We start from the raw sequence: 115,343 nt of genomic DNA on the forward strand, positions 1-115,343 counted from the left end.
TCGAAAGCAGAATGAAGAGCTTGTTCTATATTCACAAAAAAATCCGTAGTTAGTTGCCTAACTACGGATTGTGCATGATCATTCTGATCGGTCAACTGATCAACTTCTTAACTGATCAGCATTAACCCGAGGGTGCTTTTTTGTGTCTGGTTTAAGGTGTAATTAAAACACCATCGCCTTACCACGGCCAGATGCTTCAGAAGCTGCATCTAATTTACCGTCTTTATTGATGATCACATGCATATCACCAAAATGGCGTTCATCGAGTGTATAACCCATTTTCTCAAGCGCTTTAACAACCTTTGGTTCAAGACCAGTGTGGTATCTAATCACATTTTTAGGCCATAACTGGTGATGAAAGCGTGGGCTGTCTACCACTTGCTCTGCTGTCATATCAAATTCAACCGCATTTAAAATAGACTCATACACAGAGCTAATAATCGTGGTACCACCCGGAGAGCCAGTTACCATTTTAACTTTGTTATCCTGAAGTAGAATGGTCGGTGTCATTGAGCTCAACATGCGTTTATGGGGTTGAATTTCGTTAGCTTTACCACCAATTGCACCAAATACATTCATCACACCTGGCTTGGCACTAAAGTCATCCATTTCATCATTCAAAATAAATCCTGCGCCCGATACAACCACGCCGCTACCAAAACTTAAGTTGATGGTCGTGGTATTCGCAACAGCATTGCCCCACTTATCTAGAATAGAAAAATGCGTTGTTTGCTCACTTTCGTGTAAACCTGGTTTGATGTTCTCAGTTGTTGAAATGGCATCTGGGCGAATTGTACTTGCTCGATTGCTGAGGTAATCATCTGCAAGTAGAGCTGTTTTTGGCACCTCATAAAAATCTGGGTCGCCTAAATATTCAGCTCTGTCGGCAAATACGCGTTTACCTACTTCAGCCAAAATATGAACATAGGTGGTCGAGTTGTGCTCAAGCTTTCCTTCTGGCTTTGCCAAGTCGTACATTTTTAGCCACTGCAAAATAGCAATACCACCTGAACTTGGCGGTGGCGATGTGAGCACTTCGTAACCGCGCCAATTACCTTTAATCGGTGTACGCGATTTAGCTTCATAAGCTTTTAAGTCTTGCTCAGTAATAATACCGCCGTGTTGCTTCATAAACGTCGCAATGATCTTTGCTGTCTCACCTTCGTAGAAACCTGCTTTACCTTGATCACGAATACGTTTTAGTGTGGCGGCAAGTTCCGGCTGCTTAAATACCTTATTTTCTTTGGCATCGGCAAAGTAATCAGCAAAGTTAATGTTTACCGACTTTTTGGCCATTCGCGCAATATAACGCTCGATACTCGCTGCTAGCTTAGGATGCACAATAAAGCCCTGCTCGGCTAATTTAACTGCAGGCTCTAGCAGAGTCTTCCACTCTAAGCTTCCGTGCTTTTGATGGGCAAGCCACATTCCAGCAACACTGCCCGGAACACCACTTGCGTGAATACCGTACACAGACATGTTATCAATAACATCGCCTTTATCATCAAGGTACATATCGCGATGAGCTGCAGCTGGGGCTGTTTCGCGGTAATCAATAAAATCACCTTTGCCATCTTTTTGGATCAGCATAAAGCCACCACCACCAATGTTACCGGCTTCAGGTAAAGTAACCGCTAATACAAACTGTGCCGCAATTGCCGCATCAACGGCGTTACCGCCTTGCTCTAAAATAGCGCGCGCCGTATCACTGCTGTAACTATCTGGCATCGCGACAGCCGCTTGTTTTGCAAAGCTTGACGGATGAAAGAATATCGCGGTAACGATCAACAGATGTGCCGCGTATTTGACTAAATTTGCCATGGTACTTCCTTTTTCTTGATGTTATTTTGACCATTTAGACATGTGAAACCGATAAGGTCAATTAGTTACGGTTAACTTAGCTAAGCTGCTCTTTAGGACATGAATAAAGTACTGCAGGTAATTCACCTTGCTCATCTTTATGGGTATAGTTTTTTACAAACTTAAGGCCTAGTTTTTCCATCACCTTTATTGAGCCTAGGTTATCTTTAAGTGCTGTGGCACTGAGCGACTTTACTTCTTCTGGCTCGCTTACGGCTTTAGCAATGGCAAGTGCAGCCTCAGACGCATAGCCTTTGCCCCAGCTCATTTTTTTAAAGCGCCAGCCAATTTCTAGATCACTAAAATCAGGCTGTTCAAAAAAGCCCATGGGCCTGACTAATACCCAACCGATAAAGGTATTGCTCTCGATGATATTTACTTGCCAAAGCCCCCACCCTTTTTGCTCATTTCTATAGGCATTCAAGCGTGGAATAAACACCTCTTTAATGGTCTGCATAGTGGATACTTTGCCGCGAGTGAGATGTTTCATTACTTCAGGGTCGTTATCGAGCTCATAAAGTAGCTCGGCATCATTTTCATCCATTAACCGAAAACTTAATCGTGCTGTTCTAGCTATATTCATTTTTTATTGCTTATACTGCTTAATAGTTAATTAACCATTAGAGAAAAATATGAACAAATTAGCAAGCTTAGTTTTATTAGGCTGTATTGCCTTAACAGGTTGTGATGACGCAGAGCAAGCCAAGAAAGATGCCAGCGAAGCAAAAGAGGAAGTAAAGCAAGCCCTAAATGATGCTTGGAGTGACGTAAAAGACGCCACCAACGAGTTTAACGACGACTCACTGCAAGAGTTACTCGAAGAGAGTAAGAAAATGGGCTTGAGCATGTATGACGACGGTAAAGAAATTGCCTTAGATGCATGGATTGAGAGTAAAGAAGCAGCTGGTGAGCTGTCTGAAAAAACCAAGCAAAAAGCAAAAGAACTGGCTGAAGAATTAAGAGAAGCGCGCGAAAAACGCGAGCAAGAGAAAAATAATTAAAAAGAAAGGGCAAGTATTTACTTGCCCTTCTTTGTTAGTAATTAAAGCTCAAATTCTTTTTTGAATTTTAAGCCAAATTCACTGCGGTCATTGCTGCGCATTACTCCAACAAAACCAGATTGTTGTAAACGACCCACATCGTATACTTCGTTTAACACGTTCTCACCGTAAAGAGTCACTTCAAAGTCACCGTTCGGGTTTAAGTAAGAAATGTTGAAACCCACTAATTCACGAGAATCAATGTGTTCACTTTGGTTGTAAACTGATTGACCTTGCATATCGCTACGGTATGAATAGTTAGCGTTAACTGCCACTGTGCCACCGTTACTTAAATCAATGAAATAAGAAGGTGCGACCATCACAGTCCAACGTGGTGTTAGTGCTGGTGAATCACCTTTACCAATACCTAATACACCGTCATCAACTTCTGTGATTTCTGAATCTAGGTAACCAATTGCGCTACGTAGCGTAAAGTCATCAGTAAATGCGATTGTTGTCTCAAGCTCGATACCTTGTGCTTTAGACTCACCCGCATTTTCTACGATAGTAACGAAACCGCCACCTGCAGTTGGATCTGAGAATGGTAATGCCAGGTCGGTATAATCAGTGACAAACACCGCAAGCATCATAGATACATCTTCATGTACCTGACCTTTAAGGCCTAGCTCGTAGTTAATAGCTTTTGTTTCATCGAAAGAAACAAATTGATCTGGGCCACCAAATGGACGCGGTGGGAAACCACCTGTTTGATAACCTTTTTGGATTTGGCCATACACGTTCATGTTATTGCTAAGCTGGTACGACGCATTTAAATCCCATGTTACCGCATCAAAATCAGCACTTACGTATTTACGTGTCGCAAACGTTGGGAATAAGGCATCGGCTTCTTTTTTATCTTTTGAATAACGTAGACCACCGCCCACAGTTAAATCATCGCTTAGGTCATAGCTTGCATTGATATAAGCTGCGTATGAGTTAGTCTCTTGGTTGATATCAAAGTAACCATAATCACCAAAAGACGCTGTAGTACCATCATTCAGAAGACCATCAGGTGTGTTGAATGGGCTAAATACAAACGGGCCAGAGCTTGTGAAGCCATCTTCATTAAAGAAGTATAAGCCAGACACAAAGTCCATATTATCGAAGCTACCATTTAACTGGATTTCGAATGAATATTGATCTGCGCCGCCTTCTTCTGGGAATTCAGATAAGTTAAGGGCAACAGCATCATCATCAAGACCCCCTTCGTATTCTGAGCTACGGTAGCTGGTGATGAACTTAGCTGTATACGTATTATTGATATCCCAGTCAGCTGTTAATGAAGTACCCCAGCCTGAATAAGCCGTCGACTCAATACCCGCTACCGTCGTTGCTAAGTCATCAGGATCGCTTGGCAACATGTCTTCTGTAAGTAATGGGAAATCACCATTGAATGGGTCATTCGGGTCAAGTGGCGCCGTTAGTTCAATTGTGTATGGTGATTGGCCTGATTCGTTATCAACACCATCAATTGAGAACACAAAAGATAAGTCGCTGTTTGCTTGCCATTTAAGCGCCATACGACCACTTAACTCTTGCTCTTCACCAATTTCTTTTTCTGGGTTAGCAAGGTTAATTGCTTCACCTACACCATCGCGTTGCTTATAAGACACGCTTGCAGACATGCTTACAGTGTCGGTAAGGCTGTTATTAAAGTAAACGTCACCGGCTAAACGACCACGGCTACCTACTTTTGCATTTGTAGTCACAATGCCTTCATCACCAGGTTGCTTAGTAATAATATTTACTGCACCACCTAATGTGTTACGACCGTACAAAGTACCTTGTGGACCACGTAATACCTCTACACGCTCAACATTTGGTAATGATAAGTTAGAGCCCATTTGGCGACCAAGGTAAACACCGTCTAAGTAAACACCTACACCCGGATCAGTTGTGATCACGTGGTCTTGTAAACCAATACCACGAATAAATACAGATGCATGGGCCGCATTACCTACACCATAACGAGTGATATTTAGGTTAGGTACGTATTTACCGATGTCTTCTAGGTTGCTCATGTTCGCTTTATCAATCAGGTTTTCACCGATTGATGTCACTGCGGTTGGCGACTCAAAAATGCTTTCTGTACGCTTACGCGCTGTTACTTCGATTTTTTCAAAAGCATCTTGTTTAGCAGTGGTTTTTTCTTGCTCAGCAAAGGCTGAAGTAGATAATGCAGCAACAATGGCTACAGTTAACTGTGAGAGGTGACGTAATTTCAATTAAAACTCCAAAGGATACCGTGTGTGTATTTTTACCCGTAAATTTCAGGCATAAAAAAAGACGCTTAGGTATAAGCATCTTTCCTCTGGAGGGGTATTATATGTCAGTTTTGTGAAAATATGTATAATTATTTTAATTTTTATCAAAAACTGTATAAATAAACCACATTACCTACATATTTTCGAATTATAAGCCACTAGATTCTTTACATAAAAGTAAATAAAAATAAATGTTTAGTTTTGTATTATCGCAGTAAACTTTCTGGGTAACACAATTAAAATGAACAAAAAATGAACGTTATTTTTATTGCTTTTCAATCAAGTAGAAATAAATTTCAGAAATTTCTCACCTTTAAAAGAGTACCTAGCTCAGGTAATGTTTAATAAAGTGCAGCCAAGTTAGCAAAAGCTAACTAAACAAAAATGTGCGCAAGATTTTCCTCTGTTGGAATTTCATTTTTTAAACGTAATAATCAGCAACACAACTTACTTGTTATCATTTACCGATAGTTTTTGGCGTGAATATGGATTTTCTTTTTAATAAAAACGCGGCTGATTTTGTGTCACCTGCTTCGACTCTTCCTTACTGTATTGCGAACGATGATAAAACTCTGCTGCTTAATTACGACTCTTTAGACACTTTGACCAACCGTGATTTAATAAGTGAGTTTATGAAGATCCATGGCTTTCATCATTTGGTAATTTTTAATATGCCTGATAGAGCGGATGTGCTGCCATTAAAAGACTGGCCGAAACTAAAAGGGTTATTTTTTAAAAACACCAAGACAGATATTTTTGAACAAGGGCTACAAGAAATTAAAAAAGGAGCTCTCTGGTTTCCAAGAACAGTGAGCGATAAATGGATGAGAGTGATGCTCGAAGCTGAGCAAAAACATCAAATTCAATCAAGTAACTTAACGTATAAAGAGTCTAAAGTACTGCACTTGCTTTCTTCTGGCGCAACATGCCCTCAAATCGCCGATGCTTTATTTATTAGCGAAGCGACTGTGCGTGTTCACTTGCACAAGATTTACCAAAAAATTAATGTTAAAAACAAACAAAAAGCCTTGCAGTGGTGCGAAAGAAATATAGACAAACTCAATAAACTTGCGGGCTAAATTGCAAGTGAATTGTACCTCGGTAATACCTCATGACTCTGTTTCCATCCTAGCGCCTATAACTTGCTCTATACAGCATTGCTCAAAGCTTTAAGTATTTTTGCAAAATAATTATTTAACCCTTTGCCTTTTGGGAAAATCGTTTTTGATTGAATAACAAACAAATAATGGTCTATGCTTTTACTTGACCCCATTTTGCAAGGAGCAAACTTTGAAATTACTCACCCCCTTACGCGCCACAATTTTAATGGCAGTCACAGCGGTCTCATTGACAGGTTGCCAGCTTACCTCAAGTGAATTACCTGCAATCAGTGATTCAGGAACAAAAAACTCAGGTCACGTTGTGTGGCATGATTTGATTACACCCAATTTGGCACAATCTCAAACATTTTATGGCAGTGTATTTGGTTGGCAGTTTCAAGCCGTTAACGACAGCTATACGCTGGCATCATTAGACGGAAAATTAATTGCTGGTATAGCAGAGCTTGATAATAAACAAAATGCCAGCCACTGGCTGAGCCTTATCAGTAGTAAAGACATCGCTGCCGTTAGTGAAAAAACTATCAAAGCCGGAGGTAAAGTCTTAGTAAGCAGTACTGAAATTAAAGGCCGTGGCACTATTGCTGTATTAGAAGACCCTCAAGGGGCTGTTTTTTCACTGATCAATACCGTAAATGGTGACCCTGAAACTCAGCAAACTGATAACGGTTGGATTTGGCAAGAAGTATGGAGTGATAACCCAGAGCAGAGCAAAGCCTTTTACCAATCACTTGGTAATTATTCAGCACAAAATAAACCGCTTAGTAATGGCAATTACAGTTACTTAGCCTTAAATGGCACACCTGCGATTGGCTTTGTAAAAAAACCAGATGCCGAGATAGGCAACACATGGGTGAATTACATTAAAGTAGCCGATGTTGACGCGACCCTATTAAAAGTAACCGCAGCAGGCGGCATAGTACTTATGGCACCAAATGACAAAGTACGAAGTGGCAGCGTCGCCATTATTCGTGATCCAGCGGGTGCTGGTATTGTAATTCAGGAGCAAATGTAATGAATAAAAAAATGATTCGCTTAGCTGCTCTTGCAGCTGCAATGTTAGCTTTAAATGCCTGCACGCCCTATGCAAGCCTAGATATTAATGCGCCGTTTAAAGTAGGCCCTGTGTACGTTAACCCAAGTATTGGTATTGGCGGTACACTTTAATCAATTTCAGGGCGCTGCGTTTTACACAAGCGCCCTATTCATTAATGTTTTACTTTTAAGCGTTGCACCTGGGTCAATACATCTTCAGCCTTGGCGCCTAGGTAAACGTAAATTGCCAGTGCAATCAACAGACCTACCACAGCAAACATCATCAATACAGCAGGTATAACATACTCAGTTTGCCCGAGTGCTGCTTTAAACATGGTAAGTAAGGCTTCTATCGATACAGCAATCAAAATTGTTGAGATAAAACGTGTGATCGTACGTCTTGTTGAGCTGTGGCGAAAAATATCCTTATGCATGAGGATTTCTTCTTCTAGAATTGTTTTGCCTAAATCAAAAATGGCCAACGCTAAAGTAACAAAGATAATAATGGTAAAAGGCTTAAGCGGGTCTGACTGGGTATCTTCGCTTATGACTAAGTCCACCATACCGGCAAACACTTTATATAACAGGTAAAATACCAAACAGAATAAGCAAGCTACAATCAGGCCATAACCTACCTTAAAGTAAGGAGTCATTCTGGCTCGCTTGGTGTCTCCCATAATAAATTCAATCAGCTCTGTTAAGCACACATCGATAACCAAAAACTGCTGTTCATCGTTGCCTGAAGGGATTGTTTTGATCACTGAGATACAAAGGTGCTTAGTTGCAGTCGAAATATATGGCGAAGTAAAATGCGGCACGGGTGTTAACGAAGCGACTAAAAAATAAGGCCGAGCACTTAAGTCCTGCCCAGCCCCAATATGACCCAGTTTCTTGTTGTACTGACGCTTAAAACAAACATTATCACCTTGCTGAATGCCTTGTTCATTCAAGCAATATTGCAATTCTAGAAATGGATATTGATTGACAAGCTGTTGATACGCTTGCTTGTTAGTCAACGATGCCTGAACACTGGCAAGTATAGAAAGAAGCAGTTCATGAATAAGCTGTTGTTGCTCTTCATAGCGTTCTATAGCACTTAAATAACTCATTCTTGCCATCTTGCTTCCTCAAAGTAGTAGAGATACCCACTCTAGTTAAGCAAGGAAGGCTCCAAGTTTTATTTCACTTAATAATCAATGAGTTAATTTCGGGCAGGGGAATGGCATTAGAATAAAAGCACTATAAAGGTGCGCATTTTGTTTTATTAAGCACTAAAACGAAAAAAGCTGTAACTCAGTGAGTTACAGCTTTTTAATTTTTGGTGCGGATGGGGGGACTTGAACCCCCACGGCCGAAGCCACCACCCCCTCAAGATGGCGTGTCTACCAATTCCACCACATCCGCATACAATTCTGTATGTTGTTAAGCTTAACGTTTACTTGAGGAGTGAAAACTGCTTAACGATAATTAGCAAAGCTAATTAGTTAGGTACGTCAGACGTTTTATCTTCTGTCGCAGGCACATCAGATTGTGCTGGCGTTACAGTTTCAACAGCTGGCGCAGCTTCTAGGTTTTCCCACTCATCAGTCTTTTTGATTTGACCTGCAGTAAGGTTACCTAGAACAATACTTAGTACGAAGAAAATCGTCGCTAAGATTGTTGTTGTTTTAGTCATGAAGTTACCAGCACCTGATGAGCCAAATACGGTACCAGAAGCGCCAGCACCAAATGATGAACCCATATCTGCGCCTTTACCTTGTTGGATTAAAACCATACCAACTAATGCTAAAGCAACAATTAAATAAACTACTAATAAAATTTCGTACATCTTATACGGTCCCTTTTGCACTTTCACAGATAGCAGTAAATGAATCTGCTTTAAGACTCGCGCCACCAATAAGGCCGCCGTCTATATCTGGTTGTGCAAATAATAATTCGCTATTTTTTTCATTCACGCTACCACCATATAAGATGGTTAATTGCTGTGCTACGTCGCTATCTGAAGAAGCAATCTTCTCGCGGATAAACTTGTGCACGGCTTGCGCTTGCTCAGGAGAGGCAGTCTTACCTGTGCCAATGGCCCAAACGGGCTCGTATGCTACCACAGAATTCTTCAGTGCTGCTACACCTAATTTGCTAATTACAGCATCAATTTGAGCTGCAACCACTAATTCAGTTTCGTTTGCTTCACGTTGCTGCTCACTTTCACCCACACATAGGATAGGAGTTAAGCCAACTTGCTGCGCTCGCGCAAACTTATCTGCAACAACTTCATCTGACTCACCGTAGATACTACGACGTTCAGAGTGACCAACCAAAGTGTAAGCTGCGCCTAGGTCTTTGACTAGCTGAGCATCAACTTCACCAGTAAAAGCACCAGCTTGGTTTTCAGAGACTGTTTGCGAACCAAACGTGACGTTTTGTTGCTGCAAAGAACTCAACAATGGGAATGGCGGAAACACCACTATATCCAGTTCATCCGATTGAACATTTTTGATTGCAGTTGATAACTGTTCAACAAGCTCTAAAGAGCCGTTCATTTTCCAATTACCTGCGACCATCGGCTTACGTGTTGCCATTATTCCACTCCACATTAGAAAGCGGGCAAGATACTAACTCGACTTGCCCAAAGTTACAAGAGGTTATTGTTATGCCTCGGTTTGTTTGCTCACAGTTTCGACAACTTCAGCTATTTTACGTGCACTATCAAGCACAACTTTTTCCTGCTCAGCTTCAACCATTACTCGCACAACAGGCTCTGTTCCTGATTTACGAAGTAATACTCGGCCAGTATCACCTAACTGTTCTTCAACGTGCGCTACCATATCAACTACAGCTTGATCTTGTGTTGGATCGCTACCTTGTGGGTAACGAACATTGATCATTTTCATTGGGTATTTTGTAAAACCAGCCCCTAAGTCTTGCAATGTTTTATTCTGCGCAACCATTGCTGCTAATACTTGCAAGCTTGAGATAATGCCATCACCCGTGCTGATTAAATCAAGGTTTAATACATGACCTGAACTTTCACCGCCGATTTTCCAGCCATTTTCTTGCAGTAGTTCCATTACGTAACGGTCGCCTACTTTACTGCGAGCAAAACCAATACCGCGCGCTTTTAAGGCATTTTCCAGACCCATGTTAGACATCACAGTGCCAACGACACCACCACCTAAAATATCGTCATTTGCAGCTTGGCAAGCAATAATATAGACAATGTCATCACCATCAAATACACGACCATTGTGGTCAACCATCATTACTCGGTCACCATCACCATCGTAGGCAATACCAACATCAGCATTATGCTCTAATACTTTGCGTTTAAGCGTTTCAACATGGGTTGCACCACACTCAAGGTTGATATTTACCCCGTTTGGCTCGCAGGCGTGACAGATTACTTCAGCACCTAACTCACGCATTACTGACGGTGCAATATGGTATGTAGCACCATTTGCGCAATCGAGTACAATTTTTAGACCTTCTAGCGATAGACCTTGTGGGAATTGGCTTTTACAAAACTCAATGTAGCGCCCATCAGCTGTTTCTAAACGACGCGCTTTACCAAGCTTGTCAGAGGCAACGCAGGTCATTGGCTCATCCATCATAGCTTCAATTTCAAGCTCAACATCATCTGGTAATTTTAAGCCTCTGCTTGAAAAGAATTTAATTCCGTTATCATGGTATGGGTTATGAGATGCACTGATCACAATACCCGCTTCAGCACGGAACGTTTGCGTTAAATACGCAACCGCCGGCGTTGGCATTGGCCCTAGCAAAACAACATCAATACCAGCAGCAATCAAACCTGCCTCAAGAGATGTTTCAAGCATATAGCCAGAAATGCGGGTATCTTTACCAATAATGACTTTTTTGGTGCCAATTTTTGATAAAACGCGACCTGCAGCCCAACCTAGCTTTAGCGCAAATTCTGGAGTGATTGGATACTCACCAACCATGCCACGTACACCGTCCGTGCCGAAATATTTTCTTGTTTTACTCATTTGTAATTCCTTTAGTACATGCTTGCCAAACGCTAAGCATATCAACAGTTTCTTGTACGTCATGAACGCGAATAATTTTAGCACCATTTTGTGCTGCAATCAGCGCGCCGGCAAGGCTTCCCGCTAAGCGTTCATGTGTGTCTCTATTTAATAAATTACCGATCATTGATTTACGAGATAACCCCGCAAGAACCGGTAATTTGAATTGGTTAAATACATCAAACTTATTTAAGATTTCGTAATTATGAGCCAGTGTTTTACCAAAGCCAAAACCTGGGTCTAAAATAATACGTTGTTGCTGAATGCCCGCTTGCTCACACGCGGCTAAACGCTCTGCAAAGAATTCGTTAATGTCAGCAAATAAATCATCATAATGTGGGTTACTTTGCATAGTACGGGGCTGACCTTGCATATGCATTAAGCAAATTGCCACCTCTGGGTATTGTGCCAATACCTCTACCGCCCCAGGCTCCTGTAACGCTCTAACATCATTGATTATGTCAGCTCCTGCGATTATCGCTTGGCGCATTACTTCACTCTTGCTGGTATCAATGGAAATAATACAATCACTGCTTGCTCTTAGCGCTTTCACTAAAGGAATAACGCGTTCAAGTTCATCTTCAAGAGAAACATCAGGTGCCCCTGGACGAGTTGACTCACCGCCTATATCAATTATTTTTGCACCTTGATTTAATAACATATGAGCTTGTTTGACAGCGCTGTCTAGCTGGCAATAACTTCCACCATCAGAAAATGAATCAGGAGTGACATTTAGAATCCCCATTACCACTGGGGAGTCGAGGTGTAAAATACGACCTCGAGGTAATTTAAGAGCGGTCATTTTTACCTTCAAACTTCCATGCATTTGCTCAACAACGATAGTGAGCCAATTTTATGCTACAAAAAAGCCCCGGCATCCGGGGCTTTTGCTTCTTATATTTTAACGACTATTCAGGTTTGTCATCAAGGCTTGTTTCATCCTTTTTTACTGAATCATCCGCTTTTGTCTCATTAACAACAGGCTCAGCCTTCGCACTAGGCTTTTTATCATCTGAGCGACGGTCATGAACATCACGAGGCTCACGTACAGGCTGACGTGCCATTAAGTCATCAATTTGACCCGCATCAATCGTCTCGTACTTCATTAGTGCATCTTTCATCGCATGTAAGATATCAATGTTATCTTTAAGGATTTGCTCTGCACGTTGGTAGTTACGATCTGAGAATAAACGAACTTCTGTGTCGATCACTTTTGCAGTTTCATCAGACATGCTCATAGCACGGCTACCGCCGCCACCCATGTACATTTCGTTTTGGTCTTCAGCGTAAAGTAATGGACCTAGCTTTTCACTTAGACCCCATTGGGTAACCATTTTACGAGCAATATCGGTTGCACGCTCAATATCGTTACTTGCACCAGTTGTCACTTTATCTTCACCGTAGATCAGTGCTTCAGCAATACGACCACCGTAAAGGCTAGAGATCATTGACTCTAAAAGCTCTTTTGAGTGGCTCACACGGTCTTGCTCAGGCAAGTACATAGTAACACCTAACGCACGTCCACGAGGAATGATAGACACTTTATAAACTGGATCATGTTCAGGTACCATGCGACCAACAATCGCGTGACCCGCTTCATGGTAAGCAGTCATTTCTTTTTCCTGCTCGCTCATCACCATGGTCTTGCGCTCTGCACCCATCATGATTTTATCTTTTGCAGCGTCAAACTCTGCCATACTTACTACGCGTTTGTTACCACGAGCTGCATATAACGCGGCTTCGTTAACTAAGTTTGCAAGGTCAGCACCAGAGAAACCTGGCGTACCACGTGCAATAACTGCGGCTTCTACGTTGTCGCCTAGTGGCACCTTACGCATGTGAACTTTAAGGATTTGCTCACGGCCACGAATATCAGGAAGACCAACAACAACTTGGCGGTCAAAACGGCCAGGACGTAATAACGCAGGGTCTAATACATCTGGGCGGTTGGTTGCAGCGATAACGATAATACCTTCGTTACCTTCAAAGCCGTCCATTTCAACAAGCATTTGGTTAAGTGTTTGCTCACGCTCATCGTGACCACCACCCATACCAGCGCCACGCTTACGGCCTACTGCATCGATTTCATCAATAAAGATGATACAAGGTGCTGCTTTTTTCGCTTGCTCGAACATGTCACGTACACGTGATGCACCAACACCTACAAACATTTCTACGAAATCAGAACCTGAAATTGTGAAAAACGGCACTTTAGCTTCACCAGCTACCGCTTTAGCTAGTAACGTTTTACCTGTACCAGGAGGACCAACCATCAACACACCTTTCGGGATGCTACCACCTAGCTTCTGGAATTTTGATGGGTCACGTAAGAAGTCTACAAGTTCAGTTACATCTTCTTTCGCTTCGTCACAACCAGCAACATCAGCAAACGTCGTTTTAACTTGGTCTTCACTCATCAGACGCGCTTTACTCTTACCGAAAGACATCGCGCCTTTACCGCCACCACCTTGCATTTGACGCATGAAGAAAATCCACACACCAATAAGCAGTAACATCGGGAACCAAGAGATTAAAATGCTGGCGAGGAATGACTGCTCTTCTGGCTTAACGCCTTTTACATTAACGTTGCTTTTTAAAAGATCATTCAAGATGTCTTTATCATACATTGGCATGATGGTTTGAAAGCGCTCACCATTTGTTTTAGTACCAGTAATCGTACCTGTGGTGCTTTCAATTGAGACTTCTTGGATAGCGCCACTACGAGCGTCGCTAACAAATTGAGTGTAACTTGTTTGGCGATCTGCCTGATCACCACCATTAAAGCTCTGAAACACTGACATTAGCACAACTGCAATGACCAGCCAGAGTATTAGATTTTTCGCCATATCGCTCAAGGAGTTAACCTCTTGTATCCAATTAATTTAAATTCAACTTAACGCAGCACAACTGTACTACAGTTTGTAGCCTGTCGCCACTATATAAACTTCCCGAGAACGGGCGCGTGATGCATCGGGCTTTCTAATTTTAACCGCTTTAAAGCTATTACGTACTTCCTGCAAGTATTGATCAAATCCTTCGCCTTGGAAGACTTTGACACAAAATGCGCCATTTTTCTTTAAAACTTGGTGGCACATGTCTAATGCCAACTCAACTAAGTACATACTACCAGCTTGGTCAACAGATGTATTGCCACTCATATTGGGTGCCATATCAGAAAAAACTACATCAACATTTTTTCCATCAATACGGGTCAATAGTGCATCAAGTACCGCTTCTTCACGAAAGTCGCCTTGTAAGAAGTCAACACCTGCTAAGGAATCCATAGGTAAGATATCACAAGCAATTACTTGGCCTTTATCACCAACTTTTTCTGCTAGATATTGCGACCAACTACCTGGCGCAGCACCTAAATCAACCACCGTCATCGATGGTTTGATTAATTTATCTTTGTTTTGAATTTCGTCTAATTTGAATACCGCACGAGAGCGCCAACCTTTCTTTTGCGCTTCGTGAACATAAGGATCGTCGAAATGTTCTTTCAGCCAACGCTTAGAACTGGCTGAATGTTTTTTATTTGCCATAAAATTAATACGTAACTAATTAGTAATATTCTTTAGATGGCGTTAGAATACCCTTAATTCAAGCCATATTCAGCAAAATTTGTAACATGATGAAATTATCGAACAAACAAAAGCAGTTTTTAAAAGGCCAAGCGCACAGTTTAAAACCTGTTGTATTACTTGGTGCAAACGGATTAACAGAAGGCGTTTTAGTTGAAATTGAAAGCGCTCTAGAAATTCATGAACTAATCAAAGTTAAAGTTCCTACAGATGAACGTGAAACTAAAGCATTGATTTTTGATGCAATTGTTCGCGAGACAGGCGCAACAAAACTACAAACAATTGGCCATACAATTGTATTGTATCGCCAAAGCGAAGAGAAAAAGATTCAATTACCACGCGGTTAATCCTGCCTTGTGAAATTTCGAATCAGAAAAAGCCAGCAAATATGCTGGCTTTTTTGTAGGCAAAAATAATTTTGCATTAATTTGTAACTAAACTTTTTAGCTAGGCTATTTTTGCTCTCGCGTGTATTTAAGAACCCGATTAATAAACTCGGTAGTTAATTCATTAATTAACCCTGTTTCTGCATTGAGAACTAAGCTAAACCCTATGTTTAGATGCGGAAATACTACAATATCGCTGCGATAACCTTGCACCCAACCACTGTGGTAATAAAGTACTTCATCATCATAGTTGTAAACACGCCAACCCAATCCATAGTAAGCATCTTTAACATGACTTCGCCAAACTCGGCGACGAGTTTCTTTTTTAGTATGTGTATAAGGACGGGTTTGTTTGATCAATGCTTCGAGTGGTAATACGTCAGGGTATTGCCCTAACTGCGCATTTAACCAAATAGCCATGTCATTTGCGCTGGCGTTCACACCTGCAGCTGCAGGCACTTTATAGTAATTTTTCTTTAAACGAGATGTATACCAACGCTTTCTTCCGCGTACATGAGGATGAGCATAATTATTGTCTTTAACCATCCCCTCAAAACCAACACTGGCATCCACCATTTTTAAAGGCGCAAAGATATATTCTGAAATCCAATGTGAGTAGTCCATCTGTGTTGATTGATAAATCACTGAGTCAATCAAACTAAACATCACATTTTGATAGCCGTAGCACTCGCTTGGTTTGCAGATAGGCTCAACAGTCAATAGCCGCTCGACAATATCTGGGTAACTCATACGCGACTCAATTAGGTTATCGTATGCATTAGGTACTAGGCCACTAGAATGACTAAGGATGTGATAAATTTTTAAGTCATCTTTGTAAGCAGTATTAGAAAAAGCAGGAATAAACTTACTTATTGGGTCATCAATATTAAACTCCCCTTGCGCTGCAAGTTTAGCGGTTAATGAGCCCGCAAAGGTTTTAGAGACTGAAGCCAATCGAAAGCGGGTATGTTTATCGACTTTGCGACCTTTTTCTATTTTTGTTCGACCAATACCGTTAATAAAATCATCATGACCAATATTTACAATCGCCAATGAGCCACCAGGGATCCCTTTGCTTCTTAACTTACGAGTAAGGTGTTTATTATAATCAGCAACAAATGTTTGCCATTGCTTATCACTCGAAGCAGCTTCGCCACTCACTAAAAGTAGCAATAAAGAGAAAAGAAAAGAGATTAAAGATAAGCTGTACTTCATTATTTATTTTTTTAAGTCTGTTTAGGAAGTTTCTCATAACATAATATCATGAACTTTTGCCTCGACTAACGTACAATACGCTTAATCTTAATTTTTTATGGGTAGACTATTTTTCATGCGCTTACTTGTAGTTTTGTTTTTTACTTTAATTTCAGCTGGTTGCGCCCTTAAACCAGAGCCAGCTCCATTACTTTCGATGCCTAAGAAACCTAGCTTACAAAGCCAACGTTTTCAAGTTGAGTACCAAACAGAGCATGCAGCTCCTAAAGTGAAGTCAGTACAGTTGCCTGCACATGCAGTGAGTAAAAACCAAACTGTGGTGATAGTTGCCGACAAAACCAGTGTGACTGATACCCTGTATGGTCAGCTTACTGAAGCACTTGCAGCCAAACAATTAAATGTAGTTAAAGAGGCTACTCAAGCAGATTATACCCTATCTATTCACCAGCTTGATCTTGAACTGATTGAAGACACAGAATATCAATTAGTCAAACCAGAAAAGCCTCTGCCTTTATTTGATGAAGTTGCAAAACAGTTTCCCGTTCAGCAATGTGCGACTATTTTAGGCCAAGTAAGCATGCGCTTAACTCACAAGCGAACTGGTGATGTTGTGTGGTTCGCAAAATCATCGATTGATAGCGCGAGCTTTCATCGTGAACCACTAATTTATAGCTTTGTGCAACAGCAAGTAATCAAGAATGAGCTTGAAGTAGCGAGCTTTGTGCACGAACAAAACTCGGAACAAGCTCGCATGGCGCGAATTAATCAAGAAGTGACGATTCCTGCTTATCAAACAATCACGCAAATGACCGCCTTAAAAAAAGAGCAAGGCCCGTGTAACCGCACTGAAATTAGCGCGCTTACACCTATGATGCAGTACTACCTGAGCAGTATTTTAATCGATAAAATTAAGGTTCAGTAACTAGCTTTTGCTGTTTGTCTGCCCATAGGCAAACAGCTTCCTTCTTGAATTTGCAACACTTTCTTACATTTCTAATTCCTGCTAGTACATTTTTTTACAGATTACAGGAACTCCTTAACAATATACTATAAGCTATTACCCTTTCTAACAGACAAGGAAGCAACATTGCGAGCTTACAGTGCCCTATTATTGATATGTTTAACCTTGCTTAGTACCACAAGCCAAGCAAGTAACCGCTATTATGCAGACAATACTTTAGAGCCAAGCCAAGGCTTTGCATGGGACTGGGGCATTGGTTTAGGTTACTACATTGAAGATTCTTACCTTGTAGGCATGGACTCTTACAATGATGGCATAGAGCCAGACGTACACCTCGCAGTTTCTTACGACAGCTTTTACCTCGATTACGACCAAAGCCAACTTAGCGGCGGTTTAACCCTTGGTTATAGTGTTATCGATAAATTTGAATGGGGCTTAGATATTGTCGGCACCAACATTCAATCTGGCTTTGATGAAACAGGCTTAAATATTTATGGTAACGAAGTAATTAAAGAGCTTGAAGGGATCAGAACACGCGACTATGACTTTGATGTAGGTCTTCGCCTATCACGTCGCTTTGAAAACTCGCAAATATCATTTGAGTACTTACATGATATTTCAGGAGCACATAATGGCTGGGTAATGAATTCGTTTTTTAGCCAGATCATTCCTTGGCGAAATTGGGAGTTTCGCTCTGGCGTTGGCTTAAGTGCCTATTCAGAAGACTTTACAAATTACTACTTTGGCATTTCAGAAGCTGAAGCGCTAGAAACTCGCCCTGTATATAATCCAGATACCTCTTACAGCCTTATTTTTGAATTTCATGCAGAATACCCAATTAACAGGCATTGGGTGTTTTTAACTGGTTGGTTATCGACTTGGTTTTCAAGCGATATTCACCAAAGCCCTATAATTTCTCAAGAGTATCAGCATAAAGCCAAGGTAGGCGTGCGTTATGTTTTCTAAGTATTACTTGTGCTTTACCTTATTACTGTCAGGGCCATTACTCGCTGAGCAGCAATCTGTAGGTAAGAAAGATATTGAAAATGCGTTAGTTGCACTGCCCGACACATGCGTAGCGCTGCGTGAAGGCAGAAATTGCTACGCAGAAGTTGATTTAACATGGCATCAGCAACAAGTTGGTAATTACTGCTTACGTAACGCACAAAGCAAGCACATTATTCAGTGCTGGTTGATGCAACAAAAAGGCTTATTTAGATACCAATTTGATTCAGCACAAACCATAGGTTTTGAACTTATAAGCAGTGATAACGGTAAGGTTGTCGCAAGCACTGAAATACAATTACAGTGGGTCTACCAAAATCGTCAGAAGAAACGTCGTTGGCGGCTGTTCTAAGCAGGAGTAAATAATGGAACATTACGGAACTATCTTATTAGTAGAAGATGATATTTCACTCGCCAATTGGGTTGCGGAATATTTAATTGAACAAGGCTACCAAACAACTATATGCCAACGTGGCGATCAAGTGGTTGAACAGGTGCGTAAAACAAACCCTGACTTAGTTTTGTTAGATATTATGCTGCCTGGTCAAGACGGTATTAGTGTGTGCCGTGATTTAAGACAGTTTTATCAGGCCCCGATTATTATGCTAACAGCGCGTGATGATGAAATGGATGAAGTGATTGGCCTTGAAGTAGGTGCCAGTGATTACATGATGAAACCCGTTCGCCCTCGCGCTTTATTAGCACGTATAAAAGCAGCACTTCGCTCTAAATCAGATACACACGAATCAAGCACAAGCTCTGAGCTTATTAATGTGGGTAAATTATCAATCAATACTGAGTCACGTACCGTTTACTTTAATAATGATGAGGTTCATATCTCAAGCGCTGAGTACCTACTACTCCATTATTTAGCAAGTAATGCAGGTCAAGTGGTTTCACGTGATGCAGTGTTTAAGGCAACGAAAGGGCGCGAATATGATGGCTTAGACAGAAGTGTGGATGTGCTGATTTCATCATTACGTAAAAAATTTAATGATGACCCTCAGCACCCTGAAAAAATTAAAACTATCTGGGGCAAAGGCTATTTACTTGTTGCCACCGCTTGGCAATAACGACTCGCGCCTGTGAAAAAGTTTTATATCTCACTCCTTAGCAGTGCCCTGCTTTCAATCATCGTGTTGGGTTGGCTAATTGATGCTTTTAGCCAACAAACCCAAGCACCTCAGGATGTGTTTTCTAGCGAAACACAAATGATTAAAGGCTTTGCAAAGCAACTCGCTAAGTATGATGCTAAAGATCGTGAGCAAGCTATTGCGGATATTAATCAAAACTTTGCTGTGCAACTAGAGTATCGCCCTACACAGTCGCTTGCGCTACCTCATTCATTGTTAACACAAATGACCCAACCTAGTGGCCTTATCCTCGAAGATCAGCAAGGCTACTATTTACTTTACAGTGAAGCAGCTTTGGGCACACACCACTTAAAAATGCGTTTAGATAAAGACTTAACACACGAGCAAGGCAACGATGTATTACTCACCTTGTTGTTCTACGCTGGGTTATGCGTATTTATGGGCTTTATCATTGCGCCACTGGCCAAGCGTTTAACGGTATTAAACGAAGCGGCACAGCGCTTTGCTAAAGGTGATTTAAAAAGCCGTATTCACTTGTCTCACTTTACCTATATCAAAGATGTTGAACTGACATTTAACCGCATGGCGAGTCAAATTGAAAAACTCCTTGATGAAAATAAGTTAATGGCGTCGAGTTTATCTCACGATATTCGCACACCTATCGCCTGCTTACGATTTGGTCTAGAGGCAGCACAGGATTGTAGCAATGACGAAAAGCGCCTTGAGTATCTTGCACGAATGGAAAACGACTTAGATCAAATGGAGTCAATGCTAAAAAGCTATCTAGCATTTGCAACCCTTGAGCAAAAAGCGAATCAGCTGACCTTTAATCATTCTGATCTAGAAACCTATATTCTGACTTTAATCCATCAGATTGAACCTAAGCTTGAACAACAAGGCTTGCGTATTAATCACCACGTTGAAGGCGATGATATTTGTGCTGATTTACACTGGTTAGCTCGGGCCATTGTTAACTTATTAAGTAATGCTTGCGACTTTGCTGAATCAGAAATTTTACTCAGTGCTACGAGTACCAGTGAATCCGTTACCATAAAAATTGAAGATGACGGTCCGGGTGTCAGCGAACAAAACTGGCAAAAAGTATTTAGTCCATTTTTCCAAGAACAAACACATCGTAACCGGGATGGAGAAAGCTACGGGCTTGGCCTTGCTATCGTTGCGAAAGTGGTTGATTGGCATCATGGCACGGTCGAAGTATCAAAAAGTAAGCAACTAGGTGGCGCGTGTTTTAGCTTAACAATCCAAAATAAAAGCCAATAAACATGTTTCATTTGTGTTCATTGTTTCGTATTGTAATGCGCAATTGCACGAATTCTACGCTGACAGCTCGCACATAACGAAGAACAACCAAAATGCGGATGATTAACCCTTTTTATTTAGTGTTAATTCGAGTAGATTGTCAGCGCCGTCACAAATAGAGAAGTAACAATAATATGAGCGCATCACGTGGGGAGTTCAGCTCCCGCTTTGGATTTATTATGGCTGCAGCAGGCTCTGCTGTTGGCTTAGGAAATATTTGGGGTTTCCCAACACAAACTGCAAGTAATGGCGGTGCCGCGTTTTTAGTGGCTTATTTAGTGTTAGCATTTTGTCTTGCTTATCCTGCTTTAATGGCTGAGTTAGTAATTGGTCGTCATGGTCAAGCTAATGCCGTCACTTCACTTCGAAAAGTAACTAATCAAGCATGGCAAAAGAAGTTCGCCTTCATGGTGGGTTTTGGCGGTATTATTTGTGCGGGTCTAATTTTAAGCTTCTATGCGATTGTGGCTGGCTGGATGCTGAGTGCGACCCTTGAGCCTGTTGCACAATTAGCCGGTCAAGAGCAAGCTGGTACTTGGCTTAGTGAGCAGTCACTATCAAGAAACCTTCTATTCACTGCCGCATTTATTATTTTAACCGTCTCTATTATCTCTAAGGGCGTAGAAAACGGCATCGAAAAGTGGTCTAAGCGCTTAATGCCTGCCCTGTTAGGGATTTTGTTTATGCTTATCATCTATGTAATGACGCAAGATGGCGCAATGGAAGGCCTAAAGGCGTATTTAGTGCCAGACTTTTCATCGATTTTAAACCCTGAGTTATTAGTGAATGCACTAGGACAAGCATTTTTCTCATTGTCGCTTGGTACCAGCGTAATGATCATCTACGGCTCATACATTAGCAAAAAAGAAAACCTAGTATCGTTAGGCGCTTATGTGACTTTAATCGATGTGTTCATTGCCTTTGTAGCGGGTTTACTCATTATTCCAGCTATGTATGTTGCTCAAGCTCAAGGCGTACAAATTTTCTCTGCTGAAGGCGCACTACTTTCAGAAGATACCTTAGTATTCCAAGTGCTGCCGGCACTATTCACTAGCATGGGTAATGTGGGTATTTTTGTTGGCTTTGCATTTTTTGCGTTAATGAGTATTGCAGCGTTAACCTCATCGATTTCGATGCTAGAAGCACCTGTTTCCTATGCTGTTGAACGCTTTGCGTTAAAGCGTGTGCAAGCTACATGGATCATTGGCGGTATTATTGCGCTCATTAGTTTTACAATTGTCTTTAACCTAGGCACCTTGTTTGGCTTTGTGATCACCTTAACCACTAAGATTGGTCAACCGATTCTAGGCTTAATGTGTTGTATTTTTGTTGGTTGGATTTGGCATCGCGCGTCACTGCTAAAAGAAATTCAACAAGGATGCCCTGAAGCTGCCAATAGCTTCTTCTGGAAAGTATGGCCATGGTATATCAAGTTTATTTGCCCACTAGCCATTTCGCTCGTATTTGCTAACTCTCTGTTAAGCTAACAAATGTTTATGTTTGAAGTGGCCATTTAGGCTACTTCAAACACATATCTTGATGTGGAATGCCATCTTCTAGGTAATCATCGCCCACATTTTCAAAACCAAATTGCTGATAAAACCCTGTTAAATAACACTGAGCACCAATCATAATCGCTTTGTCAGGCCAATGCTTTTTACATGTGTCTATCGCAGTTTGCACCAGCTTGGTTGCGAGTCCTTCACCACGAAATTGCTCTGCTACCAGCACACGACCAAATGCGCTAAATTGCTCATTCTTTTTATAACATCGTGCATAGGCTGCCACTTGTTGATCTTTAAACAAGAACACGTGCTGGGTCAGTTCATTGTTATCCACTTCGTCAATTTCTGGGTAAGGGCAAGTTTGTTCTACCACAAATACATCAACCCGCGCCCGTAAAATGGCAAATAATTCATCTTTACTGAGTTCACTATAACTTTTAACAGAAAACATAACTCTCCTTTTTGAAGACAAAAAACCCAGCCGTAGCTGGGTTTTAACTAACTTAATAGCAGTTAGCCTAAGCAAATAATCGTTCTAGCTGATCACACAGCTGCGACAGATTTACATGATCATGCTCAATGGTTAAATCGACATAACCATCCCCTCTAAAGGCACGATCAAGTTCAATGAGTACATGAGTTTTGTGCGCTTCAGGAACAAACGACAACTCTATCTCTTGTAGACCAAATAGGCTTCGGCTGTTTGGTCTATACTCTAGCTCTTGATAGCATCCCGAATGTGATTGAAATGTAGGTGCTCTTAAGAAGCCTTTTTCAACATCCGCTTTTACTAAGCTAAAGCCAAGTCTATTCATCGCTTCCATTAACGTGCTCACGGCATCATTAGGATAAATATGAAGTGCATCACGATCAGTTGGATCAAGTGCTAAATCAATATCTAGGCCTGTTTCTAGCCACACATGTGATTGGTTATAACCAGCGTTAATTTCTGTGATTGGTGTTTCTGAGTGCAGGCGTGCTTCAAATGGAATATGTTTTTCAGCACCTGCTGCAATCGTGCCGATATCTGTAATTCGCCACTTTTCAATTACATGGTTTGTAAAGTACTCACCATCTTCACCTTCGACTTTAACACGTGTCATCAGCGCTAAGTCTAAACCCGATATGTCTTGATCAACATCGCCGCCTTTAATAACAATAACGGCATTAAATTTTTGACCCGGTTGTAAATGCTCTGTCTCAAGTACAGTGTCAACTTTTGCTGCACCAATACCTACTGATGCAAGGATTTTCTTAAACATCTTTTCTCCTTAAGCCAGCTTCTAACCTATGGCTTAAATTCCTTTGTTAATGCATCTTAACCACAATTAAAAGCTAATGTCAGCGAAAAAATGATGCTTTTGGCGGATTAATCAATAAATCATGTATAAGTGCTTATTTTTTGAACTCTTACTGTCTGATATTGTTTTCCAACTACAAATATTTCGCTACACTTTTAACAAATGAAGTCAAAAGAAAAACTATGGAACTAATCTACTTTGCTACCGCGTTCGTTTGTGGCTTTGCTGTTTATCAGTTAAAGCTGCCTCCTCTTATCGGCTTTTTATTAGCGGGTTTTGCACTCAACCTATATGGATATAAGACAACCGAGCTGCTGAATACGTTGGCAAGCTTGGGTGTTACTTTATTATTGTTTAGCATTGGTCTTAAGCTCAAAGTATCAAACTTAATGAAACCACAAGTTTGGGCGCCCGCCTCAATGCATATTGTTTTGAGCAGTACGTTATTTAGTGGTTTTATGTTGTTGCTTGGTGCCCTTGCACTGCCACTATTTAACGAGCTTACTTGGCAAAGTGCATTATTAGTCGGCTTTGCTTTTAGCTTCTCTAGCACCGTGTTTGCCGTAAAAGTACTTGAAGAACGCGGTGAAATGGCTAGCCTCCATGGTAAAATCGCCATTGGTATCTTAGTTATGCAAGATATCTTTGCCGTTATCTTCTTAGCCATCAGCACAGGTAAAGCACCTAACATTTGGGCTTTGGCATTATTAGTGGGTTTACCTATTTTACGCCCTGTGATGTTTTGGGTATTAAACCGCTCAAAGCATGGTGAGTTATTACCCCTGTTTGGTTTTTTCTTTGCGCTAATTATTGGCTATCAGGCCTTCGAATTTGCAGGTCTTAAAGGTGATTTAGGTGCGTTGATTATCGGTATGATGTTCGCATCGCATAAAAAAGCCGGTGAATTATCAAAGTCACTGCTTAATTTAAAAGACGTGTTGCTGGTTGGTTTTTTCTTAAATATTGGTTTGAATGCAGAGCTGACCAGCCATGCCGTGATTGTTGCACTCATCATTATTTTAGTTTTGCCTGTAAAAGTTGCACTTTATTATGTGCTAACAAACGCCTTCAAATTACGTGCTCGTACTTCACTATTAAGCGCGTTTAGCTTAGCTAATTACAGTGAATTTGGTTTAATTGTCTGCGCCGTTGCGGCCACCAGCAATATGATCACATCTGAATGGCTAGCCGTCATGGCTATCGCTGTGTCAATCACCTTTATACTCGCATCACCATTAAATAAACGCTCGAATGAAGTGTATGTAAAAATAGAACATTGGCTACTAAAATTTGAAAGCGACAGCCGTCTTGCAGAAGAGCTGCCAGTTAATCTAAATGACACTAAAATCGTGATCTTTGGTATGGGTCGAATTGGTACAGGTGCCTATGAAACAATCAGCCAAACTCACCCTAACCTTGTCGCTGGTATCGATATTAAGCCAGATGTTGTTGATAAGCATATTAAACGTGGCCGCAGAGTGTTACTTGCTGATGCCACTGACCCTGACTTTTGGCAGCGGGTAAACCACTCACATGTAGGTATGGTGATGCTTGCAATGCCAAAACACATGCAAAATATTTTTGCCTTAGAGCAACTGCGTGCTTCTGGTTATGAAGGTCAAGTTACAGCCATTGCAAACTACCCAGATCAGCAAAAAGAACTAGAAGATATGGGGGTCGACTCTACTTATAACTTCTATTTAGAAGCTGGTAGCGGCTTCGCAGAGCATGTAAAACAAAAACTTTTCTCTTAATGTAAAAAATAATTCTCGGTACCTTTTCATGGTACTGAGAATTATTTTCACTGTATTCAGTTAGTTGGCTAACTAGTTTTCACGACAAGCCAAATCAGTCCCTCTATTGGGTCAAGCTTATTTACAAAGCTTTACATCCAGATTAGCAATCAGGCTAAAAAAAAGAGTAGAATTAATTTCAAGATGCTTAGCTAAGTATCTATTTTTAACACAAAAAAGTTTAACAGTGTTGTTGTACCGCTGTTTATTTCACAGCACTTGTTAGATGGATTGAGGTTGTTTAAATGAAAAATAAGTTTACCAACGAGTTTTTAGCAAACACGGATGATGCACGTGCTGGGAAACTTTCAGATATTCAGCAGCAACTTGATGAGTTACAAAATAATGGCATGACTGCAATGGATATCAGAACAGTGCTATTCAACAAGATGCTCGATGTATATCAAGTACCAAGTGATCATTTTCTTCGTGACGGTGAGACACCAGAACGAATCGACGACCCAGCTATTGTCGTTAAGCTAAATAAACTTGGCTTCACGAAAAAGCGTCGTCACCAGCTACACTAATACGCCGTAATTAATTAGTGGTTGTTATTCTGAGGGCCTACATCCCTCACTAAATAGGCTGTTTCTTGCCCGTCACAGCCTATTTTCTCTCCTCTTTTTACCGTATCATCTAGCTTTAAAATTTCTTTGAGATAAAGATGGATACAGCTCAACTCAAACGCGCCATAAATACTAAGATGCCATTTGGAAAGTACGCTGGCCGCCCTTTATTGTTGCTGCCAGAGCCTTATTTAGTGTGGTTTAAACAGCAAGGATTTCCTGATTCCCAGTTAGGTGCACAGCTAGCAATGATGTATGAAGTGAAGCTCAATGGCCTTGAAAAAATGCTAATGCCATTATTAGATGAAAAATAATTAAACTTTTTTCGAACTTTTATAATTAAGTGCGGTCTATTACTTTGCTACTTGTTTATTTTTGGTTTTAATCTTTAAAAAGCGCCCTAGGCGCTTTTTTTATGCCTGCAATTTAAAGCGAGTTACTTTTAAACAAATGAATAGTAAATTTAGCTCCACCTAATGGTGAGTCACACACCTCAGACTGCCCTTGATGCCAACTAACAATTTTAGCGACAATGGCAAGCCCTAACCCAAAGCCGCCAGTTTTCTTGTCACGACTTTTATCTAAACGAGTAAATGGCTTAAAAATACTTTGCCACTCAGATTTAGCGATCCCTGGGCCGTCGTCTTCAACACTTATTTGTATTGAATCCCCTAATTCTTCAACACTTACATGAATTTTATGGTTTGCGTATTTTTGTGCATTACCTAATAGGTTTTGAATACAACGCGCCATAAAATGCTCGTCACACTCGTAGTAGAGCTGCTTAGGAGCACTCACTGCGACCTCTATATCAGTAGCAAACTCAAGCTTATTCACCACACTGTTAATAAGCGCTGTCAGGTCACAGGAACGGGGCTTTAAGCTTGGTTGGTGTGAATCAAGTCGCGCGTATTCAAGCATTTCTGACACCAGTGCTTCAAGCTCTGCAATATCTGCCTGCATGTTATCAATGTAAGTGTAGGATTTTTCATTCTCGATTTGCTCTTCAAGCATCGCAACAGCGAACTTTAACCGCGCAAGGGGGGTTCTAAATTCATGCGAAACGGAAGAAGTCAGCTCTTGCTGCGCTGCCAGAAGATATTGAATGCGCTCTTGCATCGCGTTAAGTGTATCCGTAATTGGCAGAAAAAATGATTTAGAGGCATCGTGAAGTTCAAAGTCTTGTGCCCCCCCTACAGCCTCACAAGCAAGAGTAAGTTTATTAAAATCGCGCCACAGCAATAGGCTCCATAGCCCAATTGGCACGCCAATCACGGTCAATAATAAAAAGTAAGGCCAAACGGAGCTAAAGTTGGGGTTCTCAATAGAAAGTGGGCCTACTTGCAAAAGCTGAGTGTTATTGAGGGCTATGTACCAAACGACTTTTTGCTCTTGGTTAAACAAATATAGGTAGTGGTCAGTTTGCAACTGCGTTTTTAGGTCACTTGGTAAAGCAAGGTCGGTGAGATTAATTATCTCGCTTTCGAATTCTTGTTGGAGTGTCGCTAAGCCATTTTCAGTTTGGCTTAATAACCACAGAGATTTACCAAATTCTTGGTCTAGGGCTATTTGCTGTTGCGTTTCTTCGTAGGGCCATAACTGCTCTATGACCCCACTAACTAGAAACAGAGAAACTATTATATAAAGATATAAGCTAGCAAATAGTTTCCCCATTAAAAATTACATATCCCATGCGTCAGATACGAAAAGGTAACCCTGTCCCCAAACTGTTTTAATTCGGTATGGTTTATCACTGTTATCACCTAATTTCTTACGGATACGCGATACACGTACGTCAACGGTTCGGTCTAAACCATCATATTGACGACCAATCATGTGTTGATGAACATGCTCACGACTTAACACTTCACCAGCATTTGACGCAAGCAACCAAAGCAGCTCAAATTCATGAGAAGTCAGTGTAATTTCACTGCCTTTAAGTGTAACAATGCGGCTAGTTTTATCAATGGTTAAATCGCCAAAGCTAAGCTCTTCTGGCGCTTTGTTTGTAGCTTGACCGCGACGTAACAATGCATTGATACGTGCTAACAATACACGAGGTTCTGCAGGCTTAATTACATAATCATCTGCGCCAAGTTCAAGGCCAATCACTTGGTCAAAGTCCTCACCTTTAGCTGTCAGCATTAAGATAGGTAAGCTAAATTTATCACGTACCTGACGGCAAACGCTAAAGCCATCTTTACCCGGTAACATGACATCTAAAATCATTAAATCAACTGGGTTGTTTTCAAGGTATTCAAATACTTCGTCGCCGCGTTCAAGGACCGCAACATCCAACCCATTATGTTGAAGGTAATCACGTGTTAACTGCTGTAAGCCGAGATCATCTTCAACAAGTAAAATCTTTGCCATTGGTTGCTCCTGAATTAAAAAAAGCTCCACGGTGAGCGTAATCTACGCCTCGTTGTTTTTGCTTCGGTGCTTTGCACTTCGACTTTTGCGGTCGCAATTTTGCTCCCCGTGTGCGGATTGACTAAGGAGTATATTGTTTCAACCTGAACCCGCGCTTTATGGCTGTAAAGCCCTTTTTTGCTGTCGTTCCAGCATTGAATTTGTTGGTTATTTTGAAACAAACACAGATCTTGAGGCAGCTGTGTTTGCCAGCTGATTTTTAACTCAAGATCACAAAATTCGTGCTGTTGTAATACAACACACACTTTTGGCGTGATATCAAACTGAGTCGCTTGCGCATGGCTTGGGGTAGCCCAAATAACAGCAGCAAACACACACAGACTAAAAACAAAATACTTCATATTAAAAAATATGATTGAATCCTATAAATGCAGTCATCGAGTACGTGTGTTCAAAAAGCGGACTGTCATCCACGGCTGAGTAGTCATAATATGCTAAATGAAAACGAAGAGAGTTAGCCTCACTCATTGGCCAACGAGCGTCGATTTTAGCATAAGGTTGCCAGCTACTGCCAACATCTATTTCCCCATATGAGGACTCTTTAGCCGATAAACCATAAAAATAATCATTTAGTCTGGCTGATTTGTACCAGACCCCTAAACTAGGTGCGACAGATAGGTTTCCTATTTGGTGATGTGACTGCCATTGCAATGCACTACGAAGACCTTTATAAACACCTGAAACATCGGCTAGTGCCTGTAAAGAAATCACATGATTATTATGAATATAGTGATAGCTTAAGCCAGCATCTAATGCCCATCGTCTTTTTTTAATATCGTTCGTAGATACTGACTTTTCTGCCAGTTCATTACTAGTGGTCGATTCAACAATAAAGCTATTCGATGTTTGCAGTGCGAAAACATTGCTAGGGTGAAAATCTATAAAGAAGCGAGTCTCAGGGTTGAACTCGGTAACAAAATTAACAACATGAGTATCGCTTTCTTGGAATGAATAACCTAAACGGCCATTATCAAAGAACCATTTTTCACCATAAAATGCGATTTCAGGCATCACAATTAATGGTAAGTTATCACCACCATGAAGCGGGTTCGTGATCACCCCAGCTCCCGTATTAATACTTAGGTGCCACTGCTGGGTATCAATCTGTTGATTTGTCACACGGCTTTCACGTTCAGTGCGCGTTGAATCATCAGCACTTGCTTGACTCAATAGCATGCCAAACAAGGCATACACCGCTGCGCACATCCTGATCGTTTGAGATTTCATTGTTATTTTACGACCAAAGAGGTTTTTGCAATAAGACCATAATATCAAGATGTGAACAAACTGTCGTTGCAAGGTTACAACTATTCACAAATTTGATACATATATCGATTAAGTTTGTTACTCTTCGACGATTTCGATACGATTTCGGCCATGCTCTTTGGCTAAATAGAGTGCTTTATCAGCTTTTGCTATGAGTTGTTCTGGATTACTAGTTTTAGCTTTTATAGCAATACCAAAACTGGCTGTTACTTGGCTTAACACCTTATTAGATTTAGGATCTTTAATTTGTAATTTGGTTACAGCTTGACGTAATTGCTGAGTAAAATTAGTCATGTCACTGATACTGGCAAACTGTGCGGTGAAGCAAAACTCTTCACCACCATAACGATAGGCCTGACCAACACTAGATACATGTTTAAGTAGTTTTGCTGAAACTGCACGCAAAACTTGATCCCCTTTTTGATGGCCAAAGGTGTCGTTAAATTGCTTAAAGTGATCGATATCGACCATAGTAAGAACGGCGACTTCGGCTAGGTTATTGGTTTGACAAAACCGCGTGATATCTTCATCAAATTTACCGCGATTGTATAGCCCTGTAAGTGGATCTTTTTCGGCTTTACTTCGTGACCTAACAAGCTCTTGTTTTAATTCTGTAATTTCTGAATAAGCCAGCGCAAGCTGATTTTGAAAATCTTGTGCACGGCTTTGCAATGCAGCCGATTCATCACTTAAACGCTCTACACAATCAAGTACATCATCAAAGCCACTTTCTTGGCTTATATCAGCTGTATTTAGCTTTTCTCGGCATTCTTGTAGGGCTTCGTTAAAATCAGCTGAATAACTAAGCGCTTCATTGATATCTTGATGCACCCTGCCAACAACATCATTAAAGCCACTCGAAAGCTGATAAAAAAGAGCTAAGTCATCTCTAGATAAGTACTTGTTGAAAAGTTTTTTTGCCTGCTCATGACTGCAGGTATTGTATTTTTTAATAATACTATCAAGCTCTTTGTTTAAGTCTTGATTCTTTTCGCTAACATAGCAATACCAAAGCGCATAATTAAGCGGTGTAATTGGCATTTTGTATTTTACCATTAAAGGAATTGCGAGCTTCAAACAATGGCTCGAGTAGCTTAAAGAATGTTCGGCTTGCGCTGAAAGTATCATGAGTCTAGGCCATGAAAATTTTATTATTTAAATTAAGTTAACAACACTAAGAGAAAAATCAATGAAAAAGGATTTTGCAAACGTAAAACCAGTAAAAAACACGAACATTTTTTACAAAAACCAATACTAAATAATTAATAAAAATAAACCATTTGTATCAACATAATATAGTTAGCAGTAAAGTCGTAGCCACTATATTTTAAACTATATTGCTTGCTGAGTAAGTGATTGAGCAATACTCCAAATGGCGTTGAGTGCCGGATCATGGCGCTCTTTATTTAAAACAGCTAGGCCAATTTCAAATCCTGCAATAGTCTGCTCCGCATCACTCACTATTTGTACTTTATCTTTAAGTGGGCTGTTATCTAGTACAATTTTGGGCACCATGGCAATGCCTAAACCTAAGCTCACCATAGAAACCATGGCTTCGTGGCCAGCAACCTGCGCATAAATTCGGCCATGGATATTTTTTTTACGCCACCACTGCTCAAGCCGCTGCCTAGATAACCCCTGCTCAGCAACAATAAATTCTAAATCTGACCAATCAATTTGTTCATTGTCAGAAAGCTTTTCACTGATCGGGCACACTATTTTTGGTGCTATCAATACTAATGGTGAGTAACCAACGCTGGTAAAGGCTATTTGCCCCGGTAACTTCATCGGTTTTGCAGCAATTGCCATATCTTCATGGCCGTCTAAAACACGATTTATTGCAAGAGCAGGATCACCTGTATTGAGGGTAATTTCAATATATGGATGCTGCATTCGCAGTTGCTCAAGTATTTGGTGTAAAAAACTATATGAGGCGGTTACTGAGCAATAAATACTGACATTGCCATAAACATGCTGTTGCGGCTCTTGTACATTAGCCTTAAAACGGTGCCAGTTAGCAAGCGTTGCATTAGCGTACTCAATAAATGACTCACCCTCACGGGTTAATTTTACGGTGCGATTGTCCCGATTAAACAGCACTACCCCAACTTCTTCTTCAAGTTGCTTGATGTTGCGGCTCAAAGTTGGCGCACTGATATGGCAAAGCTCACTGGCTCTGGCAAAGTGCAGCGTCTTAGCTAACGCCAAAAAGTAATTAAGATGTTTGTGATCCATATCGCCACCATTTCATTTTATGAAATACTTTAATTCAAATATATCATTTTACGCAAGGCAAAAAATTGCATAGTGTTAATACATACAAAGAACACCACGTCGGTTCTTTGATTTTCTAACAAAATTGTATTTATAGGACACTAACAATGGCGAATTATTTTAATACTCTTCCTTTAAGAGAGCAGTTAGCGCAATTAGCGCAGTGTGAATTTATGGACCCAGCAGAGTTTGCTGATGGTGTAGACGCTTTAAAAGGGAAAAAACTCGTTATTGTCGGTTGTGGCGCACAAGGCCTTAACCAAGGTTTAAATTTACGTGATTCAGGTTTAGATGTTTCTTACACACTTCGTGAATCAGCGATTGCTGAGCGTCGTCAATCTTTCTTAAACGCATCTGAAAATGGTTTTACTGTAGGCACATATGAAGAGCTTATTCCAACAGCAGATGTGGTATTAAACCTAACGCCTGATAAACAACATACGGCTGTTGTAACTGCCATCATGCCGTTAATGAAGCAAGGTGCAACACTTGCTTATTCACATGGCTTCAACATTGTTGAAGAAGGCATGCAAATCCGTGAAGACTTAACAGTAATCATGGTTGCACCTAAGTGCCCTGGTTCAGAAGTACGTGAAGAATACAAACGTGGCTTTGGTGTACCAACATTAATTGCGGTTCACCCAGAAAACGACCCTCAAGGCCATGGTTTAGCGCAAGCGAAAGCATATGCAGCAGGTACCGGCGGTCATCGTGCGGGTGTATTAAAATCGTCATTTATTGCAGAAGTTAAATCTGACTTAATGGGTGAGCAAACGATTCTGTGCGGCATGTTACAAACAGGCTCACTACTTTGCTTCGATAAAATGGTGGAAAAAGGCATTGATGCAAGTTACGCATCAAAACTAATCCAATACGGTTGGGAAGTAATCACTGAAGCACTTAAGTATGGTGGTGTAACTAACATGCTTGACCGTTTATCAAACCCAGCAAAAGTGAAAGCATTTGAATTAAGTGAAGAGCTTAAAACAATTATGCGCCCGCTTTATAACAAGCACATGGACGATATCATCAGCGGCGAATTCTCTCGCGGTATGATGGCTGACTGGGCTGAAGATGACGCAAAATTACTAGCATGGCGCGCAGAAACTGCCGAAACTGCATTCGAAAAGCAACAAAATACCGACCAAGAGATCAGCGAGCAAGCATTCTTCGACCAAGGTATTTTAATGGTTGCAATGGTTAAAGCAGGTGTTGAGCTTGCATTCGAAACCATGACTGCGGCAGGTATCATCGCTGAATCTGCTTATTATGAATCACTACACGAAACGCCGCTTATCGCAAACACCATTGCTCGTAAGAAGCTTTTCGAAATGAACCGAACTATTTCAGATACTGCAGAGTATGGCTGTTACTTATACAACCACGCGTGTTTACCGCTTCTACAAGACTTTATGAAAGACATCGACACTGATGTGATTGGTAAAGGACTTGATAGTGCTAGCAACCAAGTTGATAACCAAACCTTGATTGCCGTGAATAAAGCACTACGCGAGCACCCGGTTGAAATCATTGGTAGCAAGCTACGTGGTTACATGTCAGCAATGAAGAAAATTGTTTAACCCTGGAAAGTAAGTTTCGCTTGTTAGAAACCAAGCCCAATTGCTTATATGCTTTGGGCTTTTTTTTGTCCCTACATTGATTCGTCATCTGTAAAGTGTATGCTAAAATTACTGACTTAAATGTTGTAAACTAAGACTCTTTCATGGCGTTAAATCAACTCACCATTACTAAAAAAATTACACTGCTTGGCAGTTCAATTGCCCTCATTGTTGCTGCGTTAATCGGCGCAACAGCGATATACAGTGCAAAACAAATCATCGAACAACGAATGATTGAATCTGAGCTACCTAGCAAACTTCAAGCTATTGATAACTATATTACTCACGATATAAATCAAATGATCAGTGCAGCTGAGCAACTCTCTAGTAACGAATTTGTATTAGAGTGGGCGCGTTCAGGCAATACTGATGATAAAACACTGCTAAAAGAACTTAACCGCCTTGTTAAGCAATACGATTTAGCAACCGCTTCGTGGGCTAATCGTGAGACCGCACAATATTGGAACCAAGACGGCTTCTTGCGCGTTTTAACTAAAGAACAAGATGGTTGGTTTTTTGCGTTTACAAACACCGCACAACCTTTTTCTATCAGTATCTATCAAGAATCACCGACTGATGTGAAAATGTTTGTAAACCACCAGCAAACCAACGGCATTGGTTTAGCAGGCCTTGCTAAAAGCATTGACGATATGCAGGCTATGCTGCAGCGCTTCCAAATTGAAGAAACAGGTTTTGTATTTGTTGCCGATAAAAACGGCCTCATTCAGCTGCATAAAGACGAAAAAAAAGTCGCTAAAGCTAAGTTGGATGACGTTTATAAAACAGGTATCACGCGTACTCTGCTAACGCAAAGCGACTTCAATTTACGAGAGATTGATCTTAATGGTGAAGCAACCTTAGTGGCTGCAAGTCCAATTAAAAACACCGATTTATTTGTTATTGCCCAAGTGCCTAAGCACGAAGTGTTTTCAAGTATTCAGGTTTTACAATGGCAAATTATTAGCTTTGCAATAGTGATTGCGCTGATCGCAAGTTTTGCTGGTTTAGTGCTTGCACGCACGCTTTCATCGCCGCTGTCGAAAATGGCTGAGTTATTCACCCGTTTAGGCTCTGGTGATGCTAACTTAGCATATAGACTTCCTGACTCTGAGCAGCCAGAACTTGCTAACTTATCTGCAGGCTTTAACCAATTTATCTCTAAGATTGAAACTGCAATTAGCCAAGTAGCTCAAGAGAGTAGTGAAATCAGACAAAGCGCTGATCATGTATTTCAGCAAGCACAAAAGAACTCAGAAGCGCTTGATAATCAAAAAGAGCAAACTATCTCGGTTGCTGCGGCGATTAATGAAATGGGTGCGACAGTGCAAGAAATTGCCTCAAGCGCAGCGAACACGGCTAAGCTTACTGAGAATAGTAAGCAGAACACTGAACAAAGCCATACTCAGGTAACGCAAAGTAAAGAAGCGATAATAGAGCTGGCATGTGATATCGATAATATCACCGAGCAAGTAAACGAGCTGGCCAACAAAACGCAAGCCATTGCCAGTATTGTTGACTCTATCAGGGGTATTTCTGAGCAAACTAACTTGTTAGCACTTAATGCGGCGATTGAGTCTGCTCGTGCGGGTGAGCACGGCCGAGGCTTTGCTGTTGTAGCAGATGAAGTAAGAGCACTTGCAAATCGCACTTCACAATCAACAACTGAAATTCAAACTATGATCAGTGAACTTACCAGTACCTCTGATTTAGTGGTTAATCATATTAATCACTCAAAATCACAAGCTCAATTAAGCGTTGATGCAATGCAGAGCTCTGTTGAATTACTTAATGCCATTAACGATGCTGCCAATGAAATAAACGATATGGCAACCTTAATAGCAACTGCGACCGAAGAGCAAAGTAATGTTGTGGCAGATGTGGGTCGTAACATTGAGCAAATAAGTGACATTAGTGATAACGTCATGCGTGAACAAATTGACAGTGAACAAGCAATCAAAGACTTAGCGAACAGTGCGCAAACCCTTGATGACCTTGTTGCGACGTTTGATAAACGCTGACACGTTTTGTAACAGTTAACCCTGACCCTTTTTCATTCACGGCCTATACTTAAATGGTATTAGGCCATGATTTAAGAGGGTCAGATGAAATTATCTAGCATTGTTTTAGCCTCAAGCTTTTGCTTATTAACAGCTTGTAGTAGTACAGAAAATAACACCGCTCCCCCACCATTTGCTTTGACGCAAAGTAATACGTTTAATCAAACCCCAGTTGAAACTCAACAAGAGATTTTTGCATTAAGCGAACATGTTAAAGAGCAACTTGATAGTGCTTTTCCAAAAGACAGCCGTTCATTGCAAAGCACTAAACGTTTGCTGAAGTTCCTGTTGCAAAATGGCGATGCGTCTTTATCTTATCAATCTGGTGCGACCTTAACCGCTAATCAAGCCTACTCAAATTTAAACGCCAACTGTTTATCGTTATCGATTTTAGCCTATAGTCTTGCTGACTACCTTAGCCTTGCAGGACAATTTCAAAAAGTGCATATCCCAGAATATTGGGCACTTGATAATGGCTTTAATTTACTCACAGGCCATATCAACTTAAAAGTAAGTGAAGCTCAAAAACTTGTGGTAAATAGAAAAGTCATTTACCCAGAAGAGCGCTCTTTAGTAATAGACTTTGACCCTAACAGCCGCCAAGAAGCGTTTAAAACTAGCAACATCAATAAAGCCCGCATCACAGCAATGTTTTATAACAATAAAGGTGCAGCTGCGATGCTAAAACATGATTATGATACTGCTTTTAGCTATTACAAAGCAGCAGTTGATATTGATAGCAACTACTCAGGTGCATGGGGCAACCTTGGGGTATTATTCAGATTAACAAGTGACTATCAAAATGCTGAAACAGCCTACCAATACGCGATTAGTTTAGATCCTGACAACAACACCGCATTAGGCAATTTAGCAAGACTCTATAACCTCACTGATCGTAAAGAGCAAGGTCAAGCTATATTAGCCAAGCTTGATAAAAAGCGCCAAGCAAACCCGTATTATCATATTTCTTTAGGAAATGACGCCTATACAACCGCCCGTTATCAAGATGCCTTAAAGCACTACAAAAAAGCCCGTGACTTAAATCCAACCCTGCATGATACTGATTTTGGTTTAGCGAGAACCTACTATCAATTGGGGGACTTAAAACTGGCTAAAAAGTATTTAACTATGGCAAACAATAAAGCAGACTTTGATCATGATAAACAGCGTTACGAAAGTAAATTACAAGCGCTTCGCTCGCATACTGCAAAGCTTATTGATTACCGCTAGTGCTGTACTGATAAGCATTGGGCAAGCTTTTGCCAATACAGACTTAGAACAAGACATCATAACGCTAACATCGGCCCAATTTGCAGGACGAAAAACGAATACCAAGGGCTCGAAATTAGCCGCCGACTTCATAGTAGAGCGCTTTGTAGCACTTGGCTATTCGGTTAATGAACAAGGTTTTACTTATCAATCAGGATTCTTTGGCAAGGCTAAAGGACGGAACATTATTGCGTCCCAAAATAGCCGCTGTGAAAACTGTAAAAAAGTTATTTTTACTGCCCACTATGATCACCTAGGGCAAAAAGGCAGTCGGCTTTATCCTGGTGCTAATGACAATGCCAGCGGCGTTGCCGCTTTACTTTATTTAGCTGAGCACTTTGCACAAAGCCCCCAGCCCTATCAATTAATTTTTGTTGCAACCGATGCAGAAGAAAATGGCCTACATGGTAGCGAGTACTTGGCATCAACACTTAATAAAGACGAAATCAAACTTAATATTAATTTAGATATGCTCGTTGTAAACCCACGAAAACCGCGTATCTATGTGTTTTTAGATAAGCAATCACTAGCGCAATATCAAACTGACATTAAAACCCTATCTGATGAGCAGCTAACCTTTATGGCAACTAGCTCGTCAGCGAGGCTGAATCGATTATTTGATCTCAAAGTTGATTGGCGCAGAGCAAGTGACCATTATTCATTCGCTAAAGCCGGGATCCCTTACATTTATTTTGGCATCGGACACGATAAACATCATCATCAAAGCACTGACACAGCGGCGCACATCGACTTTACATTGTTCGAATATGCCATGGCGAAGATAGCCCTATTTATTGAAAGGCTTCCAAGTTAGCTATTTGGGTAGTTCAGAGGTTAAAACAAACTGCCTTTTTTGTGCTTTGCTGAGCTTTTTTACGCTTATTTCAAGTTTAGTTGCTTCACTACGATTACCTACCTGCTGTTGATAGATAAGTGTTAAAGGCCCTTTGCCTTTGAGGTTTTTAGCCCCTTTTCCCGCTTGATGCTGCATAAAACGCTTTTCAACGTTAGTGCTGATCCCAGTGTACCAATGACCTAAACGTGTTTGCACTATATACAAATGCCACAGGGCCTCTGAATTTTCGTTGTTTTTTATAGGCTGCTGTAAACTTTCTGGGTTTGCTGTGGTCAAATCTGTGCCTCGTGATTGTTAATCGCATTTCAGTAAAAACAATTACTGAAAAGGGTTTTACCTTCTGTGACTAATCGGTATCATGCAGTGTATAAAAAATAAGGATTCAAACAAATAATGCAGTCGTTTAAAACTTTTTCTTTTTGGTTAGTACTTACCCTTACTTTAAGTGCTACAGCAGGGTGTTCAAGCTGGGTTTACCGAATCAACATTCCTCAAGGTAACTTCTTAGAGCAATCAGATGTAGATAAGCTTCGTGTAAATATGACTCGCGAGCAAGTACTGTATGTACTAGGCAAGCCAGTAGCTGAAGACTCATTTGATAAAAATACCTGGCACTACCTGTACGTATTCAACCTTGGTCGTAGCAACGAGCAACGTAAGTCACTCACTATTAACTTTGAAAACGATAAGCTTGTTTCGTTGTCGGGAGACTATGAACAACCTAGCGAATTTAATACGCCGCTTGAACAAGAGTAATAGCAGCGCAAATTATTAAGGGTAGCCTAAGCTACCCTTTTTTTATGCTTTATTTAAAGGGCGACCGCCCGTCACTTTGTTGGCTCGGCCCTCTTCTTTGGCTTTTTCAGCCCGGCGTCTGCGTGCATCCTTTGGATCAGCAATAAGCGGTCGATAGATTTCTATGCGATCGCCATCTTTTACTTCTTGATGCAGTTTACAAGTACGATTCCAAATCCCAAGCGTTAGGTTATTTGCGTCTATTTCAGGGCACTTATCAATAATACCTGACTTAATCACCGCTTGCTCAGCTGTAGTGCCTACTGGCACTTCTACCAGCAAACTAGTTGCCGTTGTAGGTAAGGCAAAAACCACTTCAACAGTGATCATGGGCGAACTCCATATACAGTTTTAGCGCGTTGTGTAAATGCATTAACCATGTTCTTAGCGACTTCGTTAAATACTTTACCGAAAGCCATCTCAATAAGTTTACTAGCAAATTCAAACTCAAGGTGAAGCTGAACTTTACATGCTTTATCGTCCAGCGGTAAAAAATGCCATTTACCTTGCAGCTTTTTAAATGGGCCGTCGACTAAGCGTAGTGCAACAGTTTGCTCATCAATAAAGGTATTTTCGGTAGTGAACCACTTTTTTAAGCCGGCTTTTGAGATCTCTAAACTGGCCGTCATGCCACTGGCTTGTTGTGTAACGATTTTTGCATCTGAGCAATGTGGTAAAAACTCTGGATAAGCATCAACATCATTCACTAAATCAAACATTTCTTTGCTGCTGTACATTACCAGCGCACTTTTTTCTATTTGCGGCATATTCACTCCCAACTTTGTCGGCGAATTTTAGCAAGCTTTGGCTATTTCCCCAAATTTTAGTAACACGAAAATATCTGCAAAGCCTTAAAAAAGCGATGTAAAAACGCTGTTTTTACGTATAATATGAGCCACTATGGCTAAGAAAAAATCATCTAAATCGACAAGTAATACCATCGCGCTTAACAAAAAAGCGCGTCATGAGTATTTTTTACACGATAAGTTCGAAGCAGGGGTTGAACTACAGGGCTGGGAAGTAAAAAGTATCCGAGCTGGTAAAGTAAACATCTCTGAGACTTATATTCACATTAAAAACGGCGAAGCATTTTTACTTGGCAGTCAAATTCAGCCTCTCAACAGTGCTTCTACTCACGTAATTTGCGATCCTTTAAGGTATCGTAAGTTACTTTTAAATAAGCGTGAAATCGATCGTCTTATCGGTGCTACAGAACGCGAAGGTTTTTCATTAATCGCAACTGCAATGTACTGGAAAAAATGCTGGGTGAAGTTGGAGTTCCACCTTGCTAAAGGTAAAAAGATGCACGACAAACGTGAAGACGGAAAAAATAAAGATTGGGCGCGTGAAAAAGAACGCCTGATGAAACATAAAGCTTAATTTATGAAATGAGCCTAACCTTTTGTTAGGCTCGTCCCCCGTATCAGTCCTGACTCTTCCCACTTAAGAACTTCAACCCTTTAATAAACCCATACTTTTTTGCTATTCCATTCACCACTGTTTACATGGTATCAATCTTTGTCGTGATTAATTCACAATACTCTTACAATTATACAAGGATTGAAATATATGAAGAACACCCATCGCTTTATACAACGACCTCTCTATGCATTTACAGTTGCAGCATTAGCTGGCACAAGTTTTATGTCTGCTGCTGCAGAGCGAGACGGAGCTGAAAAGGTCGAGCGTATTGAAGTTACAGGTTCTCGCATCAAGCGCTCGGATATTGAAGGGCCATCACCTGTTCAATCAATCAGTCGTGCAGACATCGATAACATGGGCTACGACAACCTACAACAACTATTAGAGCGTATGCCTGTTGCCGGTAATGGTACTTTTTCTACTCGCGGTAATAACCAAGACTCTACAGCCAATGGTGCTGCAGCAGTTAGCCTTCGTGGCTTAGGCTCAGACGCTACATTGGTACTTATTAACGGCCGTCGTGTATCTATTAGCGCCTTTGCTGAGAGCATTACCAATTCATTCGTTGATATCAACTCAATTCCTGTCTCTGCGATTGAGCGTATAGATATTTTAAAGGATGGCGCATCAGCTATTTATGGCTCTGATGCAGTTGCAGGTGTTGTTAATATTATCTTAAAAAAAGATATTAACGGCCTAGAAGTAAACCTTGGATATGGTGGTACTGATGGTCCTAACTACGAAGAAAAAACAGCAAGCCTAGTTTGGGGTACCAGCACAGAAAAAAGCAGTGCATCAATTATTATTGATTACTTTAACAACACCGCACTTTCTTCAGATGAAATGGGCCGCTTAGGCACAGCAAACCAAGAACCATACGGCGGTATGGATTTTCGCTCATCCCGTGGTTTCCCGGGCTACTTTTATGTAGATGGTGAAAAAACAATTGATCCGGCCTGTCCGGCAGAAAATGCAACTGCAAGTGGCAGCTGCTTATTTGACTACGGCCCATTTGGTTATGTAACCCCAGCATCTGAGCGTGTCGGTGCTATCTCACAATTTGATTATAACTTCGACAATGGTATTTCAGCTTTCTTAGAAGTTGCAGTACAACATAATACGTCGCAAGCTGCAGGTGCACCGACTCCTCTTGATGAAGATGCAGGCCTTACAGTACCAGCAAGCCATCCTAACAACCCGTTTGGCCAAGACATCGAAATTGGTCGCTACAGAACGGTAGATGCCGGCCCTCGCCAATGGGATATTGAATCAGATACGCTGCGTTTTGTTGCGGGCCTAAAAGGTGAGATCAGCGACTGGAGCTGGGAAGCAGCAGTTCAAAAAGGTCGCAGTAAATCAATGCAAACCGGTGACAGAAGCCAAGGTTGGGTGCGCACTGATTTCTTACAACAAGAAATCGATGCAGGTAACTATAACCCATTTGGTGGCACCTATAATGACCAAGCAGTTATTGACCGTATCACGACAAGCTTAGTGCGCCGTGGTGAGTCTCATATGACTTCATTTGATGCAAATATCAGTGGTGAAGCATTCAGCTTTGGCGATGATGTAGTAATGATGGCTGCTGGTATTGAATACCGTGAAGAAGATGTAAACGATATTCCAGACGACCAATTTCAACGTGGGTTAATCTTTGGTACTGAGTCTGTCTCAGCCGCTGCAGAACGCGATCAATACGCAGCTTATATTGAGTTTTCAATTCCGTTAGCAGATAACCTAGAACTGCAGTTAGCGGGTCGATACGATGACTACAGCGATTTTGGCTCAACAACAAACCCTAAAGTAGCTGTTCGCTGGGCACCTACAGATTCAATCACTGTTCGTGGTTCGTGGGCTCAAGGTTTCCGCGCCCCTTCATTGGCACAAATTGGTTTAGGTCCATCTGAAGAGAGTCAATTCTTTGTAGATACTTATCGCTGTCAGGCAACAGGACAGGATTGTAACGCTCTAGATTACAATATCCAATTTGCAGGTAACCCAAACCTTGAAGCTGAAGAATCAGAGTCATGGAATGTGGGTTTCATTTGGGCACCAACCGCTGAATTTGGTTTTGGAATCGATGTATGGAGCATTACCCAAGATAATAAGATTGACGAGCAAGAGTTCGGCCCTATCTATGATAACAACTGTAATGACCAAAACAGCACTGTGTGTGTGCGTTTAGCGCCACAAAATGGTCAGAGTTTAGGTGTAATCCAAAAAGTTTACAGCACCTTTGAAAACGTCTCATCACAAGAAGTATCGGGTGTCGATGTATCGGCTAACTACACACATGCGATGAACGATTACGGCTTCTTAAAATTCAATTTAGAATGGGCTTACCAAAACGAATTTAAGAAAGATGGCCGCGATTACACTGGCGAGTATCGTTATCCTGAAAACCGTTGGATTTTCTCAACAAACTGGGAAATGGGTGACTTCAACACTAATGTGAACGTCAGTTACACGGGCGAGTTTGAAGATACGCCAGATATCGACTTTGACGGTAATTTAGACTTTGATAGCAACACATCACGTATGGTTGATTCACAAACGCTAGTTGATTTACAAACTGCGTATAACTTCTCAGAGAAAATCAAACTTTCTGTGGGTGTGAATAACGTGTTTGATGAAGATCCTCCGTTTGCAATCGGTGATGGTGATGGCGACTTATATGGCTATGTATCAAGCGTACATAACCCACGTGGTCGTTACTTCTATACTAAGCTAACAATGCGCTTTAACTAATCTCATTGAGCTTAAAAACAAAAACCCGCCAATTGGCGGGTTTTTTAATTCTTTAACTAAGGCCTAGATTATAGGTCGCCTTCGTTTTCAGAAAGGAATTTAGCAACACCTGCAGGGCTTGCGTCCATACCTTTTTTACCTTCAGTCCAACCAGCTGGACATACTTCACCGTGCTCGCTGTGGAACGCTAGCGCGTCAACCATGCGGATCATTTCGTCGATATTACGGCCTAGTGGAAGGTCGTTAACTACTTGGTGACGTACGTTACCTTCTTCGTCGATTAGGAAAGAACCACGGAAAGCAACACCTGCTTCTGGGTGCTCAACGTCGTATGCTTGACAGATTTCGTGTTTAACGTCTGCAACTAGTGCATATTTAACTTGACCAATACCACCGTCAGCAACGGCAGTGTTACGCCATGCATTGTGTGAGAATTGTGAATCGATAGAAACACCGATTACTTCAACGCCACGCTTTTGGAATTCTTCAAAACGCTTGTCGAAAGCGATTAGCTCTGAAGGACAAACGAAAGTGAAGTCTAACGGGTAAAAGAAGATAACTGCTTTTTTACCTTTGATAGTTTCTTTTAGGTTGAAGTTTTCAACGATTTCACCGTTACCAAGAACAGCTGCTGCAGTAAAGTCTGGTGCCTGACGGCCAACTAATACACCCATTTTTATCTCCAAATATTTGAGTTTATTTCCAATTGCCTATGCAATACTCACTTAGATATGGTTACTAAAAATCAAAAACCAAGAGTAAGTATTGATAATTTGCAAGATAGTTTAATGAGGTTACAGACAAATGAACAATCGAAAAAAACGATATGCTTAATCGGAAAAATTGATTCGCTATAAACGTGGATTGAGATAACTCTATATTAGTGTGCAAATTGACCGACAGAACAAAAAAACCCAGCTTTTAGCTGGGTTCTTATAATAACTTATCAATACGGACGCTTAGTCCATGATATCTTCTGGCATATCACCACGGATTTGCTGCCAGATTTCGCCTGTTTGATGGCCGTATTTACGCATCATAGAAATCGCACCATCATGCTCACGACGCTCAGCAAGCTCTGTTAGGTCTTTATAAAACTGACGCGCTAATTCACGGGTACGAGAATCAGAGAAGTAGTGGCAGCCAATTTTTGAGTAGAAACCTTTAAAACCATTTAAGATAAGCACGTAAATGCGGTTATTACCCGCTACTGCTAATTCATGGTGAACTTTATAATCGTAATCAGCAAATGCTTGAGCACTGTCTTCAAGCTCTTCACTTTGCGATAAAATTTCAATTACACGCTCTGGGGCAAGCTTAATAGCCGCACGGGTATAAATTGCGCTAATATTAGTGCGAGCAGAAAGTAATTGGTCTGTAAGCTCTGGCATTTTGTCTTCATCAAGACGTGCTAGCGTCTCTAGAATGTTAAGACCCGAGGTTTCCCAGAAGTTATTTACACGTGTAGGTTTACCGTGTTGAATCGTTAGCCAGCCATCACGAGCTAGACGCTGAAGTACTTCACGTAAGGTTGTACGTGTTACACCAATCAGCTCTGACAATTCACGTTCAGCAGGAAGAATTGAGCCAGGCGGAAAGTCACCATTCCAAATAGATTCAACAATGTATTCTTCAGCAAAACCTGCTGGGCTTTTCGCTTTAAAAATTCTCATCCAATTTCCACTTGAGTTAGCAACTACTTTTACCGCATTTGGTGTTCAACTCACTGATTGTACCAGATGATCTGCAACTAACAAGTAAACTAACTCCGCAGTGCATAAAAATCTACAAGATCTAGTTAAATAAATGACCTTTTGGATTAAAAGTACGCCAAATAACAATACTTTCGATATACTGAATTTCTAATTATTAACAATAACAACCAGCACTATTAAAAGGTACGGCCATGCAGCAGCGCGTTTTACCAGCAGTATTTAAAAATTTTTTGGGGACTTCGCCACAGTGGTATAAATACACCATTATTGCGTTTTTACTAATCAACCCGGTGTTATTTCAACTTAACCCTTATCTGGCAGGGTGGGTATTAGTGCTAGAGTTTATTTTTACACTCGCCATGGCACTTAAATGTTACCCGCTACAACCGGGAGGCTTATTAGCAATTGAGGCCTTATTTATCGGCATGACAACCGCCGGCCAAGTTGAACATGAAATAGTACAGAATATCGATGTGATCCTGTTACTTATCTTTATGGTTGCCGGCATCTATTTTATGAAAGACTTGCTTTTGTATATCTTCACAAAGCTGGTTGTTTCGGTGCGAAGTAAAACCGTATTGTCGCTGTCGTTCACGATTGCTGCGGCTTTTTTATCTGCTTTCTTAGATGCGTTAACGGTGATGGCGGTGGTTATTGCCGTTGCGATGGGCTTTTACAGTATTTACCACAAGGTTGCATCAGGAAAAGACTCTAGCAGCGAGCATGATATTAATGACGATAACCAAGTTCGCCCTGTAAACCGTCAAGAGCTTGAAGAGTTTCGTGCTTTTCTTCGTAACTTATTAATGCATGCATCAATTGGTACTGCCTTAGGCGGTGTTTGTACCATGGTAGGCGAGCCACAGAACTTGATCATTGCTGAGCGTGCTGGCTGGTTATTTGGCGAATTTTTCTTCCGAATGTTGCCTATTACTTTACCCGTTATGATTGCCGGTATTGCCACTACTTTCTTACTCGAAAAAACCAAAGCCTTTGGTTACGGCGCAAAACTCCCTGCCCCCATCCACACGATTTTATCGGATCATGCTAAAAAGCTTGAGAAAAAACGCACTACACGCGACAAAGTGAACTTAGCGATTCAAGCTTTCATTGCTGTTTGGTTGATCATAGGTTTAGCCCTTCACTTAGCCACTGTTGGTTTAATTGGTTTGTCTGTCATTATTTTTGCCACAGCCAGTGCCGGTATTATTGAAGAGCACCAATTAGGTAAAGCATTTGAAGAAGCCCTACCATTCACAGCGTTACTTTGCGTATTCTTCTCTATTGTTGCAGTTATTATCGACCAGCATTTATTTACTCCTGTGATCGCATGGGTGCTTACCTTTGAAGGTCAGCTGCAACTGGTGATGTTCTTTATTGCCAACGGTATTCTGTCGATGGTCAGCGATAACGTGTTCGTGGGTACTGTGTATATCAATGAAGTGGCTGCTGCGTTACAGGCAGGTCAAATTACCCGTGATCAATTTGACCTATTAGCTGTGGCAATTAACACAGGTACTAATTTACCAAGTGTTGCAACGCCTAATGGACAAGCTGCCTTCTTGTTCTTGCTTACATCAACATTAGCCCCTGTGTTAAGACTATCTTATGGACGCATGGTATACATGGCGCTACCTTATACCATAGTGTTGACGATTGTTGGCTTGAGCATGACCTTATTCAGCCTTTCAGATATGACTGACTTGCTGTATCAATGGGGCTTAATCAATCACCACAGCGGTGCGTTACCTGGCTCATTAGGTGGTCACTAGAACGATTATTTAAAACTAAAAAGCCTGCTTGATGCGGGCTTTTTTGATAGAGTTTTTTTGCTAGATTAGAGCTGTTTAATCTAGCACTTTTGCGTCGTTTGCTTTATTGAGTAAGCTGCGACTTTGCGTTAAGAAATGTGCTGTCGCATCTGAGAAGTATTCTTTTGCATCAGCAAATGCGGCAATCAATGATGCTTTATCCCCAGCTTTTAGCTTTTCGAGCGTGTCTGCAAAAGTATCTTGGTAATTGGCAAGCAGTGCTTCTACATCGTCGAATTGCGCTAACATGATGTCAGAATAAAGCTCTGGAGATTGAGCAAATAAGCGCCCTACCATCATTAACTCTAATTGATAAATGGGTGATGAGCAGCTGCGAAGCTCTGCGAGTGTATGGCTTTGCTTGGCAAGAAACTGGCCATATACAAAAGTTGTTAAGTGGCGCATAACCTGAATGATCTGCATTGCTTCATCGTGTTTTTTAGCATCCATTTCAACCACCTGGCAGCCCCAAACTTGTAGTTGTGCCATTAACCCTTTAGCCACTTCATGATCTCGCCCTTCACACACGACGACCGTTTGCTTTACCCAGTGTGAAATATCTGGGCCAAACATGGGGTGTAAGCCAACTACAGGGCCGCTATGAGCCGCCATAAGTGCTTTTAAAGGTTTTTGCTTAACAGAGGTAATATCAACCAGTAAACAGTCATCATCAAGTGTTGGTAGCGCTGCGACGACTTGCTCAAGCGCATTAATTGGCACACTGACAAGAACCAATTTTGCCCCTTTTAATATCGTTTCACTTTGTGCTTGCTGTGCTTTATCTAAAATACGCACTTCATAACCTGAACGAGTAAACTGTTGTGCAAATAGCTGACCCATGGCACCTTCACCACCAACAATTACAATAGGTGATAACTGAGGTGCAACACAAGCAAGGCTACCTTGCTGATTCTGATAGGCTTCACGCATCATACGACGCAGGATATCTTCAACTAACTCAGGGTTAACCCCTTGTGCGATTGCTTCTTTACGACGTGCCGCGAGTAAATCAGCCTCGCGATCAGGTGCATGTAATGGAGCACCGATTTGTTGCTTAATTGCGCCTATTTTTTCTGTAATCCCATTACGCTTTGCCAGTAATGCCACCAATTGCGCATCACATTCATCTATTCCTGCTCTTAAATCAGCTAGATCATTCACTGTTACCACGTTACCACACCTCAAACCCTAAAAACGTAAATATTTATATACAAAAAAGTAAAGATTTTAATACAAATTATAGTAACAGGATAACAGCCAAAGCACAAAGCCCTAACGTGCATATAGCATAGCTTATGAAGGGATAATAGATAATTTAGAAGGGAGTATTTCGGTATTTCTCAGGGAAGGAAAATTTTTTTGCGGTATAAAAACCAAAACGGGTTGCAACCTAAGGCTGCAACCCGTTTTATTTTGCGTTGTAAAACAGCGCGTATTAGTTAAGTTTTTCTCTAATACGTGCAGATTTACCAGAACGCTCACGTAGATAGTAAAGTTTCGCACGGCGAACTGCACCGCGACGTTTAACTGAGATACTATCGATAAGAGGGCTGTGCGTTTGGAATACACGCTCAACACCTTCACCGCTCGAGATTTTACGAACTGTGAATGCTGAGTGAAGACCACGATTACGCTTAGCGATTACAACACCTTCAAAGGCCTGTAGACGCTCTTTGTTACCTTCTTTTACACGTACCTGTACAACTACTGTATCACCAGCGCCGAATGCTGGTACGTCTGTTTTAAGCTGCTCTTCTTCAAGCGCTTTAATAATATTTTGGTTTACTTTTGCCATTATATTTCTCACTTTCCTAGGTGTAACTGTCTTCTAGCCACAAGCTTGTTGGTACTCTTGCTGAAATTCAGCAAGGAGTGCCGCTTGCTCCTCAGTCAGAGCTAGGTTATGCAACAAGTCAGGACGACGAAGCCAAGTTCTACCAAGTGATTGCTTTGTGCGCCACTTAGCGATTTCTTGGTGGTTTCCGCTGAGTAATACAGCAGGCACCTGTTTATCATCCAATGTCTCTGGCCGTGTATAGTGAGGACAATCAAGCAAGCCATTCGAAAATGAATCCTGCTCAGCTGACTGGTTATGACCTAACACCCCTGGTACTAATCGTGCTACTGCATCAATTAGCGTCATCGCGGGTAGTTCACCACCACTTAAAATAAAATCACCAATTGACCATTCTTCGTCAACGTATGATTCTATAATTCGCTCATCTATACCTTCATAGCGACCTGCAATTAAAATCAGCTTTTCTGATTGTGCAAGCTCGCTTGCACCTTGCTGATCTAATTTGCGCCCTTGCGGGGACATATAAATTACTTTTGCACCATCACCTGCCGCTTTTTTGGCGTCAAGGATAGCTTGTTTCAATGGTTCAACCATCATTAACATGCCAGGACCGCCACCATAAGGACGATCATCCACGGTTCTATGCTTATCAGTGGCATAGTCACGTGGGTTCCAACAGTTAAAGTCGATTAGACCATTTTTAACTGCGCGACCTGTTACCCCTTGGGTGGTAATCGCATCAAACATGTCCGGGAAAAGGCTTATCACCCCTACCCATAGCGAACTCGTTTGTGACATTAAAACCCTGGGTCCCAGTCTACGGTAATTTCTCTTGCATCATGTTTAACTTCTTTAATAACAGAATCTGTTAAGAAAGGAATTAAACGCTCTGCTTGGCCAAATGCATCTTTTTTGTTTGCTTTCACAACCAAAACGTCATTTGACCCTGTCTCCATTAGGTCATCAACAGTGCCTAAGTTATAACCTTTATCAGTTACAACAGACATGCCGATCAGATCTCGCCAATAGAATTCACCTTGCGGTAATTCTGGTAGCTGCGCTGCATCTACTGAGATTTCTGCATTGGTTAAAGCCATTGCTTCGTCTCGGTCGTTTACTTGCGCAACTTTAGCGATAAAGCCTTTGTTGTGGCGACGCCAGTCGACCACTTCTAAGGTCTGCCATTTACCTTGTTGCCCTATCAACCATGGGCTGAAATCGAAGATCCCTTCGGGATCATCAGTAAATGAATGCACCTTAAGCCAGCCCTTTATACCATACGGGGCACCGAGCTTTCCTACTGTAATATACGAGGTGTTCTCTTGACTCATGGTTACTCTTACGCCTATTAAGCCGCTTTACGAGCGTCTTTAACTAACTTAGCTACGCGATCTGAAAGAGATGCGCCTTGACCTACCCAGTGATCAACACGAGATAAATCTAAACGTACTTTTTCTTCCTGACCAGAAGCGATTGGGTTAAAGAAACCTACTTTCTCGATGAAGCGACCGTCACGCGAGAAACGGCTATCCGCAACCACAATTTGATAGAAAGGGCGTTTTTTAGCGCCACCACGTTGCAAACGAATAGTTACCATACCGTCCTCTACATTAGATTGACTGTTTTCATTAATAAGATTTACTCCCCAATACGGGAAGCTGGGGAATTGTACGAGTTTTTTGCAACATTGCAAGTAAGAACTGCTGCAAAATGTAAGTTTAGTTGATTAAACACTGATCTGGGCTTTAAATCTTACATGCGGCTAACAACTACGCATAAATTATCTACAAAAAAAGGAGCTATATGCTCCTTTTTATACACTTAATAAACAGCACTATTAAAATTTAGGGCCGCCACCCATCATACCTGGTGGTAACATGCCTTTCATGCCGCGCATCATTTTCTTCATGCCACCTTTGCCTTTCATCTTCTTCATCATCTTCTGCATTTGCGTAAACTGCTTAAGCAGTTTATTGATTTCTTGCACCTGAGTGCCAGAGCCTGCAGCAATACGTTTTTTACGCGAGCCTTTGATGATTTCCGGGCGAGCACGCTCTTTTGGCGTCATAGAGTTGATGATAGCTTCCATTTGTACGAAAGTTTTATCACCCATCTGGCCTTTTACAGCGTCAGGTAGGTTTTGCATGCCTGGCAGCTTATCAAGCATCGACATCATACCGCCCATGTTCTTCATCTGACGAAGTTGCTCTGCAAAGTCATCTAATGTGAAACCATCACCTTTAAATACTTTTTCGGCAACTTTAGCGGCTTTCTCTTTATCTACTTTCATTTCGACTTCTTCGATTAATGAAAGTACATCACCCATACCTAGGATACGAGAAGCAATACGGTCAGGGTGGAATGGTTCAAGGGCATCAGTGCGCTCACCCACACCCATAAACTTAATTGGCTTACCGGTAATATGACGAATCGATAATGCAGCACCACCACGGGCATCACCATCGGTCTTAGTTAAGATCACACCACTTAGAGGAAGCGCCTCATCAAATGCTTTTGCAGTGTTTGCTGCATCTTGACCTGTCATCGCATCAACAACGAATAAGGTTTCGATTGGGTTAATCGCACTGTGAAGTGCTTTGATCTCGTCCATCATGTCGTTATCGACGTGTAGACGACCTGCGGTATCAACTAATACCACATCAATGAATTTCTTCTTCGCGTGCGAAATCGCATTGTTTGCGATATCAACAGGCTTTTGTGAAATGTCACTTGGGAAGAACTCAACACCCACTTCATCAGCCAGTGTTTCAAGCTGTTTGATTGCTGCCGGACGATAAACGTCGGCACTCACAACTAATACAGATTTCTTTTTACGCTCTTTTAAGAATTTAGCTAGTTTACCAACACTAGTCGTTTTACCAGCACCTTGTAAACCCGCCATCATCACCACCGCTGGCGGCTGTGCATTAAGGCTTAGCTCTTCGTTAGCTTCACCCATGGCTTTTTCAAGTTCTTCACGAACAATCTTAATAAAGACTTGGCCAGGGCTTAAGCTTTTTGTTACTTCAACACCTACGGCACGTTCTTTAACTTGCTTAACGAATTCACGAACAACAGGTAAGGCAACGTCCGCTTCCAAAAATGCCATGCGGACTTCGCGTAATGTATCTTTTATATTGTCTTCAGTTAGGCGTCCGCGGCCACTGATATTTTTTAAGGTTTTACCTAAGCGTTCTTGGAGATTCTCAAACATGTAAAGGTTCCGATAAAACGTGTTGCACCTGCAATGTACATAAATCAAACAAGTTTGGCGACAATACAGGCAATATTAAAATTTAATTCCTAGCAGTATACCGTAAATGGTGGTCGACAATACAGTGTTCAAGTGTGCAGTTTGAGTTTCTTTTTACAAACTCTATGCTTTTGCCTTGCTATAAAATACAATGGCATCAAAGAGACAAGGATTTATCGATATAAATTAAGTGGCCAAAACACGATGATTATTAGTTTAACTATTATTGCTAGTTTGTTTTATGTGTTAGCAACGTCACATGTGCTATCACGCCTTTTTCACAAACAAGGTCCAAGCCAAAAACTCACAGTCATTCTTAGCACTGTGGCTATCCTTGCTCATATGTTATTACTGGTTAATTCAGTTTTTCGTGCTGACGGCCAAGATTTAAGTATCGTCAACGTTGCCTTATTAACCTGTTGGGTCATTGTGGTGTCGGTAACTGCTGTGTCTCTCAAATTCCCCGCAACTTTATTGCTGCCAGTTGTTTATGGTTTTGCAGCCTTACTGACCCTTGCCAGCTTGTTTATACCGCATCATGTGATTTTGCAATCAATCGATGTTGAACTTGGTTTAGTTACTCACATATCCTTATCACTGCTAGCCTATTGTGTTTTGATAATCTCAACACTTTATGCTGTACAGTTCTACTTTATTGATAAGCGCCTCAAACGCAAAGACTTGGCAATTGTTCACAGCCACCTCCCTCCTTTAATGGTGGTTGAACGTCAGCTATATCAATTACTCACGCTGGGTACTATCTTACTGACTTTTGCTCTCCTTTCTGGGTTCATCTTCTTAGAGGGAATGTTTGCCAGTGAGTTTATTCACAAAACGGTTTTATCGTTAATTGCTTGGCTAATTTTCACTGTGGTCACTGTAGGTCATTTACGTCAAGGCTGGCGTGGTAAGCCTGTGGTGTTTTCGATCATGATAGCCGCTTTTATCTTGTCACTTGCTTATTTTGGCAGCCGTTTCATCCAAGAAGTGGTTCTAAATAAGTTTTAACTTGACTCAGCAAGCTGTCTCTAGCTTAATATGCACTGATTTATAAAAAAAGGATCCATCCTTGGACGACATATCGACTAGTACCCTGTTTATTATATTGGGATTATTGATACTTATTTCTGCTTATTTTTCTGGTTCTGAAACTGGAATTATGTCAATCAACCGTATTCGCCTGCGTCATCTTGCTAAAGAAGAGCACCGTGCAGCGAAGCGCGTCAGCAAACTATTAAGTCGCCCTGACAGACTCATTGGTCTGATATTAATTGGTAATAACCTTGTAAATATCGCTGCAGCACAGGTTGCAACGATTATTGGTATTCGTTTGTATGGTGATCTCGGTATCGCTATTGCAACCGGTGCGCTAACGCTGGTTGTTTTAATCTTTGCCGAAGTAACGCCAAAAACACTTGCTGCGCTCTACCCAGAGAAGGTTGCTTTTCCAAGCTCAATTGTGCTCAAAGGCCTATTGAAAATCCTTTTCCCGTTTGTGGTTATCGTAAACTGGATGACCAACGGCATGTTACGCTTGTTTGGTATTACCACAGCACAAATTGAAGAGCACAGCTTAAGTAAAGAAGAATTAAAAACTGTGGTGAACGAATCAGGTGCACTATTACCTGCTCGCCACCAAAGCATGCTGACTTCAATTTTAGATTTAGAGCAAGTCACTGTTGAAGATATCATGATCCCACGCAACGAAATTGTTGCTATTGATATCAATGATGATTGGAAGCTTATCAGCCGCCAACTTACTCATGCACAGCACACCCGTGTACTGTTGTATCGTGACCAAATTGATGATGCTGTTGGCTTTATTCACTCACGTGATGCACTGCGTCTATTAACGAAAGAGCAGTTTGATAAACCATCACTACTGCGTGCGGTACGTGAAATCTACTTTATTCCTGAAGGCACATCACTGAACACGCAACTACTTAAGTTCCAGCAATCAAAAGAGCGTATTGGCTTAGTTGTTGATGAGTATGGTGATATTCAAGGTCTAGTAACACTTGAAGATATTCTTGAAGAAGTGGTGGGTGATTTCACTACAACGCAAACGCGTACACCGAGTGAAGAAGTAACAGAGCAAGATGATGGCTCAGTACTTGTTGATGGCGGTGCCAATATTCGTGATTTAAATAAAGAAATGGGTTGGGAGCTACCGATTGATGGCCCGAAAACGCTAAGTGGTTTAATTGTTGAATACTTAGAGGACATCCCAGACTCAAACCTAAGTTTGCGTATTGCCGGCTACCCTATTGAAGTTATCGAGATAAAAGAAAATATGGTTAAGTTAGTTAAAGTTATTCCAAGTAAACGCACAGAATAATTTTCTACACAATCTAAACAAAAGGAGTAGCTTGCTACTCCTTTTTTGTTACTTATAGCTGAATTACCTCTGAAGATTCACATTTTATTAGCTATCCTGCACAACCAAACACGAATTCCTCTACTATTATTTTCTTTTGCATATATTGATATAAAAGGGAAAATAATGGACGAAATATCAATCGAAAAAATCTATAACCAAGCTATCGAATTGCTGATGCTTTACGGGCCAAAGTTTATCCTCGCAATACTGGTTTTAATTATAGGTTGGTGGTTAATTGGTAGAATTGCCAATATGGCCGAAAAATCAATGAATAAGGTCAAGTTCGAAGTTGGCCTTACGCACTTTTTAGTCTCCTTTATCTCGGTCATTTTAAAAGTACTGTTGCTGATATCTGTTGCTTCTATGATTGGTATAGAAACCACATCGTTTATCGCAATGCTGGGTGCTGCTGGCCTTGCGGTGGGCATGGCACTTCAAGGTAGCCTTGCTAACTTTGCAGGTGGCGTGCTTATTTTGTTCTTTAAGCCCTTTAAAGTAGGCGATGTAATCGAAGCACAGGGTTACATGGGTACAGTGGTTGAGATACAAATTTTTGTCACTGTTTTACTCACCTACGACAATGAAAAAATCATTATCCCAAATGGCACGCTCTCAAATGGCTGCGTTAAGAATAAGTTTTCAGAGCCAACACACCGCGTTGCAATCGAATTTGGCATTAGTTATGGCGATAATGTTCATAAAGCCCGTGATGTGCTTATGAGCGTGCTTAATGACTATGATTTGATACTAAAAGATATAGAAGATAAAAAACCATCGGTTCATGTTAGCCAGCACGGCGAAAGCCATATTGGCATGTTGGTATGGGCGTGGGTTGAGTCTGATAACTACTGGCCAGTGTATTTTGGCTTATACGAACGCGTTAAAATTGCCTTTGACGCCGCTGATATCACGATTCCATTCCCGCAAAGGGATGTCCATATTCACCAGTTCCCTGGTAAATAACCACTTAAAAGGCGAGGTTAACTCGCCTTTTTTGATTGTGTTTGTTGAATCAGGTTTAACAGTTCTGCTGTGGCAGTTGCATCAGCTAACGCTCTATGATGATTCGTTAAATTCAATTCAAAATGTGCTGCTAAGTTACCGAGCGAATATGACTTAAGCTTAGGAAATGCTTTTCGTGATTCAACTACGGTACATAGCTTTGGCATTTTAAAGCTCTGCCCGATTGCACTGTATTCTTTGCGAATAAAGCTGTAGTCAAAATTCACATTATGGGCAACAAATACGCTACCTTTTAATAGTGAGCGCAGGGTATCAGCAACCTCTTCAAAGCGTGGCGCATCACGAACCATAGTGGCGTTTATCCCGGTTAACTTGGTGATAAAAGCAGGAATACTGCGCTCAGGGTTGATTAAACTCGCCCATTGTTTAATTACTTCGCCCGCTTGTAACTGCACAACGGCTATTTCAGTAATTTTATTATTACCTTGTACGCCACCGGTGGTTTCTATATCGACCACACTGTAAATTCGATTCGGATCATTAAACCAATTTACCGCAACGATATTCACTGCAAAGCCATGTTGCTTTAACACCTCAATACTGACAAGTTGGTTGCGCCTTAGTTTATCGCCTGGGGCTTTCACTTCCTCAAAGGTGAGCTTATCCCCTTTAAGCACCATCAAATCTGGGTAGCCATCTTTGAGCTGCTTAAAGGTTTTTGTCATTTGCAATAAATGCGCTTTTAAATTTGCAAGCGGGCTGTGTTTTATTAATACCTCTAGCGGCTCTAACATATCGCTGTGCCACATAAACATAGCGTTAGGCGCTTCATAAAACTGCCCTACGTTTTTACAAACATATTTATATAAGGCTTCATTGCTAGTGAATTTTGCAAGCTTTTGCTCAATTTGTGTTTGTTGCACTGTATAAAAACAATCAGCCAGTAACACCTTTGGATAAAGATCAAATTCATTACACGGCGGGTGCGGCGTCTCTATAAAAAGTTCTTGCCAAAACGTTAACGTAAAAAGACTCAACCAAAGATTATTCTCGGTAAAAAATACCGTATTACCAAGCTGTTGATAATGCTCACACACTCCTTGCTCTACATCGCCACGATAAATGTCATCAACCTCTAATTGATGCTCTGTATCAATGAGCATTTGTGTTAGGCGTGAGCGTTGTTGCTTATTATATTTACGCTGTAAAAAGTCCTCTGCAAAATACAAAATGCCATCATCAAGCGGGTCTTGAATAACTTGCTCAAGCTTTTGCTCAACCCAGGTTTTATCACCTTGTTTGTAACGCTGGCGAATTGCTAGCTCTTGCGCTTCACTGCTACCTTCACAGTGCTCAAGTAATTCAAATGCAAATGCTAAGTCATGCTCTTTAAGCTGCTTATATAAGCGGATCAGTAATTTGTTTTTGATACTCTGGGCTAATTCATCTTCAGATCTAATGGCTAAAAGTGCTTGGGCTAAGTTCTGATACTCTGTGTGTGACTCACTTTCTTTGAACTGCATTCGCAGCTTATTTAATTGATAATGCGTTTGTGCTTCGGCCAGTGTTTGAAAACGAGAGATGCTCTCATTAACATCACCACGTACTTTTGCAATTCCTAAATCACGCATCACAAAACGATTTTGATGGTTGATATCACCGCCACTTAGTCGGCCGCTATGTAAAAACTCGAAGTATTCATAATACTGACTACGGCTATTGACCACGAACTGACTAAACAACGACTCTAATTCACTGTGGTTGCGATCAATATGCTCTTTACACAGTTGGGTTAAGCGCTGTTTACTGGCTGACTTTTTGTAATCAGGTTGAGTCGCCATTAGCTCATCATTTGCTAATAAGGTTAACAGGGTTGGTTTGGTTAAATGCTCAAGTAATAGATCTAATTCGTCGCTGCTAGGATGTGCCACCAGCCCTTGCTGCTTTAGCTTAAAAATAGCACCGTGCAGATTAGGGATCTCTTCATAATTTAATGATGACAACGCGATGATTTTTGGCTTTCGAGAATAAATACGCAGCAAAGTACATAAACTTTGCTCATCAAGCTGAAGGAGTTTTTCAAGAAATAACTGCTGCTCTTCTAAAAGCAGATGCCTGCACTGAGCTTGAATAAATTCAGCAAGCTCAAAGAAGTGACTTAAATAATATTTTGCTGGTAGTTGTGTTTTCATAGCCAAACCCAACACTGTATATAAATACAGTATCAGGTATTAGCTAATTGATTTCAATGTTTGCGGTTATTTAACTTTTAAAATACCCACAATTGCGCAAATTGCGCCCCCGACCATACCGAGCCAAGCTTCAATTGGTGTATCACCACTAAACGTGCGGCTAATTTGCGCACTTGCAGAGTCATACACGTTATATCCCCATACAGCTAGCGCCACACCAATAACGATTAAAGCAATACCTATAATTTTTCCCATCGTGTTGTTCCTTATTGTTATTAATTTCTTTTTGATAACCTCAGTGTTGCACACATATTAAACGCCTGCAAAGCCTTAAGAAATAATCAAACTAAAGGTTATGTTTTGCCCACTTAACGACACCTGAAGTTCAGCATCAATAGCTTTACTTAACGCTTTGGCAATAGATAAGCCTAACCCAAAGTTATCATTAGAGGTTCTGGCACTGTCTTTTTGCCAAAGCGGATCAAATAACTGGCTTATATCTTCTTCTGTTAAGGGTACTTGTAACTCATTCATAACAGAGAATTGCAACTTATTCTCTTTATTCAGTAGCGTGCTTATAGTTACATCACTCTTGTCAGGGCTATATTGCTTGGCGTTATTTACAAGGTTGGTGATGATTGATTCAAGGACAAATAAATTACTGACAATGGCAGGAATATCATCTTGAAACTCAAACTTAATTCGCTCTAAATCATATTTTTCTAAGGTACGTAAAATAACCTGGTTTAAATCACATGCATCTTGCTTTGGAAGTGCTTCATCACTGTACTTATGCAGTAATAATAAGTTCGACACAATACTCTTTAAACGCTGGCTGATTTTTAGCACTTCGGGTTTAAAATCTGCCTCAAACTCTTTTTCATTTGGAAAACGAATGGCCACTTCAGCCATATTAATAAGCTCAGCTATAGGCGTTTTTAACTCATGAGCAATATCCGAGGTTAAGCGTCTTTCACGAAAATAAAGCTGGCGGTTTTCCCGTATAAAGGCATTTAAGCTATCAACAATGGGTTGCAGCTCTTTAACAGGCTCTTTTATTGTTATCACGGCATTTTTATCAGCGATACTGAGCCGGCTAATATCCCGGTTTAGTTTATTCAGCGGCGCTAAAGAGCTGTCGACCGATTTACGCACAAATAGACGAATAAATACGATTACTGACACAGTAGAAACAACAAAAATAACGTCGATGAGCCATAAAACAAAGTCAACTTCTTCTGATGAAGCCGCATAAGCTAAGGTTATGGGTTGTTGCAAAGAGGTGTTAACGCCCTCAATAAAGTCTTCATCATCGTCTAGGTCTAAAGGCGGTATAAAGCGAGTGTAAATAACACGGCCATTGCGACCATCAGGTAACTCAGTATTGATGATTTTTGTCTCGCCAAGCTTTATTTTCTCTAGAGGTAGATTCTTTTGTGAGAAAAGATGCAAGCTTTCTGAACGCGCAAACACGCCAGACTGCGACCAAATTTGAAAATACTCAGTTTCTGTACTGCCAGAAAACTCAGGCATGAATTGCCCTGAAAAATCAAAATCAATTTCTTCTTCGTCAATATCAATCAATGACATAAGCATGCCGGCTTTTGATTTCAAACCACGATTAAATTCGTTATCAATCCAACTATCAACGGCGATATCGGTAGCAACTAAAATACTCAGCACTAGCCCAGTTATAGTAATCGATAATGTGGTTACTAACTTACTGCGAATTGATTTCATTATTTTCCTTGAATGATATAACCAAAACCACGCTTAGTTTGAATAGGTAACTCGCCACCTGCTGCCCTCACCTTTTTACGCGCCGATGATAAGTGCGCTTCAATGGAGTTTTTTGAAACTAAGTCATATTGCCCAGCAATATAGGTACTTAACTTTTCGGCTGTGATCACTTTGTTTTGATTACTAAACAAGCACTCGACTATTTTATATTCGTTGGGGGTGAAATCGATGACAGTGTCGTTAACTTGCAAAAGTTTTAATTGTAAATTTAAAGCCAAGTTATCGATGCGGATCACATCGCTGATTGTTTTCAGGCCGCCGCGACGCATTAAATTTAATAACCTTGCATGCAGCTCATCAAACGAAAATGGTTTGGTCAGGTAGTCATCGGCCCCGGTGAGTAGTCCTTTCACTCTATCTTCTGGTTCTTGCTTGGCAGATAAAATAAGCACACGAACGTCGAGCTGCTTTGCTCTTATGGTTTGTAATAACGTAATGCCATCAATACTGGGTAACATAATGTCGAGTATGATTAATTCGTACTCACCTGTCATTACCATACTCAAACCTTCAGCGCCATCGCCGGTTTCATCAATAGTAAAACCTAGGTTCTCAAGACCAATTCGTAGACTACGTCTTAATGACACCGAATCTTCTATAATCAACAATTTCATATGTTACTCATTTAGGTAAAAAGCCTTTTAGCGTCATCAGCTTACGCTTTGAATCTTAAGATCCACTTAAGATTTACTGAAGTTTTTCTAGTTTAGAAAATATTAAGATTACCATAAGGATTTCTTAAGTTTCGATTCCTAGTATTGCCGTAGTTTCGATTAAGTAAGTACGACTATGACAACAAAACTTTCTGTTTTAAAACCTTTATTCCGTTTTTCATTAATTTTAATGTCAGTATTTATACTGTCGAGAATTACCTTGCTTGTATGGCAACACCAAAGGTTAGCTGATGGCGATAGCCTAGCCGTTTTATTAGGAGGCTTAAGAGTCGACTTAAGCAGCTTAGGCTACTTGTCAGCCTTGGCTGTTTTAATGTTACTCGCTAATGTACTTTTGCGCAGCAAAACCGCTTTATTTCAGCATGTTTTTACTTTTTATAGCAGTATAGTTATAACTTTAATCGTGGTTGTAGAGGCTTCTACTCCCGCGTTTATTACCCAGTACGATGTACGACCAAATCGTTTATTTGTCGAATACCTAGACTACCCTCAAGAAGTCTTTTCTATGCTATTACATGGCCACCTATTTGCCATGATAAGCACCTTAATTATTGCAACGCTTAGTTGTGTGTTTACGTATCGTTATATTAATGCTGCATTTAGCAAACAGCAAAATGCTAAAACGGTTAGCCAAGTGGTGATACTCGTTACAACATTATTAGTTTGCTTAATTAGCGCGAGAGGCACTGTAAGCCATCGCCCGTTAAACCCTGCATTGGTGTACTTTTCAAGTGACTCACTGATTAACTCCTTGGCCCTTAATTCAACTTACAGTGTTGCATTTGCTATTAAAAATATGGGTAATGAAAAAAATGCCAGTAGTTTATACGGTACCATGCCACGTGATGAGATTTTACAAACAGTAAAGCAAGCAGCCTATAAACAGCAGTTTATCACTGAGAGTATCCCTACCCTTGCCAACAACACACCTTTTAACACAGGCAAACAAAAGAATTTAGTGATCATTTTAGAAGAAAGCTTAGGCGCACGCTTTGTTGGCGAACTAGGTGGCATTGGTGTGACTCCTGAGCTAGATAAGCTTTATCAACAAGGCTGGGGCTTTGATAACTTATACGCCACTGGCACACGCTCTGTTCGAGGTATCGAAGCGGTAACAACTGGGTTTACCCCATCACCTTCGCGCTCGGTGGTCAAACTTTCTAAATCTCAGCGTAACTTTTTCTCACTTGCTGATGTATTAAGCCGCACAGGCTATACCACCCAATTTATTTATGGTGGTGAAAGTCATTTCGATAATATGAAAAGCTTTTTCTTAGGCAATGGCTTTAGCGATATTGTCGATATTAATGACATGCAAAACCCTGAGTTTATTTCGTCATGGGGAGCAAGCGACGAAGACTTGTTCAATCAAGCTGATATAGAGCTAAGTGAGCTAAATAAATCAGGCAAACCATTTTTCAGCCTTGTGTTTACCTCAAGTAACCACGACCCATTCGATATTCCAGAGGGTAAAGTAACACTGCCTGAAAGCCACGACCCAGAAAACTACAAACGCGATCTAGCAATCAAATATGCAGACTATGCTCTTGGTAAATTCATCGCAAAGGCAAAAACGCAAGATTACTGGCAAGACACCGTCTTTTTAGTGGTTGCAGATCATGATGTGCGCGTGTTTGGTTCTGAGCCTGTGCCGCTTAAATCTTTCCACATCCCTGCTGTGATCCTAAATAGTGATATGGATGCAAAGCGCGATACACGCTTAGTCAGCCAAATTGATTTACCTGTTACTTTGTTGTCGTTATTAGGCGTTGAGCAAGCAACCCCCATGCTTGGTTATGATTTAACTCAACAATACCCTGTTGAGCGCGCCATGATGCAGTACTACGACAACTTTGCTTACGTAGAAAATGGTGAAGCCGTGATCCTGATGCCAAACCAAAAAGTGAGCTATTGGCGCTATGACTCTACAAGTAAAACGCAAGTTGCCATCGATAACACAGATAGCAGCGTTGAACTTGCCAAAAAAGCCTTAGCACACGTCTTATTTAGCAATTTAGCTTATACCGAACAGTTGTATCGCTTACCAAATAAATCGTAGCGATGAGGAATGATTATGAGCATGCAAATTAAACAACTCCTTACTAAAAAATGGCACGTTAGCTACAGCCAATTTGTCTGGCTGGTGTCGTTGTACTTGGTTATTGCATTTAATGGCCTGTTTTTATTTAACATGCTTGAAGCAGCCAGCAAACCTGAACATGTCAATTGGTTATTTATAGCAAGCGTACCGTTTTTCTTATTAGCACTGACGGCAATGGTGTTAAGTTGGTTATCGCTAATCACCTTTGTTAAACCCGTGCTTTTAACAAGCGTCGTGGTTTCATCGTTGTTGTTTTATGCAACCTTAAATTACGGTGTTATCTTTGATAAAAGCATGCTGCAAAATATCTTAGAGACAAATTCAGGTGAGGCTTTTTCATACCTTAATGTACAAGTTATCGCTTTTATTACTGTGCTAGGCGTACTGCCTGCTTACTTGTTTTCTCGCTTTAAAATTGTCGGAAACTTTCGTGTTCGTCTTAAAAGCTTTGCGCTTCTTAACGTTACAGCGTTTATTGCTGTAGCTGTTATTGCCGTTCCTTTTTATAAAGATTACGCCTCTGTAGGGCGTAATAATCGTCAATTAACCAGCTACATTACCCCCTTTGCATTTTATACTGCGGGCTATAAGTACCTGCGCGATAATTATTTTTATCCACCTTTACCATTTAAAGTCTTAGATAAAACACCGCACCTATTAGCTAAGCAACAAAGTTCACTGACGATTATGGTGGTAGGCGAAACAGCACGCGCAGCAAACTTTTCACTGCAAGGTTACGACAAGCCGACTAATCAATATACCCCTAAACTTGGCGTTAAATATTTCAGTGATGTTAGTTCATGTGGCACCGCAACGGCCATTTCTGTACCTTGCATGTTCTCGCGCTTAGACCGCAATCACTATGATTCACGCATCGCGCAAAGCCAAGAAAATGCCCTAGATATCATTCAACGAAGTGGTGTAGAAGTAACGTGGATTGATAACAATAGCAGCTGTAAAGGGGTTTGTGTGCGGGTAAACTCAGAAACGGTAGAACCAACAAAGAGCAACCCACTTTGTGACGGACGCTATTGTTTTGATGAAGTCCTGGTTGAAGAATTAGCTGCAAAGCTTGCCAAAAGTCATGCGAAGCACCAACTAGTGGTGTTACATATGATTGGCTCACACGGGCCAACCTACTATCGACGCTATCCAGAAAAAGACAGTAAATTTTTGCCTGATTGCCCACGTAGCGATATCCAAAACTGTAGCAGTGAGCAACTTACCAATACCTATGATAATACCATTGCTTATACCGACCTAGTGCTGAGTAAACTTATTAATTTACTGCAAAACAGTCAGGCGGATGACAAAGCCCTGCTGTATGTTTCAGATCACGGTGAATCACTGGGTGAAAAAGGCTTGTACTTACATGGCTTCCCGTATGCGTTAGCGCCTAAAGAGCAAACCCAAGTGCCTATGCTGTTTTGGAGTAATAAACTGGCCGATACCCGCTTTAATCAATGTATCGAACAGCAGCGTAACCATGCTTTTTCGCACGATAACATTTTTGACACCCTACTAGGCTTAACCCATGTACAAAGCACTGAATATCACCCAAAGCAAGATATCTTTAATGCTTGCTCAACACAAAGCTAACGAAATAGAGATTTCATACTATGCAATTTGATAGCACTAACAAACCCATTGGCATTAAACGTATTCGCCTTGCATTCAAAAACTCCCAACGAGCATTCACGTGGTTGGCAAAGCATGAGTCTGCTTTTAAACAAGAGCTGATACTGTTGGTACTTGCCATAGCGGTGGTTTTTGTATGGCAGATTAGTCTGTATGAGAAAATTATGCTGCTTGTATCAGTGCTATTTGTGATGTTTGCTGAAGTCGTCAATACGGCAATTGAAGCCGCCATAGACCGAATAGGCCTTGAAATTCATCCATTATCAGGCCTAGCTAAAGACTTAGGATCTGCAGCCGTACTGATTGCTCTATCGATTTGTGCGTTGGTATGGGGCGGCGTGTTTGTTAATAACCTAAGCTAACTCGCTTTTTTATCATCTGGGGTGTCATTACAAAGTGCACAGTGGCGCCCTTTTGATGAATGATATAAACGGGTTGCGATAAAAATGGCCGTTGCAATAAATGACCAAAGTAGCGCAAAGCCTAATGCGCTCATTGTCTCGTGACCTTTTAGAATTTCCACCATAAATAACAAAATTGCCACCAGCGTAAAAACTTTAGTGGTTCTTAATATCCAAAATTTTGTACCCACAACTTACTCCTTTAAATGAGGCCCCTTTAAGCGAGACTCCTTTGAAAGAATAAGTGTAGTTCAAAATAAGAAAAATCCCCTAAAAACTCGAAGCAAGCTCAGACAATATTTGTACATTATTTTTGAATACCTCTAAAAGCCCCGGCGATGAGTGTTCAGTACCAAGCACTGTTACATGACAAACGTAACGATAACTGTTGTTAGTAAAGGTATAAAAATGATTGCCCCCACTGCCATCAAAACTTAACGTACCGCCGCTGATCACAAGGCTTGGCTCATCTTGCATAGATTGATCAATCCCCCATGCTGCATAGCGGTACTGATTATCAGCCAGTTCATCGATACGAATTAAATGCTGTTTTGTTTGCCACGTAAGTATCGGCTTTGTAAATTCACGAAGGCTTTTGTGTAATGCTTGTTTTTGCTCGTCAATCAGTGCTTCACGTCGTGCTTTTACTGCCTCTGATTCATAAGGCACAGCCCAAATAGAGCCATCAAAGTCTAACCACAATTTGCCTGAATCAAACATGATGCCGCGCCACCCCATCATTTCCCAATCATGGCGAATATTTGAGTTCACGATTTTTTCGACAAACTCTTTATCAAAAATTTGCTCAAAGTTTTCTATAAGCATTTGCTCATTTTCAATTGCTTGCAGCGGCTCTTTGCGCTGCAGTGGATAATGCACTCGCTTAGCAATGGCAGCTTTATCACCTGCCTTAAATGCCGCAACCACAGGTTTGACAATTTTTATGTGTTTTTTTGCGGCAGTTGTTGAAAATGAGATAAGGCAGCCTAATAAAATTACCGCAAAATACTTCATTCAGTTCACTTTTATATTTAGATACTCATGTTATTCAAAGCGTAACAAATTTTTGTATTTGCAGTACAGGTGCTATTTAATTAACAACTCAATCTCATCGCTTTGATTACCTAGCCTATCAACAGTAATTACCTTCACCGCCTCTAATGGTCGTTGCATGTCTGAAGCCTTAACAGAAATCACACGTTCTTCACTTGAGTAAATATGATATTGCCACTGCTGTGCGTATTTTAAATAGACGAGTAACTGTGACACTTGCTCAGAATTAGGATGACTCCAAGTAAGATGGATGTCTTCGCCAACATAATTAATTTCAACATTAACTGCTGCCAATTCTGGTGCAGCTATCCACGGAGTTTCAGGTAATAATGCTTGATGCTGAAACACGCCTTGTGCAATCACATCAGTCATTAATTGACTGCCATCAAGTGCAGCGACATTCCAAAACACTGTACCGGGTGACGTTGATAAAAAACCACGATTAATCATGATTTGATTGACGACCTCATCAACGCCGGCTTCATCAAATGAGCGTATCGCATTAATACCAGGCCACAAATGTCGTCCTTGCGTGTTCTGTGATTGCCACCAGCTCAATAAGAGCGGGTAACTTTGTGCATACTGATTAATTGGCCAGTAAAGTTGCGGCGTAAAATAGTCAAGCCACCCTTCATTAAGCCAAAGCTTAGCGTCAGCAAATAATTTGTCATATTGATCCATACCACGAATAGTTTGGGGTTCATCAGGTCTATAAATACCAAATGGGCTTATGCCAACAAGTACATGAGGCTTCGTTTGTTTGACTCGTTGATATAAACGTTTAACGAACTGATTAACAGCTTCTCGACGCCAATCACCTATCGATAATTCTCCACCTTCAGCTAAATATTGACTGTATTGTTTAGCATCAGGAAAATCTTCATCGTTGTTGTAAGAAGGATATGGATAGAAATAGTCATCATAGTGAATACCATCTAAATCATAACTATCTACAAGTTCGGTTAATACATTTAATGTATGTGAGACCACGGCTTGATCTGTTGGCAAAAACCAATAGGTCTCATTTTTTAGTTTCACTACTTTATCTGTCATTTTCTCAACGACTGAGAGTTCTGAAATTGGGCCTCCCAAGTGATGATGTGCGCGATAAGGATTTATCCATGCATGCAACTTTAAACCTCGTTTATGTGCTTGCTTGATCCAAAATTTTAAAGGGTCATAAAACGGCTCAGGCGCTTTACCTTGCTCACCAGTAAGGTAATACGACCAAGGTTCATAAGAGCTTTGATACAAACTATCGGCTTGTGGTCGAACCTGAAAAATAACCGTATTGAAGTTATGTTTTTGAAGTGAATCAAGAATCTGAATAGCTTGTTGCTTTTGCTCTTCAACAGTTAATCCAGGATCTTTTGGCCAGTTAATATTGGCAACTGTGGCAACCCATGCTGCACGAAACTCCCTTGCAACGTAATCTTGATGGATAGTACCGAATAACTGTTTTTTAGTATCAGACACCTCCTTCATTTGTACAAAACTGCACGCACTCAAAACTAAGCACAGGGTCAATGTGAGTAAAATTCTAAAATACATTGTATACCTCATAAAAAAGGCACAACAAAGTCTTGCTGTGCCTACATATATCAAATTCAAATAAGAAAATTAAAACTTAATCTGTGCGCCAAGTAAGAAACGACGACCGTAATCGTGTATCGCTAATGGGCGATTAACATCTGGCATGCCTGTGCTATTACCTGAAGTCGCTTTTTGCTCTTCATTTGTTAAGTTAATAGCCTGGAAAATAAGATTAAAATCTTCAGAAATGTTATAGCTAACATTTAAATCATATTGGCCAAAACCATCCTTATACTGGTTTAAGCCAAGGTAATTAGTATAAAAATATTCTGAACGATATGTATAAGAAACACGGGCACTGAAAGCAGTGTTTTCATAATAAACCGTCGCATTAAAAGTATCTTCTGAGTTGTTTGGCAACACAGCTTCTTCACCTGCGGCTTTTTGTTCCGGTGTTTGCTCTAGTTCAGCATCTGAATATGTATAGTTGGTTTGAATACCGAAACCATACATAAGCTTTTGAGTGTAGTTCACTTCAAAGCCCGAGTTCTCACCGCCTAGGCCATTTTGAGGCTGAGTCACTAAGAAATCACGAACCTCTTCAACGCCGGTATCAGGGTCTGTCCATGTCCACTGCTTTTCAATCGTGGTATTGGTGATATACGAATCAATATCTTTGTAGAAATAAGCTAATGACAATATTGATGACTCATTAAAGTACCACTCAGCTGATAAATCATATTGAGTCGAACGATAAGGTTTTAAGTCTGGATTACCTTGTGAACCTTTACATCCTGTTGCCGCTGCACAGTAGCCACTTTTACGCGCTGATAAAAAATCGTAGTCAGGGCGAGACATTACTTTAGCCGCAGCAAAGCGAAGCACAACATCATCCGTAAAGTCATAATTAATGTTTACACTTGGTAAGAAGTCATCGTAGCTATTTGAGCTATATACATCTTGAATATTTTCAGGCGCAAAGCTACGCCCTGTATACTCAACTGAACGAGAGTCAAGCTCTGTTTTAACCGCGCGTACGCCCATATTACCGCGCCACTTATTGTGCTCGAACACGGCTTTGACGTATCCAGCTGTAACGGTTTCTTCAAGATCGAAGGTGTAGTCAAGGTGTTCATAAGGACCTGAAGTTGGGCTAGTAGACGAGATCCAGTCTGCATACTGGTTATTATCAAACTGCCATAAAATGCCATCGCTAGTAGAATCGCTTGCAAACATACCCAAATTAAAGCTCTCACCTGCTGCTGACACTTTTGGATAGTTGGCTTTCATCAAACTGGCAGCTTTTGTATGCTCACGGTACTTTATACCCGCTTTAATTGCAGTGAAAAAACCAGTGTCTAATAAATATTCAACATCAAACTGCACATAAAGCTCATCAGAGTCATTGAGTATGTCATTTTTATGGTTGTAATCTAAACGGTAATCTTTTGGGCTTAAATCTGCTGATAAAGTCACATCTGGCGTACCATTTTCTAACGTAAATGACGCATTTGTATTGGCATAGTACTCTGAATAAACATCACTTACCTCACCTTCAGCCTTACTGTAACCTAGCTGACCTGTAACAGTGTAGTCATCAGCTTTGTAAGTCACTTTTAAATCATGAGCTTGAGTATTAAATTCACCACGATAGCCCGCATTACCATAATAACCCAAGTTATTGTGTGCTGGTAAGTCACCGGCGACAACCGTACCATCAACGATAACTGGGTTTTCAATGTTAGCAATATTTTGCAAGATAAAACCGCTTGAATACGTGCCATATGATTCATGTTCTGACTTTGAATATAAGTTATTGAAAACAAAATCAAGGTTATCATTTGCGGCGTATTGGAATGTCGCTGTTGCGGTATCTAAATCACTATCACTTGCGTAGCGGTTGTAACCCACTGCCCCTGGATAAAATTCTGCATTACCATCTTGGTTAGCATCTGTGCTGCGATAACCAAATCGAACTTCTTTACTATCGCGTTGAGTTGCTGTTTCTTTATGAACAAAGCCAAGATTAAAACCAAAGTCTTGGGCTTCATTTTTCCATGAATATAAACCAGACACGTATGGCTTAGTTTCATCTGCGTTTTCAAAGTGGAATGCTTTTACTGAAAGCGCTGCATAGTTAGCTTCACTATCAAGCGGTTTACGTGTTTTTACTACAACAGTGCCACCAATTGAACCCTCATCAATGTCAGCTTCAGCAGACTTATAAACCTCGAGAGTATCGACCATTTCTGCTGGTAATAATGAGTAATTAAAACCACGCGACGGGCGTGTAATTGATGCCGAAGCCGTTGCAGAAGCCACATTTTGGCCATTTAACAGCGTTATATTTAAATGAGGTGCTGTACCACGAATACTCACTCGGTCGCTTTCACCGCCTAAGTCTTTCTCTACTTGCACGCCAGGAATTCGTTGCAATGCATCTGCAACTGTTTGATCAGGAAATTTACCGATATCTTCAGCAGAAACAGCATCAACTACGCTGTTTGAAAAGCGTTTCATATTAATACTTTTCTCAACTGATGCAGCATAACTTCTTACTTCAATCTGCTCGATATCTTCTTTAGTTGCTTTTTTCTTGTCAGGCTGTTGGTCAGCTGCATAGACAGCTGTAGATGTACTTAAAACTAAAGTGGGAATAAGTGCTTTTTTAACACCCGCTGCTAGCGCTGAGAATTTTTTATTCATGGAAATGTAACCTTATAGTTTTTGTAAAGTGAGAGATTTTGTGACTACAAACTACATAAATGCTCTTTAGAACAACAATTGGTAACAACTTTATTGTTACAATGCGGCTACAATATTAGTAATAAACCACAAAATCAAGATATTTTATTCTATCGATGGATAAATTTAATAATATTAAATTCCTAAATTTCAGTAAAAAAAACCGTTTAAGTCAATAAAAACAAAAAAGTACAAAGGTATTAAGGGTATTAAAGAAGCAATGTCTTGAAGATTAAAAATACTGCTCTTCGTTTCAAAATAAGGGAATTAATTATTCCAAAACCAAATCAAACACAACATTGACACTTGCTCTGAAGGTAATCGACTCTTGTAGATACTTACCTTCTGGGACTGTATTAATACGTGAGCCCGTGACCATAATTCGTTCAATATTTGTGTTGCTACCATAGCCAAAGTGACTACCTACTTCTTGTGATTGAATACTATACACCCGACCAAGTTTCGCTTCGAATGCGCTAGCGAGGCGGCTTCCTTGCTGTTTGGCATTCGCTACAGCTTTATCAAGAGCGGCTTGCTCGTAATCTGAGGCTTTGGTTGATAAAAGTTGAATTTGCTCGATTTGATTGACGCCCACTTTAAGCGCAAAATTTAAAAATCCGTCCAAAAGGGAGAGTTTTTTAAGGCTGACTTTGACCTTTCGCGTGGCTCGAAAACCATCTTTAACTTGATTATCATTTTCGTCATATCGCATGTTCGGCTCTACGAAAATTCGACCCGCGGAGATACTTTTTTCATCTACAGAGAATTTATTTAAGCCCGCAAGGAGTTCATTTACTTGCGCATCGACTTGCTGCTTAGCCTGCACGCTTTCAGCTTTTACAGCTTCAAACTCTAACGTGATATCAGCCCTGTCGGGGGCGGTACGCACAACTGCCTCACCTTTAACAACAATATGACGATTATCCGGCAGACTTGATGCAGCCATCGCAGAACTTGAACATAAAACTAATGGTAACAGTAATTTAAGCATCGTAACCTCTCCCTAGAAAAAGTTATGATGCCTTGCTACAGAAGGAAAGTATAGTAATGCATACTTTCTTTCGATGTAAAAAAGCGAGTGATGATAACTCACCACTCGCAAACTCATCGAAGTTAAGATGATAGGAAATAAACGCTAATTGGCTTTAACTTGCCATCGCATTGTCGACGTAATCTTCGACCATATCGGCAAAATCTTGATCAACAATACCCAGCTCTGCAAAGCACTGCTCTTTAATTTTAAACCACTCGCTCGAATACTGTTGGTGGCGGGCATAGTCCACAGCACTCTCCGCGCATTTTAAGATGGCATACGCCATACGTTGTTGCTCATCATTGTTTTGCTCTAAAAAGTGCGTGTTATGATGATTTAAAATAACGTGACAAAGTGGCTTAGGCAGGTGCCAAGATACCGAGATAAAATAGCCAATCACCGCATGGTCGCACTGATAACGAGCCTGCTCTAGATCGGTAATCGCGTGCTCTTTTGCTAGGTTTGCTTGTTTAAGAACCTCAACATAATCTTTAAATTTTAATGCCATAGCAGCAATACCGACATTATGAAAAAGCCCTAAAGAGTAAAGCTCATCCACTGGCATTAATGACTTGTAACTGTTACCTAACAGTACACAGGCATTCGCAACTTCAACCGACTCATCCCAAAAGCGCTCTAAGCTAATGCAGGCATTACCTTTAAAATTTTGCTTAAGCAAGGCCAAAGTTACCAACTGATTAAGCTGATCTAACCCTAAAAACATCGCCGCTTGGCGTATATCACTAATGGTGCGTTGTAAACCAAACACCGGGCTATTTATTGTTTTTAATAATAAAGCTGAAAGACTGATGTCTCTTGATATTAGCTGAGCTATTTTATCTAAGCTTGCATCCGATTTTTGCATTTCATCAGCAATTTGGCTCAATAGTTCAGGTTTTGGTGGAATATGAAAACCGCGTTCAAGCGAAACTAGGCGTTGTTCATCTAAGTTGATCATTTGCCCAAGAGCCTCCGTTAATAAGCAACGAGCAATTTAATAGTTTAGATGGGTAAAATACTCTAAGAGCTTTGCCTTAGTATTGTTTGAGATCAATGTGTTGCGAAGAAAGGAAATTAATTAATAAAAGGCTAACACGGCATATTATAGCAAGTTGCCATTATATTATATGCCGTCTTTTTGAAGATTTGCTTAGTGAGCAAGTACGCTTAGCCACTCATCAGGGTTTGCTAGAATGAACTCAAATACATCGTTGTTATTTAAAGTAATGCGAATTCCATCTGCTGTAATTGGTAGAATACCCGCGCCTTTACCCGAACACTTATCAACGTTATTGATGTGCGCTCGTGAAAGTGTGTATGGACCTAAGCCTAACTCTTTATTAAACGGTTCAAAAACAATCTCTTGTTCTGTAACTAAAAGCTTACCATCCGCTTTTGCGACACCCGACTGAATAGTTGCTATTGATTCTTTGACTGTTTGCGCGTGCATATCCTTTACTCCACTTAACAAATGAGTGTGGCTTACACTCAATTAAATCATAAAAATTGCGTACCAACTTAAGATACAATAAGTACGAAAAAAGTACAGTGCTATTGATTTAAAATATTTTTATAAATAGCTTTTTAATCGCTTTAGGTTATTTACATGTTATTGGTTAAGGCTTTTTATTATTCACATAAAAAGTCATTCTGAATTGACCCCTTTCTTATGTGAACAAATAAAAATGCGCTATGCTTAAAATAACAACAGGATAGGTGCGGTAAACTGATGACAAAAGCACTGCAGCAAACTAAAAACAAGTTGAAAGTGAATGCAATTATCGTGATTGCATTAGTAACATCGCTTACTGTTACCTCATTATTCTTTTACAAAAATGTCGACTCACAATGGCATGACTATTCAAAAACCGCCGCTAACGTTTATGTACTTCACGACAAGCTAATTCAAAAACTCGGGTATGGTGGCTTTATTCACCATTTTAAAAACCTAGTGCTCAGAAAAAATACAGAACTGTATCTTCCGCCCATTGAAAGTGAACTCACCCAAATAAAAGAGATCCTTGCCAAGCTTGGCGCAATCAAAGAATACGACAAAACTGCACTTACTGACGTTAAAAAAACGGTCAGTGAGTATGAAAGTAAAGTCGATATTGTTTTAAAGATGATTGCTAACAGCGCGGCTAGCGAGCAGATAGATACTACTGTAAAAGTAGATGATACAGATGCATTGAAGGCACTTACTGCGTTCGAGCAACATATAAACTTTATGCTTAAAGATAAAAGCATCGCCATTGATGAAAACTTCCAAATTGCTTACATCGTGCATGTGTTAACAATCATATTGCTCACCAGCATATTGCTTATTTACTTTAGAAAGCTCTCAAACTCTTATAAACAACAAATTGAGCTTACTGAGAGAGCTTTAGAAGGCGCGAGAATAAAATCAGAATTTTTAGCCAATATGAGTCATGAAATACGCACTCCACTTAATGGCATTATGGGGCTTTTACAAATTTTGCAGCCGAACATTCAAAAGCCGAAAAATATAGAAGTTGTTTCTAAGGCGTTGTTTTCTTGTCGGTCACTCCTTACCATCATCAACGATATTTTAGACTTTTCGAAAATGGAGGCGAACGAGCTTTATATTGAACAGGTAGATTTTTCGATGTCGAAGGTTGTTGAGTCGATCAATTCTGATTTTCTGCCACTTTGTAACGAAAAAGCAATTGAATTAAACATAGATATAGACGATGACGTTGAAGATTTATGGATAGGAGACCCAGTTAGAGTTCGACAAATTATTTTAAACCTGGTTTCTAACGCCGTTAAATTTACCGAGCAAGGTGGCGTACAAGTAAAAATTAATAAATCTTCGCAAAGCCAAAAGCAAGGTGTTGAGATAGAAGTGATTGATACCGGCATTGGTATGAATAAAGAAGGTTTAATGCATCTGTTTAACCGTTTTCAGCAAGCCGATAACAGTATAACACGGCGTTTTGGCGGGACTGGATTAGGAATGTCGATCACCGCGAATCTTATTAATCGCATGAACGGCACTATTGATGTTGACAGCGCGCTCGGTAAAGGCACCCATTTCACCGTTTATTTACCGCTCAAAGTATCTGAAAAGCAACACTTACATGATAGCTTTACTGATGTGACTGCACCTGACTTATCGGCTAAAACACTGTTGATTGCTGAAGATAACCCACTCAATACCATGATCATCAAATCAATGCTTGCAGAAACCAACGCAGATCTTCATTTTGCAAAAGATGGCGCTGAAGCAGTCGAGCTATTTAAACAACTTAACCCCATTTTAGTTTTAATGGATATACAAATGCCCACAATGGGGGGGATAGAAGCCTGCTCACATATTCGTAGTATTGATAAAGAGGTGCCTGTTATTGCCTTGACTGCCAACGTGATGAAAGAAAATATCATCGAATACATGAATTGTGGTTTTAATGGCCACGTAGGCAAACCCATTGAAAAGCATTTACTATTTAAAACGCTGCATGATGTCATTGCAATTAGCCGTGACGAGCTCATAGACTAGGCTTCCCAAGCAGAAAAGTTTTATCTTCACTTTATTTTCAATAGCTTACAACTTTACTTCTACGTTTCTCCTGCTGATTCAAGATCGTATAATTTTCATCCAATATTGATTGACTTGGCTAAAAAGATCCCTCATAGTCGAAAAAATCATCAGTACACATTAGACCAAATTATAAAACCAAGTAGCAACTAAAATGCTATCACAAAAATGTGGAGGAGATGCGTTATGAACCGTAAGTCAAAATTAATCTACCGTATTATGTTGGCCTCTAAGCTTCATAGCCGTAATAAAGAGATATCACTCGATACATTAAAACAAGGCTGCTGCCTAAGTGACTCTGAATTACTAACCATTATAAAAGAGCTAGAAATTAAAAAACTGATCAGCTGGGATGCCAGTAAATCTACTTTTATGATTTCAGCCTAGCTCGGCATATTTAAACGACAGCTTAGCTTTTTCTTGCTGTCGTTTTACATATTACCACCCTATTTAATCATTTAAGTATTTAGCCCCCATCCAAATATAATTAAGCGTAATATTGCTACTTAATCGATTATGTAACCATATTGTGAATACGTATGCATTTAATTGTAAATATTAGCTCAGGGTATATATTTAGTCGAAGTGTTGTTTTTCATACAACACCTTTATTCGACAACAAGGCCTGATATGAATTCATTGCTAACCAAAAGTTTGCTTATTTTATTACTAAGCCTCATTACTGCATGTACACACACTAAAACTACAAACACTGCCTATGAGCCCAAGCCTTACGTAAAACTAACTCATCCTGAGTGGTCAAAAAATGCGGTGCTTTATCAATTAAATACGCGTCAATTTACTAAAGAAGGCACCTTTAATGCAGCACGGCAGCAATTGCCACGCTTGAAAGAGTTAGGCGTTGATATTATTTGGCTTATGCCCATAAACCCGATTGGTGAAGAAAACCGAAAAGGCAGTTTAGGCAGCCCTTATTCTGTAAAAGATTACCGTAAAGTAAACCCTGAGTTTGGCACACTAGAAGACCTTAAAGCCTTTGTGAACAAAGCCCATGATATGGGGATGTACGTCATTTTAGATTGGGTAGCAAACCACAGTGCATGGGATAACTGGCTTCGATTTGAACATCCCGATTGGTACGACCGAGACTACAAAGGCCAATTTAGGCCAACACCGTGGTGGGATTGGTCTGACATTATTGATTTTGATTATTCAAAACCTGCTCTACGTGAATACATGACAGAATCGATGAAATACTGGGTAAAAGAAGTCGGTATTGATGGCTATCGCTGTGATGTAGCTGGCTTTGTGCCGGTAGATTTTTGGAATAACGTCCGCCGTGAGCTTGATAACATAAAGCCTGTTTTAATGCTGGCTGAGTGGGAGTCTCGCGATTTACATGCCGAAGCCTTTGATATGACTTACGCGTGGTCTTGGTCTGAGCACATGCATAAAATCGTAAATGGCCATGCAGATGTCAGCACCCTCTTCGTTTATTACTCATGGAACGAAAGTGCATTCCCAGCAGAAGCTTATCACCTTGTGGGTGTTGCCAACCATGACACAAATGCATGGGAAGGCACCATGTTCGAAAACTATGGCGATGCACTTGAAGCCGTTATTGCATTATCTGTCGTTGGCGAAGGCTTCCCTATGATTTACAACGGCCAAGAAGCAGGTAATGATAAACGCCTCGCCTTTTTCGAACGAGACCCAATCAAATGGCAAAAGCACCCTATTGGTGATTTATACCAATCACTATTTGCACTCAAACATAGTAATGAAGCTCTGTGGAATGGCCAATTTGGCGGCCGCATGGTACATGTACCAAACACCGCACCAAAGCAAGTGCTTAGCTTTGTTCGAGCAAAAGGCAACGATAAAGTACTTGCTGTGTTCAACCTATCGAAAGAGCCACAAACAGTTAGCTTTAAAGAGCCATTATTTTTAGGTAAATACACAGATACTTTTTCAAAACAGGCAATAGAATTTACTCAAACAACAAAACTAACAATTCCAGCATGGGGGTTTAGAGTATTTGTAAAATAACATACCGCCTTACTCTACTTATTATAAATAACCAAATTTGATCCCATAATTAAAAATATGGGATCAAATAATAAATTACTCTACTAACAAGACACCCATATTTATTTCCATCACTCCACAGAGTTAACCTATAAACAAAATAACCTCTAACTAGACACCCAACTTAAAATTTCTCACTTCTCAAAATTATGACTAAACTTAAATTGTTCAACTCATGGAGGAGAAGAGCATGGCAACCCCCCGTAGAAACTTAATAAGCGTTTCAAATACACCTTACTATCACTGCATATCACGCTGCGTTCGTCGCGCCTATTTGTGCGGACAAGATCCACTAACGGGTCGTTCATATGAACACCGGCGCGATTGGGTTGAAAAGAAACTATTTCAACTTGGCAGAATATTTTGTATTGATATTTGTGCCTACGCGGTTATGAGTAATCACACTCATCTAGTTCTTCACATTGATATAGCAAAAGCTAAGCGTCTAAATAATAAAGCGATTCTTATTAGATGGCACAAATTATTCAAAAGTACATTCCTTTGCCAACGATTCTTAAATGGCGAATTGCTAACACAAACCGAGCTCGCTGCGGTTAATGTCAGAGTAAATTTATATAGAGAAAGGCTAAGCAGCATTAGTTGGTTTATGCGAGTTCTTAACGAGGGTATTGCACGAAAAGCGAATCAAGAGGATGAGTGCAAAGGACGATTTTGGGAAGGTCGCTTTAAATCACAAGCTTTACTTGATGAAGCAGCACTTGCCGCTTGCCTTGCATATGTTGATTTGAACCCTGTTAGAGCAAAAGCGGCTGATTTACCTGAGCAATCTGACTACACCAGTATTAAATCTAGAATTAATGCATCTCATAATAATAAGCAACCAAAATCACTTATGCGCTTTGCAGGTAAAACACGTAAACATATGCCTAAGGGACTACCATTTGAGCTCAAGACATATCTGCAACTTGTAGATTGGACAGGCCGTTCAATACGAGAAGATAAGCCAGGGACAATCCCAGAAGAGGCATTACCAATACTTGAAAGGTTAAACATTTGTACTGACAACTGGCTTACACTCACCACTTCCTTTACCCGCTCGTTTAAAAATACGGCTGGTAAAGAGCAAGCTATAACTGCTTATGCAAATCACATGAAACGAAAACGAAGAAGCTCTATTAGCACTAGTCGTGCACTATTTGCCTAAACTGAAACTCGAAAATGTTTAAAGTAACCTGCCTTTGGACTAAGCTCGCCCGAAATCAGGTACTATTCAGGCAATGCCCTACAAAATCTTGTAAACATAACATTTTGATTTATAGATTAATTTAGTTAATTAATTTTGAGCGACTAAACTAGTTGCTCTTAGAGTTAGCTATTAAAAACTCCTACTATAGTGGGTGTCTTAATAATTTTTATAACCTCTACCTGACTAACAGTGTCTCTTTCAAACCAATCATGTACATAAAAACGAAGTTCACATTTTTAATATGGGTGTCTAGATAACTCTTAAGTGGATGTCTTGCTAACTTAAAAATAAACATACTTAAAGTTGAGTTTAACTAATACAGAATAAAAAAGAGTTCTAAAGAAAGCTTTAAAATGGAATTTAAATGAGGAAAATCACCCAAATAGAATTTTGGGTGGCAGTCTTACCAGCCGCATCTCGGCACACACGTCACACGCTGTGGCTGCTCCCTTCCGGGCCTGACCAAGTTCACCTGCTAGTGTTGCGAGAGGACCAATAAGACTACCATTGAGGGCCTTGTTTGGCGCGGGAGGGATTATCTCTACTTTTAGCCTGTTATTCAAGGGGTATTCGAAAAAGAAAGTGCGATTGCATACTTGGTATACAATCGCACTGTCATTAAGGGGTTATTGCTTACTTTTCAAGTTCAGCTTTAATGTTGCGCAGCGCAGCTTTCACTTTTTTCATATTTTCTGGACCCATACGCAGCAATTGTTTTTGCGCATCAGGTAGGTTTTCCCACTCAGAGTAAGCATATTGATACGTAACTGAGTTGCGAACGAGTGGCATATCACCTTTTGGTTCTGGCGTATCAAGCAGTACGTCAATTGCCTCTTCTAGCGTGCCTGTGAATGCATCACCTTCGTAGCCAATTTCTGCATAAGCTTCGTTGATAAGTGGTTTGTATTCATCATACATACGAATAACTTGAGCAGCGCTTAGGCTAGTAAATAGTTTTACGTATGGCGTATAGCGCTCATAGCTATTTGGGTCGATTGTTAAAATGTCGCCCTCAATAACTTTAAACGACTCTTTAGGGCGTTCAACTGGCGCGTGGCTTAATGCCACTTTACCTTTGGCGATGTTATCAACATACACAACACCACGGCGAATAAGATCGTCGGTCACCATTAAGCTCATCACTTGGTCACTTAGTAACTCATCCATACGGGCAACAACCACTTCATCGCTTTCATTTAACGTTGGCAGTGGCTCAACTTCTGGAACTGGCTCTGGAGTGCGCTCTGGAGCAGAATCGACTACAACTGGTTCTGGCTCAGGCTCTGTCACTTCAGGTACTGGTTCAAGCTCTTGATACTCAACAACTGGCGCTTCTTCTGCAACAATGTCTTCAACAACTTGTACTGGTTTATTTTCAGGCTTCAATAAAATAAACGCTGCCACACCAGCAACAAGAATAAGCACAACCACCGCAAAAATCAGGTTGTTATTTGATGAACCCTTTTGTACTTCAGGCTCTGACGAATGCTCTGACATAGACACTCCCTTAAAAATAAAACAGATAAAAATACGAAAAAACCATTTAGCCTTGAGCTAATCTTTGCTTCTTCTAGCTTAAAGACTTACAGTTGATAAATAAAGTAAAGACGCACAACTATTTAAATGCAACCATGAGCAGTAAGTTAAAAAAAACACAGCACTCTAAAATCGCTTTATTACTAACAGGTGGTGGCGCGCGAGCGGCTTATCAAGTTGGTGTGCTTAAAGCGATAACGCAAAGCATGCCTCGCACAGCACCGCTGCCCTTTACTATTATTAATGGGACATCAGCTGGCGCAATTAATTCCGCTGCATTAGCATGTTATGCATCCTGTGCGCATTTAGCATGCAAAAAACTTGAATGGGTGTGGAAGAATTTTTCGACTTCTCAGGTTTATAAAAGCGACTTTTTAAGTGTGTTTTTGCATATTACTCGCAACATGCTTACGAGTTTTCAATCTGAACATATTAATCACCCACCAGCGAGTTTGCTGAACAATAAACCGCTGAGAAAACTGTTGCACGAAATACTCGATTTATCGCGTATCGAACGAAATTTACATAAAAACTACCTAGATGCAGTGTCGATTACTGCTTCGAGCTATACAACTGGTGACTCTGTCGCATTTTTTCAGTCACTGACACAAAAACCGTGGCGCAGAGCAAAGCGTGAAGGGCAAGCAACCCGCATTAATGTTGAGCACTTAATGGCATCGAGCGCTATTCCGATGGTGTTCCCGAGTGTGAATGTTTATAACCACTATTTTGGCGACGGCTCTATTCACCAACTTTCGCCACTGAGTCCGTCGGTTCACTTAGGTGCTGAAAAAATCTTTATTATTGGTGTTGATGAACCAAAAGAATTGCACCCACCGGGTTACCAGCCTCATTACCCGGGTCTTTCTAATATTGCAGGTCACTTACTCGATAGCGTATTTACCGACACGCTACAGTCTGATTTAGAGCGCTTACAGCGTATTAACCGTACTTTGAGCCTTTTGCCTGCCCGCGACAAACACCAAGAGTTAAAACAAATCGAAACTTGCGTGATCAATCCATCGCAAAACTTTAATGCAATCGCAGCTCAGTTTTATGATGACATGCCTATGGCAATCAAAGTGTTACTACGCATGATAGGCGTGAAGAAACGTTCGCAATCGAGTTTAACGAGCTACTTACTGTTTGAAAAACGTTATACCCAAAAGCTCATTGAAATTGGCTACCAAGATGGCCTTAAAAAGCTACCTGAAATTCGTAAATTCTTAGAGCTGGAGTAGCTAAAAGCTACTCCATACCATCGAGTAAAAACCTTTCTACCCGCTCTACTCGGCGAGGCTTGCCTTGTAACACTAAAATGTCGCCTGCCAATAAAATAGTTTGCGATGAAGGTGCGTCAATTTCTCGGTCTTGTCGGCGCAGCGCTCTAACCGACACACGGCGCTGCTCAAGTTTAAGCTCACTAATTTTCTGATTAACCGCATAAGCGTGTTCTGGCAGAGCTATAACATGTAAATACTCAAGCCTATCTGAACTTGCCTCTTCGCCATCGAGTTTATCGCCAGTGAAAAAGCCATTTAAGAACTTATAACGATTACGCCGCTCTTTACTTACTCGGCGTATGATCCGTGTCATCGGCACGCCAGACATATAAAGCACATGCGAAACTAACATTAGGCTTGCTTCGAGCGTTTCAGGCACTACCTCAGTAACACCAAGCTCTTTAAGCGTTTCCATTTCGGTATCATCGCGCATCCGTACCAGTATTTTCACGCCAGGAGCTATTTGCTTGATGGCATCAACAACAATTTGCGTTTGCTCAAAATCAGTAAAAGTAATAATGACTAGCCTTGCCCGCTCTACACCCGCTGATTTTAAAATATCTTTTTGATTTACATGGCCAAATATCACTGGCTCACCAGCCGCTTTTGCTTCTTGCAATAAGATGGGGTTGCTCTCAACCGCTACGTATTCAATTGCTTCGGGTTTTAAAAAGCGTGCTACGGTTTGCCCAACACGAGAAAAGCCACAAATTACAATATGATTTTGATACAAAGGGCTACTTGTCGCAGGCTGCTGCCAATACTGCCCTGCATGGCTTAAAAGGCCAAGTTTTTTAAGAATAAGCGGTGTTTTTTCAATAAGGTAAGGCGTTAGCGCCATTGAAAGCACGCCAACTGCAATTAAAAATGAAGCTTGCTCTGAGCTTATTAACAAGTGCTGCGAAGCAAGTGCAATTAATACAAAGCCAAATTCTCCCATTTGCCAAAGCATAATACCCGCCGATACCGCATCTTGCTTACGCTCCCCCATCACTTGCGCAGAAATTGCGAGCACCGCAATTTTAAATAGCAATAAGCCAATTAATACTGCGATGATCCAGTACCAACTATTAAGTACATAGAGCACATCTAACTGCATACCGACGGTAACAAAAAAGAGTCCCATCAAAATATCGCGAAACGGTCTAATATCGGCTTCTAGTTGGTGACGATAATGGCTTTCTCCTAACATCATGCCGGCTAAAAAGGCGCCTAACGCCATCGATAAACCAAATAGGTAAGTCAGGCCTGCGGCAAACAAGGCAACCAATAAAGTCGTTAGCATAAATAGCTCATCGGTTCTTACCAGCGCTATTTCGCTAAACACTTTAGGCAAAATCCATTTACCTATGCCGAACAATAAAATACACACTAAAGCGCCTTTAGTGAGTGCAAAAGCCAATGCTCCAGCAATTTCTTCAGAGCCACTTTGTGCTAGTAAAGGGTAAACAATGAGTAGAGGGACAACAGCAATATCTTGAAATAGCAACACCCCTATTGCCAACTGGCCGCGGCGCTGGTTTAAATCTCCAGACTCTTTAAGTAACTTAACCACCACCGCCGTAGAAGACAGTGCCATTAAACTGGCGATGGTAAAACTATTTAAAAGGCTGTGCTCTAACAGCAGTAAAATCAGCATAAATACAATGCTAGTCACCACGACCTGTAAGGAGCCAAGGCCAAATACAATATTGCGCATTGCCATTAAACGCGGCAATGAAAACTCAAGCCCTAAACTAAACAGTAAAAATACAATGCCGAGTTCGGCAACAAAGTGCATTTCGTGGCTTTGCGCCATCCAGCCAATACCATGACTCCCCGCCAACACGCCTGTGGCAAGATAAGCAAGAATAGGTGGTAAACCAATTCGTTTGAAGAACCAAACAAATAATACGGCAGCGACGAGCAAGCCAAACACTTGAATCAGCACATTTTGCAAGCAATAAACTCCCTTCTACTTGATGATAAAGCTGTACCCTACCTTAAATATAGCAACCATCTGTTTTTCAGCCAGTTTAAAAATGTGGCACAAATCTCGCTAAGTATGAGTATCTAAACACTCCGGGGGGAGAATTATCATGGAAAATGTCCATATTTTGACGCAGCGGGTGTCTGCGCGAGGCGAGTTTCTGCCGTTTTCGGCAGAGCATTACCGAATAAATGAAACAAATAGTCCACACGATTTGGTCGCAAGGTTACAAACTACGTTATCAATCGAAGAAATTTTGACAATTTTTGCCGAACACGCAAAACAACTGATCAATTTATCTGGATTACAGTTCCAATCTGCACTCGGAGTGTCACAAAGTGCTGGCAGCGATACCAGTCAAACACCGTACTCTTTTGATTTAGATATCGAAAGTGAACGCTTAGGGCAGTTAATTTATTTTAGCCAGTTCCCTATGGGTAAAGCGATTGAAGCAAAATTAAAGCAGCTTCATACAGCACTCGTTTACCCATTACGTAATGCGCTTATGTATACCCGCGTATTACGTTTAGCGACTAAAGATGCGCTAACAGGCTTAAACAACCGTAGTCAATTTAATGACAGCTTGGCACAAAAGCTAGAACGTTGCCGCCGTCAGCATCGTCCATTTAGTTTAATGCTGCTTGATTTAGATAACTTTAAACAAGTTAACGATAACTTTGGTCATAAAATTGGCGATGATGTACTGCAAGAATTTGCTAATGTATTACGCACTAGCGTGCGTGGCACTGACTCAATTTTCCGCTTTGGTGGAGATGAATTTGCATTATTAATCGACGACCCTGAATTCACCACTAATAAGGTAATTGCTGATCGTATTATGAGTTTGGTTGCTAGCTCAGGGTTGATGGCTCAATATGATGTAACATCAAGCATTGGTTATACACTCGCCAATAACCAAGACTGCAAAAACGAAGTGTTTGCCCGTGCTGACAAGGGTCTTTATAAGGCAAAAGCTGCAGGAAGAAACTGCGCAAGAGCTTACTAATTGAGTAAAAGCCTAGCATCCCCCGCTAGGCTTTTTTGTTTATAAATTTATAACCAAGTAATACTAACCAAAAACCAGCGAAGAAGCCGCTTAATAAGTAAAGCAAGGCAGCCATGGTGGTAAGGGGCGATACCATCACTAGAGCCAGTGGCGTAAGTACGCCTAGAATAAAGAAAATACCGCCTTTGCCTGACCAGTAACCTAGCAGCAATAATGAGCAAACTAAGCCGCCAGCTAGTGCATAAAAAAGTGTATTTATTGTCAGCTCTGCATAAGCAAAACCAGCAATTACAGCCACTAGCACCGACAACGCAAAGCCAAGTGGTGCCTTATTAACTAGTGATAAACCAACATGTGGTTGTTCACTCATAGATTGTCTCCCAAAGAATTCCATCTTCAACACTGTGCTGCTCACTAATAAAGTAGCCAACTACTTGCACAAGTTGATCGTTATAAAAAATAAGTGGTGTCTGCGCACGTAACCAAGGAGCTACTTTGGCATCTTTAAACCAATGCTTTAAGGTGTTTGAGCCTGGTTTATGCAATGGTTTGATACGTGCTTGCGGCTTATTAAATTCAACCCTTACTTGCTCATCGGGCTTTGGTTTTCTAATCCCCTTGCCCGCTTTCAGTATTAGTTTTCGGCCACCAATCAGTTCAACGCTTTGCAAAGCAATATCCATCGCCTCAGGTATTGCCTGCTCTTTCACAAAGTACCAATGCTGCTGATGCCGGCGAACATCACCGCTTTGCAAACAAATTTTTATCTGGGCATCGGCTTTTGCCGTTAAACCTTGCTCAATAATTTGCTGTAGCTGATTCTCTGAAGGTAATTGATGGGTAAACTGATTCAGCCACGCACGTATAAGGTTTGCTTGTCTGGGCTTACTAAACCCCGCAATTGCCTCGCAGCTTAAACCACCCTGCTTATTTTGACAGTGTGTAAGGTCGTTTTGAGTATATTCATCGAGCAGCGATTGCTGCTTTTGTAACAGCCGAATACTGCGCGCTGCACTTTTTTCAAACCCTTGAAAACGCTCAGTTAAAATGGGTAGAACCTGATGACGTAAAAAATTACGGTCAAAGCGTTCATCAATATTTGAGTCATCGGTGATATGGGTAATAGCAAATTCACTGGCAAATTGTTCAATTTGCTCACGAGTGATATTAATCAGCGGTCTAAAACATACACGCCCAGACGCTAACAATCGCGTTTGTGGCATTGATGCTAAGCCTTGCAAGCCAGAACCGCGTTTTAGCCGAAGTAAGAAGGTCTCAAGTTGATCATTTAAGTGCTGACCAAGCAGTATTACACTATCTGGGATAGAGTTTTCGTCGAGTGCTTGGTACCGAGCCTCTCTTGCTTGTGCCTCAAGTGATGTACGCGAGCGCTCATAAATTTCAACGTGTACCGCTTTAAATGCGACATTGAGCTCTTCACATAGCGATTGGCAAAACCCTTGCCACTCATCGGCATACTTGCTCAAACCATGATTAACATACACAGCTTCAAGTTTAAGTTCTGAGTGTTGCTGTTGAGCTTGCTTCATTAAATGTAACAATACAACCGAATCAACACCGCCAGATAAGGCAACGCTAAAGCTACTTTGCTGAGCGTTCAGCAAAGGCTGCAATTGTGCTAAAAAATGGTGGTATAAATCTGATGTTTGCATTAAAAACCAATGAGTATACAAGCGTCTGTGTTATCGGCATTATAAAACAAAAAAAGCCGCAAAAGCGGCTTTTTTCAATTTTAAGCTGTGTTTAGCAATAGCCAAACGACATTAAACGTTTGTAACGCTGATCAAGCATTTCATCTAGTGAAAGGCCTTGTAAGTCAGCTAGGTCACGCTTAAGTTGGTTTTTAAGGTTACGCGCCATCGCATCGTAATTACGATGTGCGCCACCAAGTGGCTCATCAATTACGTTGTTGATTAAATCAAGCTCTTTAACACGTGCAGCTGTTACACCCATGGCTTCTGCAGCTAATGGTGCCTTGTCTGCGCTTTTCCATAAGATTGATGCACAACCTTCTGGCGAAATTACAGAGTAAGTGCTGTATTGCAGCATGTTAACGCGGTCGCCCACACCAATTGCTAATGCACCACCAGAACCACCTTCACCGATAACAGTACAGATAGTTGGTACTTTTAACGCGGCCATAACTTTAAGGTTACGCGCAATTGCTTCACTTTGACCACGCTCTTCAGCGCCAACACCTGGGTATGCACCTGGGGTGTCGATAAATGTCATGATTGGCATGTTGAAACGCTCAGCCATTTCCATTAAGCGTAATGCTTTACGGTAACCTTCTGGCTTTGGCATACCAAAGTTGCGTTTAATTTTTTCAGCCGTGTCACGCCCTTTTTGTTGGCCAATAACCATCACTGGTTGACCTTCAAAACGTGCAATACCACCTAAAATAGCTGGGTCGTTAGCAAAAGTACGGTCGCCTGCTAGTTCGTCAAATTCCGTGAAAATGCGCTCGATGTAATCACGAGTATAAGGACGCAACGGATGACGGGCTAACTGAGAAACCTGCCAAGCACCTAATTCAGAGAAAATTTTCTCTTTCATTTCAGCACTTTTCTCTTTTAATCGACTGACTTCCTCTTCTAATCCAAGGTCTAATTCGCCAGCGCGGCTTACATTTTGTAATTCTTCAATTTTTGCTTCTAATTCTGCGATTGGAAGCTCAAAATCAAGATAATTGAGGCTCATGCTCTAAACTACCTAATTAATTAAATTCTAGTTCTACATCTTGCGCCGCCATCAGCGATAACTTATGAAGCAAGTCATCACTCGGCGTAACACACCATTCGGTTCCTAAGGTAATCTCAGCCAACGCATCCGGACGTTGATAGAATACTTTAATAGGACAAGTACCAAACTTATAAGGTTCCAGTACTTTTTGTAAATTATCGAAGAAGTTCGCCTCGATCTGCACCATATTCAAGGTCATTTTAATCGCTTTTATACGTTTTTCTCGCGCCTCAGCGATGGTGCATATGTCTCTAGCGGTCATTGTAATGCCACCAGAGAAGTTATCAAAGCTGACCTGTCCAGATATTACCAAGATATTGTTTACTTGCAGCAAATCTTGGTACATTTCAAACTGTTCTGGGAATAAGCGTACATCAATACGGGCACTCTTGTCATCTAAAGTTACAAGACCCCATCGATTTCCCTTTTTGTTTATCAATGTACGGGCAGAAATCACTAAGCCTGCAGCCGTTGACTGCACATCGCGGTTAGTGGGCTGTAAATCAACCAGCCTTCCTGATGTATAATGCTTTAACTCTTTACGATACTGATTAATTGGGTGACCAGTTAAATACAGACCTAAAGTTTCTTTCTCACCATCTAGCCACTCATTGTCGGTTAAATCTGTGGCTTTGATAAATGCTTGTTCAACTTCATCTGGCTCTGTAGCAAGTAATCCAAATAAATCTGCCTGCCCTAATGACTCAGCCTTATGATGCTGATCGGCTGCTCGCATGGCATCTTTTAAACTTGCTAATAAAGTTGCTCGGCCAGGTTGGGTTTTGTCTGGTCCAAGTTGATCGAGCGCTCCGGCATAAATAAGCTTTTCAACAACTCGCTTGTTTAAACGCTTTAAGTCAACACGGGCACAAAAATCAAATAAGTCTTTAAACGGGCCACCTTCGCTACGGGCTTCTAAAATAGCTTCAACAGGCGCCTCACCAACTCCTTTAATGGCACCGATACCGTAAACAATTTCACCTTGTAGATTAACTGTAAACTTGTACTCACCGGCATTTACATCCGGCGGTAACAAGGTCAGTTTCATGTTTTCACATTCATCTACCAAGGTAACAATTTTATCGGTGTTATCCATATCCGCCGACATTACCGCAGCCATAAACTCTGCTGGGTAGTGGGTTTTCATCCACAACGTTTGATACGATACTAAGGCATAAGCAGCTGAGTGAGATTTGTTAAAACCATAACCTGCGAACTTCTCTACCAAGTCGAAGATTTTCATTGCAAGTTCGCCGTCAACTCCGTTTTTAACAGCTCCCTCTTCGAAGGTTGAACGTTGCTTTGCCATCTCCTCTGGCTTTTTCTTACCCATCGCACGACGCAGCATGTCAGCGCCACCTAGCGTATAACCAGCCAGTACCTGCGCAATCTGCATTACCTGTTCTTGATAAAGAATGATACCGTAGGTCGGTTCTAGAATGGGTATCAAGCTATCGTGTTGCCACTGCACATCTGGGTAAGATAACTCTTCGCGGCCGTGCTTACGGTCGATAAAGTTATCTACCATGCCTGATTGCAATGGACCAGGGCGGAATAGTGCAACCAGTGCGATCATATCTTCGAAGCAGTCGGGCTTTAGACGACGAATAAGGTCTTTCATACCACGAGATTCGAGCTGGAATACCGCGGTGGTTTCGGCGCGTAGCAGTAACTCAATACTTGCCTTATCATCAAGTGGAATAGCGTTGATATCAACCGGCTCTTTACCCTCTCGGGCTAAGCGCTCGTTAGTCATATCAATTGCCCATTGCAAGATGGTAAGTGTTCTTAGACCTAAGAAGTCAAACTTAACTAAACCCGCCGTCTCAACGTCGTTTTTATCAAATTGCGTTACCGGGAATTTACCCTCATCATCACAATAAAGGGCCGCAAAGTCAGTGATAGTGGTTGGTGATATTACAACACCACCAGCGTGCTTACCGGCGTTACGTGTACAGCCTTCAAGGATGCGACACATATCAATAAGCTCTTTGACCTCTTCATCACCGTCGTAGGCTTCTTGTAAACGCGGCTCAACATCAAACGCTTTAGCCAAGGTCATGCCCGGATCGCCCGGTACTAGTTTAGAAATACGATCAACAAAGCCGTAAGGGTGACCAAGTACACGGCCTACGTCACGGATAACCGCTTTTGCAGCCATGGTACCAAAGGTAATGATCTGAGATACCGCATCACGGCCATAAAGCGCCGCTACGTGATCAATTACCTCATCACGCCTATCCATACAGAAATCGACGTCGAAATCGGGCATTGAGATACGTTCTGGGTTCAAGAAACGTTCGAATAGTAAGTCAAATTCGAGTGGATCGAGGTCGGTGATCTTGAGTGCATATGCAACCAATGAACCAGCACCAGAACCACGCCCTGGACCTACCGGAATATTGTTATCTTTACTCCACTGGATGAACTCCATTACGATCAAGAAGTAACCTGGGAAACCCATTTGGTTGATTACGTCGAGCTCGATTTTCAGACGCTCATCATACTCGCCACGTTTCTCTTTACGCTCTTGCTCATCTGGGAATAAAAACTGTAAACGCTCTTCAAGGCCATCTTCAGAAACCTTAACCAAGAAGTCTTCAATTTTCAGTGAACCGGTTGGGTAATCTGGTAAGAAGTAAGTTCCTAATTGTACGGTCACATTACAACGCTTAGCAATTTCAACGGTGTTTTCTAACGCTTCAGGAATATCGCTAAATAGCTCAGCCATTTGCTCTGCTGTTTTAAGATATTGCTGCTCAGAAAAACGTTTTGGTCTACGTTTATCTTCTAAGGTGTAACCGTCATGGATTGCCACGCGGATTTCATGGGCTTCAAAGTTTTCTGGTTTTAAAAACACCACTTCGTTAGTTGCCACTACAGGTAACTGCTCTTTTGTAGCAAGCTCAACAGCTAAGTGTAAATAATCTTCTTCTAACGCACGTTCCGTACGAATAAGCTCAATATAATAATGATCGCTAAAATGTTGCTTATAAAAACTAACAACCGATTCAATAAGCCCGGGGTTACCTTTTAATAGGGCTTTACCTAAGTCGCCATCTTTAGCGCCAGATAATAAAATCAGGCCATTTTTGTGCTCCACCAGCCATTCACGGTCAACCACTGGGCGGTGAAATAAATGTCCTCGCTGGTATGCTTTAGAGATCAATAAAGTAAGGTTCTTATAACCCTCGTTATCTTTCGCTAAGATGGTAATTCGGCTAGGTTCATCTTCAAATTCAGGGCTTCTTAACCAAAAGTCTGCGCCAACAATAGGCTTAATTCCAGCGCCATGGGCAGCGCCATAAAAACGCACCAAACCACATAAGTTCATCTGATCGGTGATAGCCAACGCAGGCATTTGCAGCTCTTCTGCTTTAGCGACAATTGGCTTAGTTTTAGCTAGGCCATCCACCATTGAGAAATCTGAGTGGACACGTAAGTGAACAAATTGCGGCGCAGGCATTACAATTGCTCTCCTTTTAACGCCAAAATGCGCTGAACAGGTTTAAAGCTTTTACGATGCTCTGCAATAGCACCGTATTGTTCAAGTGCTGCAAAGTGTGCCTTAGTCGGATAGCCTTTATGGCCAGCAAAACCATAGTCAGGGTAACGCTTATCAAGCTCAATCATTTCTTCGTCACGAGCAACTTTCGCTAGAATAGATGCCGCTGAAATCTCTTCAACTAGGCTATCGCCTTTTACTACCGCCTGTGCTGGCACAGTTAATTGACTAGGCACACGGTTACCATCAATAAAGACAAACTCAGGCTTTACGCTTAAGCCTTCAACCGCGCGGCTCATCGCGAGCATAGTGGCGTGCAAAATATTTAACTCATCAATCTCGCTTGGACTACAACGACCAATAGCATAGCACAGGGCTTTTTCTTTTATTTCTGCAGCTAATAATTGACGTTTTTTGTCTGATAACTTTTTAGAATCTGCTAACCCAGCAATAGGCTTATTTGGGTCCAATATTACCGCAGCTGTAACAACATCACCCACTAATGGACCACGGCCAACTTCATCTACACCAGCAATATAATTAACATTCGGTCGTTCAATTTGCATTTAGTAACTCCGCGACTGCTGCTGCAGCTTGTTCATTGGCATTTAATCTAATGTTTTTATGTATGGCTAAAAAGCGCGCTTTTAGTTCGCTGTTATCAGTATTAAGCATTGGTGTTAGCGCAGCCGATAGGTTTTCAACATTACATTCAGTTTGTAAGTATTCTGGAACGAGTTCTTCATCGGCTAATAAATTAGGCAACGAGAAATACTTAATGTTAAAAGTGAATAAGGTTTTGAAAATCCAGTAACTCAGTGGCTTAATTTTGTAGCCCACAACCATCGGCTTTTTATACAGCATACCTTCAAGCGTTGCGGTTCCTGAGGCAAGTAAAATGGCATCAGCGGCTTGCATTGCAAGATTTGACTGACCATCTAATAATTGCAGTTTTAGTTCAGGGGCTGTTTTTTCTAAAATCTCACAAAACTGAGCTTTTCGTTTTTCATTGACTAAAGGCACCACAATTTTGAGTTCAGGGTTTTGCGCTTGCAGTTTAGCCGCTGTTTCAATGTAGGTTTCGCTTAAAAGCCCTACTTCAGAACCTCGGCTACCTGGTAACAACGCAAGTACTTTATCAGTTTGTGCTAAACCTAGTTGGTTACGAGCCTCGGTTTGGTCGTGCTCAAGGGCAATATCATCAGCCAAAGTATGACCCACAAAGGTACAAGGTACATCGTGCTTATCGTAAAAGGCTTTTTCGAACGGTAAAAGTGCCAGCACTAAATTAGTGGCGGCACTGATTTTATGAATACGTTTTTCGCGCCACGCCCACACTGATGGGCTAACATATTGTACTGTTTTAATACCCGCCTCTTTTAGCGGCTTTTCTACACGTAAGTTAAAGTCAGGGGCATCAATACCAATAAATACATCTGGTGGGTTGTCGATAAAATGCTGCACCAATTGTTTGCGTATTTTTAGTAGGCGCGGTAATCGGCCAAGTACTTCAACTAGGCCCATTACAGATAATTCGTCCATATCGAATAATGTTTTACAACCAGCCGCTTGCATACGCGGGCCTGCAATCCCCTCAAATATGGCATCCGGAAAACGGCGCTTAAGTGCTTTTACTAGCCCTTCACCTAAAATATCACCTGATAACTCACCTGCCACCAAGGCAATACGTAACGGCTTTGTTTGTTCTTTCATTCGTTGATAATTCGCAACTTTTGGCCCTAATAAAAACGAGTTTACCGTGTTTTAGCAGTCGGATAAATGTCACAGAGTTAATAAATACTAGAAATCGAAATTAGCCTGCCTACTTGCTCATTGGTTGAGCATTTATTTGCGTGTGTAGCCTGCAGATTTACTAGCTACTATCTAAAAAGAGCTTAAAAAGAATAAAATAAGCCATAGCAAAACGGCTTTTTATAACGATTAAATATTTGAAACTTTAGAGCTTTATCTCTAATCTGTAGAAAAGATGAGCAGGATTAATTCATCTTTATTTCGTATTTTCCTATTGACTAAAATGAATACAGGTTTAATATTCACGAAGTTTCAATAATTACTGAAACTTCATAATCAATATTTGTCGTGTCTACCGCACCCGTTAACAAGGAGCTAAACAATGATAGATGAAACATTTGTGGATCTATCGCGATTGCAATTTGCAATCACTGCCCTATTTCACTTCCTATTTGTTCCCCTTACCTTAGGTATGACGTGGATTTTAGTGATCATGGAATCCGTTTACGTGATGACAGGTCGCGAAATTTATCGCGATATGACTAAGTTCTGGGGTAAGTTGTTTGGTATTAACTTTGCGATTGGTGTGGCGACAGGTCTAACCATGGAGTTTGAGTTTGGTACCAACTGGTCTTATTACTCTCACTATGTTGGAGATATATTTGGCGCACCGCTAGCGATTGAAGGCTTAATGGCTTTCTTCTTAGAATCAACCTTTGTCGGTATGTTCTTTTTAGGCTGGGAGCGTTTGAGTAAACGTCAGCATCTAGGTGCTACCTTCTTAATGGCACTAGGTACTAACTTATCTGCGCTATGGATTTTAGTAGCAAATGGTTGGATGCAAAACCCAGTAGGAGCTGAATTTAACTACCAAACTATGCGCATGGAAATGACTAGCTTTGCTGAATTGGTATTTAACCCAGTCGCACAAGTTAAGTTTATTCATACCGTATCAGCAGGTTATGTTGCAGCATCTATGTTTGTACTTGGTATTAGTAGCTGGTACATCTTAAAAGGTCGCGACCTTGCTTTTGCTAAGCGTTCGTTCTCGGTTGCTTCAGGGTTTGGTTTAGCGTCTATTCTTTGTGTTATTTTACTTGGTGATGAATCTGGCTACGAAGTTGGCGAGGTGCAAAAAGTCAAACTCGCAACAATTGAAGCTGAGTGGCACACCGAAGAAGCCCCTGCCGCATTTACGCTAGTAGGTATTCCTGACTCAGAAGAACAAGTCACCCATGCCGCTGTAAAAATCCCTTATGCACTGGGCATCATTGCAACTCGCTCTATTGACGAGCAAGTAACGGGTATTAAAGACCTTGAAGAGCAGCACGAAGTTCGTATTCGTAATGGCATGATTGCATACGAATACTTAGAAAAGCTTCGCGGTGGTGAAGACACCCCAGAAAACATTGCAAAGTTCGATACCTTAAAAGATGACCTTGGCTATGGCTTGCTACTTAAGCGATACACCCCTAACGTGGTAGATGCAACTGAAGAGCACATTCAAAAAGCAGTGAAAGACTCAATTCCCCAAGTCGGCCCTATGTTCTGGTCATTTAGAATCATGGTTGGCTGTGGCGTGATCATGCTTGGTGTTTTCGTCCTCGCATTTTATTACAACGCACACCGCATTATTGAGCAAAAGCGCTGGTTATTATGGGCTGCGGTATGGAGTATTCCTCTGCCTTGGATTGCCATTGAGTTTGGTTGGATTGTTGCGGAGTACGGCCGCCAACCGTGGGCAATTTCGGAAATTTTACCGACCTTCTTGGCAACCTCGTCACTCACGGTGAATGACTTATTGATTAGTATTACTGGTTTCTTAGTTTTCTATACAGGTCTTGCTGCTGTAGAAGGCTGGCTGATGCTGCGCTTTATTAAACAAGGCCCAAGCTCACTTCATACCGGTAAATATCACCATGAACTTGCTAAAGCGGATTCACTTGCAAGCCAAGGAGCTCAGTCATGATTTTTGATTACGAAACACTAAAACTAATCTGGTGGCTGTTAATTGGTGTCTTACTGATTGGCTTTGCAGTGACCGATGGTATGGATATGGGTGTGGCAATTTTGCTTCGCCTAGTTGGTAAAACCGATGTTGAGCGCCGTACAGTTATTAACACCATTGGCGCTCACTGGGATGGTAACCAAGTTTGGTTCATCACCGCTGGGGGGGCACTGTTTGCTGCTTGGCCTATGGTATACGCGGCCGCTTTCTCTGGCTTTTACTTTGCTATGATGCTGGTGTTATTTGCGTTATTTTTCAGACCGCTTGGTTTTGATTATCGCTCAAAAATAGATTCACCGCGCTGGCGAAACAACTGGGATTGGGGCCTATTTGCTGGCAGCTTTATTCCCGCTTTAGTATTTGGTGTAGCATTTGGTAACTTATTACTGGGCGTGCCTTATCATATCGACGACCTACTGCGTGTCAGTTATCAAGGTTCATTCTTTGCGTTATTAAACCCATTTGCCATTGTAGTTGGCTTAGTGAGTGTACTGATGCTGGTTGGTCACGCAGGTATGTGGTTACAACTTCGTACTGATGCAGAGGTTGCTAAACGCTCAGCACAATATGGTCAATATGCACTGATGGCGTTTATTGTATTGTTTGCCTTAGCAGGTGTGTGGGTATCGCAAATTGACGGATATAAAATCGTTAGCATGGGCGATACCCAAGGCTTTGCAAACCCGTTGGCTAAAACTGTCACGCAGGCACCGGGTGCATGGCTTGATAACTATACAAAAATGCCATTAACCATGCTGTTCCCTGCCCTTGCATTCGTGATGGCGGCACTGGCGATTGTGTTATCTAAATTACAAAAACCAGCAATGGCATTGGCTGCGTCAAGCTTAATGCTTGCAGGCGTGATCTTAACTGCGGGTATGTCAATGTTCCCGTTTGTGATGCCTTCGAGCAACAACCCAAATATTAGTTTAACTATGTGGGATGCGGTTTCGAGCCATATGACACTTAACGTGATGTTTATCGCTGCGGTTATTTTTGTACCACTTATTCTTATCTACACAACATGGTGTTATGTGAAGATGTGGCGCAAAGTAACGATTAGTGAAATTGAAAACAACACTCACGGTAGCTATTAAGGAGATTTAAATATGTGGTATTTTGCCTGGATTTTAGGTGTTCTATTAGCCTGTACACTTGGGGTGATCAACGTAATGTGGTACGAATTTCACCAACATAAAGATTCGATTGCTGATGATGAGCTAGAGCTGTACGCGAGACTCAAAAACACCGATGACAACTAAACCCCGACCAAATCGCGCGCAGCAGCAAACGCTGCGCGCTTTTTTAAAGCAGTATAGCCAGTCCGCTTCAGGGCTTCTTAAATTAAGCATTAGTCTGGGCACACTCAATGCCCTATTAATGATTGCCTCTTGTTACCTTCTTGCAAACGCGGCTCATCAAGTTATGTTTGAACAAGCAAACTTGCAAGCCGTAAGCCCATTATTATGGCCGCTGGCAGGGCTAATTTTAGTTCGTGCTTTGTTGGTTGCGCTAAGTGAACGGGTGAGTAACCTCGCCGCGTTAAAGATAAAAAACGTGATGCGTAATACACTGCTAGAAAAGCTCAGCAAACTTGGGCCAGCCTACAGTGAACAAAAAGGTCACGGCGCAACACTTAACACCTTACATAATGGGGTGGAAGCTCTACATCAATATTACGCAAACTACATTCCGAGTGTGGCTTACAGCGCGCTTATTCCATTAGCGATATTGGTGGTGATTTTTCCAACCGATTACAAAGCAGGCCTCATCTTCCTTTTAACAGCGCCACTTATCCCCTTTTTCATGATATTAGTGGGTCATAAAGCTGAGCAATTAAACCAAGAACGTTGGCAACAACTTGCGGTACTTGGTAATTACTTTTTTGACCGACTACAAGGCCTGACTCAACTCAAGCTCTTTAATGCAACCAAGCGTGAGCTAAATAGCATCAGTCAGATTTCTGATGATTACCGTGGTGCAACCATGGGAGTGTTAAAAGTCGCCTTTTTATCGTCTTTCGCCCTTGAGTTTTTAGCTACCATAAGTGTTGCTCTTGTTGCTGTGATCATTGGCTTTAGATTATTTTTTGGTACGCTCGATTTTGCCACTGGATTTGTGGTGTTACTACTGGCTCCTGAGTTTTACTTACCACTTCGACAAATGGGCACTCATTATCACGCAAAACTCGAAGGGATCAGCGCCGCTGCTGATATGGTCGACATAATCAATCAAAGCGACGCTGATGAACATATAGGCTCATCTAAACTTGAGTTACCGCTAAAAGACATACAACTGAAAGCACTTACCTTTCACTACCCTGAAACAAACGAAGGGGTAACTGATATCAACTTAAGCTTGCCAAGCACAGGCTTAATTGCCTTTGTGGGTGAAAGTGGTTCGGGTAAAAGCACCTTGTTTGATTGCCTATTAGGTTTTCATCATCAGGCTAATAGTGCCATTAGCATTAACGGGCAACCACTGAGTGATACGGTATTAGCTGATTGGCAAGCACAGCTGGCATGGATCCCACAACAAGCCACATTATTTTATCGAACCGTTGCAGGTAACCTACGATTAGCAAAACCCGATGCAAGCCAAACAGAGCTCGATGAAGCAGCAAGTAAAGCTGGAGCACTTGAGTTTATTACTGCCTTACCTGATGGCTTTGATACCTTGCTAGGTGAACAAGGCGAAGGCCTCTCTGGTGGGCAAAAGCAGCGCATAGCCCTTGCCCGTGCATTTTTGAAGAATGCCCCTGTGCTAATGCTAGATGAGCCTACCGCTCACTTAGACAGCCAAACAGAGCATGTAATCAACCAAGCAATCCGCGATTATGCAAAAGACCATTTAGTGCTGGTTATTGCTCACCGATTGAATACGGTAAAACACGCCGATAATATTTACGTTATGCAACAAGGTCACATTGTTGAATCTGGTCAGTACCAGCAACTCACTGAGAAAGCTGGCCTATTTGCTAAACTGGTGAGCCAAGGTGACGCCCATGCATAACTTTATACGTCTATTAAAACTGTGCAAACCTCATACTGGCATGTTGCTTTTAGGGGCTTTTTTAGCAAGCTTAACGGTACTCGCTAATGTGGGCTTACTTGCAATTTCGGGCTGGTTTTTAGCAGCCATGGCAGCGGCGGGAATTGCTGGTGTGCAGATGAATTACTTTACCCCAGCTGGAGTGATCCGCTTTTTAGCTATCGTACGCACAGCGTCACGTTACGGTGAGCGGATGATAACTCACAATGCTACCTTTTTATTGCTGAGCGAAATTCGCGTAAACATGTTCAAGACTCTAAGCCAACTGAACAACGTTGACTTGGCAATGAGTCGTAGTAGCGATTTATTTAACCGGCTACAGAATGATGTAGATGCGCTGGATAAATTCTACCTCAATGTGCTGCTGCCGATTATTGTCGCCTTGATCAGCATTCCTATCGTAATGGCCTTCATGGCCATGTATAACGCTGAGGTTGCATTAGTTTGCTTTACTTCACTGATGATTATTGGCGTGCTGCTTCCCGCATTGTTAAGCCATAAGCTACACCAACAAGCGGATACCGAAACCCAACTTTCAGCCGAGTTAAGAGCTGAACTTGCCGATACACTATCAGGTGCCAGAGAGCTTGCTGTCTATCAAGCACAGGCGGCGCAATTAGCGCATTGTGACTCACTCAGTAAACAATACAACAACCAGCTCTATAATCGCCACAAAGCCGTGGCAAACAGTAATGGTTTAAGCACTTTGGTGATCCAACTCACCATGCTGGCTAGTGTATTTATGATAATTCCACTGGTTGCAATGGGGACTATGAAAAACGTTGAACTGGCGATGCTCGCGTTATTTGTATTAGCAAGCTTTGAAACCGTGCTCACCCTGCCTACGGCATTTATTGAATTGCCGCTTACTTTAAGTGCCGCAAAGCGACTGTTTGATCTTGAAGATAAACACAGCAGCTTAGCCGAAAAGCCAAACAACTTAGATGTTCAGCTAGCAAACCAATTAGCTGACAAACCAGGGCTTGGTCTTGAGCTAAGCGAGGTCAATTACCAATACTCGGGGGCAAAAAGTAAAGCCCTTAGCAATATCAATTTTGCGATTACACCCGGCAGTAAAGTTGCCCTAGTCGGTGCCAGTGGCAGTGGCAAAACCACTCTAGTTAACTTACTCACGGGCCTTTGGCCGCTGCAATCAGGCTCATTAAAGCTCACCACCAAGCAAGATAACTTTGAACTTGAAAGCTTGAGCACTGCAACACGCTTTAAGCAGCTAACGATAGTTGCCCAGCAGCATCATATTTTTGATGGCACGCTACGTGAAAATCTTCGCTATGCAGCTTTTGATGCGACAGATGAAATGCTTATTGAGGCCTGTGAACAAGCTGAACTTGGCTCTTGGCTTAAGAACTTAAAAGCAGGCCTTAATACCCGCTTAGGAACAGCAGGCAGAAAGCTTTCTCATGGTCAGTCACGTCGTATTGCTATCGCTCAAGCTCTATTAAGGCAAGGTAATTTAATTATTCTGGACGAGCCAACAGAGAGCCTAGATAATCACACTAAGCAAAACTTGCTGACTACACTTGAGAGAATATGGGCAGATAAAACCATGCTAACCATTACCCACGACCCTGCAATGCTAAGTCGTGTTGATAAGGTTATTTGGTTAGAGCAAGGACAAGTAAGAGCCCTTGCAAGTCATGCTGAATTAATGGCTAATGAAGCCGACTACGTAGAGCTTATAACCCGTTTTTAATCGATCTGCTCAACGGTGACGTCAATCACACCTTGCTTGACTGAGGCAATTTGTGAAAACGCCTTTTTTGATAAGTCGATAATACGACCGCGGATAAATGGGCCGCGGTCATTAATGGTAACAATCACGCTTTTATTGTTAGCAATATTAGTAACTTTTACTCTGCTGCCAAAACCAAGCGTTTGATGAGCCGCGCTCAATGCCTGTTGATTAAACACCTCACCACTTGCTGTCGTTCGGCCATGATATTTATCAGCGTAATAACTGGCTTTGCCTTTTTCTATTGCTCCTTTAGATACCGAAGGCGCACTACTACAACCACTTATAATTAAGGTTAACAATGCAAAGATGATGAGTTTGTTCATATTAGTAGATCCTTTTTTGCCGTGAAGATAGCAATCACTAACTTAGCAAAACCTGAACTATAACAACAAAAAAGCCACCTTACGGTGGCTTTTATAGAGGTTCGCTTATGATTAGCGAATAATTCCGCGCTCAGAGCTTTTCACGAAGTCTATCATCAGCTGAACAGCTGGATACTTCGCAGCATCTTCACTTAGCTCAGCGATTGCTTCTTCAACACCTAAGCTCTTACGGTAAAGCGTTTTGTATGCACGGCGTGTTGCCATGATTTCATCGCTTTCAAAGCCACGGCGTTTCATGCCTTCAGTATTGATTGCTACAGGGCCAGCCGGTGTACCAATGGTAGTTACAAATGGCGGTACATCTTTATTAACGCCTGAGTACATACCAACAAAGGCATGCGAACCAATTTTACAGAACTGGTGAACACCTGAATTACCTGCAAGGATCACCCAGTCACCTACGTGTACGTGGCCAGCAACAGAGGCATTGTTAGCAAAAATAACGTTATCGCCCACAACTGCATCATGTGCAACGTGTGTGTAAGCCATAAATAAGTTGTTGCTACCAATTTTTGTTACACCTTGGTCTTGAATCGTACCACGGTGAATTGTCGCACACTCACGGATCACGTTATTGTCACCAATGATCAGAGTCGTTGGCTCATTCGCGTACTTTTTGTCTTGGCAAGCTTCACCGACCGAAGCAAATTGGAAAATATGGTTACCAGAACCAATCGTCGATGGGCCTTTTACAACCACATGAGATTCGATGATACAGTTATCACCAATCGTTACATCGTTACCGATATAGCTGTAAGGGCCAACTGATACGTTATTTCCAAGTTTTGCACCTGGTTCGATTATCGCCGTAGGATGGATCACTATTAAAACTCTCTTCTCGCACACATGATTTCGGCAGTACACACTACTTTGCCGTCAACTTTTGCTTCTGCTGCAAATTTCCATATATTGCGGCGCTCTTTTACAAACTCTACATGCAAATGCATAGTATCGCCAGGTAATACCGGCTGTTTGAATCGCGCATTGTCGATCGCTGCGAATAAATATAGTTCGTTATCGCTACGATTTTCAACTGTCTTAAAACCAAGTAAGCCAGTTGCTTGAGCCATTGCTTCTAAAATCAACACACCTGGAAAGATAGGTTGATTAGGAAAATGACCCGTAAAAATAGGTTCGTTCACTGTTACATTTTTAATAGCATGTAACGACTCGCCTGGCGTGTAATCAAGTACACGGTCAACAAGTAGCATCGGGTAACGATGCGGAAGTAAACTCAAGATATCCTGGATATCAAGACTATTTAATTCATTTGCCAAAATAGCATCCTTATTTGTCTTCAATATTGAGTGACTTAGCCAGTGACTCAAGTGCTTTAATGCGGTCTTTCATATCGCCAAGGTTACGGATATGGGCAATACTACGTCGCCATTCTTTGTTGGTTAGATGTGGCAAGCCTGAAGAATAAATTCCAGGTTCTGTGATTGCCTTAGTCACCATACTCATGCCGGTGATTATAGCACCATCGCATACGCTAATGTGACCATTAATTGCAACCATGCCGCCAATCTGACAATTCCTACCGATCACTGTGCTGCCAGCAAATACCGTACAACCAGCAACCGCTGTACCCGAACCGATCTCGACATTATGCGCTATTTGACATTGATTATCGATAATTACATTACTATGGATGATAGTATCGTCTAGCGCACCACGGTCAATCGTAGTAGACGCGCCTACCTCAACCTTATCACCGATGATTACTCGGCCAAGTTGCGGTATTTTCACCCATTCGCCACGCTCGTTAGCGTAACCAAAACCATCACTGCCCACTACCGTATTCGCTTGGAATAAACAGTCGCTACCAATCTCTACTTCATGGTAAACGCTTACATTTGCCCAAAGCTTAGTGCCTTGGCCAATTTTTGCGTGCTCACCAATAAAACAGCCTGGGCCAATCTGCACATCGTTTGCAATAACAGCGCCCGCTTCGATCACCACATTGGCAGCGATCGCGACATTATCGCCAATAGAGGCTGAATCGTGAATGACTGCACTTGGGTGAATACCCGTCACTGCTGAGCGCGGTGTGGTATCCATTAGCTGAGCAAGCTTGGCGTAACAAACATAAGGATTTGCAACAATGAGCTTATTACCCGAAAAGTACTCAGCATCTGCTGGTGATAAAATCACCGCACTTGCTTGAGTATCTTCTAGTTGCGTGCGATATTTCTTGTTCGCTAAAAATGCAATATGCCCATGTTGGGCATTTGCAAGTGTAGATATTTTTTTAATCTCTGTGGCGCCGTCACCATGAAGGTCAGCGCCCAGAAGATCCGCTATCTGCGAAAGCGTGTAGTTTTGCATATATGATTTCTATTGCTTACTTACTTTTTCAACAACTTTGCTTGATAAGTCATCGACAGTTTTAGGGTTAACATAAATCGTTGTTTCTTTAACTTTAACTTCATCGAATTTGCCAGCTTTCGCTACTTCTTCGATTGCATCTAAGATTAGCTTTTGAACTTTAGCTAGTTCTTGGTTTTGACGCATTTTGATTTCTTGCTCTAAAGGACGACCTTTTTCAGCAAGTTGCTGCTGCATACCTTGAATCTTAGTACGTAATTCTTCTTTTTGCTTATCGCTCATCGTTGTTGCTTCACGCTTGAACTTTTCAGCTTCAAAACGGATATCACCTTGAAGTTTTTCTAGTTCTTGACGACGCTCTGAGAATTCAGCTTCTAAAGTTTGCTCTACTTTCGCCATTTGTGGGATTTGCTTGTAGATTTCTTGCATATCAACGATACCTACTTTGTGCGCGAATGCGTTAGTAGATAGACCCATAGATAAAGTAGCAAGTAGTGCAAAAGCTGTTGATTTAATTGATTTATTCACGAAAAAACTCCTTTAGAATGTATTACTAATGTTAAAGCTGATGGTCTTCGTATCGTCATCTTCTTCTTTTTGCAATGGATACGCAAAACTGATCAGCATCGGACCCATCGGAGAGATCCATTGTAAAGAAAGACCGGTTGAAACCCTAAAGCGCATTGGATCTGAGTAATCATCCAATTTTGCGCGTTGGTCTGTTGAAAGGTTTTGATAACGGTCAATATTAAACTCTGTATCCCATACGTTTGCAGCATCTACGAAGAAACTAGTGCGTACAGAGCTGGTGTTTTCTTCATCTAAGAAAGGTGTTGGAACGATTAGCTCCATCCCTGCTACCGCTTTGGCGTTACCACCAATTCGGCCTGCTGTATAAAGCTGGTCAAACTCTGATGCACCACCAATGCTACCCGTTGTAGTACCATCAGGTAATGGTGTACCAGGTATCGTTTGCGGAACACGTGATACAGCGCGTGGTAAGATCGTATTTCGATCGAAGCCACGAAGTTCCATCTCGGTAATTCTGAAGAATTCTTGGAACGGCAGTGTTTGGTCATAACCATTGGTTGTACCATAACCATTACCATAACCAAGTGCCGCACGCGTTGAGAATACCCAGCGATGGTCATTACTAATTGGCCAGTAGAAACGCGAGTCATAATTTAACTTAAAGTACTGTAAATCAGAGTTTGGTGTTGTCGCTGTTAAGTTAAGAGATTGGCGCGAACCTGCTGTTGGGAATAAACCACGGTTAACAGTTACACGTGACCAACCTGCACTTAGCTCGTACTTAGTAAAGTCAAAGCCTGCGTCTGGATTCTCAGGGTCTAAGAATGTTTCACGAATAACACGTGTTTGCTCGTATTCTGCAATATCAGATAGCTCTTCTTGCACCCAACGAACACCAAAGTTAATACGGTTAACCGCATCGATTGGGAAGCCGATGTTAGTACCAAGACCATAACTCTTCGATTTATAGTCGATTAAGCTGAATTTACTCGCATCATAGTTACTGTAGAAGATACTACTACCTTGCGATACACCATCTGGCGTAAAATAAGGGTCAGTATAAGACACACTAACTCGCTCAGAACCACGTGAGGTATTGATGTTAAAACCAATTTGGTTACCGGTACCTAAGAAGTTTGACTCACTAACACCAATGTTAAATTGCAGACCCAAGTACGAACCATAGGCAAGACCTGCGTTAAAGCTACCTGCAGATTGTTCTTTAACAGTAAAATCTACATCAACTTGGTCATCTACACCTGGTACCGGCACGACATTAAAATCAACGCTTTCCATGTATGGTAAACGCTGGATTTGCAATTTAGAACGCTCAAGGCTTTGGTTTGATAACCATGCACCTTCAAGCTGTGTCATTTCACGACGAACCACTTCATCAGCGGTATTTTGGTTACCACCTACAATGATACGACGAACATAAACACGCTTGCCCGGGTTAACAGAAAGCGTTAATTGAACTTCTTTGTTTTCATCATCAATCTCAGGGATGGTACGTACTTCAGCATTGGCATAACCGAAACGCGCTAAATAGCTTTTAATAAACTCTTCAGATGATGTCACCACAGAGCCATTATAAAGCTCGCCAGTTTTTAGCGGAATAACACTCTTGATAAGTTCTTCACGGCCTAACAAATCACCAATAAAGTCAAAGCCTTTTACTTTGTACTTGACACCTTCGGTGATATTCGCTGTTACATAAACAGAATCACGCTCAGGACTTACTGACACTTGTGTCGAGTCGATATTAAAACGCAGATAACCCCGGTCTAGGTAGTAACTGCGAATTTTCTCTAAATCGCCTTCGATGGTTTGCTTTTGATAACGGTCGCTTGACATGAACTGCCACCAAGGCAAATCTTGCTGAGACTCGGCTAATTTAAGTAGCTCTTCATCTGAAAAAAGCTCATTACCAACTAAGTTGATTTGACGAATTGATGCTGCATCACCTTCATCAAATGTGAATAAAAGTTTTACACGGTTACGCGGTAACTTAGATATACTCACTTCAACTTTAGCATTGTACTTACCAATACTGTGGAAGAACTCAATCAGGCCTTTTTCTATGTTATCGAGGACTGTTTTATCAAGCGGCTCACCAGTACGGATATCTTGCTGATCTAGCGACTCATTAAGTTGCTCATCTTTGATGTCTTTATTGCCATCAAATTCGATCATGCTGATCGTTGGGCGCTCAGTCACTCGGAAAATAACACTGTTGCCATCACGTAATGCTTTAATATTGTCAAAGTGACCTGAACGATAGAGAGCCTTTATGGTTCTAGAAATTGTGTACTCATCAATATTATCGCCCACGTTGATAGGGATATGCGTTAACGCTGCACCCAGTGCAACACGCTGTAAACCTTCAACTTTTAAATCATCTACAATAAAGGAGTTTTGGCCTAGGGCTGCAAAGCTAGCACCTAATAAACTTGAAACTGCCAAATGTTTTTTTATAGCCATTTTGTTATCTTTATCCTTTACAACTGTATTACCGCTCAACACCTTATAAATTTAACTTTTGCGGTGTTTTACAATCGTGTTCAAATTGGAATTTTTCGCTTACTTGTTATAAACGCGATACATCATTGAACAAAGCGAAACATGTTAAAAACAGAAGCAGCAAGGCCCCCACTTTAAAACCAAATTCTTGCGTCTTTTCAGAGACCGGCTTTTTGCGAAAAAGTTCAATTATGTAATACATTAAGTGCCCACCATCTAGCACTGGCAGCGGTAATAAGTTAAATACGCCAAGGTTTACACTAATCAATGCTAAAAAGCTTAAAAATGCAACCAAGCCATAGCTTACGCTAGTTCCCGCGCCAACTGCAATGCCCACCGGGCCACTTAAATTTTTAACCGACACCTGACCGGTAATTAAATTACCAATCATGTCAAAACTAAGGGTAATTAAACGCCATGTTTCTTGTATGCCCAGCACAATACTATCGACAGGGCCATAATGTCTAGTTTCAATATAGTTTTCTGGCCATGGCTCAACCACCGGAGACACACCTAAAAAGCCCTGAGCAACGCCCGCATCATTGGTTCTGTTTTGTGGCGTCACTGACAGCTCTTTTATACTATCTTGCCTTTGTACACTAAATTGTAAGGATTTGTTAGGTGATTGCTGAATTAATGAAACTAACTCGGTCCAACTGCTGATATTTTCACCATTTACAGCAAGAATTTTGTCGTTAACCTGTAAACCTGCAGCCTCTGCCGCAGAGCCTTTACTGATCATAGCCACTTCTAGAAGTGCTTTCGGGCGAAACGGTACAATACCTATCGAGGTTAATGGCGGAACGTCTTGTTGATCTAGTTTCCAACCATCTAAGTTAAGAGTACGCACATGCTTTTGATAATTCTGATCACGAAGCGTTACCACAACACTTTGCTCACCTAAGCGGCTCATAAGTGAGAATGTGGCATCTTGCCAAGTATTGATATCGTCTTCACCAATTTTAATAATTTGCTGGTTTGGCTCAATATTAGCAGCTGCGGCACGGCTGCCTTGAGTCACCTCACCCACCACAGGTTTTAATGACTGAACACCGACCATATACATTACAGCAAGGGCAAAAATGGCAAATAAAAAGTTTGCCATCGGGCCTGCAGCCACAATCGCAATGCGTGCTTTTACTGATTTAGCATTAAATGATAAATGGCGCTGCTCTGGCGGCACTTCGTCAACACGCTCGTCAAGCATTTTGACATAACCACCTAGTGGGATTGCTGCAATCACATATTCGGTTTGCTGTTTGTCGTACCACTTGATCAACGGCTTACCAAAGCCAATTGAAAAACGCAGCACTTTCACGCCCGCTTTTCGCGCAACCCAGAAATGACCATATTCATGCACAGTCACTAAAATACCCAAAGCAAGAATAAATGAGCCAAGATTCCAGAAAAAATCAAACATGCTAATTGATGCCTCTTTTTACAAACTCAGTCGCTTTTACACGTGCAGCTTGGTCGCAAGCTAAAATCTCATCGAGGGTCTGCACGTTGATGTTTTGCGTTGCATTGAGCGTTTCAGCGTTAATTCGATAAATATCTGTAAAGCCGATTTGACCATTTAAAAATGCTGCAACCGCTATTTCATTCGCCGCATTTACTGTGGTGGTTGCACCTTGCCCCATTTCACACGCATCAATGGCAAGTTTTAAATTAGGGTAACGAGCATAGTCTGGCTTAGTGAAGGTAAAGTCTGCCATTTGTGAAAAATCGAGCGGTTTTACACCCGCATCGACACGCTCAGGAAAAGCTAAAGCATGAGCAATTGGTGTGCGCATATCTGGATTACCCATTTGCGCAAGCACTGAGCCATCTTGATATTGCACCATAGAGTGAATAATACTTTGTGGGTGGATCACCACTTCAATATCACTGGCACAGCAGTTAAACAGCCACTTGGCTTCTATAAACTCTAGGCCTTTGTTCATCATTGTTGCTGAATCAACAGAAATCTTTTGTCCCATTGACCAGTTTGGATGTGCCACTGCTTCTGCAACAGTCACTGATGGCAATGTCGCTAAATCACGCTTTAAGAAAGGACCGCCAGAACCTGTAAGCAAGATCTTGCTTACACCATTATCAGCTAGTAGGCCAGATGCACTTTGTAATGATGCTGGCATACATTGGAAAATCGCATTATGTTCGCTGTCGATAGGCAGTAAAGTGGCGCCATGTTGTTTTACTTTATCAATAAACAACTGACCCGACATAACCAAGGATTCTTTATTTGCTAGCAACACTTTTTTGCCAGCTTCAACTGCACTTAAAGTCGGTAACAGACCTGCTGCACCTACTATCGCCGACATCACTGCATCAACATCTGTATGTGCAGCAAGCTCACACATCGCATCAACACCCGCTAGAACTTGTGTGTTACACGAGCTATTTGCAAGTAAATTCGAAAGCGCGCTAGCGGCTTGTTGATCAGCCATAACAGCAAACTTAGGCTGATGTGCGATACACAACTCAGCCATTTGCTCGGCATTTTTACCCGCCGCTAAAGCAAAAACCGCAAAACGCTCCGGGTTTCTAGAAACAACATCTAGGGTGCTTAAACCGATTGAACCAGTTGCGCCCAGTACGACAAGTTGCTCTACTTTGCTCATAAACTCAGTGTCCATGCGTAGCAAAGTACAAAAATTGGCGCAGCTGCAGTTAAGCTATCAATACGGTCTAAAATACCACCGTGACCAGGTAAACATGAACCGCTGTCTTTCAAGCCAACTTCACGTTTGAACATACTTTCAAGTAAATCGCCCACGGCTGAGAATAACGCGATAAATGCAGTCATCACGGCATAGATTGGCCAAACACTCATATCAACATTAGTGAAGTGGCAAAATGCTAAAACAAAAACAACCGAAGCCACTACACCACCTAATAAACCTTCAATCGTTTTATTAGGACTTACCTTTGGCATTAGTTTACGTTTACCTAAGTTTTTACCAGTAAAGTAAGCACCAATATCTGCGCTCCACACAATACCAAGTACAACTAAAATTAACATTGAACCAAAGTGAGTAGATTCGCCATACCCTGCGCTACGTAGTGTATTTAGTGCAAGCCAAAGTGGCACTAGCGTTAAAAAGCCTGCAATAGCACGCATTACAATGCCTTCATTCCAAGCCTTTGCCATAGCTGGGTAGCGCCAAACTAAGTAAGTTGCCACAATCCACCATGCAAATGATAAGGTAAATAGGTAGTTTGCATCACCCACTAATTGACCATTTTGCCAAAGTGATTCAATTGGCCAATGCCAGTTAAGTAATGCCAAAAATGCAGCCGTTGCTGCAACAAATCCAAATCGTTTAACTTTATCGCATAGGCCCATAAATGCAGACCATTCCCATGCACCGAGTAAAACAATACCAGCGGCGATATAACTAAATAGTGTTAATGGGGTATAAAAAACCAAAATAAGTGCAAGTGGTGCCAACACGAGCGAGGTTAAAATTCGTTGTTTTAGCAATGTGTGTACCTTCAACTAGTAATTAGGTCTCGGCGAGTAATTGTTTTATTTGTTCGCCTGTACAACCAAATCGTCGCTCTCTGGCAACGTAACATGCGATAGCGTCAGCAAATGCAGCTTCATTGAAGTCTGGCCAAAGCGTATCGGTAAAGTAAAGCTCAGCATAAGCCGCTTGCCATAAAAGGAAATTACTGATGCGTAAATCTCCACCGGTGCGGATCATTAAATCAAGCTCACCTTGGTCGGCCATACTCATTTGTTCAGCCATTAGCTCTTCAGTAATATCTTCTGCGGCCATTTCACCGGCTGCGACTTTTTTCGCAAGCGTTGTTGCGGCGTTAGTAATATCCCAACGTCCACCATAATTAGCTGCCACGTTTAACTGTAGACCCGTATTATTACGAGTTAATTCATGGGCTGCATCAACTTTATTGCGCAGGCCTTCTGAAAAGCGTGATAAATCACCAATTATGTTTAGCTTTACATTATTTTTATGAAGTTTTTTAACTTCTTTGCCCAGTACGAATAAAAATAGCTCCATAAGCGTATTTACTTCGTCCTCTGGACGTCGCCAATTTTCGCTACTAAATGCGAATAGTGTTAACGACTGTATACCTAAGCGAGTACAAAATTGCACTGATTGACGAACCGCATCAACGCCTTTTTTGTGCCCATAAACACGTGGGCGATTTTTCGCTTGTGCCCAACGTCCGTTGCCATCCATGATTATAGCGACATGCTTAGGCAAACTTTGCTGGGAAATTTTATCAGCGTTAAGAACCATAAATATCGAGTATTCCATAAAAAAACGCCGTCTAGTATACCCTAGACGGCGTTTCAAAACTAATAAATTTAGTTACGCCTGTTTACTTACAGAATCAGTGTCTGAAAGATAAACAGCAGCGATTAGATTTCCATTAACTCAGCTTCTTTTGCAGCTAGTTGTGCGTCCATCTCTTTGATGAACTTATCAGTAAGCTTTTGGATCTCGTCTTCTGCTTGACGTGCTTCATCTTCAGAAATATCTTTTTCTTTCAATAAGCTCTTAATGTCGCCATTTGCATCACGACGGATGTTACGTACCGCAACACGACCGCTTTCAACTTCGCCACGTACGATTTTGATAAGGTCTTTACGACGCTCTTCTGTAAGTGGAGGAAGTGGAACACGAATAACAGTACCTGCAGACATTGGGTTTAAACCTAAATCTGAAGCCATGATCGCTTTTTCTACTGCTTGCGCTAGTGACTTATCGAACACGCTAATTGCAAGTGTACGAGAGTCTTCAATTGTTACGTTAGCAACTTGGTTTAATGGCGTGTCAGCACCGTAGTAAGACACTTGAATACCGTCAAGTAATGCTGGGTGCGCACGGCCTGTGCGAATTTTAGATAATTGACTGCCTAGTGCCGCAACACTTTTTTGCATACGTTCTGACGCATCTTTTTTGATATCGTTAATCACGGTTCAATCCTAATCTATTTGCTAGTTTCATCTGAGGCTTGTGAAGAGATAAGCGTTCCTTCATCTTCGCCCATAATAACACGCTTAAGCGCGCCTGATTTATTCATGTTAAATACGCTTAATGGCATGTTGTGGTCACGCGCCAGCGTAAATGCTGCTAAATCCATAACCTTAAGCTCTTTATCAATGATTTCATTGTAGCTTAAGTGGCGATATAGTGTAGCGTCTGGGTTTTTCACTGGGTCATCAGAGTAAACACCATCCACTTTAGTCGCTTTGATTACAGTATCTGCTTCAATTTCAATACCACGTAAACACGCTGCTGAGTCAGTCGTGAAGAATGGGTTACCTGTACCCGCTGAGAAAATTACAACGCGGCCAGATTTTAATAGGCTGATAGCTTCTGCCCAGTTGTAAGCATCACACACACCGTTCAGTGGGATTGCAGACATTAAACGACAATTTACAAATGCACGGTGCAGTGCATCACGCATTGCTAAACCATTCATTACAGTCGCAAGCATACCCATGTGGTCGCCAACTACGCGGTTCATACCCGCTTCTGCTAATGAACCACCACGCAAGAAGTTACCGCCACCGATAACTAAACCTACTTCTACGTCGAGCTCTACAAGTTCTTTAATTTCTTGAGCCATACGGTCAAGTACTTTTGGGTCGATGCCGAAGCCTTCGTCTCCCATTAATGCTTCACCGCTAAGTTTAAGAAGAACACGTCTAAAAATAGGTTTACGATTGATAGTCATAATATTTGGGCCAGCCTTAGTAATGAGATAAAAAATAACCGCGCTATGGTTACACATAAAACGCGGTTATTTTAAAGAATTTTCATCAGTGACGCAAAAGCTAATAGCAGATTAATTTCATCTTATTGCCCTACGTCACTAAGTTAGAAAATTACTCGCCTTTTGCAGCAGCGATTTGAGCAGCTACTTCAGCAGCGAAGTCTTCTTCTTTACGCTCGATACCTTCACCAACTTCTAAACGGATGAAGTTAGAAACAGTTGCGCCTTTCTCTTTAAGAATTTCGCCAACTGATTTTTTAGGTTCCATGATGAAAGCTTGACCAGTAAGAGAGATCTCACCAGTGAATTTCTTCATACGACCGATAACCATTTTCTCAGCGATTTCAGCAGGCTTGCCTTCGTTCATCGCGATATCGATTTGAACTGCTTTTTCTTTTTCAACAACGTCAGCTGGTACGTCTTCTGGGTTTACGAACTCAGGCTTAGACGCAGCTACGTGCATAGCAACTTGCTTAAGTGTTTCTTCGTCAGCTTCACCAACTACAACAACACCGATACGGTCGCCGTGGCGGTAAGAAGAAAGCTTGTCACCGTCGATGTACTCAACGCGACGAACGTTGATGTTTTCACCGATTTTAGCAACTAGAGCAACACGAGTTTCTTCGAATTGTGCTTTAAGTGCTTCGATGTCTGCTTTAGATTCTGCAGCAGCGTCAAGAACTTGGTTAGCGAAACCAAGGAAGTTAGCGTCTTTAGCAACGAAGTCAGTTTGACAGTTAACTTCAAGAAGTGCAGCGAAACCGTTACCTTCTTTGATTAAGATTGTACCTTCAGCAGCGATGTTACCTGCTTTTTTAGCAGCCTTTGCAGCACCGCTCTTACGCATGTTTTCGATCGCTAACTCGATGTCACCGTTAGTTTCAGTTAACGCTTTTTTACAATCCATCATGCCAGCGCCAGTACGCTCGCGTAATTCTTTAACTAGGGCAGCAGTTACAGCCATTAGAATATCCTCAATTGAATTCTGTTATAGGGAAGCGGTATAGGCCGCTTAACAAGAATAACAAGTCTTCACCTTAATTAGATGAAGACTTGATGACAGCTAATTATTCAGCTTCTACGAAGTCGTCTTTCTCAGCTTGAGCAACGATGTTGTTCTCACGACCTTCAGTGATCGCAGCTGATACAGCGCCTGTGTAAAGTTGGATAGCACGGATCGCATCGTCGTTACCAGGTACGATGTAATCAACACCGTCTGGGTTAGAGTTAGTATCAACGATAGCAACAACTGGAATACCTAGGTTGTTAGCTTCACGGATAGCGATGTGCTCGTGGTCTGCATCGATAACGAAAAGCGCGTCTGGAAGACCGCCCATGTCTTTGATACCACCAAGGCTCTTTTCAAGCTTTTCCATTTCACGAGTAAGCATTAACGCTTCTTTCTTAGTTAATTTCTCGAAAGTACCGTCTTGGCTTTGCGCTTCAAGGTCTTTAAGACGCTTGATTGATTGACGAACTGTTTTCCAGTTAGTCAACATACCACCTAACCAACGGTGGTTTACGTAGAACTGCTCGCTTTGGATCGCTGCTTCTTTAACTGCTTCGCTTGCTGCGCGCTTAGTACCAACGAAAAGTACTTTACCTTTGTTAGAAGCTGCGTTCGATAAGAACTTAAGTGCTTCGTTGAACATTGGTACAGTTTGCTCTAGGTTGATGATATGAACACGGTTACGAGCGCCGAAGATGAAAGGCTTCATCTTAGGGTTCCAGTAACGTGCCTGGTGACCAAAGTGAACACCAGCTTGAAGCATATCGCGCATTGAAACGTTTGCCATTTGTATAATCCTCTATAATTTAGGGTTAGGCCTCCACATATCCCATAGCACCAACACCGTAGTTAATTTGTAACTTAAGTGCACCCAAGTGTATGTGACGATACGTGTGTGTGTTAAAATAAAATTGTGTTTGTCTTAAATACAAAAAATCAGTTAAGAATTTATTTGTAAAAAGACGGCGCGCTTTATACCATATTAAAATTGAAAACTCAACGTCTAGTGCAAAATTTGTGCACTAAAAACTGACCTGAAAAACAACTTTGGAGCCTCAATGAGTGCTGTGATCAAGACCCCTGAAGAAATCGAAAAAATGCGTGTTGCCGGGCGCTTAGCCGCCGAGGTACTAGAAATGATAGAACCGCATGTGGTGCCAGGTGTAACCACAGATGAACTAAATACAATTTGTCATGATTATATTGTTAATGTTCAAGATGCTATTCCAGCACCGCTTAATTATCACGGTTTCCCAAAATCAATTTGCACCTCAGTGAACCATGTAATTTGTCACGGTATTCCAAATGACAAACCACTTAAAGAAGGCGATAGCGTAAATATCGACGTGACTGTGATCAAAAATGGCTATCACGGTGATACATCTAAGATGTTCCACGTTGGTACACCTAACATTCAAGGCAAGCGTCTTGCTGATATCACACAAGAAAGCCTATACCTTGCAATTAAAATGGTAAAACCAGGCGTACGCTTGGGTGATATTGGTGCTGCAATTCAAAAATACGCAGAAAGCTTTAGCTATTCAATCGTTCGTGAATATTGTGGTCACGGCATTGGTGCTGAGTTCCACGAAGAGCCACAAGTAATGCACTATGGTAAAGCAGGTACTGGCGAAGTATTAAAAGCAGGTATGTGCTTAACAATCGAGCCTATGGTTAATGCTGGTAAACGCCAATGTAAACTACTTAAAGACAACTGGACTGTCGTAACTAAAGACCGTTCATTGTCTGCACAGTGGGAACATACACTGTTAGTGACTGAAAATGGTGTTGAAATTTTAACGCTCCGATCAGATGATACTATTGACAGGATCATCGAACACTAGGAGCCAGCCCCAGTGGCATTACCCAATAAAGTAAAAAAGTTGCTCAGCCAAGCTGAGCAACTTAGCGATTATCGCGACTGTTCTAGTTATTTTTATAAATGGCTACAGAACGAATTCTCAAAACAACCCGTTAGCAACTTAATTAATGCCCGCGCTGAGTTTATCGACCGCTTATTAATTAAACTGTTTCACGATTACGACCTTGCTCACGAAAGTGACTTAGCCCTAATTGCTGTGGGTGGTTATGGTCGTGGCGAACTACACCCCTATTCCGATATCGACTTTATGTTGCTAGTAAGCGAGCAGCCAAGTGAAGCCGTGTGCGAAAAAATTGGCCAGTTCGTTACCATGCTTTGGGATCTAAATTTAGAAATTGGTCACAGCGTTCGCACTATAGAACAAGCATTAGAACAAAAACGCGAAGATGTGACATTTGCCACCAGCTTACTCGAAAGCCGATTAATTTTCGGTAACCATATCGAATTCGAAAAATTAAAAAATCATTTAATAGATACGCCTATTTGGCGCTCAGACGAATTCTTTTTGGCAAAAGTACAAGAACAAAGTTTACGCCATAAAAAATGCCATGGTACGGCTTATAACCTTGAGCCGAATATCAAAGAAAACCCGGGTGGCCTGCGCGACTTACAGACCATTATTTGGGTTGCTAAAAAGCACTTTAGAGCCGAAACATTACAAGAACTCATAAATCACGGCTATCTTACTCACGAAGAATACCAAGAGCTGTCTGAGTGTTTAGAAAACCTCTGGAACATTCGTTTTGCGCTGCACATCGCTGCGGGTCGCTCTGAAAACCGCTTATTGTTCGATCATCAACCTCATGCCGCTGAAATTCTTGGTTTTGGTAGTGACGGTAAAGCCTCAGTCGAACGCATGATGAAACGCTTATTTAGGATCATGAGCCGCGTACGTGAGCTTAACCAAATGCTGCTTTCATACTTTGAGCAAAGCATTTTACCGGGTGCCGGTGAGTTACCTGTGATTGAGCTTGACCGTAACTTTGAGCGCATTGGCCATCAAATTCGTGTTAAGAATCCATCGGTGTTCTTCCGCCGTGATCAGCTATTTGTGTTGTTCGAGCATATTGCTGATAACCCAGAGATCACCCATATTTACCCAAGTACCATACGTACAATGCGCCAAGTTCGACGTCGTTTATTGGGTGATTTACAAGACTACGCCGCCTGTCGCGAAGCATTTTTGCGTTTAATCAAACACCCTAACGGTATGGGCCGCGCATTTACGCTGATGCACAAGCACGGCATTATTGCTGCCTACTTACCACAGTGGCGTAATATTTTTGGGCAAATGCAGTTTGATTTATTCCATGCCTACACCGTGGATGAACATACCCATAAACTCATCAACAATATTTATAAGTACTTTGATAAATCAAAAGTCAGCGAATTTCCGTTATGTAGTGAAATTGTCACTCGTATGGACAAGCCTGAGTTACTTTATTTAGCCGGTATTTTCCACGATATTGCTAAAGGCCGTGGTGGCGATCACTCTGAGCTTGGCTCAGTTGATGCAATCGCGTTTGCTAAGCTACACCGCTTCCCAGCCTCAGATGGCAAGCTGATTTCGTGGTTAGTGGCTAATCACTTACTTATGTCGGTTACAGCGCAGCGCAAAGATATTAATGACCCAGATGTAATTAAAGACTTTGCAAGTAAAGTGAAAAACGAGCGCCAGCTTGATTACTTGTACTGCTTAACCTTGGCCGATATTCGCGCAACTAACGATAACCTGTGGAACGATTGGAAAAATACCCTACTACGTGAGCTGTATTTACACACCCAGCGCGCGCTTCGTTTAGGGCTTGAAAACCCAATGGACCAACGTGACCAAATACGTGATAAAAAACAGCAAGCCAAACAGCGCTTACTTAACCACGGTTGTAACGAAGATCAAATCGACTTAATTTGGAGTCGCTTTAAAGCCAATTATTTTACTGCTTTTAGCGAGCAACAGATTTCGTGGCACACAGAGCACTTACTAAGCTGTGACGATTTAAGCCAGCCTAGCGTTGCCGTGTCTAACACCGCAATGCATGGTGGTACACAAGTATTTGCTTATAGCCCTTACTCGGGCAGTTTATTCTCACGTTTAGTTAGTGTGATTGGTTCGAAAAAAGCACAGATTCAACATGCGCAGGTACTGACCACAAAAGATGGCTACGTGCTATTTAGCTTTGTTATTTTAGAAGTCAATGGTGACCCGATTGCGAGTAACCGTTCGCAAGGCATTAAACGTGCTTTAGATCTTGCAATTAGCGACCCGAAAAAGAAAATTCGCCTTAAAAAGAATCGCTCTCAGCGCTTCAAAGACTTTAATATCAAACCAAAAATTGTGCTTAGACCGCATGCCCGTAAAGACCGCAGCTTAATTGAAATTCAAGCGGTGGATATTCCGGGTCTATTAACAAAAATTGCGGAAGTATTTCAAGCGCACTTATTACATATTCATGCCGCACGGATCACCACAGTTGGTGAACGAGCAGAAGATTTCTTCGTGGTATCAAATAACGAATACCAAGCATTAACAGACGAAGAACAGGCTAAAATTCATCAAGCATTGCGTAAAAAACTCAACGCAGAAACCGAATAAGAGGATCTTATGTCAGATTTAAAAACCATGATCGAAAACGCCTGGGACAACCGCGATAGCATCAGCCCAAGCACGGTATCAAGTGAAGTAAAACAAGCTATTATCGACGCGCTTGAATTACTTGATAGCGGCGCTGCACGTGTTGCTGAAAAAATCAGTGGTGAGTGGGTTGTACATCAATGGTTAAAAAAAGCGGTGCTACTGTCTTTCCGTATTCGTGATAACCAACCAATGAGCGATGGTGTTAATCAGTTTTACGACAAAGTACCACTTAAATTTAGCGACTATACACCAGAGCAATTCCAACAAGGCGGCATGCGTGTTGTGCCTAATGCTGTGGCACGTAAAGGCAGCTTCGTAGGTAAAAACGTGGTGTTAATGCCATCTTATGTCAACATTGGCGCCTACGTTGATGAAGGTACCATGGTTGATACATGGGCAACGGTTGGCTCATGTGCACAAATTGGTAAAAATGTTCACTTGTCGGGCGGTGTAGGCATTGGTGGTGTGCTTGAGCCACTACAAGCTAACCCAACTATTATCGAAGACAACTGCTTCATTGGCGCACGTTCTGAGATTGTTGAAGGCGTTGTAGTTGAAGAAGGCGCCGTTATCTCGATGGGTGTTTACATCAGCCAAAGCACACGTATCTATGACCGTGAAACTGGCGAAATCCATTACGGCCGAGTACCAGCTGGTGCAGTTGTTGTTCCAGGTTCACTTCCGTCAAAAGACGGTTCGCACAGCCTATATGCTGCCATCATCGTGAAAAAAGTTGACCAGCAAACTCGCGAAAAAGTAGGTATTAATGCCCTACTTCGCTCGATTGATGAATAATAAAGCGGAGCTTTAAGCCGTCAGCCGTCAGCCGTCAGCCGTCAGCTTAAGTTTGAGATAAGAAGCGCGATGCTAACTAGTTTCGCGCTTTTTTATTATCTGTAATGCAATGATTTTTAGCTAGTTTGTTGAGATATACTCATAAATAT

Annotated in this window: 105 protein-coding genes, 1 tRNA gene and 1 other RNA gene; 42 read left to right on the forward strand and 65 right to left on the reverse strand. The window is 41.4% G+C overall.

All coding sequences use genetic code 11. From position 1 onward, the window contains the following. Positions 1-162 precede the first annotated feature (162 nt). Both ggt and ABMY41_RS05640 read right to left on the reverse strand, forming a co-directional pair. The gene (ggt, locus tag ABMY41_RS05635) at positions 163-1,821 is read right to left on the reverse strand and encodes a gamma-glutamyltransferase (RefSeq protein ID WP_349274313.1); all 1,659 of its coding nucleotides are present in this window, start codon (positions 1,819-1,821) and stop codon (positions 163-165) included. Between the two features lie 76 nt (positions 1,822-1,897). Continuing rightward, a complete protein-coding gene (locus ABMY41_RS05640; protein WP_289096738.1) occupies positions 1,898-2,443 on the reverse strand; it encodes a GNAT family N-acetyltransferase in 546 nt (181 codons plus the stop codon). Between the two features lie 49 nt (positions 2,444-2,492). Here ABMY41_RS05640 and ABMY41_RS05645 point away from each other — a divergent pair, with 49 nt between their 5' ends. Beyond that, positions 2,493-2,861 carry a hypothetical protein gene (locus tag ABMY41_RS05645; RefSeq protein ID WP_054551695.1) on the forward strand — a complete coding sequence of 123 codons (369 nt, stop codon included), beginning with the start codon at positions 2,493-2,495 and terminating at the stop codon, positions 2,859-2,861. A gap of 41 nt (positions 2,862-2,902) precedes the next feature. Here ABMY41_RS05645 and ABMY41_RS05650 read toward each other — a convergent pair whose 3' ends face one another. After that, on the reverse strand, positions 2,903-5,125 hold the full coding sequence (locus tag ABMY41_RS05650) for a TonB-dependent receptor (protein ID WP_055196989.1): 2,223 nt from the start codon (positions 5,123-5,125) through the stop codon (positions 2,903-2,905). Positions 5,126-5,649: 524 nt separating this feature from the next. Between ABMY41_RS05650 and ABMY41_RS05655 the strand changes: the two genes are divergently transcribed. From ABMY41_RS05655 to ABMY41_RS05665, 3 genes are all read left to right on the forward strand, one after another. Beyond that, positions 5,650-6,243: a LuxR C-terminal-related transcriptional regulator gene (locus tag ABMY41_RS05655; RefSeq protein WP_289096740.1), complete on the forward strand. Its 594-nt coding sequence runs from the start codon at positions 5,650-5,652 to the stop codon at positions 6,241-6,243. Positions 6,244-6,454: 211 nt separating this feature from the next. Beyond that, positions 6,455-7,297, forward strand: a complete 843-nt coding sequence (locus ABMY41_RS05660; protein WP_289096741.1) for a VOC family protein — start codon at positions 6,455-6,457, stop codon at positions 7,295-7,297. After that, positions 7,297-7,449, forward strand: a complete 153-nt coding sequence (locus tag ABMY41_RS05665) for a hypothetical protein (protein ID WP_167350228.1) — start codon at positions 7,297-7,299, stop codon at positions 7,447-7,449. Before ABMY41_RS05660 ends, ABMY41_RS05665 begins: the two co-directional genes overlap by 1 nt. A 41-nt stretch (positions 7,450-7,490) precedes the next feature. Here the strand turns inward: ABMY41_RS05665 and ABMY41_RS05670 are convergent, their stop codons facing one another. The 8 genes from ABMY41_RS05670 to rlmE all read right to left on the reverse strand — a co-directional run bounded on the left by ABMY41_RS05670 (position 7,491) and on the right by rlmE (position 14,902). Continuing rightward, positions 7,491-8,435, reverse strand: a complete 945-nt coding sequence (locus ABMY41_RS05670; RefSeq protein WP_349274314.1) for a general glycosylation pathway protein — start codon at positions 8,433-8,435, stop codon at positions 7,491-7,493. Positions 8,436-8,636: 201 nt separating this feature from the next. Beyond that, positions 8,637-8,721: transfer RNA gene (locus tag ABMY41_RS05675), tRNA-Leu, on the reverse strand. A gap of 76 nt (positions 8,722-8,797) precedes the next feature. Then, the gene (secG, locus tag ABMY41_RS05680; protein ID WP_054551698.1) at positions 8,798-9,145 is read right to left on the reverse strand and encodes a preprotein translocase subunit SecG; all 348 of its coding nucleotides are present in this window, start codon (positions 9,143-9,145) and stop codon (positions 8,798-8,800) included. A 1-nt stretch (position 9,146) separates the two neighbouring features. Beyond that, positions 9,147-9,896, reverse strand: a complete 750-nt coding sequence (gene tpiA, locus ABMY41_RS05685; RefSeq protein ID WP_055020942.1) for a triose-phosphate isomerase — start codon at positions 9,894-9,896, stop codon at positions 9,147-9,149. A gap of 69 nt (positions 9,897-9,965) precedes the next feature. Then, positions 9,966-11,321 carry a phosphoglucosamine mutase gene (gene glmM / locus ABMY41_RS05690; protein WP_289096745.1) on the reverse strand — a complete coding sequence of 452 codons (1,356 nt, stop codon included), beginning with the start codon at positions 11,319-11,321 and terminating at the stop codon, positions 9,966-9,968. Then, positions 11,314-12,162: a dihydropteroate synthase gene (gene folP / locus ABMY41_RS05695; protein ID WP_349274315.1), complete on the reverse strand. Its 849-nt coding sequence runs from the start codon at positions 12,160-12,162 to the stop codon at positions 11,314-11,316. Before folP ends, glmM begins: the two co-directional genes overlap by 8 nt. 106 nt (positions 12,163-12,268) lie before the next feature. Then, positions 12,269-14,206 carry an ATP-dependent zinc metalloprotease FtsH gene (gene ftsH / locus ABMY41_RS05700; RefSeq protein WP_251602676.1) on the reverse strand — a complete coding sequence of 646 codons (1,938 nt, stop codon included), beginning with the start codon at positions 14,204-14,206 and terminating at the stop codon, positions 12,269-12,271. Between the two features lie 66 nt (positions 14,207-14,272). Beyond that, positions 14,273-14,902, reverse strand: coding sequence for a 23S rRNA (uridine(2552)-2'-O)-methyltransferase RlmE (rlmE, locus tag ABMY41_RS05705; RefSeq protein ID WP_054551703.1), 630 nt, complete (start codon positions 14,900-14,902; stop codon positions 14,273-14,275). Positions 14,903-14,991: 89 nt separating this feature from the next. Here rlmE and yhbY point away from each other — a divergent pair, with 89 nt between their 5' ends. After that, entirely contained in the window at positions 14,992-15,288 is a 297-nt protein-coding gene (yhbY, locus tag ABMY41_RS05710; RefSeq protein ID WP_062564320.1) for a ribosome assembly RNA-binding protein YhbY, read from the forward strand. Between the two features lie 105 nt (positions 15,289-15,393). Here yhbY and ABMY41_RS05715 read toward each other — a convergent pair whose 3' ends face one another. After that, on the reverse strand, positions 15,394-16,542 hold the full coding sequence (locus ABMY41_RS05715) for a serine hydrolase domain-containing protein (protein WP_289096750.1): 1,149 nt from the start codon (positions 16,540-16,542) through the stop codon (positions 15,394-15,396). 115 nt (positions 16,543-16,657) lie between these two features. Here ABMY41_RS05715 and ABMY41_RS05720 point away from each other — a divergent pair, with 115 nt between their 5' ends. From ABMY41_RS05720 to ABMY41_RS05745, 6 genes are all read left to right on the forward strand, one after another. Beyond that, a complete protein-coding gene (locus ABMY41_RS05720) occupies positions 16,658-17,464 on the forward strand; it encodes a hypothetical protein (RefSeq protein WP_252948633.1) in 807 nt (268 codons plus the stop codon). A 165-nt stretch (positions 17,465-17,629) separates the two neighbouring features. After that, a complete protein-coding gene (locus tag ABMY41_RS05725; RefSeq protein WP_130167013.1) occupies positions 17,630-18,469 on the forward strand; it encodes a MipA/OmpV family protein in 840 nt (279 codons plus the stop codon). Continuing rightward, positions 18,459-18,860, forward strand: coding sequence for a DUF3019 domain-containing protein (locus tag ABMY41_RS05730; protein ID WP_289096752.1), 402 nt, complete (start codon positions 18,459-18,461; stop codon positions 18,858-18,860). Before ABMY41_RS05725 ends, ABMY41_RS05730 begins: the two co-directional genes overlap by 11 nt. Positions 18,861-18,873: 13 nt before the next feature. Continuing rightward, a complete protein-coding gene (locus tag ABMY41_RS05735) occupies positions 18,874-19,581 on the forward strand; it encodes a response regulator transcription factor (protein ID WP_289096753.1) in 708 nt (235 codons plus the stop codon). A 12-nt stretch (positions 19,582-19,593) separates the two neighbouring features. Next, positions 19,594-20,883 (forward strand): ATP-binding protein, encoded by a 1,290-nt coding sequence (locus ABMY41_RS05740; protein ID WP_289096754.1) that lies wholly within the window; start codon positions 19,594-19,596, stop codon positions 20,881-20,883. A gap of 173 nt (positions 20,884-21,056) precedes the next feature. Next, complete coding sequence (locus ABMY41_RS05745) at positions 21,057-22,409, forward strand: sodium-dependent transporter (protein WP_063529127.1); 1,353 nt, start codon at positions 21,057-21,059, stop codon at positions 22,407-22,409. 31 nt (positions 22,410-22,440) lie between these two features. Here ABMY41_RS05745 and ABMY41_RS05750 read toward each other — a convergent pair whose 3' ends face one another. Together ABMY41_RS05750 and ABMY41_RS05755 are read right to left on the reverse strand one after the other, a co-directional pair. Beyond that, on the reverse strand, positions 22,441-22,878 hold the full coding sequence (locus ABMY41_RS05750; RefSeq protein WP_175078971.1) for a GNAT family N-acetyltransferase: 438 nt from the start codon (positions 22,876-22,878) through the stop codon (positions 22,441-22,443). Between the two features lie 67 nt (positions 22,879-22,945). Beyond that, positions 22,946-23,689 carry a sporulation protein gene (locus tag ABMY41_RS05755; protein ID WP_289096755.1) on the reverse strand — a complete coding sequence of 248 codons (744 nt, stop codon included), beginning with the start codon at positions 23,687-23,689 and terminating at the stop codon, positions 22,946-22,948. Between the two features lie 221 nt (positions 23,690-23,910). On the opposite strand from ABMY41_RS05755, the gene ABMY41_RS05760 reads away from it, so the two are divergent. The 3 genes from ABMY41_RS05760 (at position 23,911) to ABMY41_RS05770 (ending at position 26,401) form a co-directional block, all read left to right on the forward strand. After that, complete coding sequence (locus ABMY41_RS05760; RefSeq protein WP_289096756.1) at positions 23,911-25,482, forward strand: cation:proton antiporter family protein; 1,572 nt, start codon at positions 23,911-23,913, stop codon at positions 25,480-25,482. 284 nt (positions 25,483-25,766) lie between these two features. Beyond that, on the forward strand, positions 25,767-26,048 hold the full coding sequence (locus ABMY41_RS05765) for a hypothetical protein (RefSeq protein ID WP_054561872.1): 282 nt from the start codon (positions 25,767-25,769) through the stop codon (positions 26,046-26,048). Positions 26,049-26,185: 137 nt separating this feature from the next. Next, positions 26,186-26,401 carry a DUF3820 family protein gene (locus tag ABMY41_RS05770; protein WP_062564309.1) on the forward strand — a complete coding sequence of 72 codons (216 nt, stop codon included), beginning with the start codon at positions 26,186-26,188 and terminating at the stop codon, positions 26,399-26,401. 112 nt (positions 26,402-26,513) lie between these two features. Here the strand turns inward: ABMY41_RS05770 and ABMY41_RS05775 are convergent, their stop codons facing one another. The 6 genes from ABMY41_RS05775 to ilvY form a co-directional block, all read right to left on the reverse strand. Continuing rightward, the gene (locus ABMY41_RS05775; RefSeq protein WP_349274316.1) at positions 26,514-27,761 is read right to left on the reverse strand and encodes an ATP-binding protein; all 1,248 of its coding nucleotides are present in this window, start codon (positions 27,759-27,761) and stop codon (positions 26,514-26,516) included. Positions 27,762-27,767: 6 nt separating this feature from the next. Beyond that, the gene (locus ABMY41_RS05780; protein ID WP_054562019.1) at positions 27,768-28,460 is read right to left on the reverse strand and encodes a response regulator; all 693 of its coding nucleotides are present in this window, start codon (positions 28,458-28,460) and stop codon (positions 27,768-27,770) included. A 14-nt stretch (positions 28,461-28,474) separates the two neighbouring features. Further along, complete coding sequence (locus ABMY41_RS05785) at positions 28,475-28,861, reverse strand: DUF3019 domain-containing protein (protein ID WP_055197014.1); 387 nt, start codon at positions 28,859-28,861, stop codon at positions 28,475-28,477. A gap of 1 nt (position 28,862) precedes the next feature. Then, the gene (locus tag ABMY41_RS05790) at positions 28,863-29,696 is read right to left on the reverse strand and encodes a MipA/OmpV family protein (protein ID WP_289096848.1); all 834 of its coding nucleotides are present in this window, start codon (positions 29,694-29,696) and stop codon (positions 28,863-28,865) included. Positions 29,697-29,864: 168 nt separating this feature from the next. After that, positions 29,865-30,914, reverse strand: coding sequence for a GGDEF domain-containing protein (locus tag ABMY41_RS05795; RefSeq protein ID WP_289096758.1), 1,050 nt, complete (start codon positions 30,912-30,914; stop codon positions 29,865-29,867). Between the two features lie 204 nt (positions 30,915-31,118). Further along, positions 31,119-32,021, reverse strand: a complete 903-nt coding sequence (ilvY, locus tag ABMY41_RS05800) for an HTH-type transcriptional activator IlvY (protein WP_063528050.1) — start codon at positions 32,019-32,021, stop codon at positions 31,119-31,121. A gap of 146 nt (positions 32,022-32,167) precedes the next feature. Between ilvY and ilvC the strand changes: the two genes are divergently transcribed. The 4 genes from ilvC to ABMY41_RS05820 all read left to right on the forward strand — a co-directional run bounded on the left by ilvC (position 32,168) and on the right by ABMY41_RS05820 (position 37,819). Beyond that, the gene (gene ilvC / locus ABMY41_RS05805; protein ID WP_062564305.1) at positions 32,168-33,640 is read left to right on the forward strand and encodes a ketol-acid reductoisomerase; all 1,473 of its coding nucleotides are present in this window, start codon (positions 32,168-32,170) and stop codon (positions 33,638-33,640) included. A gap of 143 nt (positions 33,641-33,783) precedes the next feature. Next, positions 33,784-35,697 carry a methyl-accepting chemotaxis protein gene (locus ABMY41_RS05810; RefSeq protein WP_289096759.1) on the forward strand — a complete coding sequence of 638 codons (1,914 nt, stop codon included), beginning with the start codon at positions 33,784-33,786 and terminating at the stop codon, positions 35,695-35,697. A gap of 84 nt (positions 35,698-35,781) precedes the next feature. Beyond that, entirely contained in the window at positions 35,782-36,966 is a 1,185-nt protein-coding gene (locus ABMY41_RS05815) for a tetratricopeptide repeat protein (RefSeq protein ID WP_349274317.1), read from the forward strand. Next, positions 36,953-37,819, forward strand: coding sequence for a M20/M25/M40 family metallo-hydrolase (locus tag ABMY41_RS05820; protein ID WP_349274318.1), 867 nt, complete (start codon positions 36,953-36,955; stop codon positions 37,817-37,819). Before ABMY41_RS05815 ends, ABMY41_RS05820 begins: the two co-directional genes overlap by 14 nt. On the opposite strand, the gene ABMY41_RS05825 is transcribed toward ABMY41_RS05820, so the two are convergent. Then, positions 37,820-38,137, reverse strand: coding sequence for a GIY-YIG nuclease family protein (locus ABMY41_RS05825; protein WP_062564301.1), 318 nt, complete (start codon positions 38,135-38,137; stop codon positions 37,820-37,822). Between the two features lie 117 nt (positions 38,138-38,254). Here ABMY41_RS05825 and bamE point away from each other — a divergent pair, with 117 nt between their 5' ends. After that, on the forward strand, positions 38,255-38,617 hold the full coding sequence (gene bamE, locus ABMY41_RS05830) for an outer membrane protein assembly factor BamE (RefSeq protein ID WP_054551724.1): 363 nt from the start codon (positions 38,255-38,257) through the stop codon (positions 38,615-38,617). A gap of 42 nt (positions 38,618-38,659) precedes the next feature. Here bamE and ABMY41_RS05835 read toward each other — a convergent pair whose 3' ends face one another. After that, positions 38,660-38,986: an RnfH family protein gene (locus ABMY41_RS05835; protein WP_055197025.1), complete on the reverse strand. Its 327-nt coding sequence runs from the start codon at positions 38,984-38,986 to the stop codon at positions 38,660-38,662. Continuing rightward, the gene (locus ABMY41_RS05840) at positions 38,983-39,423 is read right to left on the reverse strand and encodes a type II toxin-antitoxin system RatA family toxin (protein ID WP_054561884.1); all 441 of its coding nucleotides are present in this window, start codon (positions 39,421-39,423) and stop codon (positions 38,983-38,985) included. The genes ABMY41_RS05835 and ABMY41_RS05840 overlap by 4 nt, the downstream gene beginning before the upstream one ends. A 133-nt stretch (positions 39,424-39,556) precedes the next feature. Here ABMY41_RS05840 and smpB point away from each other — a divergent pair, with 133 nt between their 5' ends. Continuing rightward, on the forward strand, positions 39,557-40,036 hold the full coding sequence (gene smpB / locus ABMY41_RS05845) for an SsrA-binding protein SmpB (RefSeq protein ID WP_054551727.1): 480 nt from the start codon (positions 39,557-39,559) through the stop codon (positions 40,034-40,036). 264 nt (positions 40,037-40,300) lie between these two features. Then, complete coding sequence (locus ABMY41_RS05850) at positions 40,301-42,826, forward strand: TonB-dependent receptor (RefSeq protein ID WP_349274330.1); 2,526 nt, start codon at positions 40,301-40,303, stop codon at positions 42,824-42,826. A gap of 68 nt (positions 42,827-42,894) precedes the next feature. On the opposite strand, the gene ABMY41_RS05855 is transcribed toward ABMY41_RS05850, so the two are convergent. Continuing rightward, on the reverse strand, positions 42,895-43,500 hold the full coding sequence (locus ABMY41_RS05855) for a peroxiredoxin C (protein ID WP_054561886.1): 606 nt from the start codon (positions 43,498-43,500) through the stop codon (positions 42,895-42,897). Between the two features lie 285 nt (positions 43,501-43,785). Next, positions 43,786-44,499 carry a fatty acid metabolism transcriptional regulator FadR gene (gene fadR, locus ABMY41_RS05860; RefSeq protein WP_054561887.1) on the reverse strand — a complete coding sequence of 238 codons (714 nt, stop codon included), beginning with the start codon at positions 44,497-44,499 and terminating at the stop codon, positions 43,786-43,788. 233 nt (positions 44,500-44,732) lie between these two features. Here fadR and nhaB point away from each other — a divergent pair, with 233 nt between their 5' ends. Beyond that, complete coding sequence (nhaB, locus tag ABMY41_RS05865; RefSeq protein WP_252948648.1) at positions 44,733-46,313, forward strand: sodium/proton antiporter NhaB; 1,581 nt, start codon at positions 44,733-44,735, stop codon at positions 46,311-46,313. Positions 46,314-46,388: 75 nt separating this feature from the next. Here nhaB and tyrA read toward each other — a convergent pair whose 3' ends face one another. From tyrA to ffh, 6 genes are all read right to left on the reverse strand, one after another. Beyond that, a complete protein-coding gene (tyrA, locus tag ABMY41_RS05870; protein ID WP_063527371.1) occupies positions 46,389-47,522 on the reverse strand; it encodes a bifunctional chorismate mutase/prephenate dehydrogenase in 1,134 nt (377 codons plus the stop codon). Positions 47,523-47,787: 265 nt separating this feature from the next. After that, complete coding sequence (gene rplS, locus ABMY41_RS05875) at positions 47,788-48,147, reverse strand: 50S ribosomal protein L19 (protein ID WP_054551733.1); 360 nt, start codon at positions 48,145-48,147, stop codon at positions 47,788-47,790. A 33-nt stretch (positions 48,148-48,180) separates the two neighbouring features. After that, positions 48,181-48,948: a tRNA (guanosine(37)-N1)-methyltransferase TrmD gene (gene trmD / locus ABMY41_RS05880; RefSeq protein WP_054551734.1), complete on the reverse strand. Its 768-nt coding sequence runs from the start codon at positions 48,946-48,948 to the stop codon at positions 48,181-48,183. Next, positions 48,948-49,481 (reverse strand): ribosome maturation factor RimM, encoded by a 534-nt coding sequence (gene rimM, locus ABMY41_RS05885; RefSeq protein ID WP_054561890.1) that lies wholly within the window; start codon positions 49,479-49,481, stop codon positions 48,948-48,950. The genes trmD and rimM overlap by 1 nt, the downstream gene beginning before the upstream one ends. Before the next feature lie 17 nt (positions 49,482-49,498). Next, complete coding sequence (gene rpsP / locus ABMY41_RS05890; protein WP_054551736.1) at positions 49,499-49,747, reverse strand: 30S ribosomal protein S16; 249 nt, start codon at positions 49,745-49,747, stop codon at positions 49,499-49,501. A 240-nt stretch (positions 49,748-49,987) separates the two neighbouring features. Continuing rightward, positions 49,988-51,364, reverse strand: coding sequence for a signal recognition particle protein (gene ffh / locus ABMY41_RS05895; RefSeq protein WP_054551737.1), 1,377 nt, complete (start codon positions 51,362-51,364; stop codon positions 49,988-49,990). A 243-nt stretch (positions 51,365-51,607) separates the two neighbouring features. Here ffh and ccsA point away from each other — a divergent pair, with 243 nt between their 5' ends. From ccsA to ABMY41_RS05910, 3 genes are all read left to right on the forward strand, one after another. Continuing rightward, positions 51,608-52,411: a cytochrome c biogenesis protein CcsA gene (gene ccsA, locus ABMY41_RS05900; protein WP_054551738.1), complete on the forward strand. Its 804-nt coding sequence runs from the start codon at positions 51,608-51,610 to the stop codon at positions 52,409-52,411. A gap of 61 nt (positions 52,412-52,472) precedes the next feature. Beyond that, positions 52,473-53,741, forward strand: a complete 1,269-nt coding sequence (locus ABMY41_RS05905; RefSeq protein WP_175082058.1) for a CNNM domain-containing protein — start codon at positions 52,473-52,475, stop codon at positions 53,739-53,741. A 165-nt stretch (positions 53,742-53,906) separates the two neighbouring features. Beyond that, positions 53,907-54,746, forward strand: a complete 840-nt coding sequence (locus tag ABMY41_RS05910; RefSeq protein ID WP_054561892.1) for a mechanosensitive ion channel domain-containing protein — start codon at positions 53,907-53,909, stop codon at positions 54,744-54,746. A gap of 17 nt (positions 54,747-54,763) precedes the next feature. Here ABMY41_RS05910 and ABMY41_RS05915 read toward each other — a convergent pair whose 3' ends face one another. The 4 genes from ABMY41_RS05915 to ABMY41_RS05930 form a co-directional block, all read right to left on the reverse strand. Further along, positions 54,764-56,938, reverse strand: coding sequence for an exonuclease domain-containing protein (locus ABMY41_RS05915; RefSeq protein ID WP_251602646.1), 2,175 nt, complete (start codon positions 56,936-56,938; stop codon positions 54,764-54,766). 66 nt (positions 56,939-57,004) lie between these two features. Beyond that, positions 57,005-57,193 carry a DUF3185 family protein gene (locus ABMY41_RS05920; protein ID WP_054553751.1) on the reverse strand — a complete coding sequence of 63 codons (189 nt, stop codon included), beginning with the start codon at positions 57,191-57,193 and terminating at the stop codon, positions 57,005-57,007. Between the two features lie 75 nt (positions 57,194-57,268). After that, a complete protein-coding gene (locus tag ABMY41_RS05925) occupies positions 57,269-58,678 on the reverse strand; it encodes an ATP-binding protein (RefSeq protein ID WP_175078958.1) in 1,410 nt (469 codons plus the stop codon). Beyond that, positions 58,678-59,352, reverse strand: coding sequence for a response regulator transcription factor (locus ABMY41_RS05930; RefSeq protein ID WP_289096763.1), 675 nt, complete (start codon positions 59,350-59,352; stop codon positions 58,678-58,680). The genes ABMY41_RS05925 and ABMY41_RS05930 overlap by 1 nt, the downstream gene beginning before the upstream one ends. 175 nt (positions 59,353-59,527) lie before the next feature. Between ABMY41_RS05930 and ABMY41_RS05935 the strand changes: the two genes are divergently transcribed. Genes ABMY41_RS05935 through ABMY41_RS05945 form a run of 3 tightly spaced genes read left to right on the forward strand, consistent with a single transcriptional unit; the run spans position 59,528 to position 63,513 of the window. Beyond that, entirely contained in the window at positions 59,528-61,471 is a 1,944-nt protein-coding gene (locus tag ABMY41_RS05935) for an LTA synthase family protein (protein ID WP_289096764.1), read from the forward strand. A 15-nt stretch (positions 61,472-61,486) separates the two neighbouring features. Beyond that, the gene (locus ABMY41_RS05940) at positions 61,487-63,112 is read left to right on the forward strand and encodes a phosphoethanolamine--lipid A transferase (protein ID WP_287245786.1); all 1,626 of its coding nucleotides are present in this window, start codon (positions 61,487-61,489) and stop codon (positions 63,110-63,112) included. 20 nt (positions 63,113-63,132) lie between these two features. Further along, positions 63,133-63,513, forward strand: a complete 381-nt coding sequence (locus tag ABMY41_RS05945; protein ID WP_175082805.1) for a diacylglycerol kinase — start codon at positions 63,133-63,135, stop codon at positions 63,511-63,513. On the opposite strand, the gene ABMY41_RS05950 is transcribed toward ABMY41_RS05945, so the two are convergent. The 7 genes from ABMY41_RS05950 to ABMY41_RS05980 form a co-directional block, all read right to left on the reverse strand. After that, positions 63,510-63,743: a hypothetical protein gene (locus ABMY41_RS05950; RefSeq protein WP_054564076.1), complete on the reverse strand. Its 234-nt coding sequence runs from the start codon at positions 63,741-63,743 to the stop codon at positions 63,510-63,512. The two genes, ABMY41_RS05945 and ABMY41_RS05950, sit on opposite strands and share 4 nt — an antisense overlap. Before the next feature lie 79 nt (positions 63,744-63,822). Beyond that, positions 63,823-64,566, reverse strand: coding sequence for a hypothetical protein (locus ABMY41_RS05955; RefSeq protein WP_287245789.1), 744 nt, complete (start codon positions 64,564-64,566; stop codon positions 63,823-63,825). 72 nt (positions 64,567-64,638) lie between these two features. Then, positions 64,639-66,090, reverse strand: a complete 1,452-nt coding sequence (locus tag ABMY41_RS05960) for a family 10 glycosylhydrolase (RefSeq protein ID WP_287245791.1) — start codon at positions 66,088-66,090, stop codon at positions 64,639-64,641. A 135-nt stretch (positions 66,091-66,225) separates the two neighbouring features. After that, positions 66,226-68,844 (reverse strand): TonB-dependent receptor, encoded by a 2,619-nt coding sequence (locus ABMY41_RS05965; RefSeq protein ID WP_349274319.1) that lies wholly within the window; start codon positions 68,842-68,844, stop codon positions 66,226-66,228. A gap of 310 nt (positions 68,845-69,154) precedes the next feature. Then, a complete protein-coding gene (locus ABMY41_RS05970) occupies positions 69,155-69,874 on the reverse strand; it encodes an SIMPL domain-containing protein (RefSeq protein ID WP_349274320.1) in 720 nt (239 codons plus the stop codon). Positions 69,875-70,028: 154 nt separating this feature from the next. Continuing rightward, the gene (locus tag ABMY41_RS05975; RefSeq protein WP_287244829.1) at positions 70,029-70,874 is read right to left on the reverse strand and encodes an HDOD domain-containing protein; all 846 of its coding nucleotides are present in this window, start codon (positions 70,872-70,874) and stop codon (positions 70,029-70,031) included. Between the two features lie 192 nt (positions 70,875-71,066). Next, positions 71,067-71,366 carry a hypothetical protein gene (locus ABMY41_RS05980; protein ID WP_251602632.1) on the reverse strand — a complete coding sequence of 100 codons (300 nt, stop codon included), beginning with the start codon at positions 71,364-71,366 and terminating at the stop codon, positions 71,067-71,069. 279 nt (positions 71,367-71,645) lie between these two features. Here ABMY41_RS05980 and ABMY41_RS05985 point away from each other — a divergent pair, with 279 nt between their 5' ends. From ABMY41_RS05985 to ABMY41_RS06000, 4 genes are all read left to right on the forward strand, one after another. Next, positions 71,646-73,436, forward strand: coding sequence for an ATP-binding protein (locus ABMY41_RS05985; protein WP_287244833.1), 1,791 nt, complete (start codon positions 71,646-71,648; stop codon positions 73,434-73,436). 225 nt (positions 73,437-73,661) lie between these two features. After that, positions 73,662-73,862 carry a hypothetical protein gene (locus tag ABMY41_RS05990; protein WP_058586260.1) on the forward strand — a complete coding sequence of 67 codons (201 nt, stop codon included), beginning with the start codon at positions 73,662-73,664 and terminating at the stop codon, positions 73,860-73,862. A gap of 243 nt (positions 73,863-74,105) precedes the next feature. After that, positions 74,106-75,485: an alpha-amylase family glycosyl hydrolase gene (locus tag ABMY41_RS05995; protein WP_349274321.1), complete on the forward strand. Its 1,380-nt coding sequence runs from the start codon at positions 74,106-74,108 to the stop codon at positions 75,483-75,485. Between the two features lie 229 nt (positions 75,486-75,714). Further along, positions 75,715-76,689, forward strand: coding sequence for a transposase (locus ABMY41_RS06000; RefSeq protein ID WP_349274322.1), 975 nt, complete (start codon positions 75,715-75,717; stop codon positions 76,687-76,689). Positions 76,690-77,132: 443 nt separating this feature from the next. On the opposite strand, the gene ffs is transcribed toward ABMY41_RS06000, so the two are convergent. Further along, positions 77,133-77,229: signal recognition particle sRNA small type (gene ffs / locus ABMY41_RS06005), an RNA gene on the reverse strand. Positions 77,230-77,364: 135 nt separating this feature from the next. After that, positions 77,365-78,228 (reverse strand): DUF3014 domain-containing protein, encoded by an 864-nt coding sequence (locus ABMY41_RS06010; protein ID WP_287245663.1) that lies wholly within the window; start codon positions 78,226-78,228, stop codon positions 77,365-77,367. 134 nt (positions 78,229-78,362) lie between these two features. Here ABMY41_RS06010 and ABMY41_RS06015 point away from each other — a divergent pair, with 134 nt between their 5' ends. Next, positions 78,363-79,508 (forward strand): patatin-like phospholipase family protein, encoded by a 1,146-nt coding sequence (locus tag ABMY41_RS06015; RefSeq protein WP_138599329.1) that lies wholly within the window; start codon positions 78,363-78,365, stop codon positions 79,506-79,508. Positions 79,509-79,515: 7 nt separating this feature from the next. Here the strand turns inward: ABMY41_RS06015 and ABMY41_RS06020 are convergent, their stop codons facing one another. After that, positions 79,516-81,489, reverse strand: coding sequence for a monovalent cation:proton antiporter family protein (locus tag ABMY41_RS06020; protein WP_287245661.1), 1,974 nt, complete (start codon positions 81,487-81,489; stop codon positions 79,516-79,518). A gap of 139 nt (positions 81,490-81,628) precedes the next feature. On the opposite strand from ABMY41_RS06020, the gene ABMY41_RS06025 reads away from it, so the two are divergent. Further along, a complete protein-coding gene (locus tag ABMY41_RS06025; RefSeq protein ID WP_287245658.1) occupies positions 81,629-82,525 on the forward strand; it encodes a GGDEF domain-containing protein in 897 nt (298 codons plus the stop codon). A gap of 25 nt (positions 82,526-82,550) precedes the next feature. On the opposite strand, the gene ABMY41_RS06030 is transcribed toward ABMY41_RS06025, so the two are convergent. The 6 genes from ABMY41_RS06030 to lpxB form a co-directional block, all read right to left on the reverse strand. After that, the gene (locus ABMY41_RS06030) at positions 82,551-82,895 is read right to left on the reverse strand and encodes a hypothetical protein (protein WP_062566895.1); all 345 of its coding nucleotides are present in this window, start codon (positions 82,893-82,895) and stop codon (positions 82,551-82,553) included. Next, on the reverse strand, positions 82,888-84,198 hold the full coding sequence (tilS, locus tag ABMY41_RS06035) for a tRNA lysidine(34) synthetase TilS (protein WP_349274323.1): 1,311 nt from the start codon (positions 84,196-84,198) through the stop codon (positions 82,888-82,890). Before tilS ends, ABMY41_RS06030 begins: the two co-directional genes overlap by 8 nt. A 91-nt stretch (positions 84,199-84,289) precedes the next feature. Beyond that, positions 84,290-85,246: an acetyl-CoA carboxylase carboxyl transferase subunit alpha gene (accA, locus tag ABMY41_RS06040; RefSeq protein WP_349274324.1), complete on the reverse strand. Its 957-nt coding sequence runs from the start codon at positions 85,244-85,246 to the stop codon at positions 84,290-84,292. A 16-nt stretch (positions 85,247-85,262) separates the two neighbouring features. Continuing rightward, entirely contained in the window at positions 85,263-88,754 is a 3,492-nt protein-coding gene (gene dnaE / locus ABMY41_RS06045) for a DNA polymerase III subunit alpha (protein ID WP_349274325.1), read from the reverse strand. Continuing rightward, positions 88,754-89,359 (reverse strand): ribonuclease HII, encoded by a 606-nt coding sequence (gene rnhB / locus ABMY41_RS06050; RefSeq protein WP_054562034.1) that lies wholly within the window; start codon positions 89,357-89,359, stop codon positions 88,754-88,756. Before rnhB ends, dnaE begins: the two co-directional genes overlap by 1 nt. Further along, complete coding sequence (gene lpxB / locus ABMY41_RS06055) at positions 89,349-90,506, reverse strand: lipid-A-disaccharide synthase (RefSeq protein WP_287245647.1); 1,158 nt, start codon at positions 90,504-90,506, stop codon at positions 89,349-89,351. Before lpxB ends, rnhB begins: the two co-directional genes overlap by 11 nt. Before the next feature lie 421 nt (positions 90,507-90,927). On the opposite strand from lpxB, the gene ABMY41_RS06060 reads away from it, so the two are divergent. Genes ABMY41_RS06060 through cydC form a run of 5 tightly spaced genes read left to right on the forward strand, consistent with a single transcriptional unit; the run spans position 90,928 to position 97,318 of the window. Then, on the forward strand, positions 90,928-92,514 hold the full coding sequence (locus tag ABMY41_RS06060; protein ID WP_054562035.1) for a cytochrome ubiquinol oxidase subunit I: 1,587 nt from the start codon (positions 90,928-90,930) through the stop codon (positions 92,512-92,514). Then, positions 92,511-93,650 carry a cytochrome d ubiquinol oxidase subunit II gene (gene cydB / locus ABMY41_RS06065; RefSeq protein ID WP_055021939.1) on the forward strand — a complete coding sequence of 380 codons (1,140 nt, stop codon included), beginning with the start codon at positions 92,511-92,513 and terminating at the stop codon, positions 93,648-93,650. Before ABMY41_RS06060 ends, cydB begins: the two co-directional genes overlap by 4 nt. Positions 93,651-93,662: 12 nt before the next feature. Next, on the forward strand, positions 93,663-93,815 hold the full coding sequence (gene cydX, locus ABMY41_RS06070; protein ID WP_054553108.1) for a cytochrome bd-I oxidase subunit CydX: 153 nt from the start codon (positions 93,663-93,665) through the stop codon (positions 93,813-93,815). Continuing rightward, positions 93,805-95,565 (forward strand): thiol reductant ABC exporter subunit CydD, encoded by a 1,761-nt coding sequence (gene cydD, locus ABMY41_RS06075; RefSeq protein ID WP_349274326.1) that lies wholly within the window; start codon positions 93,805-93,807, stop codon positions 95,563-95,565. The genes cydX and cydD overlap by 11 nt, the downstream gene beginning before the upstream one ends. After that, a complete protein-coding gene (cydC, locus tag ABMY41_RS06080) occupies positions 95,558-97,318 on the forward strand; it encodes a thiol reductant ABC exporter subunit CydC (RefSeq protein ID WP_349274327.1) in 1,761 nt (586 codons plus the stop codon). Before cydD ends, cydC begins: the two co-directional genes overlap by 8 nt. Here the strand turns inward: cydC and ABMY41_RS06085 are convergent. From ABMY41_RS06085 to rpsB, 14 genes are all read right to left on the reverse strand, one after another. Continuing rightward, a complete protein-coding gene (locus ABMY41_RS06085; RefSeq protein WP_287243121.1) occupies positions 97,315-97,683 on the reverse strand; it encodes a septal ring lytic transglycosylase RlpA family protein in 369 nt (122 codons plus the stop codon). The genes cydC and ABMY41_RS06085 overlap by 4 nt on opposite strands. 111 nt (positions 97,684-97,794) lie before the next feature. Next, entirely contained in the window at positions 97,795-98,565 is a 771-nt protein-coding gene (gene lpxA / locus ABMY41_RS06090; RefSeq protein ID WP_054553112.1) for an acyl-ACP--UDP-N-acetylglucosamine O-acyltransferase, read from the reverse strand. Between the two features lie 2 nt (positions 98,566-98,567). Further along, positions 98,568-99,020, reverse strand: coding sequence for a 3-hydroxyacyl-ACP dehydratase FabZ (fabZ, locus tag ABMY41_RS06095; RefSeq protein ID WP_054562040.1), 453 nt, complete (start codon positions 99,018-99,020; stop codon positions 98,568-98,570). 10 nt (positions 99,021-99,030) lie between these two features. After that, positions 99,031-100,071: a UDP-3-O-(3-hydroxymyristoyl)glucosamine N-acyltransferase gene (lpxD, locus tag ABMY41_RS06100; RefSeq protein WP_289096778.1), complete on the reverse strand. Its 1,041-nt coding sequence runs from the start codon at positions 100,069-100,071 to the stop codon at positions 99,031-99,033. Positions 100,072-100,080: 9 nt separating this feature from the next. Further along, positions 100,081-100,599, reverse strand: a complete 519-nt coding sequence (locus tag ABMY41_RS06105) for an OmpH family outer membrane protein (protein ID WP_054553115.1) — start codon at positions 100,597-100,599, stop codon at positions 100,081-100,083. 12 nt (positions 100,600-100,611) lie between these two features. Beyond that, complete coding sequence (gene bamA / locus ABMY41_RS06110; RefSeq protein WP_349274328.1) at positions 100,612-103,083, reverse strand: outer membrane protein assembly factor BamA; 2,472 nt, start codon at positions 103,081-103,083, stop codon at positions 100,612-100,614. Positions 103,084-103,189: 106 nt separating this feature from the next. After that, the gene (rseP, locus tag ABMY41_RS06115) at positions 103,190-104,542 is read right to left on the reverse strand and encodes a sigma E protease regulator RseP (protein WP_349274329.1); all 1,353 of its coding nucleotides are present in this window, start codon (positions 104,540-104,542) and stop codon (positions 103,190-103,192) included. Between the two features lies 1 nt (position 104,543). Beyond that, the gene (ispC, locus tag ABMY41_RS06120) at positions 104,544-105,743 is read right to left on the reverse strand and encodes a 1-deoxy-D-xylulose-5-phosphate reductoisomerase (RefSeq protein ID WP_251602601.1); all 1,200 of its coding nucleotides are present in this window, start codon (positions 105,741-105,743) and stop codon (positions 104,544-104,546) included. Then, positions 105,740-106,606 (reverse strand): phosphatidate cytidylyltransferase, encoded by an 867-nt coding sequence (locus tag ABMY41_RS06125; RefSeq protein ID WP_054553119.1) that lies wholly within the window; start codon positions 106,604-106,606, stop codon positions 105,740-105,742. The genes ispC and ABMY41_RS06125 overlap by 4 nt, the downstream gene beginning before the upstream one ends. A gap of 22 nt (positions 106,607-106,628) precedes the next feature. Next, positions 106,629-107,408 carry an isoprenyl transferase gene (locus tag ABMY41_RS06130; protein WP_054553120.1) on the reverse strand — a complete coding sequence of 260 codons (780 nt, stop codon included), beginning with the start codon at positions 107,406-107,408 and terminating at the stop codon, positions 106,629-106,631. A 104-nt stretch (positions 107,409-107,512) separates the two neighbouring features. Then, positions 107,513-108,070 carry a ribosome recycling factor gene (gene frr, locus ABMY41_RS06135; protein WP_054553121.1) on the reverse strand — a complete coding sequence of 186 codons (558 nt, stop codon included), beginning with the start codon at positions 108,068-108,070 and terminating at the stop codon, positions 107,513-107,515. 14 nt (positions 108,071-108,084) lie between these two features. Continuing rightward, complete coding sequence (gene pyrH / locus ABMY41_RS06140) at positions 108,085-108,834, reverse strand: UMP kinase (protein WP_054553317.1); 750 nt, start codon at positions 108,832-108,834, stop codon at positions 108,085-108,087. Positions 108,835-108,985: 151 nt separating this feature from the next. After that, complete coding sequence (gene tsf, locus ABMY41_RS06145; RefSeq protein WP_062566883.1) at positions 108,986-109,837, reverse strand: translation elongation factor Ts; 852 nt, start codon at positions 109,835-109,837, stop codon at positions 108,986-108,988. Positions 109,838-109,940: 103 nt separating this feature from the next. Then, entirely contained in the window at positions 109,941-110,669 is a 729-nt protein-coding gene (gene rpsB, locus ABMY41_RS06150) for a 30S ribosomal protein S2 (RefSeq protein WP_054562046.1), read from the reverse strand. 247 nt (positions 110,670-110,916) lie between these two features. On the opposite strand from rpsB, the gene map reads away from it, so the two are divergent. From map to dapD, 3 genes are read left to right on the forward strand one after another with little or no spacing between them, the layout of a single operon-like run. Continuing rightward, complete coding sequence (map, locus tag ABMY41_RS06155; protein ID WP_289096850.1) at positions 110,917-111,726, forward strand: type I methionyl aminopeptidase; 810 nt, start codon at positions 110,917-110,919, stop codon at positions 111,724-111,726. 12 nt (positions 111,727-111,738) lie between these two features. After that, complete coding sequence (glnD, locus tag ABMY41_RS06160; protein ID WP_062566881.1) at positions 111,739-114,357, forward strand: [protein-PII] uridylyltransferase; 2,619 nt, start codon at positions 111,739-111,741, stop codon at positions 114,355-114,357. Between the two features lie 9 nt (positions 114,358-114,366). After that, a complete protein-coding gene (dapD, locus tag ABMY41_RS06165) occupies positions 114,367-115,194 on the forward strand; it encodes a 2,3,4,5-tetrahydropyridine-2,6-dicarboxylate N-succinyltransferase (RefSeq protein ID WP_054553126.1) in 828 nt (275 codons plus the stop codon). The last annotated feature ends 149 nt before the right edge of the window (positions 115,195-115,343 follow it).

This window comes from Pseudoalteromonas sp. BZA4 (assembly GCF_040104395.1).
Taxonomy (GTDB): domain Bacteria; phylum Pseudomonadota; class Gammaproteobacteria; order Enterobacterales; family Alteromonadaceae; genus Pseudoalteromonas.

Excerpts from the sequence above, each read along its gene's own strand:
- ggt (WP_349274313.1), bottom strand. The coding sequence starts at position 1,821 with ATGGCAAATTTAGTCAAATACGCGGCACATCTGTTGATCGTTACCGCG.
- ABMY41_RS05640 (WP_289096738.1), bottom strand. The coding sequence starts at position 2,443 with ATGAATATAGCTAGAACAGCACGATTAAGTTTTCGGTTAATGGATGAA.
- ABMY41_RS05645 (WP_054551695.1), top strand. The coding sequence starts at position 2,493 with ATGAACAAATTAGCAAGCTTAGTTTTATTAGGCTGTATTGCCTTAACA.
- ABMY41_RS05655 (WP_289096740.1), top strand. The coding sequence starts at position 5,650 with ATGGATTTTCTTTTTAATAAAAACGCGGCTGATTTTGTGTCACCTGCT.
- ABMY41_RS05665 (WP_167350228.1), top strand. The coding sequence starts at position 7,297 with ATGAATAAAAAAATGATTCGCTTAGCTGCTCTTGCAGCTGCAATGTTA.
- ABMY41_RS05670 (WP_349274314.1), bottom strand. The coding sequence starts at position 8,435 with ATGGCAAGAATGAGTTATTTAAGTGCTATAGAACGCTATGAAGAGCAA.
- secG (WP_054551698.1), bottom strand. The coding sequence starts at position 9,145 with ATGTACGAAATTTTATTAGTAGTTTATTTAATTGTTGCTTTAGCATTA.
- tpiA (WP_055020942.1), bottom strand. The coding sequence starts at position 9,896 with ATGGCAACACGTAAGCCGATGGTCGCAGGTAATTGGAAAATGAACGGC.
- glmM (WP_289096745.1), bottom strand. The coding sequence starts at position 11,321 with ATGAGTAAAACAAGAAAATATTTCGGCACGGACGGTGTACGTGGCATG.
- folP (WP_349274315.1), bottom strand. The coding sequence starts at position 12,162 with ATGACCGCTCTTAAATTACCTCGAGGTCGTATTTTACACCTCGACTCC.
- ftsH (WP_251602676.1), bottom strand. The coding sequence starts at position 14,206 with ATGGCGAAAAATCTAATACTCTGGCTGGTCATTGCAGTTGTGCTAATG.
- rlmE (WP_054551703.1), bottom strand. The coding sequence starts at position 14,902 with ATGGCAAATAAAAAACATTCAGCCAGTTCTAAGCGTTGGCTGAAAGAA.
- yhbY (WP_062564320.1), top strand. The coding sequence starts at position 14,992 with ATGAAATTATCGAACAAACAAAAGCAGTTTTTAAAAGGCCAAGCGCAC.
- ABMY41_RS05715 (WP_289096750.1), bottom strand. The coding sequence starts at position 16,542 with ATGAAGTACAGCTTATCTTTAATCTCTTTTCTTTTCTCTTTATTGCTA.
- ABMY41_RS05720 (WP_252948633.1), top strand. The coding sequence starts at position 16,658 with ATGCGCTTACTTGTAGTTTTGTTTTTTACTTTAATTTCAGCTGGTTGC.
- ABMY41_RS05730 (WP_289096752.1), top strand. The coding sequence starts at position 18,459 with ATGTTTTCTAAGTATTACTTGTGCTTTACCTTATTACTGTCAGGGCCA.
- ABMY41_RS05735 (WP_289096753.1), top strand. The coding sequence starts at position 18,874 with ATGGAACATTACGGAACTATCTTATTAGTAGAAGATGATATTTCACTC.
- ABMY41_RS05745 (WP_063529127.1), top strand. The coding sequence starts at position 21,057 with ATGAGCGCATCACGTGGGGAGTTCAGCTCCCGCTTTGGATTTATTATG.
- ABMY41_RS05750 (WP_175078971.1), bottom strand. The coding sequence starts at position 22,878 with ATGTTTTCTGTTAAAAGTTATAGTGAACTCAGTAAAGATGAATTATTT.
- ABMY41_RS05755 (WP_289096755.1), bottom strand. The coding sequence starts at position 23,689 with ATGTTTAAGAAAATCCTTGCATCAGTAGGTATTGGTGCAGCAAAAGTT.
- ABMY41_RS05760 (WP_289096756.1), top strand. The coding sequence starts at position 23,911 with ATGGAACTAATCTACTTTGCTACCGCGTTCGTTTGTGGCTTTGCTGTT.
- ABMY41_RS05765 (WP_054561872.1), top strand. The coding sequence starts at position 25,767 with ATGAAAAATAAGTTTACCAACGAGTTTTTAGCAAACACGGATGATGCA.
- ABMY41_RS05770 (WP_062564309.1), top strand. The coding sequence starts at position 26,186 with ATGGATACAGCTCAACTCAAACGCGCCATAAATACTAAGATGCCATTT.
- ABMY41_RS05775 (WP_349274316.1), bottom strand. The coding sequence starts at position 27,761 with ATGGGGAAACTATTTGCTAGCTTATATCTTTATATAATAGTTTCTCTG.
- ABMY41_RS05780 (WP_054562019.1), bottom strand. The coding sequence starts at position 28,460 with ATGGCAAAGATTTTACTTGTTGAAGATGATCTCGGCTTACAGCAGTTA.
- ABMY41_RS05785 (WP_055197014.1), bottom strand. The coding sequence starts at position 28,861 with ATGAAGTATTTTGTTTTTAGTCTGTGTGTGTTTGCTGCTGTTATTTGG.
- ABMY41_RS05790 (WP_289096848.1), bottom strand. The coding sequence starts at position 29,696 with ATGCTATTGAGTCAAGCAAGTGCTGATGATTCAACGCGCACTGAACGT.
- ABMY41_RS05795 (WP_289096758.1), bottom strand. The coding sequence starts at position 30,914 with ATGATACTTTCAGCGCAAGCCGAACATTCTTTAAGCTACTCGAGCCAT.
- ilvY (WP_063528050.1), bottom strand. The coding sequence starts at position 32,021 with ATGGATCACAAACATCTTAATTACTTTTTGGCGTTAGCTAAGACGCTG.
- ilvC (WP_062564305.1), top strand. The coding sequence starts at position 32,168 with ATGGCGAATTATTTTAATACTCTTCCTTTAAGAGAGCAGTTAGCGCAA.
- ABMY41_RS05810 (WP_289096759.1), top strand. The coding sequence starts at position 33,784 with ATGGCGTTAAATCAACTCACCATTACTAAAAAAATTACACTGCTTGGC.
- ABMY41_RS05815 (WP_349274317.1), top strand. The coding sequence starts at position 35,782 with ATGAAATTATCTAGCATTGTTTTAGCCTCAAGCTTTTGCTTATTAACA.
- bamE (WP_054551724.1), top strand. The coding sequence starts at position 38,255 with ATGCAGTCGTTTAAAACTTTTTCTTTTTGGTTAGTACTTACCCTTACT.
- ABMY41_RS05835 (WP_055197025.1), bottom strand. The coding sequence starts at position 38,986 with ATGATCACTGTTGAAGTGGTTTTTGCCTTACCTACAACGGCAACTAGT.
- ABMY41_RS05840 (WP_054561884.1), bottom strand. The coding sequence starts at position 39,423 with ATGCCGCAAATAGAAAAAAGTGCGCTGGTAATGTACAGCAGCAAAGAA.
- smpB (WP_054551727.1), top strand. The coding sequence starts at position 39,557 with ATGGCTAAGAAAAAATCATCTAAATCGACAAGTAATACCATCGCGCTT.
- ABMY41_RS05850 (WP_349274330.1), top strand. The coding sequence starts at position 40,301 with ATGTCTGCTGCTGCAGAGCGAGACGGAGCTGAAAAGGTCGAGCGTATT.
- ABMY41_RS05855 (WP_054561886.1), bottom strand. The coding sequence starts at position 43,500 with ATGGGTGTATTAGTTGGCCGTCAGGCACCAGACTTTACTGCAGCAGCT.
- fadR (WP_054561887.1), bottom strand. The coding sequence starts at position 44,499 with ATGAGAATTTTTAAAGCGAAAAGCCCAGCAGGTTTTGCTGAAGAATAC.
- nhaB (WP_252948648.1), top strand. The coding sequence starts at position 44,733 with ATGCAGCAGCGCGTTTTACCAGCAGTATTTAAAAATTTTTTGGGGACT.
- rplS (WP_054551733.1), bottom strand. The coding sequence starts at position 48,147 with ATGGCAAAAGTAAACCAAAATATTATTAAAGCGCTTGAAGAAGAGCAG.
- trmD (WP_054551734.1), bottom strand. The coding sequence starts at position 48,948 with ATGTCACAAACGAGTTCGCTATGGGTAGGGGTGATAAGCCTTTTCCCG.
- rimM (WP_054561890.1), bottom strand. The coding sequence starts at position 49,481 with ATGAGTCAAGAGAACACCTCGTATATTACAGTAGGAAAGCTCGGTGCC.
- rpsP (WP_054551736.1), bottom strand. The coding sequence starts at position 49,747 with ATGGTAACTATTCGTTTGCAACGTGGTGGCGCTAAAAAACGCCCTTTC.
- ffh (WP_054551737.1), bottom strand. The coding sequence starts at position 51,364 with ATGTTTGAGAATCTCCAAGAACGCTTAGGTAAAACCTTAAAAAATATC.
- ccsA (WP_054551738.1), top strand. The coding sequence starts at position 51,608 with ATGATTATTAGTTTAACTATTATTGCTAGTTTGTTTTATGTGTTAGCA.
- ABMY41_RS05910 (WP_054561892.1), top strand. The coding sequence starts at position 53,907 with ATGGACGAAATATCAATCGAAAAAATCTATAACCAAGCTATCGAATTG.
- ABMY41_RS05915 (WP_251602646.1), bottom strand. The coding sequence starts at position 56,938 with ATGAAAACACAACTACCAGCAAAATATTATTTAAGTCACTTCTTTGAG.
- ABMY41_RS05920 (WP_054553751.1), bottom strand. The coding sequence starts at position 57,193 with ATGGGAAAAATTATAGGTATTGCTTTAATCGTTATTGGTGTGGCGCTA.
- ABMY41_RS05925 (WP_175078958.1), bottom strand. The coding sequence starts at position 58,678 with ATGAAATCAATTCGCAGTAAGTTAGTAACCACATTATCGATTACTATA.
- ABMY41_RS05930 (WP_289096763.1), bottom strand. The coding sequence starts at position 59,352 with ATGAAATTGTTGATTATAGAAGATTCGGTGTCATTAAGACGTAGTCTA.
- ABMY41_RS05935 (WP_289096764.1), top strand. The coding sequence starts at position 59,528 with ATGACAACAAAACTTTCTGTTTTAAAACCTTTATTCCGTTTTTCATTA.
- ABMY41_RS05940 (WP_287245786.1), top strand. The coding sequence starts at position 61,487 with ATGAGCATGCAAATTAAACAACTCCTTACTAAAAAATGGCACGTTAGC.
- ABMY41_RS05945 (WP_175082805.1), top strand. The coding sequence starts at position 63,133 with ATGCAATTTGATAGCACTAACAAACCCATTGGCATTAAACGTATTCGC.
- ABMY41_RS05955 (WP_287245789.1), bottom strand. The coding sequence starts at position 64,566 with ATGAAGTATTTTGCGGTAATTTTATTAGGCTGCCTTATCTCATTTTCA.
- ABMY41_RS05960 (WP_287245791.1), bottom strand. The coding sequence starts at position 66,090 with ATGAAGGAGGTGTCTGATACTAAAAAACAGTTATTCGGTACTATCCAT.
- ABMY41_RS05965 (WP_349274319.1), bottom strand. The coding sequence starts at position 68,844 with ATGAATAAAAAATTCTCAGCGCTAGCAGCGGGTGTTAAAAAAGCACTT.
- ABMY41_RS05970 (WP_349274320.1), bottom strand. The coding sequence starts at position 69,874 with ATGCTTAAATTACTGTTACCATTAGTTTTATGTTCAAGTTCTGCGATG.
- ABMY41_RS05975 (WP_287244829.1), bottom strand. The coding sequence starts at position 70,874 with ATGATCAACTTAGATGAACAACGCCTAGTTTCGCTTGAACGCGGTTTT.
- ABMY41_RS05980 (WP_251602632.1), bottom strand. The coding sequence starts at position 71,366 with ATGCACGCGCAAACAGTCAAAGAATCAATAGCAACTATTCAGTCGGGT.
- ABMY41_RS05985 (WP_287244833.1), top strand. The coding sequence starts at position 71,646 with ATGACAAAAGCACTGCAGCAAACTAAAAACAAGTTGAAAGTGAATGCA.
- ABMY41_RS05990 (WP_058586260.1), top strand. The coding sequence starts at position 73,662 with ATGAACCGTAAGTCAAAATTAATCTACCGTATTATGTTGGCCTCTAAG.
- ABMY41_RS05995 (WP_349274321.1), top strand. The coding sequence starts at position 74,106 with ATGAATTCATTGCTAACCAAAAGTTTGCTTATTTTATTACTAAGCCTC.
- ABMY41_RS06000 (WP_349274322.1), top strand. The coding sequence starts at position 75,715 with ATGGCAACCCCCCGTAGAAACTTAATAAGCGTTTCAAATACACCTTAC.
- ABMY41_RS06010 (WP_287245663.1), bottom strand. The coding sequence starts at position 78,228 with ATGTCAGAGCATTCGTCAGAGCCTGAAGTACAAAAGGGTTCATCAAAT.
- ABMY41_RS06015 (WP_138599329.1), top strand. The coding sequence starts at position 78,363 with ATGAGCAGTAAGTTAAAAAAAACACAGCACTCTAAAATCGCTTTATTA.
- ABMY41_RS06025 (WP_287245658.1), top strand. The coding sequence starts at position 81,629 with ATGGAAAATGTCCATATTTTGACGCAGCGGGTGTCTGCGCGAGGCGAG.
- ABMY41_RS06030 (WP_062566895.1), bottom strand. The coding sequence starts at position 82,895 with ATGAGTGAACAACCACATGTTGGTTTATCACTAGTTAATAAGGCACCA.
- tilS (WP_349274323.1), bottom strand. The coding sequence starts at position 84,198 with ATGCAAACATCAGATTTATACCACCATTTTTTAGCACAATTGCAGCCT.
- accA (WP_349274324.1), bottom strand. The coding sequence starts at position 85,246 with ATGAGCCTCAATTATCTTGATTTTGAGCTTCCAATCGCAGAATTAGAA.
- dnaE (WP_349274325.1), bottom strand. The coding sequence starts at position 88,754 with ATGCCTGCGCCGCAATTTGTTCACTTACGTGTCCACTCAGATTTCTCA.
- rnhB (WP_054562034.1), bottom strand. The coding sequence starts at position 89,359 with ATGCAAATTGAACGACCGAATGTTAATTATATTGCTGGTGTAGATGAA.
- lpxB (WP_287245647.1), bottom strand. The coding sequence starts at position 90,506 with ATGAAAGAACAAACAAAGCCGTTACGTATTGCCTTGGTGGCAGGTGAG.
- ABMY41_RS06060 (WP_054562035.1), top strand. The coding sequence starts at position 90,928 with ATGATAGATGAAACATTTGTGGATCTATCGCGATTGCAATTTGCAATC.
- cydB (WP_055021939.1), top strand. The coding sequence starts at position 92,511 with ATGATTTTTGATTACGAAACACTAAAACTAATCTGGTGGCTGTTAATT.
- cydX (WP_054553108.1), top strand. The coding sequence starts at position 93,663 with ATGTGGTATTTTGCCTGGATTTTAGGTGTTCTATTAGCCTGTACACTT.
- cydD (WP_349274326.1), top strand. The coding sequence starts at position 93,805 with ATGACAACTAAACCCCGACCAAATCGCGCGCAGCAGCAAACGCTGCGC.
- cydC (WP_349274327.1), top strand. The coding sequence starts at position 95,558 with ATGCATAACTTTATACGTCTATTAAAACTGTGCAAACCTCATACTGGC.
- ABMY41_RS06085 (WP_287243121.1), bottom strand. The coding sequence starts at position 97,683 with ATGAACAAACTCATCATCTTTGCATTGTTAACCTTAATTATAAGTGGT.
- lpxD (WP_289096778.1), bottom strand. The coding sequence starts at position 100,071 with ATGCAAAACTACACGCTTTCGCAGATAGCGGATCTTCTGGGCGCTGAC.
- bamA (WP_349274328.1), bottom strand. The coding sequence starts at position 103,083 with ATGGCTATAAAAAAACATTTGGCAGTTTCAAGTTTATTAGGTGCTAGC.
- rseP (WP_349274329.1), bottom strand. The coding sequence starts at position 104,542 with ATGTTTGATTTTTTCTGGAATCTTGGCTCATTTATTCTTGCTTTGGGT.
- ispC (WP_251602601.1), bottom strand. The coding sequence starts at position 105,743 with ATGAGCAAAGTAGAGCAACTTGTCGTACTGGGCGCAACTGGTTCAATC.
- ABMY41_RS06130 (WP_054553120.1), bottom strand. The coding sequence starts at position 107,408 with ATGGAATACTCGATATTTATGGTTCTTAACGCTGATAAAATTTCCCAG.
- pyrH (WP_054553317.1), bottom strand. The coding sequence starts at position 108,834 with ATGACTATCAATCGTAAACCTATTTTTAGACGTGTTCTTCTTAAACTT.
- tsf (WP_062566883.1), bottom strand. The coding sequence starts at position 109,837 with ATGGCTGTAACTGCTGCCCTAGTTAAAGAATTACGCGAGCGTACTGGC.
- rpsB (WP_054562046.1), bottom strand. The coding sequence starts at position 110,669 with ATGGCAAACGTTTCAATGCGCGATATGCTTCAAGCTGGTGTTCACTTT.
- dapD (WP_054553126.1), top strand. The coding sequence starts at position 114,367 with ATGTCAGATTTAAAAACCATGATCGAAAACGCCTGGGACAACCGCGAT.